We start from the raw sequence: 115,343 nt of genomic DNA, 5'->3' as shown, positions 1-115,343 counted from the left end.
TTGCGGACGATGCGCGGGCGTTTCGGTGAGTCGCTCATTTCGCGCCCACGATATCCCGGCAGCGGCGGAGGACATTGACCGGCTTCCCAGTTCAACATCTGTTTACGCAGGTGAGGGGGACCGTTCGTTTTCAATTCAGCTTCGCGGCCTTTGAGTCCGCGAGGATCTCAGTCGAAAGCGACGCAGAGATGAACGGACGAGATGACTCCAGCTAGCGAGGACGCGCGCTACCCGGCCCGCCTGATCGACGACCAGCTCAGGCAGTCGAGGGCCCGCAGGCGCGGCTCGCTGGTGTCGACCGCGCTGCGGACCCGCTCGCCGGGCGGCAGGTACCTGCTCGCGGCGGCCGCGACCAGGTCGCTGACGCTGCATGAACTGCTCGCCGCGGCCCGCGAGGGACGCCGTGTGGACGCCGACCCCGAGGCCCTCGCGGACCTCGCCCGCGTCGTCGGCCTCCAGTTCGGGACCGCGGAAGACCGCGCGGACGCGCTCGCCCTGTTCGACCTGGCGCTGGAGCTGGGCGGCCCGAAGCGGATCGGCCCGCGCAGCGCCGCGGTCCACGCGCAGCTCGCGTACGCGGCGGGCGACGCCGAGGCGGTCCGGCGGCTGCTGCGCCGGTACCGGCACCTGCCCGCGCTGGAGCGCGACGCGCTCGTAGCGGACCTGGAGCACCCGGACGCGGGCGGCGACGAGCGCGCCTGGATCAAGCGCCTCGGGGCGCTGTGCGGGCACCCTGAACTCCGACTCGACCCCGACCGCTCGCTGCCGTGGTTCGACCGGCTCCGCGCCGAGGCCGCGCCCGGGAGCGTCGACGGTCCGAAGGTCTCGGTCGTCATGACCGCGTACCGGCCCGACCGGGCGCTGCTCACCGCCGTCGGATCACTGCTCGACGGCACGTGGGCGAACCTCGAAGTGCTCGTCGTCGACGACGCCTCCGGAGCCGAGTACGACCCGGTCCTGGACGCCGCCGCGGCCCTGGATGCGCGGGTCCGGGTGATCCGCAAGGACGTCAACGGCGGCACGTTCGCGGCCCGCAACACCGCCTTCGATGCAGCGTCAGGCGATTTCATCACCGGACTGGACTCCGACGACTGGGCCGCGCCCGGCCGCATCGCGCGCTCGATCGCCCCGCTCCTCGCCGACCCCGGGCTGCAACTCACGTACGGCGACGCGTTCCTGTGCAACGAGGACCTCACCGCGACCCGCCCCGGCCGGGTCCTCACCACCGCTTCGACGGCGTCGATGATGTTCCGCCGCAGCGCACTCGACCGCCTCGGCTACTACGACGAGATCCGCAAGGGCGCCGACACCGAACTCCTGCACCGCTTCTCGGCCGCCTACGGCGAGCACGCCGTCAAGCGCCTCAGGGCAACCGACACGATCATGCGCCAGGCGCCCGGGTCGCTGTCGCGCGAGGAGTTCGGGCCCGGCTGGAAGCACCCGTCCCGCCGCGCCTACCAGTCCTCCTATCCCTTGTGGCACAAGCAGATCGCCACTGGTGAGGCCGACCCGCGCCTGCCGCGCCGCCCCGAGCCGCGCCCGTTCTGGGCCCCGTACCACGCGGCCGTCGCCCGCGCCGAGCAGCGGCGGCGGCGCTTCGACGTCGTGTTCTGCCTCGACTGGCGGCCCTTCGGCGGCCCCCAGAAGTCCACCATCGAGGAGATCAAAGCGCTTCGGGCCGAAGGCATGTCGGTCGCGGTCATGCACCTCGAATCGTGGCGGCACATGACCACCGAGGACCGGCCCATGTGCGAGCCGATCCAGCGGATGGTCAACGACGGCACGGTCGACCAGGTCCTGGTCACCGACGACGTCGCCTGCGACCTCCTCGTGCTGCGCTACCCGCCGATCCTCCAGTTCCGCTCCGGCGAGCGCTCCAGCGTGCGCCCCGACCGGATGATCGTGCTCGCCAACCAGGCCCCGGCCGAGCGCGACGGCACCGACGTCCGCTACGACCCGGACGGCTGCCACGCCAACGCGACCGACATGTTCGGCACCGAGCCCCTGTGGGTCCCGCAGGGGCCGCAGGTCAGGGAGGCGCTGAGCGGGCTGACCGCGGGCCGCCTCGCCGAGTTCGACATGCCCGGCATCCTCGACACCGCCGACATCGCCCCCGCCCGCACCGGGTTCCGCTCCGTCCTGCCCGTGGTCGGGCGCCACTCCCGCGACGACCGCACCAAATGGCCGGCCGCGGAGGACCTGCCGCTCGTCTACCCGGGCGACGGCCGCTGGGACGTGCGCATCATGGGCGGCGTCAAGTCCATCCCGCAGATCACCGGCGAGCCCGTCCCGCCCGAGTGGACCTGCTACGGCTTCAACGAGACCGACGTGGACTCGTTCCTGTACCAGCTGGACTTCTGGATCTACTTCCCGCACCCGATGCAGTACGAGGCGTTCGGCCGCGCCGTCCTCGAAGCGCTCGCCGCCGGGTGCGTCGCCGTCCTCCCGCCGCGGTTCGAACCGGTCTTCGGCGACGCGGCCCTGTACTGCGAGCCCTCCGAAGTGGTCCCATTGGTGGACGGCCTGTACGCCGACCCCGAGCGGTACCTCGACCGCAGCGCCCTCGCCCAGCAGCGGGTGCGCGAGCGGTTCAGCCACGACTCCTACCGAAAGCTCGTGTCGGACCTGCTGGCCGACAGCCCCGTCCGAACCGCGTCAGCCTGACCGAGAGTGCGTCGATGAAGAAACTGCTCAAGGCCGTCCACCGCCGCCTCGGCCGGCCCTCGCCCGCCCGCGTCCTCGCCGTGCTCGCCGTCCTGGCCGCGGCGGGGCTCATGGCCGTCGCGCTGCTCGGGCCGCAGCGGCTCGTGTGGGCCGCGTCATTCGCGATGAGCCTCATCACCCTCGGCGGGCTGGCGCTGGTGTGGCGCGAGGCGAGGCAGGCCCGGCTCGAAGCCCGCGCGTCCGCCGAGCGCGCCGAAGTCACCTACCGCCGCATCCTCGCCGCGTTCGAGGTCGAGCGCCTCGCGGCCGAGCGCCGCCGGGCGGGGACCGACCGCGCTGCGTGACCTTCCGACCTGCGGGAGTACTCCTCCAGGGGCATGAGATTCCTCTCGGATCGGGCGAGGACCGGCCCCCGCGACCGGACGGTAGTATTGGCGCGCCGTGTAATTCACCTGTTCCGGGAGGGCCGCCCCCATGGAGGAGCCGATCATTCAGGCTCGTGACCTCGGGATCTGCTTTGCGAAAGGCAAGCAGAAGAAAGGCCGGGTCAAGGACCTGTTCGTGCGGCGCGCCGCCAACAAGCAGGGTGCCCAGCAGCAGGACTTCTGGCCGCTGCGCCACGTCAACTTCGACATCTTCCCCGGCGACGCCGTCGGCATCATCGGACGCAACGGCACCGGCAAGTCGACGCTGCTGCGCCTCATCACCGGGGTCCTCATCCCCGACGAGGGCTACGTGCGCCGCGAAGGCCGCGTCGCGCCCCTCATCGCCCTGTCCGCCGGGTTCTCCGGCGAGCTCACCGGCCGCGAGAACGTCAACCTGGTGGCCGCCCTCCACGGCATGACCACCAAGGAGATCAAGGCCAAGTTCGACGAGATCGTCGACTTCTCCGAGCTCGAAGACTTCATCGACACGCCCGTCAAGTACTACTCCTCGGGCATGAAGGTCCGCCTCGGCTTCGGCGTCATCACGCAGCTCCCGCACCCGATCCTCCTGGTCGACGAGGCCCTCGCCGTCGGCGACGCCGCGTTCAAGCGCAAGTGCCAGCAGGTCATCGCCGGGCTCCTCAAGGAGGGCCGGACCCTCGTGTTCGTGTCCCACTCCGAAGGCGACCTGAAGAAGTACTGCGAGCGCGGCATCTTCCTCGACGCAGGGACCCTGGAGACCGACGGCACGGTCGAAGAGGCCCTCGCCGCCTACAAGGAGGCCGAGGCCCGCGACGCCAAGGCCAAGGAGGAGCGCAAGGCCCGCCGCGCCGCCGCGGCGGCGAAGGCCGCCGAGCAGGCCGCCCCCGTCCCGGCCCTCGTACCGGGAGCGGGCGAGGCGTGAGCCGGGCCGTCATCCTGCCGGCCCCGGGCGGCTTCGCCGACATCGATGAGGACCGCACGGTCCTCGACCGGCTCATCGCGCAGATCCGCGAGGCCGGCTGCGACGACGTCACCGTCCTCACCAGGCCCGGCACGGACCGGCCCGTCAAAGCGACCCAGCTCCCGTCGGCGGACGCCGACGCCGACCTGGCCCACCTCGGGGAGATCGCGTTCTCCGGCGACGGGCCCCTGTTCGTCGCCTGCGCCGACCTCGTGGCCTCCCAGACGACCGTCGCCGCCGTCCTCTCCGACTCCTCGCGCCGCTCCGGGGTCCTCGTCGGCGCCGACGACCCGACCGCGGCCACCGTCCTCGTCGAGCGCGGCCTGGTCACCGGCCCCGGGCCCGGGCAGACCCGCCTCGGCGGCCTCGCGAAGGTCTCCGCGGCGCACCTCGCCCGCCTGGAGCGGCACTGGCCGCGCCAGGCCCGGGGGGACGCCTTCGAAGGCGTCCTCGCCGCGCTCCACGCCCGTGCCGTCCCCGTCAACGCCTACCGCACCTCGGGCCTGGAGCACCGCCAGGTCGCGACCGGCGAGGAGGCCCGCGAGGTCATCGCCGCGTTCGAGGCCGTCGACATGGACGCGTGGCGGCTCAAGAACGCCGTCAAGCACGACGACGACTTCTTCGCGACCTACGCCGTCTCGTCCTGGTCCCCGAAGCTCGTGAAGCTCTCGGCGCGCCTCGGCTGGACCCCGACGCCGATCACGTGGGTGTCGATCACGCTCGCGGTCGCCGCCGCCGGGATCTTCGCCACCGGCTGGTCCTGGTGGTATCTCGCGGCCGCGGCGCTCATGTACTTCAGCTTCGTCTTCGACTGCGTCGACGGCCAGCTGGCCCGGTACACCCAGAACTTCTCCTCGTTCGGCGGCTGGCTCGACATGATGGCCGACCGCTCGAAGGAGTTCCTCATCTACGCGGGCCTCGCCGCGGGCGCCGTCGCGGGCGGCGCCTCCGCCCCGGCCGCGTGGGGCCTCGCCATCGCCGCCATGGCGACCCAGACCGTCAGGCACACCGCCGACACCTGGTACGCCGTGCTCCTCGACACCGCCGTGGTCCGCCAGGCCCGCAAGCGCGAGTCGGCGCCGCCCTCGGGCCGCGCCGCGCACCTCGGCGAACGCCTCGGCTCCGCCTCCGAGCAGGTCATGGGCGCGCACCGCTCGGTCCTGTACTGGGCGAAGCGGACCATTGTGGCGCCCGTCGGCGAGCGGTGGCTGCTGCTCGCCGTCGCCGCCGTCGCGTTCGGGCCGCAGACCGCCATCGCGGCGCTCCTGTGCTGGCAGCTCCTCGCCCTCGGGTACACGACCGCGGGCCGCACGCTCCGGTCCCTCGCGGCCCGGACCGCGGCCCTGCGACGCCCCGACCGGTCCGCGCACCGCGACGACGGGCCGATCGCCCGCCTCGCCCCGCGCGCCCGCTTCGGCGGCGACATGACGCCGTTCGCCGCGACCGCCGCCGCCGTCCTCGCCGCCGGTGCCGCCGTGCTCGCCGCGGCCCTCGGGACGCCCCCGTGGGTCCCGTTCGGGCTCGCCGCGCTCGCGCTGGTCCTGGCCGGGTCGGTGGCCCGCACCGACCACGAGGGCATCCTCGACTGGTACATCCCGGCCGGGCTGCGCGCCGTCGAGCTCGGCGCGATCTGCTCCGCCGGGATCGCCGCCGAGGTCGCCTGGCCGGTCCTGTACCTGCTGCTCACCGTGATCGCCCTGTACTTCTACGACCTCGCCGCGGGCCTCGACAAGGCCGCCTCGCCGGTGGCCCGCCGGGACCTCGGCCTCGGCTGGCCCGTGCGCAGCCTCATCGCGCTCGTCGCCGCGGCCGTCGCCGTCGCGACCGGGCCTGTAGTGGCCACAGTGGTCTACGGAGTGCTCGCGGTGTACGTCGCGTCGGTGTTCGTCGGCGCGGTCGTGGCCGGGACGGTCCGCGCCTCGCGCGCCGCGGCCGCCTGAGGCGAACCCGCTTCCGCCCGCACCTCATTGACTTCCAAGCGAACTCGTTCGGCGTACATGTCCGTACGGGCGGGCGGCGCTCGCTTTGCGCGACTAAGGTGTACGTGTGCGCAAGTGTGGGCTCCGGCGTCTGGTGCTCGTCGCGTCCGTGATCGGGGCGGTGGGCGTGCTCTCCCTGCCCTGGTACGGCGCCGGAACCGGACCCGAAGGCGAATCCATATCCCATGTGGACTGGGTGAACGCCGACGAGACCAACCCGTGGCCGCCCGGCACCGACCTCACCGAGAGCCCCAGCTACGACGGCGACGGCACCGCAGACGGCGATGACGACGGCACCGACGGTGACGGGGAGCCCGGCGGCGACGGCCCCACAGGCGAGGCGGGCGAGCCCGGCTCGGGCCCCGTGGACGGCGGCTCCGGCGACGCGAAGGACGGCGGCCTCCTCGGCCTCTCGTTCCCCGTGCAGGCCGGCATGAGCGTCGGCCTCCTCGCGCTCGCGTTCCTGGCGCTGCTGCCGGGCCGCAGGATGCCCGCGGACCTCCGCTGAGCTACAGCGCCGAGTACGTGTAGCCGCGCCGCTCGAACTCGGCGAGGATCGATTCGAGGGCCCCGCACATGTCCTTCTGGTTCGACGCGCCGTCGTGCAGCAGGATGATCGCGCCGGGCTTCGAGGCGTCGAGCACGCGGGTCTTGATCTGCGACTCGGTCGTCGCGTTGTCCCAGTCCGAGGGGTCCACGGCCCAGTGCAGCGACTCCATGCCCATGTCGGCGGCCACGCCGATGGCCCGCTCGGTCCACTGGCCGCCCGGGTGGCGGAAGTACTCGATGGTCGCGCCGGGCGCGGCCTTCGTGATGGCGTCGTTGGTGCGCTGGAGGTTCGCGCGGATCTCCTCATCGCTCCACGTGCCGAGGTCGAACTCGTGGTACCAGGAGTGGTTGCACAGCGTGTGGCCCTCGCGCACGATGTCGGCGACGAGCTCGGGGTAGGCCTCCGCGTAGGCGCCGATGAGGCAGAACGTGGCCTTGATGCCGCGCTCGCGGAGCATGTCGAGGACCTTCGGCGTCCACTCGGGGGACGGCCCGTCGTCGAAGGTGAGGGCGACCGAGTCGTCGCCGGTGTGGTTGCGGGTCCCCAGGGGCCCGTCGTACGTGTTCGACGCGGGCTCGGCGGCCGGAGCCGAGGAGGGCGCGCCGGGGGCCTCGGAGGACGGCGACGGCGAGGCGCTCGTCTCGGCCGGGTCCTCGGCGGCGGTCGTCTCGGAGGCCGGATCGGAGTCGTCCGCGGTGTCGGGGGACTCCCCGTCGTCCTCGGCGGGGGACGAGGGGGCCTCGCTGCCGGTAGGCTCGGTCGCGGTCAGGGTCCCCGCGGGCGGCGCGTCGCCCTCGGGCCACATCCAGGCGAGCAGGAGCAGCGCGAGCAGCGCTGCCGCGATGCCGAACTTGTGGCGTCCCATGCGGAGATTGTAGGCGTCCCGGGCCATCTGTCCGATGATTCGAGGAGTGGCGATGCGACTGGTCGTGGGAATGACGGGCGCGACGGGCGCGGTGTTCGGGGTGCGCCTGCTCGAAGCGCTCCGCGCGACCGGCACGGTCGAGACGCACTTGGTGATGAGCCGCTGGGCGCGCACCACGCTGCGGCTGGAGACCGGCTACGAGCCCGCCGACGTCGCGGCGCTCGCGGACTTCACATGGGGCCCCGCGGAGCAGGCCGCGCCGATCTCCTCGGGGTCATTCCGCACCGACGGCATGGTCATCGCGCCGTGCTCGATGAAGACCGTCGCGGCGGTGCGCACCGGCTACACGGAGGGGCTCATCGGGCGGGCCGCCGACGTGACGCTGAAGGAGCGGCGCCGCCTCGTGCTCCTCGCGCGCGAGTCGCCGCTCTCGGAGATCCACCTGGAGAACCTGCTCGCGCTCTCGCGGATGGGCGCGGTCGTGCTCCCGCCGGTCCCCGCGTTCTACAACCGGCCCGAGACGATCGACGACATCGTGGACCACGTGGTGGCCCGCACCCTCGACCAGTTCGGGCTCGACTACGCCAAGGCGCGGCGCTGGGACGGCTTGGGCGACAATGGTTCCAATGCACCCTTGGACGACGATGCCCCCTTGGGGGACGAGGAGTAGCCGGTGGACACCCTGATGTGGGAGGCCAAGGCCGCCGAGGGCCGCGGCGCGGAACTGCTGCGCTGGGTCCTCGACGAGGGCGTGCGCGCGATCGCCGACCCCGCGGTCCGCACCGAGGTGTTCGTCGCGGGCGACCGCGTCGTCGTGATCGCGGTCGCCGACGACCCCCCGCGCCGCCTCCCGGACCCGCCGGAGGAGCTCATCGCGCGGGCCCCGCACGCGTGGCCGTTCACGCGGGTGAACATCGCGACCTAGCGGCCGATGCCCTGGTATGTCCAGCCGTGCTTGCGCCACTGCTCCGGGTCGTAGGCGTTCATGCCGTCGAGGAGGCGGCGCTCGGCGACCTGGCGGCCCAGGGCCTCGGGGTCGAGGGTGCGGAACTCCTCCCACGGGACCATCGCGCACACCACGTCGGCGCCCGCCACGGCCTCGGCGAGGGTCTTCACGAACGACAGCTCCGGCGCGAACGCCTTCGCGTTCTCCAGGCCCTCCGGGTCGTAGACCACGACGTCGGCGCGCGCCGCGCGCAGGCGGCGGGCGATATCGAGGGCGGGGGAGTCGCGGATGTCGTCGGTGTCGGGCTTGAACGTCGCGCCCAGGTAGGCGATGCGCACGCCCGACAGGTCCGGCCCGTTCGGGCCCGGCGTGCGCCCCACGAGGTTCGCCACGGACCGCACGGTGTGCGCGCGGCGGCGGGTGTTCACGGCGTCGACCTCGTCGAGGAACCGGAACGACTCGCCCACGCCGAGCTCGCCCGCGCGCGCCGAGAGCGCCCGGATGTCCTTCGGCAGGCAGCCGCCGCCGAAGCCGATGCCGGCGCGCAGGAACTTGTTGCCGATGCGCTGGTCGTAGCCGATGGCCTTCGCCAGGTCGGCGACGTCGCCGCCGGTGACCTCGCACAGGTCGGCCATCGCGTTGATGAAGGAGATCTTGGTCGACAGGAACGCGTTCGCCGCGACCTTCACCAGCTCCGCGGTCGCGAGGTCGGTCTCGACGACCGGCACTTCGCGGTCCTCGACCGCGGCGAGCTCCAGGAGGCCGCGGTGGACGTCCTTGAGCAGGTCGGAGGCCCACTCGGACTGGGCGGCGTAGACGATCCGGTTGGGGCGCAGCACGTCGTGCATCGCGTTCGACTCCTGGAGGAACTCCGGGCTCCACCCGACCTCGACGCCCAGGCCCTCGGGGGCGTGGCGGTCGACGAGCTCCTGGACCCACTGCGCGGTGCCCACGGGCACGGTCGACTTGCCGACGATGAGGACCTTGCGCGTCAGGTGCTGCGCGAGGTCGACCACCGAGGACTCGATGTAGGACAGGTCCGCGCGGTGCTCGCCCTTGAGCTGGGGGGTGCCGACGCAGATGAAGTGGACGTCGGCGAAGTCGGCGACGGCCTTGATGTCCGTGGTGAACCGCAGCCGCCCCGTGTCGAGGTTCTTCTTCAGCAGCTCGGGCAGGCCCGGCTCGTGGATCGGGAGGACTCCGGAGGCCAGGGCCTCGATCTTCGGGGAGTCGACGTCGTACCCGATCACCTCGTAGCCCAGTTCCGCGAAGCAGATCGCGTAGGTCGCCCCGAGGTAGCCGCAGCCCAGGAAGGAGATGCGGGGACGGGTCGTCGGGTTCTGCGAGGGGGTCTGGTTCGCGTTGGCCATCAGATGCGTGCCCTGTCTGTAGATCGGTGCAGTGCTGGTCGGTGCGGGTCCGGGGTGCTGCGGCGCCCGTACACATGATCCCGCATCGCGCGGCGACCTCGAATTGTACGTGAACGTCCCTATGGCCTGCGCCATCGTATATTCAGCTCCACGCTTGAACTTCCGATGACGTTGCGGGGAAGCCGCGGATAATTCACGGTGTCGGCCGTCACCGGTCGGACGGTCCATGGGCTACACTCGGCGGGTATTACCGACGAGTAACAATTACGCAGGGACACTGCGCAGAGACACTGCCGGGAGCCATCGATGTCCACCGGGTTCAGCCCCTATCAGCTGCCAGAAGAGTACGACGACATCCGCGCCGCGACCCGCTCGGTCTGCGACGCCGGGGTCGCCCCGCACGCCGCCGAGGCCGACGAGACCGCGACGTTCCCCGAGCAGTCCTACGAGGCCCTCAAGTCCGCCGACCTCCACGCCCCGCACATCCCCGCCGAGTACGGCGGCGCGGGCATCGACGCGCTCGGCACCGCCATCGTCATCGAAGAGGTCGCCCGCGCGTGCGCGTCCTCCTCGCTCATCCCGGCGGTCAACAAGCTCGGGTCCCTCCCGGTCCTCCTCGACGGCTCCGAAGACCTCAAGCGCCGCTACCTGCCGCCCGTCGCGGCCGGGGACGCGATGTTCTCCTACTGCCTCTCCGAGCCCGAGGCGGGCTCCGACGCCGCCTCGATGACGACCCGGGCCGTCAAGGACGGCGACGGGTGGGTCCTCGACGGCGTCAAGCGCTGGATCACCAACGCGGGCGTCAGCGAGTACTACACGGTCTTCGCCGTCACCGAGCCCGGCAAGGGCCCCAAGGGGATCTCCGCGTTCGTGGTCGAGAAGAACGACGCGGGCGTCTCCTTCGGCAAGCCCGAGAAGAAGCTCGGCATCAAGGGCTCCCCGACCGCGGAGGTCTACTTCGACGGCGTGCGCCTGCCCGCCGACCGGCTCATCGGCCAAGAGGGCCAGGGGTTCTCGCTCGCCATGCGCACCCTCGACCACACCCGCGTCACCATCGCCGCGCAGGCCCTCGGCATCGCCCAGGGCGCCCTCGACGCCGCCACCGCCTACGCCGCCGAGCGCGAGCAGTTCGGCAAGCCGATCGCCGCGTTCCAGGGCGTCCAGTTCCTCCTCGCCGACGCCGCCATGAAGATCAGCGCCGCAAGGGAGCTCACCTACGCCGCCGCCGCCCGCTCCGAGCGCAGCGACGCCGACCTCACCTACTTCGGCGCCGCCGCCAAGTGCTTCGCCTCCGACGCCGCCATGCAGATCACCACCGACATGGTCCAGGTCCTCGGCGGCTACGGCTACACCCGCGACTTCCCCCTGGAGCGCATGATGCGCGACGCCAAGATCACCCAGATCTACGAGGGCACCAACCAGGTCCAGCGCATCGTCATCGCCCGGGAGCTCCAGCGCGGCAACGCGTTCTAGCGGTACGACAGCAAGGAGGCGGGCCCCGTGCGGGGCCCGCCTCCTTTTTATCGTTCGGCGGGTCAGCCGTGGAACAGGGCGTCGAACTGCTGCTTGCCTTCCGCGCGCAGCCAGGTGTCGAGGTCCATGAGCGACGGGTGCAGCTCGCGCAGTGCGGGGATGTCGGCCTGCCAGCCGCCCCGGTTGTTGGCGAACTCGTAGCCGGCCCGGGCGTCCGGGTCCGGCCCGGTGAGGGCCTCCAGCGGGATGGCGCGGTAGGCGACGGCGACTCCGGTGGCGCGGCTGATCGCGTCGACGACCTGCGGGAGCGTCATCTCGTCCCCGGCGATTTCGAGCGCCTGGCCGAGGTACCGGTCCGGGTCGGCGAACGCCAGGGCCGCGAACGCGCCGATGTCGGTGGCGGCGATGAGCTGGACGGGCACCTCCGGTTTGACGACGTCGGTCAGGACGCCGTCGCGCACCCCCATGGCCGCATTGGACTGGTTCTCCATGAACCGGACGGGGCGCAGGATCGTGTGGGGCAGGCCCAGCGCGCGGATGCGGTGCTCGATCTGCCACTTGCTCTCCCAGCGGCGGATGCCGGGGGAGCGGTCGACTCCGGCGACCGAGGTGTAGACGAGGTGGCGGACCCCGGCGTCGTGCGCCGCCTCGACCACGTTCAGGCCCATCCGGACCTCGTCCTCGACGGTGAAGCCGGGCGGGGTGCCGGGGTAGCCCATGGTGGGCTGCACGCTGAAGACCCCGTGCGCGCCTTGGATCGCCGCATCGAGGGAGGCCCGGTCGTCCATGTCGCCCGGGACGACCTCGGCGCCTGCTGCTTCCAGCGCCTGAGCGCCGGTGCCGGCCGGGTCGCGGACGAGCGCCCGCACCCGCCATCCGGCCGCCAGGAGCTGCCGGGCGGCGGCGCTGCCTTGCGTGCCGGTGGCTCCGGTGACCAGCACGGTGGGATTCCTTGTCGTCATGGCGGCCTCCTGTGGGCGCATCAAATGGGGGATTTCCCCGGTTTCCGCTTGCTAATATATGGGGAGAGTCCCCAGTTTGTCAAGAGAGGACGCCATGACCACACCGCCGCCGCGGCCCGCGCTCCGGGCCGACGCACGCCGCAACGCCGAACGACTGGTCAGTGCCGCTCGCGAGGTCTTCGCCGAGCGGGGCGTCGACGTCCCGATGGACGACATCGCCCGTGCCGCAGGGGTCGGCAACGCGACCCTCTACCGCCGCTTCCCGACCCGGCGGGCGCTGCTCCAGGCCGTCCACCGCGACGAGATCGATGCGCTGCACGCGCGGTCGCAAGAGCTGCTCGCCGCACCGTCCCCGGACGAGGGGCTGGCGACCTGGCTGCGGGAGCTCGCCATGCAGGGGAGCACGTCGCGCAGCCTGGCCACGGCGCTGATGAACGCGCTGAAGGACGAGGGCGCCGACGTCTCCTGGTGCCGCGAGACGATGCACGCAGCCGCGGCGGCCCTGCTCGACCGGGCCCAGCGGGCCGGGTCGGTCCGCGGCGACATCACCGCGGGCCAGGTCCTCAAACTCGTCAACGCCGTCGCCTTCGCCACCGAAGGCGGGCCCGACGCGCAGCGGCAGGCGGATCGACTCCTGACCGTGGTGATGGACGGCCTGCGCTCCAGGGATTGAGCGCGATCCGGGCCGGAGTGTTCTAGGCTCCGGCTTCGATGCGTTCGGCGCGCTGCTCGGGGAGTTCGGGGGCGGGGCGCTTGCGGGGACCGGTGAGGGCGACGGCCCAGACGGCGGCGAGGGCGAGGTAGGCGGCGGCGACGAGCGGCCAGGGGAGGGCGAGGCCCGCGACGAGGGCGCGGAGGTGGAGGGCGACGGCGAGCATGCCGATCGTGGCCGTGAGCTTCGCGGGCGGGATGCGGCCGGTGAGCCACGCGGCGAAGGGGGCCGCGACGGCGCCGCCGAGCGCGAGGCCCTCGGCGAGGGGCATGCCGACGGCGAGGGACTGCGGGGCGAAGATCCAGAAGCCGAGGAGCGCGGCCGCGGCGGCGGAGGTCTGGCCGACCGCGGCCGAGCCGACCGCGCGGCGCGGTTCGAGACGCGAGACGGCGAGGAGGACGGGCACCGTGACCGGGCCCCAGCCGCCGGAGACCGCTCCGGCGAAGCCGCCGACGAGGCCCGCGGGGAGCGTGAAGCCGGTCCGGGCCGGACCGAGGGGGACCCGGCCGTGGTAGCCGCGCCAGGCGAGGACCGCGCCGACCGCGATCAGGGCGGCGCTGGCGACGGGGGTGGCGCCGTCGAGTCCGGCGAGGGACGCCAGCGCCCAGGCCCCGGCGAAGCCGCCGACAGCGCCGGCGGCGGCGAGGCGGATCGCGGTGGGCCAGTGGACGTTCCCGAAGCGGGTGTGCGCGGCCGCGGCCATGACGCCGGAGACCAGGGAGGCGGAGGCGAGCGCGGCGGCGGCCACGACGGGCGCGAGGCCGATCCCGGTGAGCATCGCGGCCGCGACGGTGCCGAAGCCCATGCCCAGGGCGCCGTCGACAAGCTGGGCGACGAGGCCCGCCGCCGCGGCGGAGGCGACGGCGATCGAGACGGGCACGTGCGGCTCCCTCCGGTTCGGACGGCACCAGGATAGAACGGCGCCGCGAGTGCTCCCGCGGGCGTCCGGCGGGGCCGGCGCGGGCGTCCCCGCACGCCTCCGACATGCCGGATCAGAGGCGCCCGCCACCCGGTGAGGGGCCGGATGCGCTGGGCGAGACCAGGGTCATAGCGTGGGGGAACGGTCCTGGTTACGCTCGCGTAGCCCCTACCGGCAACCAGCCTGCGCGACACACAGGCTTTCGAGCAATGCAGAGGAGCATTCGATGGGTAAGAAGGTCACGGTCGTCGGCGCCGGTTTCTACGGCTCCACCACCGCCCAGCGCCTGGCCGAGTACGACGTCTTCGACGAGGTCGTCCTGACCGACATCGTCGAGGGCAAGCCCGAGGGCATCGCCCTGGACATGAACCAGTCCCGCACCATCGAGGGCTTCGAGACCAAGGTCGTCGGGGCCACGACCGACAACGACGGCAACGGCTACGAGAAGACCGCCGGGTCCGACGTCATCGTCATCACCGCGGGCCTCCCGCGCAAGCCCGGCATGAGCCGCATGGACCTCCTCGAAGTGAACGCCCGCATCGTCCGCGGCGTCACCGAGAACCTCGTCAAGCACTCCCCGAACGCCGTCATCATCGTCGTCTCGAACCCGCTCGACGAGATGACCGCCCTCGCGCAGCTCGCCTCCGGCTTCCCCAAGCACCGGGTCCTGGGCCAGGCGGGCATGCTCGACACCGCCCGCTTCACGAACTTCGTGGCCGAGGAGCTCCAGGTCCCCGTCAAGTCGGTGACGACCCTGACGCTCGGCTCGCACGGCGACACCATGGTGCCCGTCCCCTCGCAGTCGTCGGTCGACGGCAAGCCGCTCGCCGAGCTCCTCCCGGCCGACAAGGTCGAGGAGCTGGTGACCAAGACCCGCAACGGCGGCGCCGAGATCGTGGCGCTGCTCAAGACCGGCTCGGCGTACTACGCGCCGTCGGCCGCGGCCGCCCGCATGGCGAAGGCCGTCGCCGAGGACTCCGGCGCGGTCATGCCCGTGTGCGCGTGGGTCGACGGCGAGTACGGGATCTCCGGCGTCTACCTGGGCGTCAACGCGAAGATCGGCGCCGAGGGCGTCAAGGAGGTCGTCGAGACCCCCCTCCACGACGATGAGCTGGCGAACCTCAAGGAGGCCGCCGAGGCCGTCCGCGCCAAGCAGGCCGACGTCGCCGAGCTCTAGAGCAGGGTTCACGAGGGGCGCCCGCGGTTCGCGGGCGCCCCTCGTGTCGTTCCGCGTCCGCGAACGGGGCGTTCGGATACCGGGCCGGGCCCTGATCGGGCGTCGCTAGGCTTACGCCCGTGACGGGCATCAGGCAGCGCATCGGTCGTATCGCCCCAGGCGACTGGGAGCCGTTCGTCGTGCGGCGACCGGCCTCGTGGTGGCCCGAGGTCCTCCTGGCGATCGCGTTCACGGCGTGCACGGTGCTGGCGTCGTTCCACAGCCCGCTGATCGACCTCGACATCTGGATCCGCGACTTCTCCGACGCGCACCGGCCCCCGTGGTTCGACTGGTTCCTGGTGCAGACGAACAAGCTCGGCCAGGGCGGGTTCCTCTCCGGGCTCGCACTCGGCATCGCCGCGATCATCGGTTACTTCAAGCAGACCGTGCGACCCGTGGTCGCGTTCTTCGGCGCATACGTGCTCACCGCGCTGGTGCTGGTCCTCAAGCTCGCGTTCCCGCGGATCTACCCGCACTGGCCGCGCCCCGAGCCGGGCCCGTTCGCGAACGCGGCGCAGTCGCTCCTGTACTGGCCCGACCGGTCCGAGCTCGGCGAGATCGGCGACACCGCGGTCGGCGCGTACCCGTCGGGGCACGTGGTGAACACGCTCATCTGGTACGGGCTGCTCGTCATGCTCACCGGCGCGGTCCTCAAGACCTGGCAGCGGCGGCTCCTGCTCTCCGCGCCCGTCGCCATCGTGTTCTTCTCCACGACCTACCTCGGGTTCCACTGGCTCACCGACTCGATCGCGGGGCTGTTCATGGGGATGGTGCTCATCAGGGTCATGCAGCGCGTCCACTGGACGACGATCCCGCTGCCGCTCTGGCTCGAACCCGAACGGCGATATCGCCGCCCCTGACCGGTAACCGGTGCGCGGTATCGTCTCGGCATGCCCACTCCGCCGCGAGCGCAGCCGCCCCTCCAGCGCCGTCTCGGCCTTCCTTCAGCGATCGCGATCGGCCTCGCCTCGATGCTCGGCGCCGGCGTCTTCACCGTCTGGGCGCCCGCCGCCCGGGCCGCCGGGTCCGGCCCCGGACTCCTTGCGGCCCTGGCCATCGCCGCGTTCATCGCCTACTGCAACGCCCGCTCCTCGGCCCGCCTCGCGGCGCTGCACCCGCAGTCCGGCGGGGCGTACGTGTACGGGACGGTGCGCCTCCACCCGGCCGCCGGGTTCGCCGCGGGCTGGGGGTTCCTGGTCGGCAAGACCGCCTCCGGCGCCGCGATGGCGCTGACGCTCGGCGCGTACCTGCTCCCGGGCCATCCGCGGGCGCTCGCGGCGGCCGCGGTCGTCGCGTTCTGCGCCGTGAACCTGCTGGGCGTCAAGCGGACCGCGCTCGCGTCGGCCGTGTTCGCGGGGATCACCGTCGCGGTCCTCGCGATCGTCGTGGCCGCCGGGCTCACCGGGCCCGTCGCGGCCCGGCCGCTGGGGGACACGCACCCGTGGGGCGTGCTCACCGCCGCGGGGTTCGTGTTCTTCGCGTTCGCCGGGTACGCGCGCATCGCGACCCTCGGCGAGGAGGTGTCGAGGCCCGAGAAGACCATCCCGCGGGCCGTCGCGATCACCTTGGGCGCCACCGTGCTCGTGTACGCGGCCGTCGCGGTGACCGCGCTGAGCGTGCTCGGCGCCGGGACGCTCGCCGAGTCGACCGCGCCCCTCGCCGACCTCGCGGCCGCCGCCGCGCCCGCCGTGAAGCCCCTCGTGGCCGTCGGCGCGGGGATCGCGACCGCGGGCGTGCTCCTGAGCCTCCTGGCGGGGATCGGGCGGACGGCGCTGGCGATGGCCCGCGACGGGCGCCTGCCGGGGCCGCTGACGGCGGTCTCGGAGCGGTTCGGGGTCCCGTGGGCGGCCGAGGTCGCCGCGAGCGCGGTCGTCCTCGTCATGGTGTCCACGATGGATCTCGCGGGGGCGATCGGGTTCTCGGGGTTCTGCGTGCTGATCTACTACGCGGTCGCGAACGCTTCGGCGGTCACGCTGGACGCCCGGGCCCCGCTGCCGTGGATGGGGCTCGCCGGGTGCCTGCTCGTGGCCGCGAGCCTGCCCATGGCCGCGGTGCTCGGAGGCCTCGCGGTGTTCGCTGCGGGGGCCGTCTGGTTCTGGATTACCGAAAGGCGCAGCGCTGCTTAACGTGCGGCGCGCCTCGCGTCCCGGGCCGCCCGCAGCCGCCGCACGACCGCGGGCTGCTCGGCGGCGGCCTCCGGGTGGTCGATGAGGCGCGCGAGCTGCTGGTAGTACCGCTCGGGGGTGAGCTCCAGCTCGTCGGCGATGGCCTGCGTCTTCGCGCCCGAGGCGCGCCACCAGCGCGCCTCGAACTCCAGGATGCGGGTCTCGGTGCCGGAGAGCTTCGACTCGGCCTCGAAGCGCTGCGGGGCCGCCTGCCGCGGCGGCTCCTGGGCCCTCGCCTCCCGGGCCGGGGCGTCGCGCAGGGGCCGCTGGGGCGCGGGCCCCCCGTCGTCCTCCTGGCGGGCGCGGGTGCTTCTGGCGGTGGGGCGTTGACCGGGAGGCATGGGGCGGCTCCTTGCTCGGTTTACTCGATCCAGTCGATGAGGTCGGCGACCGAATCCTTGACGTGGTTGGGCCGGAACGGGTAGCGCTCGACCTCTTCCATAGTGTCAGTGACCCCCGACAGAACGAGGACCGTTTCGAGGCCCGCTTCGAGGCCCGACAGCACGTCGGTGTCCATGCGGTCGCCGATCATCACGGTCGACTCCGAGTGGGCCCCGATGCGGCGCAAGGCGTTGCGCATCATCAACGGGTTCGGCTTCCCCACGAAGTACGGCTCCGAACCCGTCGCCGCAGTGATCATCGCCGCAACCGCGCCGCACGCCGGGAGGATGCCCTCCAGCGACGGGCCCGTCGTGTCCGGGTTGGTGCAGATGAACCGCGACCCGCCCTTGATGAGCCGCGCGGCCGTCGTGATCGCCCCGAAGTCGTACCGGCGGGTCTCGCCCAGGACCACGTAGTCCGGGCGGTAGTCGGTGAGCACGAACCCGATCTCGTGCAGCGCCGTCGTCAGGCCCGCCTCGCCGATGACGTACGCCGAGCCCTTCGGGCGCTGCGAGTGCAGGAAGTCCGCCGTCGCCATCGCCGAGGTGTAGATGTTCTCCGCCGGGACCGAGAGTCCCGAGTTCTTCAGGCGCGCATGGAGGTCGCGCGGCGTGTAGATCGAGTTGTTGGTGAGGACGAGGAACGCCTTCCCCGCCTCCTGAAGCTTCTCGATGAGCTTGTTCGCTCCGGGAACGGGCACCCCCTCGTGGACGAGCACGCCGTCCATGTCCGAGAGCCAGCTGTCGAAGGGTCCAGGTGTAGTCATGGTCAACATCTTGCCATCGCATCGGCCGAACGGCGAGGTGCGGACGTAAAGTGGTGGCCGTGGAGACGGCATTGACAGCCGCGCTCGTCATCGCCGCAGGCGCCATGGCGGGTGCACTCGGCTACTGGACCATCCGAACCGCGAGGAACAAATGAGCGAGCGCGAAGTACCGGCGGAGTTCGCCTCGACCTTCGAGAAGGTCGAGCCCTACCCGTTCGAGGAGACCGACGACCTCCGGCAGGGACCGAGCCTGCACGACGACCTGCTGCCGCTCCTCCCGCTCGTGGGCCGCTGGCGCGGCCGCGGCCAGGGCGGCTACCCCGGGACCGAGGACTTCCTGTACGCCCAGGAGGTCGCGTTCCTCCACGACGGCCGCCCGTTCCTGCGCTACCACTCCCGCTCCTGGATCGTCGACCCCGACGGCAAGCCCGTCCGGCCCGCCGCCCAGGAGACCGGCTGGTGGCGCGTCGTCAAGGGCGAGGACCCGAGGAAGCCCGAGGTCGAAGTGCTCCTCGCGCACCCGACCGGCGTCCTCGACCTCTACTACGGGCACGTCGACGGCACGCGCATCGAGATCGCCACCGACGCCGTCGTCCGCAGCCCGCAGGCCAAGGAGGTCACCGCGGGCAAGCGCCTCTACGGCATCGTCGAAGGCGCCCTCATGTACGCCCAGGAGATGGCCGCCGAAGGCCACCCCATGAGCCCCCACCTGAGCGCCAGCCTCAACCGCGTCGCCGGGTAGGACCGCTAGAAGTCGCCGGGCCAGAGGTCGTCTTCCGGCTTCACCGGCTTGTCGGAGAAGGACTTCGCGGTGACCGGGCCGTCGGCGGCCTTGAGGACCCTGCCGAGGAGCGTGAGGGCCCCGGGCTTGCTCAGGGGCTCGTTGCCGTTGCCGCACTTGGGGGACTGGATGCAGGAGGGGCAGCCGGAGGTGCACTCGCACCCGGCGATGGCCTCGCGGGTGGCGCCGAGCCAGTCGGTCCACTTGCGGAACGCCTGCTCGGCGAAGCCCGCACCGCCCGGGTGGCCGTCGTAGACGAACACCGTGGGCAGCTCGGTGTCCATGTGCGCGGGCGTCGACAGGCCCCCGATGTCCCACCGGTCGCACGTCGCGATCAACGGCAGCAGCCCGATCGACGCGTGCTCGGCGGCGTGGAGCGACCCCGCGAGGTCCTTCAGCCCGTCGAGGGACTCCGGGTCCACCGTCCACCACACCGCCACCGTGCGCAGCGTCTGCGGCGGCAGGTCGAGCTGCTGCGTGTCGATCACCTCCCCGGAAGGGAGGCGGCGGCGCTGGTAGGAGATGACGCACGACGTCACCTCCACCTCGCCGAGGCTCAGCGTCACGTCGCCCATCTCCAGGCGCTCGCGCTCCGCGAGGATCTCCAGGTGCGTGATCTCCTGCGCGCTCGTCGTCCACGGCGGCTTCGCCGCGTGCACCAGCGCCAGGCCCTCCTCCAGGTCGAGGTCGTCCACGAGGTACGACTCGCCCTGGTGGAGATAGAGGGCCCCGCGGTGGACGAGCCGATGCGAGGCGGCCGCGTCGATCGTGCCGATGAGCCGGCCCGTGCTCGTCTCCGCGATGTCGACGCCCATCGGCCCCGACCCGCGCAGCGTCACCTCCGGGCGCTCCGAGCCGATCCAGTAGTACCGGCCCCCGGCGCGCCTGCGCAGCAGCTTCTGCTCGCACAGCTCCTCGGCCACGGCCTTGCTTCCGGGGATCGACGCGAGGTCGGACTCCTTGAGCGGCAGCTCCTCCGCGGCCAGGCACAGGTGCCCGGCGAGCACGTACGGGTTCGACGGGTCGCACACCGACGCCTCCACCGGCCGGTCGAAGATCGCCTCCGGATGGTGCACCAGGAACGTGTCGAGCGGGTCGTCCTTCGCGAGCATCACCGCGAGCGCCTCGGTGTCGCCGCGGCCCGCGCGTCCGATCTGCTGCCAGAACGACGCGAGCCGCCCGGGGTACCCGCACAGGAGCACCGCGTCGAGGCCCGTCACGTCGATGCCCAGCTCCAGGGCGTTCGTCGTCGCCACCCCGAGCAGGCGCCCCTCGCGCAGGTCCGCCTCCAGGTCCCGGCGGTGCTCGCGCAGGTACCCGGCCCGGTACGCCGCGATGCGGCCCGCCGCGGGGTCGGCGCCGAGCCGCGACTTCGCTTCGGCCGCAACGATCTCCGCACCCCGCCGGGACGGCACGAACGCGAGCGTGCGCACCCCGCGCCGCACCAGCTGCGCGAGCATCCGCGCGGTCTCCGACAGCGTCGACGCCTGCTGCGGCTCGCCTTCGACCTCGTACGTCACCGGCTCCCACAGGGCCACGGTCGCCCCCGGCGACGGCGAGGAGTCGACGGTGACGGCCGTGGCGGGCCGTCCGGTGAGGACCGACAGCGACGCCGCCGGGTCGGCCGCGGTCGCGCTGGCGGCGATGACGACCGGGCTCGCGCCGTAGTGCTCGGCGAGGCGCAGCAGCCGCCGCAGCGTCAGCGCCACGTGCGCGCCGAAGACGCCGCGGTAGACATGGCACTCGTCGACGACGACGTACTTGAGGTCCTTGAGGAGCGAGCGCCACATGCGGTGGCGGGGGAGCAGCGAGTGGTGGAGCAGGTCGGGGTTGGACAGGACCAGGTTCGCGAACCGCTGCGCCCACTGGCGGTGCTCGAACGGCGTGTCGCCGTCGACGATCGCGGGGATGAGCCCGGGGACCTCGAACTCGGCGACGGCCCGCGCCTGGTCCGCCGCGAGGGCCTTCGTCGGGGCGAGGTAGAGGGTGCGGCCGGGCCCGTCGGCGGCGGCCTCGGTGAGCAGCGGCAGCAGGTACGCGAGGGACTTCCCGGAGGCCGTGCCCGTGGCGATGACGGTGTCGCGGCCCTCGAACGCGTGCGTGGCGGCCTCGGCCTGGTGCGGCCACGGCAGCGTGATCCCGGTGTCCTCCAACGCTTTGCGGACGGTGTCGGGCACCCACTCGGGCCACTGGGCGCGCACGGACGCCCGAGCGGGGAGCTTCCGGAGGTGCACGACGCCGCCGTCCTCGGAGTCGAGGGCGGCGATGAGCTGGTCGGCGGACATCCTGCAATGATGCCGCAACCGGCCGACACCGCACCCCGGGCGACAGTGCCCGCCCGCATATCGGTCATACGCTCCCGGCTCATGTCCACTCGGAACGCAGTACGCTTATGGGCCAAGACACACTCCAGCCAGCTAGGAGAGACGGCGTGAGGGGAACTTCAGGCGACGGGGCGCCCGAGCCCGAACTGGGGCTGAGCCTTTCGACCGTCGGCGACTACGCGGTCATCAGCGTCACCGGCGAGATCGACATGTACACCGCGCCGCAGCTGCGCGAGGCCGTCCGCCAGCTCTCCTCCGAGGGGCGCATGCGGGTCGCCATCGACCTGACCCCCACCGAGTTCTGCGACTCCACCGGCCTGGGCGTCCTCATCGGCGCCCGCCGCCGCCTCTCCGACGCCGGGGGCAGCCTCGTCGTCGTGTGCGCCAACCCCCGCATCCGCAAGCTCCTCGACCTCACCGGCCTGGACAAGGTCCTCGACGTGAGGGAAGCGGTGCCCGGCGAGTGAACGGCTCCAGGCACGACCGCACCGGTGGAAGGCGGCCGGAGCCCGCGACGGTCAGGTTCGCCTTCACCCCCGCCGCCGCCTACGTGCGCGCCGCGAGGCTCGTCGCCGCCGACGTCGCCGCCCGCTCCGGTGTCGCCACCGGGCTCCTCGACGAGGTCCGCCAGGCCGTCGGCGAGGCGTGCACGCGCGCGGTCCTGCGGCACCGCGACCGCGGACTGCGCGACCTCGTGCGCGTAGAGTTTTCGATCGGTGATCGTTTTGTAGCGAAAATCACCGACAACGCGCAGGATTTGCGCGCGCGCTCCGGCGACCGGGTCGGTGCGGGCACCGTCGGCGGCGATGCGCGAGCGAACGATCACGACGCGCTCGAAGAGGACACCCTGTCCGAGGAGATCACCCTCATCGTCCTCGGCGGACTGGTCGAAGACCTGGTGGTGACCGGTCCCGACGCCGACGGGGGCACCACCGTCAGCATGTCCTGGCCCCTCCCCGGGTCCGCTTCGGCGACCGACCACTGAGGCCTCGCACACCCTCCCGGGGCGGCGTGACCGAACCCACTCCGAAAGCCCTCATCTCGTTACACTCCGCACGTTAAGTCAGCCGCGTCACGCGGCGACGGCCGCCCGCTTCCCCGGAGCGGCCCCCTACGTGTCTGCGAAGGAGCGCGCCCTGCCTGCGCTGCTTCTTTTCTATGGAGGAACTACATGCATACGTTGCTCGCCAACGGCGACGAGAGCGTAGGCGCGCTGGAAGGCGCGAACCTCAGCCTCGTCGTGCTCGCGGCCGTGCTGGCGCTCATCGCGCTCGGCGGCGCCGCGGCGCTCGTCAAGAGCATCCTGAAGGCCGGGACCGGCACCGACAAGATGCGCGAGATCTCCGGGGCCGTCCAGGAGGGCGCCTCGGCCTACCTCAACCGCCAGTTCAAGGCGCTGGGGATCTTCGTCGTCATCGCCGTGGTCCTGCTCTTCCTGCTCCCGGCCGAAGGCGGCACGGACGTCCGCATCGGACGGAGCGTGTTCTTCATCGTCGGCGCCGTGTTCAGCTCGTTCATCGGCTGGGCCGGCATGAGCATGGCGACCCGCGCGAACGTGCGCGTCGCCGCCGCCGCCCGCGACGGCAAGCCCACCACCGCGATGCACCTGGCGTTCCGCACCGGCGGCGTGGTCGGGTTCATGACCGTGGGCCTGGGCCTGCTCGGCGCCTCGGTCGTGGTCTTCATCTACAACGCCGACGCGCCCGTGGTCCTGGAGGGCTTCGGCTTCGGCGCCGCGCTCCTCGCGATGTTCATGCGCGTCGGCGGCGGCATCTTCACCAAGGCCGCCGACGTCGGCGCCGACCTCGTCGGCAAGGTCGAGCAGGGCATCCCCGAGGACGACCCGCGCAACCCGGCGACCATCGCCGACAACGTGGGCGACAACGTCGGCGACTGCGCCGGCATGGCCGCGGACCTCTTCGAGTCCTACGCCGTCGTGCTCGTCGCGAGCCTCATCCTCGGCCGCGCCGCGTTCGGCGAGACCGGCCTGGTGCTGCCGCTGCTGGTGGCCTCCGTCGGCATCGTCTGCGCGATCCTCGGCGTCATCATCACCCGCATGCGGGCCTCCGACGCCTCGGGCCTGACCGCGATCAACCGCGCGTTCTACATCTCCGCGGTCGTGGCCGCGGCGCTCACCGCGGCGGCCGTGTTCTGGTACGTGCCCTCGGACTGGTCCGAGCTCGGCACCAGCGCCGACTTCGCCGACGTCCCGGTCAGCCCGCAGATCCTCGCCGCCGGCTCGGTCGTCATCGGCATCGCCCTGGCCGCGGCCATCATGGCGCTGACCGGCTACTACACCGACACCCGCTACAAGCCCACGAAGACCGTCTCAGCCTCGACCCGCACCGGCGCGGCCACGAACATCCTCTCCGGGTTCTCGCTCGGCCTGGAGTCCGCGGTCTACACGGCGCTCACCATCGCCGCGGCCGTCCTCGGCGCGTACCTCCTCGGCGGCGGCGAGATCCTCATCAGCCTGTTCGCGGTGGCGCTCGCGGGCTGCGGCCTGCTCACCACCGTCGGCGTCATCGTCGCCATGGACACCTTCGGGCCCATCAGCGACAACGCGCAGGGCGTCGCGGAGATGTCCGGCGACGTCGAGGGCGAGGCCGCGCAGACCCTCACCGACCTGGACGCGGTGGGCAACACCACCAAGGCCATCACCAAGGGCATCGCGATCGCGACCGCGGTCCTGGCCGCGACCGCCCTGTTCGGCTCCTACACCGACGCGGTGGCCTCCGAGGGCCTCGCGGGCGGCGCACTGTTCGAGACGCTGAACATCGCCGACCCGGTCAACATCGTCGGCTTCATCATCGGCGCGAGCGTCGTGTTCCTGTTCTCCGGCCTCGCGATCAACGCCGTCGCCCGCTCCGCGGGCGCCGTCGTCAACGAGGTCCGCGACCAGTTCGCGCGCTTCCCCGGGATCATGGAGGGCACCCAGCGGCCCGAGTACGGCCGCGTGGTCGACATCTGCACCCGCGACGCCCAGCGCGAGCTGGTCACCCCGGGCCTGCTCGCGATCACCGCGCCCATCGCCGTCGGCTTCGGCCTCGGCGTCGGCCCGCTCGCCGCGTACCTCGCGGGCGCGATCGCGTGCGGCGTCCTCATGGCCGTCATGCTCGCGAACTCGGGCGGCGCCTGGGACAACGCGAAGAAGGACGTCGAGGACGGCAACCACGGCGGCAAGGGCTCCGAGGCCCACGCCGCGGCCGTCATCGGCGACACCGTCGGCGACCCGTTCAAGGACACCGCCGGCCCCGCCATCAACCCGCTCCTGAAGGTCATGAACCTCGTGAGCCTCATCATCGCCCCGGCCGTCGTGGTCTACACGGTCGACGGCGTCGGCGGCGAGGCCTCCAGCCCCGTCCGCTGGATCATCGCCGGCCTCGCGGTCGCCGCGCTCGTCACGGCGATCGTCGTCTCCAAGCGCCGCTCCTCGGTGGTGGAGGCGGGGGAAGCCCGCACCCCGGAACAGCGTGAGTCGGTCGAGGTCGGCTAGCTTTCCGGGCTGGTACATCGGCGTGTGCCCCGTTCCCTCGGAACGGGGCACACCCATACTCAGGGGACGCAATGCGGAAGCGTGAGCTACCGTAACGATTCGAGTGCATTTTCCGAGTGGAACGGTGGGAGCAGTGCCGGACATCAAACGCCTGGTCATCGTCGAGTCCCCGGCGAAGGCCAAGACGATCGCCTCGTACCTCGGGGCCGGCTACATCGTCGACTCCTCCCTCGGGCACATCCGCGACCTCCCGCGCAGCGCGAAGGAGATCCCGGCGAAGTACAAGGACAAGGCCTGGTCGCGGCTCGGCGTGGACGTCGACAACGACTTCGCGCCGCTGTACATCGTGAACCCGGACCGGTCCGCGCATGTCAAGAAGCTGAAGGGCTACCTCGCCGAGGTCGACGAGCTCTTCCTCGCCACCGATGAGGACCGCGAGGGGGAGGCCATCGCGTGGCACCTCCTGGAGACGCTGAAGCCGAAGATCCCGGTGAAGCGCATGGTGTTCCACGAGATCACGCCGCAGGCGATCGCCGAGGCGGCCGCGAACCCGCGGGAGCTGAACCAGGACCTGGTGGACGCGCAGGAGGCGCGGCGCATCCTCGACCGGCTGTACGGGTACGAGGTGAGCCCGGTCCTGTGGAAGAAGGTCATGCCGCGGCTGTCGGCCGGGCGCGTCCAGTCCGTGGCGACGCGGCTCGTCGTCGAGCGCGAGCGGGCCCGCATGGCGTTCCGCTCCGCGGACTACTGGGACGTCACCGCGAACCTGTCGACCGCGGACGACCAGCGGTTCAAGGCCACCTTGATCGCCGTGGACGGCGACCGGGTCGCCACCGGCAAGGACTTCGACGCGGCCACCGGCACCGCCCGCGGCAACGTCGTGCACCTCGACGAGGCGGGCGCCCGCGGCCTCGCCGGGCGCCTCGAAGGGCGCGACTTCACCGTCCTCAAGGTCGACAAGAAGCCGTACCGGCGCCGCCCGTACCCGCCGTTCATCACCTCGACGCTCCAGCAGGAGGCCGGGCGCAAGCTGCGGCTCTCCAGCGCGCAGGTCATGAGGGTCGCCCAGCGGCTCTACGAGAACGGCCACATCACCTATATGCGAACCGACTCGACGAACCTGTCGGCGACGGCGATCAACGCCGCCCGCGCGCAGGCCGCCGAGCTGTACGGCGCGCAGTACGTGCCCGCCGAGCCGCGCCACTACGCGCGGAAGGTGAAGAACGCGCAGGAGGCGCACGAGGCGATCCGGCCCGCCGGGGACGTCTTCAAGACCCCGAACCAGCTGAAGAACCAGCTCTCGGCCGAGGAGTACCGGGTCTACGAGCTCATCTGGCGGCGCACGCTCGCGTCGCAGATGGTCGACGCCACCGGGAACTCCACGTCGGTGCGCGCCCGCGCCGTCACCACGTCGGGGGAGGAGGCCGACTTCGGGGCCTCCGGCAAGACGATCACCAACCCGGGCTTCCTGCTCGCGTACGTCGAGTCCATCGAGGAGGGCGACGCCGACGACGCGGAGAAGCGCCTCCCCGAGCTGACCGAGCGCCAGCAGCTCGCCGAGAAGGGCCTCGAAGCGGCCGGGCACACCACCCAGCCGCCCGCCCGGTACACGGAGGCGAGCCTCGTGAAGGCCCTGGAGGAGCGCGGGATCGGGCGGCCCTCGACGTACGCGTCGATCATGCAGACCATCCAGGACCGCGAGTACGTCTTCAAGAAGGGCCAGGCGCTCGTGCCCGCGTTCCGGGCGTTCGCGGTCGTCGGCCTCCTGGAGCGCCACTTCCCGCGCCTGGTCGACTACGACTTCACCGCCGGGATGGAGGACGAGCTCGACGGCGTCGCCGCCGGGCAGGAGTCCCGCGAGGAGTTCCTGCGGAAGTTCTACTTCGGCGGCAAGGACAAGGAGGGGACCGTCGCCGCCTCCGGGGGCCTGCGGCACATGGTCGAGGAGGAGCTGGCGAAGATCGATGCGCGCCAGGTCAACTCGATCCCCCTGTACACCGACGACCAGCAGCGCCAGGTCGTCGCCCGGGTCGGCCGGTACGGGCCGTACCTGGAGCGGACCACGCCCGCGCAGGCCGAGGCCGGGGAGCCCGGCGAGCGCGTCTCCGTCCCCGAGTCCGTCGCGCCCGACGAGCTGACCGAGGCGAAAGTGGAGGAGCTGTACGAGCTCGGGTCCGCCGAAGGCGAACTGGGCACGCACCCCGAGACCGGGGAGCCCGTGTTCGCCAAGAGCGGCCGGTACGGGCCCTACGTCACCTCCGGCGAGAAGTCCTCGTCGCTGCTGACGGGCCAGAAGCTCTCGGAACTGACCCTCGACGACGCCGTGCAGCTGCTGACGCTGCCGCGCCTGGTCGGCAAGGACGCGGAGGGCGAGGAGATCCGCACGGGCCTGGGCCCGCACGGGCCGTACGTGAAGAAGGGCCGCGACTACCGGTCGCTCGACCGGGAGGAGCAGCTGTTCTCCCTCACGCTCGAAGAGGCCGAGAAGCTCCTCGCGCAGCCGAAGACCCGCGGGCGCCAGCAGCGCGCGCAGACGCTCCTCAAGGAGCTGGGGCCCGACCCGGTCACCGGCAAGGAGGTCTCGCTCAAGGACGGGCGCTTCGGCCCGTACGTGACCGACGGCGAGACGAACGCGTCGATCCGCAAGACCGACTCCGTCGAGGACCTGACGATCGACCGCGCGGCCGAACTGCTCGCCGAGCGGCGCGAGAAGGTCGCCTCCGGCGCGGTCCCGGCGAAGAAGACCGCGAAGAAGGCGGCCAAGAAGACCGCCGCGAAGAAGACCGCCGCCAAGAAGGCGGTGAAGAAGGCCGCCGCCAAGAAGACGGCGGCGAAGAAGACGACGGCCGCGAAGGCGGTCAAGAAGGCCGCGAAGAAGCCCGCGCCGGGCGAGTAGCGGCCGGAGCGCACGGCCCGGTCCTCTCACCACGGGACCGGGCCGTTCGCCGTTGCCCGAATTTGTGGCATGTCTGACATCCGGATGTCACAGGCCACGCTTACCCTCGGCGTGTCCGCCTACGGTTCAACCGTTCGTAAACTATTTTCTGCTTGGATGCAACCTGGTCGCGGGTCAGTCGCGTCAAGGCTTTGCGGACACGGCTCATAGCGGAGCCGCAAGCGTCCGATGTGGCCTAAAACGGCAATTCTTCGAAAGCGGGTTTCGAGCACATGCGCATCACTTTCCTGGTCCGGAACATCTGGGGCATCGGAGGCACCATCAAGACCACCCTGAACACCGCCGAAGCGCTGGCAGGGCTCGGTCACGACGTGACGATCGCATCGTGCATCAGAAGCAAGAGGAAAGCCGACTTCCCCGTCGACAAAAGGGTGAAGGTCGTCAATCTCTGGGACACCAGGAAACCGGAGGACGGCGGCGAGAAGCTCAATTTCATCGAGCGCTGGCAGGCGAAGTCGAAGTCGGTGCTCGACGCCGACAAGGTCAACAACATGGGCGAGTCGTCGAAACTGCTCGATGTCCGAGTGAAGAAGTTCCTGGCCCGCCACGATACGGACGTCGTGGTCGGCACGCAGATCAGCGTGAACCTGTACATGGCGATGTACGGCCGCCCCGAGCGGTACGCGATGGTCGCCCAGGAGCACCTGTACCTCGACCACTACGCCGAGCGGCACCGCGAGCTGATCCTGGAGAACTACCCGAAGTTCGACGCGATCGTCACGATCACCGAGGCCGACGCGAAGGCCTACCGCGAGGCCCTGCCGCAGGCCGCCGACAAGGTCACGTGCGTCTCGAACGCCATCCCGGCGAACCCGCTGCCGCCCTCGGAGCTCACCGAGCCGGTCATCATGACCGCCGGGCGCCTCACCGGCATGAAGGGCTTCGACATCCTCGTGCACGCGTTCGCGCAGGTCGCCGACGAGTTCCCGGAGTGGAAGGTGAAGATCTTCGGCCGCGGGCGCGACCGCACCAAGATCACCAACCGCATCAAGGACCACGGCCTCGAAGACCGCATCCTGCTGCCCGGGCCGAAGACGCCGCTCGACGCCGAGTGGCAGCACGCGTCGATCGCCGCGATCCCCTCCCGCTTCGAGCCGTTCGGGCTCGTCATCGTGGAGGCCATGGCCGCGGGCCTGCCGGTGGTGTGCACCGCCGTCAAGCACGGCCCCCTGGAGATCGTCCGCGACGAGGAGAACGGCCTGCTCGTCGAGCCGAAGAACCCGACCGAGCTGGCCGGGGCGCTGCGCCGCCTCATGGGCGACCCGAGCCTGCGCCGCAAGCTCGCCGACGCCGGCCGGGAGACCGCCAAGCGCTACGAGCCCCAGAACGTCGTCGGCGGGCACGTGGACGTCTTCGAGAAGGTCCTCGCCGCCCGCGCCTGACCGCGGGGCTCCGCCGGTCCGGGCCGGAGGGACCGTAGATTGGGCGGCACCAAGCCGCCGAGGACCGGGAGACGACCGTGACCACCGCTCAGCCGACGATCGCGGCCGTGCTCGCCGGAGGGACCGGCGCCCGCATGGGCGCCGCCCTCCCCAAGCAGCTCCTGGAGGTCGCGGGCAAGCCGGTCCTCCAGCACACGCTGGAGGCGTTCCAGGCGAGCGCCGCGGTCGACCGGATCGTCCTCGTCATGGCCGAAGGCCACCACGAAGCGGCCTGGACCATAGCCAAGTCCGCAAATGTGACAAAACTCTCGGCGGTGATCGGCGGCGGGGCCTCCCGCGCCGACTCCTCCGCCGCGGCCATCCGCTGGGCGCGGTCGCAGGTCGGCGTCGGGGACCGCGCGAAACTGCTCGTCCACGACGCCGCCCGCATGCTCGTCACCGGCCGGATCATCGCCGATGTGGCCGCGGCCCTCGACGACGGCGAGGCCGTGACCGCGGTGATCCCCTCCTCGGACACGGTCGTCGAAGTCCACGGCGGACGCATCACCGCCGTCCCCGACCGCGCCGGACTCGCCCGGGTCCAGACCCCCCAGGGGTTCCGGCTCGGCCTCATCGCCGAGGCCCACGCCGCCGCCGCGGACGACCCGGCGTTCACCCCCACCGACGACTGCTCGGTCGTCCTGCGCTTCCGCCCCGACGTCCCCGTCCGCACCGTCGCGGGCGCCGAACGGAACCTCAAGGTCACCTCGCCCGCCGACCTCGTCTTGGCGGAAGCCCTGCTCAGAGCCTGAAACGGGCCGCGAGCAGCCGCGGCGCGGCGCTCCCGGCAGGGGGCCGCGGAAGGTGTGACACCCGGGTCCACCGCACGTTGGGCTATGCGTCATCGCACGTTCAACTAGGTAAACTGCACCAATCCAGCATCCCAATCGAACGAGGTGGCTCTCGACATGTCCACGAACATCGTGATCCTCGCGGCCGGCGTCGGCTCCCGGCTCGGCAAACCGCACCCCAAGCCCCTGACGCCCCTGAACACCGGCGAGACCATCCTCGGCCGCTCGCTGCGCCTGCTCACCTCCCGGTTCAGCCGCCACTCCATCCACCTCGTCGTCGGCTTCAAGAAGGAGATGATCATGGAGGAGGTGCCCGACGTCGGCTTCATCTACAACCAGGCCTACGGCGACACCAACACCTCCAAGAGCCTCCTCAAGGCGTTCACCATCCTCGGCCCCGGCGGGGTCCTGTGGCTCAACGGCGACGTCGTCTTCGACCCGCAGGTCCTCGACGTGCTCCTGCCGCACATCGCCATGGACCACTCCTTCGTCGCCGTGAACACCGCGAAGGTCTCCGACGAGGAGGTCAAGTACACGCTCGGCGCCGACGGCTACATCAACAAGCTCTCCAAGCGCGTCTCCGAAGGCGCCCTGGGCGAAGCGGTCGGCATCAACTACGTGTCCGCCGACGACCGCGCGCTCGTCGCCAAGCGGCTCGCCGAGGTCGACGACCAGGACTACTTCGAGGGCGGCATCGAGCTCGCCATCGAGAAGGACGGGCTCAGGTTCGAGGCCGTCGACATCTCGCAGCACAACGTCATCGAAGTGGACTTCGCGGAAGACCTGAACTCCGTTAACCAGCACTTCAAGTAATTGGAACCGGAAGCGTCGAACCGGCGAGCTAGAACTACTTGCGACACAGCCATGCGAGACCGAATCCGAGGCACGGCGAGTTGAAGAGACTGCTGAAATCCTGGCCCATCCGAACGAACCTGCTGGCGGTGGGGGCGGTCGTCGCCGCCGTCGCCCTCACCGACACGCCATGGCTCACCACAGCGTTCTCGCTCGCCGTGTTCGGGGTCGCCGCCTGGCAGGACCGGACCGGCGTCGCCGGCTTCCGCATCCCCCGCACCCTCGCCGCGCTCGCGCTGCTCATCCTCGCCTGGTACTCCGGCGGCCTCGACCGCTGGCCGATGCTCCTCGCCGGGCTCGGCGTCACCCTCTTCATCGCCTACGCCGACATCTTCAACCGGGCCCTGAACGTCGGCTACCTCCAGACCCACAACCTCGACATCGTGCGGACCCGCCGCTCCCAGCTCACCACGCCCGGATCGGTCGGCCGCCTCTTCGACGCCGTGTCCATCCTGTACGTCCTCGGCTCGCTCCCGCTGGGGGAGTTCCGGTTCGGCGCCGACCTGATCGTCCTCGCCGCCACCGCCGCCGCGTTCGGATGGATCGGCTCGGCCGTGCTCCAGAACTACCTGCACCGCCGCAAGGTCTCCCACCCCGTCGACATCCAGGTCATCAGCGCCGTCCGCCGCCTCCAGCCGAAGTTCGTCATCCACTTCGCCGGCGCCCGCGAATCGGAGTACCAGCTCCAGATGTGGCTCGACTACTTCGAGGCCGTCGGCGACCCGTACCTCATCATCATCCGCGACCGGTACCTCGTCGACGGCATCGCCGCCCGCACCAAGGCCCCGATCGTCCTCGTCCCGGCCCAGTCGGTCCTCGACACGCTGCTGCCCTCCAGCGTCCGCGCCTGCTACTACGTCAACCACGCGGTCAAGAACGCGCAGCTCATCAAGCTCGACAAGTACCTCCACGTGCAGCTCATGCACGGCGACTCCGACAAGGCCATCAGCCGCAGCCCCGTCTCGCTCATGTACGACCGGGTCTTCGTCGCCGGACAGGCCGGCGTCGACCGCTACCACCGCCACGGCGTCGACATCCCCAACTACAAGTTCCGCCGCATCGGCCGGCCCCAGCTGCACGCCATGCAGGTCGGCCGCCGCGACAAGGCCGACGAGGGCCGCCAGACCGTCCTCTACACGCCCACCTGGACCGGCCTGACCGCCGACGTCAACTACTCGTCCCTCAAGCAGGGCAAGAAGATCGTGCAGGCGATCCTGGCCCGCGACGTCGACGTCATCTTCCGCACCCACCCCTACACCCGCACCAACGCCGCCTACCAGGCGCTCGCCGACGACATCAAGTCCCTCATCGCCGAGGACGCCGCGAAGACCGGCCGCCCGCACCTGTGGGGCGACCAGGCCGAGTCCGCCGTCAGCCTCACCGACTGCATCAACGCCGCCGACGTCGCGATCTCCGACATCTCCGGCACCGCCTCCGACTGGCTCTACTCGGGCCGCCCCTTCGCCATGACCGACCCGAAGGGCTTCGAGGAGCACTACCTCGACGAGTTCCCGCTCGCCAAGGCCGCGTACCTGCTGAAGCCCGACGCCGGGAACATCGACGCCGTCCTCGACGAGCTGCTCCTACGCGACTCCAAGGCCGACCTGCGCGCCGAGGTCCGCGAGTACTACCTCGGCGACATCAAGCCCGGCGACCTCATCGAAGTGTTCGCCGCCGAAGTCAGGGACACCTACGCGCGCCAGGTCCGCAAGACCGCGACCGGCGAGTCCGCACTGGCCCAGGCCGCCTGACGCCGCCGCGACCGCGGGGCCCGCCGACTCCGGCGGGGCCCCCGCGTCGCGTCCATTTCGGTGATCCCTGCCACCGGAGACAAACATCGGACGTGTTTACTTCATCTTGGGTTAAGAGCCCGTTAACTCATTCATCCGATGGAGCACACATGTCCCGACTGTGGAGACAGCGGTACGAGATCGTCGCCATCACGGCGGTCGTCGCCGCGACCGCGGCGCACACGCACCTGCTGGCCTACGCACTCGCCGCCGCGGTCCTCGCGACCACGGCCTGGTACTACCGCGACAACCTCTCCGCGATGCGCACCGCGCGGCTCATCGCCGTCATCGCGGTCCTCGTCGCGGCCTGGTCCGACACCCCGCAGCGCTGGGAGCTCATCGTCGGCTGCGTCCTCGTCGCCGGCTTCCAGTCGGTCGCCGGGGCCATCCGCATCGCACTGTCACTGTCGTACCTGGAGACCGCGAACCTCGACGTGCGCCGGACGCTGCGCGGCCGCGCCGCCGCGCCGGTCCCGATCGCCCTGGTCACCGGCTTCACCGCCGTGGCCCTGCCCCTGGCCGCCGCCGCCCCCGCGGCGCTGCGGCCCGCCGCCGACTGGGCCGCGCTCGTCCTCGTCCTCGCCTCGCTCGTGTGGGCCGGCGACGCGGTCGTCGCGAACCTGCTGCTGCGCCGGCGCGTGTCGCACCCCATCGACGAGGCCGTCGTCGCCGCCGTCGAGCGCCTCCAGCCGAAGTACGTGGTGCACTTCGGCGGCGCCCGCCTCTCGGAGTACCAGATCGAGATGTGGCTGCCGTACTTCGACAAGATCGGCGACCCGTACCTCGTCCTCGTCCGCGACGAGTTCCTCATGCGCGGCACCGTCGCGTGCACGAGCGCCCCGGTCGTGCTCGCCCCCGGCCAGTCGGTCCTCGACAAGCTCCTGCCCGAGAGCGTCCGCGCCTGCTTCTACTCCAACCACGCGCAGAAGAACACCGCGCTCATCCGCCACGGCGAGCTCCTGCACATCCAGCTCATGCACGGCGACTCCGACAAGGCGATCAGCCGCAGCGCCCTCTCGCTGATGTACGACCGCGTGTTCGTCGCCGGGCAGGCCGGCGTCGACCGGTACCACCGCCACGGCGTCGACATCCCCGAGCGGAAGTTCCGCCGCATCGGCCGCCCGCAGCTCCACGGCATCAAGGTCGGCCCGCGCGAGAAGGGCCCCGACGAGCCGCCCGTGCTCCTCTACGCCCCCACCTGGACCGGCTTCACCGAGGACGTCAACTACTCGTCGCTGAAGGAAGGCGCGACGATCGTCGAGGCCGCCCTGGCCCGCGGCGTCGCCGTCCACTTCCGGACCCACCCCTACACCAGCACCAACGCCGCCTACCAGGCCCGCGCCGAGGCCATCCGCGCGATGCTCGCCGCCGACGCCTCCCGCACCGGCCTGCCGCACCGCTGGGGCGCCGCCGCCGAGTCCGAGATGTCCCTCGCCGACTGCATCAACGCCGCCGACGCGGCCGTGTGCGACATCAGCGGCGCGGCCTCCGACTGGCTCTACAGCGGCAAGCCGTTCGCGATGACCGACCCGCGGGGCCTGGGCGGCGGCTACCTGGAGGAGTTCCCCGTCGCCGCCGGCGCCTACCTGCTCAAGCCCGGCGCGAAGAACGCCGAAGCGGTCATGGCGGAGCTGTTCGACACCGACTCCAAGGCCGCGCAGCGGGCCGGCACCCGCGAGTACTACCTCGGCGACCACGCGCCCGAAGACCTGTTCGAGGTCTTCGCCGACGCCGTCCGCGAGACCTACGCGCAGCCGGTCGTCAAGACCGCCGGCGCCGTCGAGACCGCCGCGTAGCGCGCTTCCCCGCGCCCCGGCTCAGATCCGCCGGGGCGCGGGGAGCAGCTCCGGCGACCGCACGCTCGCCGGGTGCGGGGCGACCAGGCCGCGGCGCTCGCGCTCGGCGCACAGGTCGGCGAGCTTCTCGTAGGCCGCGGCGCCGAGCAGCTCGGTCAGCTCCACGGCGTACGACAGGTACACCGGCTCCGAGGCGGTGTGGGCCAGCGGCGAGCCGGTGCACCACCAGTCGAAGTCGTGGCCGCCGGGGCCCCAGGAGGCCCGGTCGAACTCGGTGATGAGCGTGACCGACACGTCGGTGCCGTCGGCGCGGTGCTCGGTCTTGAAGTCGCGCTTCACCGGGAGCTGCCAGCACACCTCGGGCTTGTACTCCATGGGGTGGACGCCGTCGCGCATCGCCTGCTGGTGCAGGGCGCACCCGGCGCCGGTCGGGAAGCCCTCGCGGTTGTGGAAGACGCAGGCGCCGTCGACGACCGCGGTCTTCTTCGCGGGCTCCTCCTCGCCCTCCTCGTTCTCCAGGGTGTCGTCGACGATGGTGTGCTTCCACTTGCGGTGGAGCTGCCACGTCTCGGGCGTGAGCTTCTTGACGATCTCCCTGGTGCGGCGGATGTCGGCCTCGTCGGTGTAGAACGCGCCGTGCAGGCAGCACCCGTCCGCGGGCCGGCTCTTCTCGATCCCGGGACAGCCGCCCTGGTCGGGGTGCCTGCCGAAGATGCACCCCCAGCGGGACAGGAGCCAGGTCAGGTCGGCGCGGACCATCGTGTCGGAGTCAGCGGGATCGAAGAACTCGACCCACTCGCGGTCGAAGTCCGCGGGCACCTCGTCGGTCATCCGTCAACGGTACCTGCACCGCACGTTCAGGACCGGTTCACGCCGCGCTGACCACGAAGCCGACGGCCGGTTTCGGACACGGCGTACCCTGGTGGGCGTGACCCAGTCCGTCCCGGTTCTGCTGTCGACCACGTCCGTGTACCCCGAGCCAACCGCGGTGGGGTTCGAGCTCGCCGCCGAGCTCGGCTACGACGGGGTCGAGCTGATGGTCTTCACCGACCGGGTCTCCCAGGACCCGTCGGCGGCGGCCAGCCTCGCGAAGCACTACGGCGTCAAGATCGGCGCCGTCCACGCCCCGTGCCTCCTCGTCACCCAGCGGGTGTGGAGCGCCGACCCGTGGACGCGGCTGCGCCGGTCCGTGCAGGCCGCCGAATACCTCGACTCCCCGACGGTGGTCATCCACCCGCCGTTCTCGTGGCAGCGGGACTACGCGGCGAAGTTCTCGACGGTCCTCGACGGGCTCAGGGCCCGGTACCCGGGGGTGACGATCGCGGTCGAGAACATGTTCCCGCTCAAGGTCGGGAAGCGGAACCTGGTGCCGTACCGGCCGCACTGGGACCCGACCCGGCACGGGTACGACTCGTACACGCTCGACCTGTCGCACTGCGCGGCCTCCGGGGCCGACGCGCTCGCGATGGCCGAGCGGATGGGCAAGGGGCTCAGGCACATCCACCTGTGCGACGGGACCGCGCCGGGCGCGGACCAGCACCTGGTGCCCGGCCGCGGGACGCAGCCGTGCGGGGAGCTGCTCGGGGCGCTGGGGAAGGCCGGCTGGGACGGGTCGATCACCGTGGAGGTGTCGACCCGCAAGAGCGGCAACCGCACCCGCAGGGCGGAGGACCTGCACGAATCCCTCAAGTTCGCGAGGGACGCTCTCGTCTCCCAGTCGCCAGCGTGACACCTCCTCGCCAGCCGGAGTTCTCCATGTATTAACTGGAGGTGTCCTCTGTATGATCGATCGCGCACCAACCCAGTGCGAAGTCCAGACCGTTCCGGAGAACGCGGAGAGACACGTGCCTGACCAACAGCGGGAGTTCATCCCCCCGGCGAAGCCGCACATCGGCGAGGCCGAGATCGAAGCGGCCGTAGCGGTACTGCGCAGCGGCCGGGTCGTCCAGGGCCCCGAGGTGGCCGCCTTCGAAGAGGAGTTCGCCAAGGTCTCCGGGACGGCCGAGTGCGTCGCCGTCAACTCCGGCACGTCGGCCCTCCAGCTCGCCCTCCTCGCCATGGGCATCGGCCCCGGCGACGAGGTCATCGTCCCCTCCTTCTCGTTCGCCGCCAGCGCGAACGCGGTCCGCCTCGTCGGCGCCGAGCCGGTCTTCGCCGACATCGAGCCCGGCACGTTCTGCGTCGACCCCGCGCACGTCGAGGCCCTCATCGGCCCCAAGACCGCCGCGATCATGCCCGTGCACCTGTACGGCCACCCCGCCGACATGACCCGCCTCACCGCACTGGCCGAGCGCCGCTCCCTGGCGATCCTGGAGGACGCCTGCCAGGCGCACGGAGCGCAGGTCGAGGGCCGCCCGGTCGGCTCCTTCGGCGCCGCGGGGACGTTCAGCTTCTACCCGACGAAGAACATGCACGCCCTCGAAGGCGGCATGGTCTCCACGGACGACCCGAAGCTCGCCCGCACGCTCCGGCTCCTGCGCAACCAGGGCATGGAGGTGCGGTACCAGAACGAGATCGTGGGCGCGAACATGCGCATGACCGACGTGTCGGCCGCGATCGGGCGGGTCCAGCTGACTCGGCTGGGCGAGTGGACCGAGCAGCGCCGCGCCAACGCCGCGCACCTCGACAAGGGGCTCGCCGGCGCCGCGGGCGTCGTCGTCCCGCCGGTCGCGCCGTGGGCGCGCCACATCTACCACCAGTACACGGTGCGGGTGCCCGAGGGCCGCGACGCGGCCCTGGAGCAGCTGAACGCCGCCGGGGTCGGCTCCGCCGTGTACTACCCCGTCCCGATCCACAGGCTCGCGCCGTACGCGCACATCGAGGCGGACCTGCCGGAGACCGACCGGGCCGCGGCCGAGGTGCTGTCCCTGCCGATCCACCCCGCGCTGAGCGAGGGCGACCTCGACCGCATCGTCGAGGCGGTCCACTCCCTGGAGCCGGCGCAGTGAGCGCCGGGCGTCTGCGCGCCGGCCTGGTCGGCATGGGGGCGATGGGCCGCAACCACGCCCGCGTCCTGAACGCCCTCGACGGCGTCGACCTTGTCGGGGTCGCCGACCCGGTGGCCGACGCGGCCGCGGTGCCCGCGGGGCGCCTGGTCGAGGACGTCGAGCAGCTGATCGGCCTCGGCGTGGACTACGTCGTGGTGGCCTGCCCGACGGCGTACCACGAGCAGGTGGGCCTGGCCCTGGCCGAGGCCGGGGTCCACGCGCTCATCGAGAAGCCGCTGGCGCACACCACGAAGGCCGCGCAGGTCCTCGCGGAGGCGTTCGAGTCGCGCGGCCTGGTCGCGGGCGTGGGCCACATCGAGCGGTTCAACCCGGCGGTCACGAGCCTGCGCGAGCGCCTGAAGGCGGGCGAGCTGGGGGAGGTCCTCCAGATCGCGACGCGCCGCCAGGGCCCGTTCCCGGGCCGGATCGCCGACGTCGGGGTCGTCAAGGACCTCGCGACGCACGACATCGACCTGACCGGGTTCGTCACCGGCCAGACGTACAGCACGGTCACCGCGCACACGGTGTCGCGGTCGGGCCGGGAGCACGAGGACATGATCTCGGCGGTCGGCCAGCTGTCGGGCGGCGCGATCGCGAACCACTCGGTGAACTGGCTGAGCCCCTTCAAGGAGCGCACGGCGGTCGTCACGGGCGACCGCGGCTGCTTCATCGCCGACACGCTGACGGCGGACCTGACGTTCTACGCGAACGGGGTCGAGGCGACCGAGTGGGAGGCGATCAGCAACTTCCGCGGGGTCTCCGAGGGCGACATGGTCCGGTACGCGATCCGCAAGCGCGAGCCGCTGCTGGTCGAGCACGAGCACTTCCGGGACGCGGTCCTGGGGAAGCCGAACGACATCGTCGACCTGCGGCAGGGGGCGAGCACCGTGGAGGTGTCCGAGTCGATGCTCCGGTCCGCCGCGACCGGGGAGACGGTCGTCCTCGACGGAAGCCGGGCATGAGCGCGGTCCCCGACGTCACGGTCGTCATCCCGGTGTACAACACGATGCCGTACCTGACGGCGTGCCTGGACTCGATGGCGGCGCAGACGATCGGCGCCGACCGGTTCGAGGTCGTGGCCGTGGACGACGGCTCGACGGACGGCTCCGACGAGGAGCTGGACCGCTTCGCGGCCGAGCACCCGGGACTGCTCCGGGTGGTGCACCAGGCGAACTCGGGCGGTCCGGCGGCGCCGTGCAACGCGGCGCTGGAGATCGCGCGGGGCCGGTACGTGTTCTTCATCGGCTCGGACGACTACTTCGGGCCCGAGGCCCTGGAGCGGATGGTCGACCGGGCGGACGAGCTGGGCTCGGACGTCCTGCTGTGCAAGATGGTCGGCGTGAACGGGCGCAAGGCGCCCGACGTGTTCGCCGAGGACGTCGCCGACGCCCCGTTCCCGACGCCGGAGCTGGCGTGGGCGCTGTCGAACACGAAGCTGTTCCGGCGCGAGCTGGTCGAGTCGGAGGGGCTGCGGTTCCCCGAGGGGATGGCGGTCTGCTCCGACGTGCCGTTCACGCTGCGCGCCATGGCGAAGGCGTCGAAGATCACGATCCAGTCGGACTACGACTCGTACTACGCGGTGAAGCGCGAGACCGGCGGGAACCTCATCTACTCGACCGGGCCGGTCGAGTGGGTGCACGCCGCCGAGCAGATCGTGGCCGCGATCGAGGACCTGTACGGCCCCGGGCCCGAGCGCGAGGCGCTCATGTACCGGGTGTTCTCCCGCGAGATCGCCAAGTGCGTGCAGCCGCAGTTCCTGACCGCGGACAAGTCGTCGCGCGAGAAGTTCTGGGAGGCCGTCGCGGGCTTCTGCGACGCGCACCTGACCGAGGCGATCCGCGAGCGGCTGCCGACCGAGAAGCGCGTGCGCATCTCGCTGGCGCAGCGGCGCGAATGGGACCGGCTGGAGGACGCGATCCGCGAGGACGCCCCGCGCTTCCTGATCGAGGACGGGCGCGTGTTCGTCCGCTACAGCGGGTTCCGCGAGGGCTGCCCCGACTCGTGGTACGAGGCGACGGCAGAGCGCGTGATCGGCCGCCTCGCCAAGGGGATCGACCCCGTCGACCTGGCGTGGGCGGGGGACCGGGCGACCGGGTTCTTCCTGGAGTACTGGTTCCGCGTCCCGGTCGCGGGACTGGAGCCGGACGCGGTCGGCGTCAGCGCCGAGCGCCTCGTCAAGGCCAAGGGTCCGGCCGCCCGCCGGTCGGTCCCGGCCGGAGAGTTCCACGTCCACGACGTGGCCGCCGAGGTCGAGCTGCGGCCCGACGGCGACACGACGGTGCTCGCGGCCCGGCTGCCACTCGGCGACCTCGCGGGCACCGCGGGCCGCTGGTCGCTGCGCGGCCACCTCGCGATGGGGCCGTTCGTGTACGACCTGCCCCTCACCGCGGTCAAAGGCCCCGTCGAGCGGCAGGGCCGCCCGGGTAACGTGTCCGTGGACTGGGGGCGGAAGTCCCTCATCGTCGTGCATTCGTCGGGCAAGCCGTCGCTGAAGCGCCGCGTGGCGAACCTCGTCGGCCTCAAACCGAGCAGGAAGTGAACATGAGAGTCTCTGTCGTCGCATTGGGCAAGATCGGGCTGCCGCTGGCCGTCCAGTTCGCCGCGAAGGGCCACGAGGTCATCGGCGCCGACGTGAACGCGAAGGTCGTCCAGGCCGTCAACGACGGCGTGGAGCCCTTCCCCGGCGAGCACCTGCTCGGCGAGAAGCTGAAGGAGGCCGTGGCCGCCGGGAACCTGCGGGCCACCACGGACACCGCGGCCGCCGTCGCCGAGTCCGAGGCCGTCGTCATCGTCGTGCCGCTGTTCGTCGACGCCGAGGGCGTCCCGGACTTCGGGTGGATGGACGCCGCCACGCAGGCGGTCGCCAAGGGCCTCAAGCCGGGCACGCTCGTCTCCTACGAGACGACGCTGCCGGTGGGCACCACGCGCGAGCGCTGGGCGCCGATGCTGGAGGCCGGCTCGGGCCTCACCGCCGGGAAGGACTTCCACCTGGTGTTCAGCCCCGAGCGGGTCCTGACCGGGCGGGTCTTCGCGGACCTGCGCCGCTACCCGAAGCTCGTCGGCGGCATCGACGAGGCGTCCGCCGAGGCGGGCGTGCGGTTCTACGAGGCCGTGCTCGACTTCGACGAGCGCGACGACCTGCCGCGGCCCAACGGCGTGTGGGACCTCGGGTCCGCCGAGGCGTCGGAGATGGCGAAGCTCGCCGAGACCACGTACCGGGACGTCAACATCGGCCTCGCGAACCAGTTCGCGCGCTTCGCCGACAAGCAGGGCCTGGACGTCATGAAGGTCATCGAGGCGTGCAACTCGCAGCCGTACAGCCACATCCACCGGCCCGGCATCGCCGTGGGCGGGCACTGCATCCCGATCTACCCGCAGATGTACCTGTGGAACGACCCCGACGCGACGGTGGTGCGCGCCGCCCGCGCCGCGAACGCCGCGATGCCGTCGTACTCCGCGGACGTCCTCGAAGCGGCCCACGGGGGCCTGGAGGGCGCCTCGGTGCTCGTCCTCGGCGCGGCCTACCGCGGCGGGGTCAAGGAGACCGCGTTCTCCGGGGTGTTCCCGCTCGTGGAGTCGCTGAAGGCGAAGGGCGCCGCGGTGTACGTGAGCGACCCGATGTACACCGACGCGGAGCTGGAGGCCGAGGGGCTCGTCCCGCACCGCGGCGAGACCGTCACCGCCGCCGTCGTGCAGGCCGACCACGCCGAGTACCGGTCGCTGTCCGCCGCGGACCTGCCGGAGGTCGCCGTCCTCCTCGACGGGCGCCGCATCACGGACCCGGCCGCCTGGGAGGGCCGCCGCCACATCGTCATCGGCCAGTAGGCCCCTGGACGCGAGCGCCCGCCCGGTCGGATGACCGGGCGGGCGCTTTCACGTCGCCGCTCAGGCGAGTTCGAGGCCCGCGGCCGATTCGCGGTAGCGCTCGCCGGTGGCGGGGCATTCCCACAGGCCGTCGCCGGCCTCCTTCAGGCGCTCGCCGGAGCGCCCGACCCAGCCGGCGCGGCGGGCGGGCACGCCCATGACGAGCGCGTGGTCGGGGACGTCCTTGGTGACGACGGCGCCCGCGGCGACCATCGCCCACCTGCCGATGCGGACGGGGGCGACGCACACGGCGCGCGCGCCGATCGAGGCGCCCTCGGCGATGTCGACGCCGACGGCCTCCCAGTCGGCGGCGCCCTTGCGGCCGCCGTCGACGCCCACGGCGCGCGGGTTGTGGTCGTTGGTGAGGACCGCGGCGGGGCCGATGAACACGCCGTCGGCGAGCCGCGCGGGCTCGTACACGAGGGCGTAGTTCTGGATCTTCACGTTGTCGCCGATCTGCACGCCGGTGCCGATGTACGCGCCGCGCCCGATGACGCAGCCGGCGCCGAGGGACGCGCCCTCGCGGACCTGCGCGAGCTCCCACACGCTGGTGCCGTCCCCGATCGCGGCGCTCTCGTGGACCTGGGCCGTCGGTTGAATCCGGTGTGCCATCGCTCGCCTTCGCGTCGTCCGTTGTACCTGCGCCCCGATCATACGGACGGCCCTCCGCGACCCCGACGCGGCGGGAGCCGACGCCTGGGCGAGCGACCAGGTTGCACGATGTGCCCAAGGATCGCGAAACCGGGCCGACATGCGAACATAAGGCCGTGTTCATGTAATCTCCTATGTGCCGCCGCGGCCCCGAGCCCGGCGCCGCCGCGGCCGGACAGGAGACGCAGGACAGCAGTGGTGACCCAGGACCAGGAGCGGCACGTCGCCGTACTCACGCCGTGGTACCCCGACGCCCAGATCCCGTTCTCCGGCGCGTTCGTGGAGTCCATGGCGGCGGCCGTCGCGCCCGGCCTCGACCGGCTCGACGTGTTCCACACCGACGAGTGGATCGTCAACGCCTCCGCCGAACGGCGCGAGCGCATCTGGGACGCCCACGCCGGGATGCTGCCCCGGTCCGTCCCGCCCGTCAGGACCGTCGCGGGCGCCCGCCTGCGGCGGGTCCCGGTGATCCTCCCGAAGTCCAAGTGGCGCGACTTCGGCGAGCGCGCCGAGCACCACGCCCACTGGCTGAAGGCGGCCCTCGGCGGCGAGCCGATCGAGGCGCCCGTCATCCACGCGCACGTCCCGATCTACAGCGCCTGGGCGGCGCTCCAGAACTGCCGGCCCGACGCGCGCGTCTACGCCACCGAGCACGCCTCGTTCCTGGTGAAGATCCTCCGCCAGCCGCGCGCCCGCGCGATGTACGACGAGATCCTCCACCGGCTCGCCGGGTACTTCGTCGTCGGCGACGTCCTCCACGACGTCGTCGCCGGGACCTTCCCGCACCACGCCGACAAGATCCGGTACATCGCGAACCCGATCGACTTCGGGACCCGCCGCGCCGCCCCGCCGACGGCGCTGCGCCGCTGGCTGTCGGTCGCGTCGTTCAAGGCCGGGAAGCGCCACGACCACCTGCTGCGCGCGTTCGCGGCCTGCCGCGCGGACGACCCGTCCCTGACGCTGACCCTCGCCGGCGACGGCGTCCTGCGGCCCGAGATCGAAGCGCTCGTCGACGAGCTGGGCGTCCGGGAGGCCGTGACGTTCCTCGGGATGGTCCAGCCCTCCGAGGTCCCCGGGATCATGGCCGCGCACGACGTGCTCGTCCACCCCAGCGCCTTCGAGACGTTCGGCGTGGTCGCCGTCGAGGCCGTCGCCGCGGGCCTCCCGGTGCTCATCACCCGCTGCGGCGGGCCCGAGCTGGTGCTCGACGGCATCGAGGACGCCGCGGGCGTCATGATCGACGTCGTCGACGACCCGCAGGCGCTCGTCGACGGCTACCGGCTCCTGCGCGAGCGCTACCCGTCGAAGACCGACCTCGAACACGCCCGCGGGCACCTCGAATCGAAGTACGGTTATGAGGCCATTGGCGCGCAGTACCACCGGATCTGGTTCGGAGAGAACGGAGCCGAGCGATGAACGTCCTGTTCGTGGCGCCCTCCGGCGCCCGGGCCAAGGCCCTCGCCACCGAGACCCGCCGCGCCGCCGACGCCGGGCACCGGGTCCTCCTGGTCGCCGAGAGCGAGGCGAAACTCGCCGGGCACGACCTCGACGGCCGCGTCGAGACGCACTGGATCGGCTCCTCCGCGGTGAGCTACACCGAGCCGGCCGCCACCCGGTTCTTCCGCCGGAAGGTCCCGCTCGGGTTGCTGCGCCGCGTCGGCCGCGGGCCGCTGCGCAGGCGCGCCCGCAAGGCCGCGAAGCACTACCGCGCCACCGTCATCGCCGGGCTCGACGCCGACAAGAAGACCCGCACGCAGCGCCTGCGCCGCGACCGCCGCGACGCGGTCGTCCGCGAGCAGGTCCAGCGCTGGGCCCCCGACTGGGTGGTGCTCCACGAGCCGCTCGCCGTCGAGGCCGTCGCCGGGTTCCTGCCCGCGCTCATCGCCGAGCGTCCCGCGCTGCGCACCACGTACGCCTTCGAAGAACTGTGGGACGAGACCGATGGCTGAGCGACCGCGCCTGCTGTACCTGGCGTTCTTCTTCCCGCCCTCGCGCGCCAGCGGCGTCTTCCGCGCCCGCGCCACCGCGAACTACTTCGCCGAGCAGGGCTGGGACGTGACCGTCCTGCGCGGCCCCGACCGGTTCTTCGACGAGATCACCGGCGCCCGCGACGACGCCATGACCGCCACGGTCGACCCGCGCATCGAGGTCGCCGAGGTCGAGATGGACTACTTCCGGTGGGAGACCGACGTCCGCCGGTACGGGCGCTTCCGCGGGAACTTCCCCGCCGCGGCCCGCAACTGGTTCAACTGGAAGCAGGACCACGTCTTCCCCGACAAGTACCAGGGCTGGGGCGTGAACGCCCTCCGCGAGGGGCTGCGGCGCCACCGCAGGCGCCCGTTCGACCTCATCGTCGCGACCGGGAACCCGTTCGCGTCCTTCGGATCCGCGTGGGCCCTCTCCAAGCTCACGCGCCGCCCGTTCGTCGTGGACTACCGCGACGCGTGGACGCTCAACCAGTTCGAGAACGCCGACATGTTCCCGCCGGAGCACCCCGCGTGGAAGTGGGAGCGGCGCATCCTCGGCTCGGCCGCCGCGTCGCTGCACGTCAACGACGCCCTGCGCGGCTGGCACGCCCGCAAGTACCCCGAGGCCGCCGACCGGATGCAGGTCGTCCTCAACGGCTGGGACCCCGACGTCGTCTCCGACGAGCCGCCCGCGGCCGACGAGGACCGGCCCCTGTCGTTCTCGTTCGTCGGCACCCTCACCCACGTGCAGCCCATCGGCTCGCTCCTGGACGGGTACCGGATCATGACCGAGCGCGACGCCCACGCGGGCGCCCGGCTGGACTTCTACGGCCACATCGGGTTCTTCGCGAACACCGAGGACGAACTGCGGGCCCAGCTCGGGCTCGACGAGGAGATCCCCGGCGTCACGATCCGCGGCCCGGTCCCCAAGCCCGCCATCGCGACCGCGTACGCCGCCAGCGACGTCCTCGTGTTCATGACCGGCGGCTCGAAGTACGTGACCACCGGGAAGGTCTTCGAGTACATGGCGACGGGCAAGCCGATCGTCTCCGTCCACGAGAAGGGCTGCGCCGCAGAGGAGCTGCTGCGGGACTACCCGCTGTGGTTCGAGCCCGAGAGCCTCGACCCGGAGCATGTGGCGGCGGCGATGGCCGACGCCGGGGACGCCGCCCGCAAGGCCGACCCCGACACGGCCGCGCAGGCCCGCGAGTACGCCCAGTCGTTCACCAGGTACGCCGCGCTCCGGCCGTTCGAGCAGTGGTCCCGCGACCTCGTCGCGAAGCGGAAGGGGTAGCGCCGTGGACACCAAGCGAAGCGCCGCGGGCACGGCCGAGCGCGAAGCGGCCGCCCGCCGCGAAGTCGCCGTCGTCTTCAAGAAGGGCGCCCTGCCGCGGCTCAACGAGTACGTCGCCGAGGTCGCCCCGAGGGGCGTCGAGGTCACGGTCCTCGTCGCCAACGGGCCCGGCTGGCGCAAGGCCGAGAAGGTCGACGGCCGCGCGCAGGTCCTCAGCATCGGCCGGCGCGAGAACCGCCAGCCCGGCGTCTGGCTCTACCTCATGGCCGTCGAGCGCGCCCCGCGCGCCGTCCTCAAGCGGCTGGAGCAGCGCCTGCCCGGCAAGGCCGGACGGGCCGCCGGACGCGCCCGCCGGATCCACCGCAAGGCCACCGGGAAGCTCCGCACGTGGGTGTTCTGGCCCGTGTACCGGCCGCTGCGCCCGCAGGCGCTGCGCCGCATCGCGGGCCGCCGCGTCGAGGCGCTCGGCCTGGCGCGCGCCGACCGCGTCGTCATCCTCGACGAGGGCGCCGTCCCCTTCGGATGGATGCTCGCCAACCGGTTCCCCGGACTCGAAGTGACGAGGACCCTGGACAAGAAGCGCCACGAGGACCTCCCCGTCACCGGCCCGACCGAGGCCCCCGAGGCCAGGGACCCGTACATCCGGATCTGACCGCCGCCTCCGGGAAACAGCGGCTGAACACTTCGGCGCGGCACCCTCAACATTAGGGAAACGCCAGGTGACGCAGCCCGTCTCGTACGATGTGCCCGCCGGGAACTCGCGTTTGCCCGGCAGGCGTACGTTGAACTCGGAGGAACGATGGCGGAGCACCCCCGGCGGGTCGTGATGCTGGTGCAGAACGGCGTCACCGGCGATTCGCGCGTGCAGAAGGAGGCCGAGTCCGCCGCCGCGGCGGGGTACGAGGTCGTCCTGCTCGGCGCGTCGCCGTCGGGGAAGGCCGAGGAGTGGGCGCTCGGCGGGGCCACGGTGCGCCTCGTGCCCGTCAACCGGGTGTTCGACCGCCGCCGCCACGAGATGCGCCGCGGCTGGCTGCGCTCCCCGCTCGCGTACCCGCCGGGGCCGCTCGCGGCCTACCGGCAGCGGCAGGCGCGCGCGTGGCGCGCCGACCTCGACACCGAGCGGGCCCGCGGGGCGTCGGCGCTGGCGCTGGCGCCGCGCGAGGCCGCGTACCGGGCGTTCTGGGGCTGGACCGGGTTGCGCCGCAAGGCGACCCGGAAGCTCGAAGCGGACCGCGCTGCGGCGAAGGGCGGCGCCGACCGGCTCGCCGCGATTTTCTGGAAGGCGACGATGGGCGACCGGGCGTGGCGGCGCCTCGACCCGGCGCTGTGGGACCTGGAGCTGTCGTTCGGCCCCGTCGTGGACGAGCTGCGCCCGGACCTGATCCACGCCAACGACTTCCAGATGCTCGGCGTCGGCGCGCGCGCGAAGCTGCGCGCGAAGGCCGCGGGCCGGGACGTGAAGCTGGTGTGGGACGCGCACGAGTACCTGCCCGGCATGAAGTCGTGGAAGAGCCACCCGTGGTGGAAGGACGCGCAGATCGGCCACGAGCGCGAGTTCGCGCCGTACGCCGACGCCGTGGTCACCGTCTCGGAGCTGCTCGCGGAGATGCTCCGCGACCGGCACGGCCTCAAGGAGCTCCCCGAGGTCGTCATGAACGTGCCCGACACGTCGGGCGCGGTCGAGCAGCCCGTGCCGGGCCTGCGCGAGCGCTGCGGCATCGGCCCCGGCACGCCGCTCATGGTCTACTCGGGCGCGCCGCTGGAGCAGCGCGGCCTGCACATCCTCGTCGAGGCCCTCCCGGACCTGCCGGGCGTCCACGCCGCGCTCATCGTGTCGTACCCGCAGTGGCGGTACATCAAGCGCACGCAGGAGCGGGCCGCCGAGCTCGGGGTCGCCGACCGCGTCCACGTCCTCGAATACGTGCCGCACCGCCAGGTCGTGCCGTTCCTGGCGGAGGCGGACCTGGGCGTGATCCCCATCCACCACTGGGGCAACCACGAGATCTCCCTCATCACGAAGTTCTTCGAGTACTCGCACGCGCGCATCCCCGTGGTCGTCTCGGACGTGAAGACCATGTCGGGACTGGTGCACCGCACCGGCCAGGGGGAGGTCTTCACCGCCGAGGACACCGCCGACTTCACGCGCGCCGTGCGGGCCGTCCTCGACGACCCGGAGACGTACCGCAAGGCGTACGCCGAGCGCGTCCCGCTCGACGAGTGGACCTGGGACTCCCAGGCGAGGCGGCTCACCGACCTGTACGGGCGCCTGCTGGGCGCCTGAGAAGAGGAGCACCGGACACAGTGAACGCAGACCGGCACGTCGCCGTGGTGACGCCCTGGTACCCGGACCCGCAGGTGACCTACGCGGGGGCCTTCGTCAAGGCCCAGGTGGAGGCCGTCGCCGGGGGGTGCTCGGACCTGGACGTGTACCACCTGAAGAGCTGGCCGGTCGGCGAGGCGGGCGCGCCGCTGGACGCGAACCCGGAGGTCCTCGACCTGCACGCCCGGCTGCTGGCGCGCGCCGACGCGCCGCTGGCGACCGCGGGCGGGGCGGTCCTGCACCGGGTCCCGACGCTGACGCCGCGGGACACCGCGTGGATCACCCACTCCGACGCGTCGGCGCGGTGGCTGCGCACGTTCCTCGGCGGCAGGCCCCTGGACGCGCCGATCGTCCACGCGCACGTGCCGATCACCGGCGGCTGGGCGGCCCTGGAGAACGCGGCGCCGGACGCGCGCGTCTACATGACCGAGCACTCGTCGTTCCTCGCCGACCTGCTGGACCAGCCCGCGGCCCGCGCCCGCTACGAGCAGGTCCTGGAGCGCGCCGACGGGTTCTTCGTCGTCGGCGAGCCCCTGCACGACCTCATCGCCGCGACGTTCCCGCGGTTCGCGGACAAGCTGGAGTACATCGCGAACCCGATCGACTTCCGCACCGCCCGCGCCGAGGCCCCGCGGTCGCTGCGCCGGTGGCTGTCGGTCGCGGCCCTGAACGAGCGCAAGCGCATCGACTACCTCCTGGAGGCGTTCCGCCGCTGCCGCGCGGACGACCCGGAGCTGACGCTGACCCTCGCCGGCGACGGGAAGCTGCGCCCGGCGCTGGAGGCCCTCGCCGCGGACCTCGGCGTCGCCGACGCCGTGGCGTTCCTCGGCTCGGTGGACCCCTCGGAGGTCCCGGGGCTCATGGCCTCCCACGACCTGTTCGTCCACACCAGCCGCCACGAGACGTTCGGCGTCGTCGTGGTCGAGGCGCTCGCGGCCGGGACGCCGGTCCTGGTGAGCCGCTGCGGCGGCTCCGACCAGGTGCTGCGCGGCATCGAGTCGGAGGCCGGGCGGCTCTACGACGTGGACGACGACCCGGACGTGCTCGTCGCCGCCTACCTGGAGCTGCGCGAGCGGTACCCGGAGAAGACCGATGTGGACGCGGCGCGGGAGCTCCTGCGCGCCAAGTACTCCTACGAGACCGTGGCCGAGCGCCACTTCGAGGTCTGGGACCGGGAAGGCCGCCGATGAGGATCGTGTTCGTAGCGCCCAAGAGCGCGTGGCGCCAGGCCCTCGCGGCCGAGTCGCGCGCCGCGGCCGACGCCGGGCACGCCGTGCGCGTCGTCGCCGAGGAGAACCCCGACTGGGACCTGACGCCGCTCGACGAGCGCGTCGAAGTCCGCTGGACCGGCGCGACGAAGGTCAGCGCCCCCGAACCCGCCTTCATCGCGGTGTTCCTGCGGAAGATCCCCCTCGGGGTCCTGCGCGCCGTCGGCCGCGGGCCGCTGCACGGGCCCGCCGACAGGCTCTCGCGCTGGTGGCGGCGCACGGTCCTGGGCCCGCTCAAGCGCCGCCGCTGGCCCGAGACGAAGCGGCTGCGCGAGGCGCACCGCCGCGACGCCGTCGCCGCCGCGGTCGCCGCGGGGGACTTCGACTGGCTCGTCCTCCACGAGCCGCAGGCCGTCGAACTGGGCGTCCACTGGCTGCCGCGGCTCCTGGACGAGCGCCCCGAGCTCGTCACCACCTTCTCCTTCGAGCCCCGAGCGGAGGCCGCCCGTGAGCGCTGAGCGCCCGCGCCTGCTGTACCTGGCGTACTACTTCCCGCCCTCGCGCGCCAGCGGCGTCTTCCGCGCCCGCGCCACCGCGAACCACTTCGCCGAGCAGGGCTGGGACGTCACCGTCCTGCGCGCCCCCGACAGGTTCTTCTACGACATCATCCGCTCCGTCGACGAGGCGCTCGTGGAGACGATCGACCCGCGCGTGACCGTCCTCCAGCCGGAGATGGACTTCTTCGCGTGGGAGAACGACCTGCGCGACTACTCGTTCTGGCGCGGGAACTTCCCGGTCCTCGCGCAGAAGCGCTACCAGCGCCGCCTGGACCGGACCTTCCCCGAGCACTACGTCACGTGGGCCGAGAACGCCGTCAAGACCGGCCGCCGCCTCCACCGCGAGCAGCCGTTCGATCTGGTGGTCGCGACCGGGAACCCGTTCGCGTCGTTCTGGGCCGCATGGGAGCTGGAGCGCCGCACGAAGGTCCCGTTCGTCATCGACTACCGCGACTCGTGGACCCTCGACCAGTTCGGCAACACCGACAAGTTCCCGCCCGGGCACGCCGCCTGGCGCTGGGAGGCCGAGATCCACCGCACCGCCTCGGCCGCGGTCCACGTCAACGACGCGCTGCGCGCCTGGCACGCCGCGAAGTACCCGTTCGCCGCCGACCGGATGCAGGTCGTCCTCAACGGCTGGGACCCCGACATCATGGACGCCGAGGCCATCGCCTCGGCCCCCGATGAGGCCCGGCCGCTGTCGTTCGCGTTCATCGGGACCCTCACCCACGTGCAGCCCATCGAGTCGCTGCTGGAGGGGCACCGGCTCTTGGCCGAGTCCGGGGCCCACCCCGGCGCGGGCCTGGACCTGTACGGCCACATCGGGTTCTTCTCCTCGCAGGAGATGAAGCTCCGCGCCGAGCTGGGCCTCGACCGCGAACGGCCCGGCGTGGCCTACCGGGGCCCGGTCCCCAAGTCCGAGATCGGCACCGCGTACGCCGCCAGCGACGTCCTCGTGTTCCTCAACGGCGGGTCCAAGTACGTCACGACCGGGAAGGTCTTCGAGTACATGGCGACGGGCAAGCCGATCGTCTCGGTCCACGAGAAGGGCTGCGCCGCAGAGGAGCTGCTGCGGGACTACCCGCTGTGGTTCGAGCCCGCGAGCCTCGACCCCGCCGACGTCGCCGCCGCGATGGCCGACGCCGGGGACGCCGCCCGCAAGGCCGACCCCGACACCGCGGCCCGCGCCCGCGCGTACGCCCGCTCCTTCACCAGGGAGGCGGCGCTCGCCCCGTTCGAGCAGTGGGCGCGCGAGCTCGTCGCCCGGAAGGCACGGTGACCGCGATGACGACCCCCGACCGCGTCCTGGTGGTGGCCTTCAGGAAGGCCGCCGTGCAGCGCGTCAACTCCTACCTCGACTACCTGCTCTCCCGGGGCGTGCCCGTCACGGTGCTCGTCGCCGACGGGCAGGGCTGGAAGCAGGCGCCGCGCTTCGACCCGCGCGCCGAGGTCCTGTCGCTCGCCGACCGCGAGAACCGGCAGCCGTTCGTGTGGACGTACACGATGCTCGTCGAGCGCGGCCCCGGCGGCCTCTTCCGCCGCCTCGGCAGGGCCCCGGGCCCGATCGGCGGCGCCGGCCGCAGGCTCGGCCGCCTCCACGTCAAGGCCGTCCGCAAGATCCGCAAGTGGTTCTTCTGGCGCGGCTACCAGGCCGTGCGCGGCCACAGCCTGCGCCGGATCGCCCTGCGCCGCCTGGAGCCGCTGCGCCTCGACGGGGTCCGGCGCGTGGTCGTCGCCGACACCGCGGCCGTTCCCTTCGGGTGGACGCTCGCCCGCCGCCGCCCCGGCCTGGAGGTCACCCGCGCGATGGACGTGAGCGCCTTCGAGCCCCTCCCGGTCACCGACCCCGCCCCTGAGCTGGGCTTCGACCCGGCCGCAGCGGAGCGGCCGTACGCGCAGGTGTGACCGGACTCCGCCAACGACCACACCGAACCGAGGCGGCAGTATCGCCGGACCTTGGAAGAGGAGCGTTCCTTCCCTTCCAGGGCTTGGTTTCCAATGTTGCGGCACACGTGTTATGGCACCGTGACCTGATCCCGCATACCGGGAGGCTACGCTGCACTCATGCTGCGTTCTGTCATCCTCGCCGCCGCCAGGTCATCGAAGATCGAGCGCCTCGTCGGCACCGCGCCCGTGTCCCGGTCGCTCGTGCGCCGCTACGTCGCGGGCGAGACGACGGCCGAGGCGGTCGCCACCACCCGCGCGCTCGCCGCCGACGGGCTCCTCGCCACCCTCGACTACCTCGGCGAGGACACCGTCGTCGTCGAGCAGGCCGACGCCACCCGCGACGAGTACCTCAGCCTCCTCGCCGCCCTCAAGGGCGAGGGCCTCTCCAAGGCCGCCGAGGTCAGCGTCAAGCTCTCCGCGCTCGGCCAGCGCCTCGACCCCGAGCTCGCCTACGACCGCGCCCGCGAGATCTGCGAGGCCGCCGCCGACGCCGGGACCACCGTCACCGTCGACATGGAGGACCACACGGTCACCGACTCCACCCTGGAGATCGTGCAGCGCCTCCGCGAGGAGTTCACGCTCACCGGCGCCGTCCTCCAGGCGTACCTGCGCCGCACCGAGGACGACTGCAAGGCCCACGCCGTCGCCGACTCCCGCATCCGCCTGTGCAAGGGCGCCTACAAGGAGCCCGAGTCCGTCGCCTACCAGCGCAGCCTCGACGTCGACCGCTCCTACGTGCGGTGCATCAACGCCCTCATGGCCGGGGACGGCTACCCGATGCTCGCCACCCACGACCCGCGGCTCATCGAGATCGGCGTCGACCGCGCCCGCTGGTACGACCGCGACAAGGACTCCTTCGAGTTCCAGATGCTCTACGGCATCCGCACCTCCGAGCAGCTGCGCCTCGCCTCCGAGGGCTACCGGATGCGCGTCTACGTCCCCTACGGCGACCAGTGGTACGGCTACCTCATGCGCCGCATGGCCGAGCGCCCCGCGAACCTCGCCGTGTTCCTCCGCTCACTGTGGACCAAGTCTTAGCGAATTCACATCCGGGCCGGGACGGCGGAGGCCGCCCCGGCCCGGGTGAGCTGCGCCGCGACCGGTGGACGCCCGGTGCACGGCGCGCATTCGCGGCTCGCGCGACTAGCGAACGGCGACTACAGTTGCGAACGTGACTCAAGCCCCCGAGGACTTCCCCCCGGCATCCCCCGAGCAGCCCGCCGCCGAGCCGCAGGCGGCGAACCCGCCCGGCCCCGCCGCGCCGCTCGTGCCCGGCCAGCGCGGCGCCTCCGACGCGCCCCGCGCCGCCGCGCCCGGGCCCGTCCTCCCGCAGGCCGAGAACGCCGAGACCGCGCTCCCGCAGCCCGCCCCCATGCCGCCGATGATCGAGCCCACGCAGCCGCCGTCGGCGCTCCCGGTCGACATGGCGCCCCCCGGCATGATGCCGCCCGGCGCCCCCCAGGGCGCCCCTGGCATGGCTCCGCCGGGAGCCGTCCCGCCCGGCTACGGCCATCCTGGGCAGATGCCTCCCGGACAACTCCCCCCCGGCGTCGGGCCCGGCCCGATCCCCGTCTCCGCCATGCCCCCCTGGCCCGGCGGCCCCGCGGGCTACTACGCGCCCCGCCCCGAGCCCAAGCGCAACCGCCTCGCCACCGTCCTCATCGTCGTCGCCCTCGTGGCCTCCTCAGTCTTCGCCGGCGCCCTCGTCAACGGCTGGCGCCCCGGCTTCGCCGACAACCCCACCGGCACCATCGACGGCCTCGCCGTCGAGCCCGGCGAGGGCACCGTCCCCAGCCCCGACGCCGACGCCCCCGCCTCCGAGATCCTCGCCTACCTGCGCGAGCAGGCCCAGCTCGTCCTCGACGCCCAGTCCGAGTCGCTCCTCAACGGCAGCCTCGACGGCTGGCTCGCCGCCTACGACCCGACCCTGCACACGCAGATGACCGGCCGGTACGACTCGCTCACCTCCATGCAGGTGTCCCGCTTCGACTACCAGATCGCCTCGGGCCCCATCGAGGACGCCTCCGGCGCCGTCCCCCTCTACGACATCTCGATCGCGCTCTCCTACTGCTTCGTCGAGCCCGCCGAGACCTGCAAGGCCGCCGACATCGTCTTCGACACGCGCTGGCGGGCCGACGACGACGGCATGCGCATGATCGAGGTCCAGAACTCCGAGTTCGGCGAGGGCCCCCACCCGTGGGAGGTCACCGACCTGGTCGCCGCGGTCGGCGAGCGCACCGTCACCGCCGTCCCGGTGTCCATGGAGGCCCGCCTCGACGAGGCGCTCGCGGTCTCCGAGGCCGCCGCCGAGAACGCCGACCAGTGGGCGTACTGGGAGAAGCCCGACCGGTACGTCATCTACATCGCCTCCGACGAGGAGTTCGACACCTGGTTCGGCGGCATGTGGGACTCCGAGGACGTCCTCGGCTTCGCCCTGCCGCTCAACGGGACCGTCGACGGCGAGCGCCAGCCGTCCACGTACGCCACCGTCATGGGGGTCGACCGCACCGGCTGGGGCGAGGGCCTCACCTCCGTCATCCGCCACGAGCTCGGCCACGCCGTGACCCTGTGGGCCGCGCCGTCCGAGCGGTACGCCGACGACACCTGGTGGATGGTCGAGGGCGTCGCCGAGTACATCGACCACGGCGACCGGGCCCTGGAGGACTACGACCGCATGTGGGACGTGCGCGACTACGTCGCCCAGGGCGGCTGCGCGGCCGACATCCTCCCGCCCGACGAGGACGACGACACCCTCGCGGGGTCCGGGAAGTACGGCTGCGGGTTCCTCGGCGTCCACTACATGATCGAGACCTACGGGGTCGACGCGTTCGCCGAGTTCTTCGGGCTGACCGCACGCGAGGGCACCCCCGCGGTCGACGCCGCGCAGACCGTCTACGGAAAGGACTACGCGGCGATCATGGAGGAGATTACGGCGTTCATTGCCCAGACCGTGTGAGATCGGGTGTTGCCGGGTGGCGCGGACTGCCGTAACATGAGCAACATCCCAATCGAAAGACATCAACGTCACGCTTCGTGACGACCGACTTGTTTCGGTTCATAGGGCATTCGCGTCCACCGCACCTCTAACACATCACACAACCCCACGTCCTTGCACAGGCAATAGTGCTCGCAACAGCCCTCGACAGAACGGTGAGACACATGAGCGAACCCGGGGACCTCCTCGACGAGGTCAAGTTCTTGACGGTGACGGAAGTGGCCGAGTTGATGCGCGTCTCGAAGATGACGGTGTACCGGCTCGTCCACAACGGTGAGATCGCGGCGGTGCGGGTGGGGCGCTCCTTCCGCGTCCCCGAGAGCGCCGTGAAGACCTACCTCTCCGAGGCCCTCCAGACGGACGAGTGACCCCGCTCGGCCAGTCCCGGCCCCGCCACGCGCGAGCTGTGACGGGGCCTTCGCACGGACTCGCCCGGCGAGGGGGCCGCCGGGGGGACGGGCTAGGCTGGTCGGGCTCTAACTATCGTCTAGTCAACACCTGTGAGGAAGCTCTATGGGCTCGGTCATCAAGAAGCGGCGCAAGCGCATGGCGAAGAAGAAGCACCGCAAGCTGCTCCGCAAGACCCGCGTTCAGCGTCGCAAGCTCGGCAAGTAACCGAGGCGACCGGCTTCCGAGCACCTGCGGGTAGGCTGGGCTGCATGCCAGAGTTCGATGCCGTGTTCGCCTTCGATGTCCGGGGCGTGATCTCGCAGATCATCGGGTACGGAGCAGCGCTCCTGTCCTTGATCGCCGTCATCCACTGCGCAGTGCAGAAGCCCGAGGCGTTCAACGCCGTCGGCACCCTCTCGAAGGGCACCTGGCTCGGGCTCCTCGTCGTGAGCCTCGTGCTGGCGCTCCTCTTCGGCGGCTACGGCCGGCTCAACCTGTTCGCACTCGTCGCCATCGCGGCGGCACTGGTGTACCTCCTGGACGTCCGCACGGGCATCAAAGACATCGGCGGCAGCACCTACTGAGGTGCGCTCTCGCGCCGGAGCGATCCGACTTGCGGAAAGCCGCGCCAGCGGATGCTGGCGCGGCTTTCGGTGTGCTCGCCGTCGGTTCGAGTGCCTGACGGCGCCTGGTTCTAGTACCTGACGACGCCGCGGGCCATCTCCCGCAGGCGCGCGACCCGCTGCGCCGTCGGCGGGTGCGTCGAGAACAGGCTCGCGAGCCCGCCCCCGCGCAGCGGCGACTCGATCATCAGGTGCGACTGCTCCGCGATCCGGCTGTCCGCCCGCGCGGGCATCCGGTCGACCCCCGCGGAGATCTTCTCCAGCGCACTCGCGAGCGAGAGCGGGTCACCCGTCAGGCGCGCGCCGTCGGCGTCCGCCTCGTACTCGCGCGAGCGCGAGACGGCCATCTGGATCAGCCCGGCCGCGACCGGCCCGAGGATCATCGTCAGCAGCAGCACGAGCGGGTTCGGCCGGTCCTCGTCGTCGGAGGCGAAGAACGGCAGGAACATCGCGAGGTTCGCGAGCATCGTGATGATCCCCGCGAGCGCGCCCGCGACCGACGAGATGAGGATGTCGCGGTTGTACACGTGCGACAGCTCGTGCCCGATGACGGCCCGCAGCTCGGCGGGCGTCAGCAGGTGCACGATCCCCTCGGTGACCGCGACCGCCGCGTGCTGCGGGTTGCGGCCCGTCGCGAACGCGTTCGGCTGCATCGTCGGGGAGACGTACAGCCGCGGCATCGGCTGCCCCGCGCGCTGCGCGAGCTCGCGCACCGTCGCGTACAGCTGCGGCGCCTCCGCTTCGGACACGGGCCGGGCCCGCATCGCGCGCAGGGCGATCTTGTCGGAGTTGAAGTAGGCGTAGGCGTTCATGCCGACCGCGATCACCGCGGCGATGAGGACGCCGGTGGAGCCGCCGAAGGCGTAGCCGATGGCGATCACGATCGCCGACATCGCGCCGAGCAGCACCGCCGTCTTGAGGCCGTTGTGGTGCTTCATGGTGGTTGGGTTTCCCTCCTTGTGGGAAAAGCAACGTCCTGGTTACGGCCAGTATTTCTGGACGAACTGGGAATTCACCGAGAAACGGACGTGAAGTCCAACACGAGCTGCGGCGCCAGCGACACGGCAACGAGGGCCAGGGCGGCGATGGTCAGCGCGACCGCGTACCGCCGCGGAACGGCCCCTGACCTGCCCGTGAGCACCGCCCGCGCCAGCGGCAGGTAGTACGCGAGGCCGACGACCGCGCCCGCCGCGACCACCACCGCCAGCCACACCGCCGACGACGCGAGCACTTCGAGCACCGCGACCTTCGCCACCGTCCCGGCGAGCGCGGGCGGCAGCCCCGCCAGCCCGACCACCGCGAACAGGAACACCGACGCCGGCAGCGGCGCGGCCTTCCACAGCCCGGCCAGGTCGGCGACCGCGCCGCCGTCCTCCGCGCGCACGGCCGTGAGGGCCGCGAAGACCCCGGCCTCCAGGAGCACGAAGAACACCGCGTACGCGAACGCCGCCGAAGCGGCCGCGCCCGCGTGCTCGCGGCCCGCGGCGGTCGCGATGACGGCGAGCGGCGCGAGCGCGTACCCGGCGTGCGCGATCCCCGACCAGGCCAGGAGCGGCACGGTGCGGCGCTGCACGAGCGCCCCGAGGTTCCCGACCGCGATCGAGGCGACCGCGAGGACGGCGACGACGATCCCGGCGCTCGCGGTGCCCCGCAGCCCGAAGGCGACGACCCAGACGATCGCGACGGCGCCGCCGAGTTTGGAGGCGCTCGCCAGGTAGGTGGCGATGGGAAGCGGGGCGCGTTCGAGGACGAGCGGCGCCCAGGCGTGCAGGGGCGCGGCGGCGAGTTTGAAGGCGAGCCCGGCGAGGAGGAGCGCGGTCCCGGCGGCGGCGAGGCCCGCGTGGGCGTCGCCGAGTGCGGCGGCGAGCCCTTCGAGGTGGACGGTTCCGGTGGCGGCGTAGAGGAGCGCGGCGCCCATGAGGGCGGTCGCGGAGGAGGTGACGGAGGCGATGAGGAAGGTGGTCCCGGCTTCGGCGCCGTCGCGGCCGGGGCGGGTGACGAGGACGTACAGCGGGAGCGTGAGGGTCTCGACGGCGACCACGAGGGTGATGAGGTCGCGGGCCCCGGCGAGCGCGATCCCGCCTGCGGCGGAGGCGGTCAGGAGGAACCAGTTCTCGCCGGGCCGCCTGCCGCTGACGGCGGCGACGAGGACGGCGAGGGCGGCGAAGAGCGCGGCGGCGCCCATGGCGGCGTCGTCGGCGACGTAGGAGTGCCACTCGCCGACGGCGAAGGCGGCGCGGTCGGGCCCGAGTCCGATCCAGACGGCCGCCGCGGAGGCGGTTCCGAGCCCGATCATGGCGGCGGCCTTGGCGAACCGGCCGGTGAACAGGGCGGCGGCGGCGGTGGCCGCGGCGAGGTAGAGCGGCAGCATCGCGGCGTGGTCGATCGCTTGGGCGCGCATCAGAGGTGGCCTTCCGCGAACAGGGCCAGGAGCGGGCCGGGGACGAGGCCGAGGAGGAGGGTCCCGGCGACGAGCGGGGACCAGACGGCGGCTTCGGCGGCGGAGACGTCCCCGATGCCGAAGGCCGCGGGCGCTACGGACCCATGGCTCACGTGCTTGAGCATCCGCAGCAGGTAGGCGGCGGCGAGGAACGCGCCGAACGCGGCGGCCGCGGCGAGGAGGAGCCAGGCGCCGCCGCGTTCGGCCGCGGCGTACACGGTGAACGCCTCGCCCCAGAACCCGGCGAGGCCGGGCAGGCCGAGGGAGGCGAGGGCGGCGAACCCGAGGAGCCCGGCGAGCGCGGGCGCGGCGAGGCGCAGGCCGCCGAGGGCGGTGAGGCTGCCGGTGCGGGTGCGGGCCTTGAGGGCTCCGGCGAGGAAGAACAGGAGCGGGGTGACGAGGCCGTGCGCGAGGTTCCCGAAGAGCGCGGCACGCAGGCCCGCTTCGGTGCCGGCGGCGAACGCGAGGACCACGAATCCCATGTGGCCCACCGAGGAGTACGCGATGAGGCGCTTGAGCTCGGGCAGGCGCAGGCACACGAGCCCGGCGACGACGATCCCGACCGCGGCGAGCACGGCGAGGACGGGCGCGGCGTCGGCCGCGCCTTCGGGCGCGAGGCCGCCCGCGACGCGGATCAGGCCGTACGTGCCGAGCTTGAGGAGGACTCCCGCGAGGAGCACCGAGCCGACGGTGGGCGCGGCGGTATGCGCATCGGGGAGCCAGGAGTGCAGCGGCCACAGCGGGGCCTTGACGGCGAAGCCGATCGCCAAGAGGGAGAACACGAGCAGCGACACGCCACTGCTGACACCCCCTGCGGCGATGATGGCGCCGAGGTCGGCGGTCCCGGTGTCCGCGATCGCGACGAACAGGCCGGTCGCCATGAGCAGCGACCCGGCGATGGTGAACAGCGCGAACTTCGCGGCGGCCCGCCGCCGCGTCCGCGGGTCCCCGAACCGGTGCACGATCGCCCACATCGGCAGCAGGACCGCTTCGAACGCGATGAAGAACAGCACGAGGTTGTCGGCGAGGAACACGAGCGTCGACGCCGCCTGCACTGCCAGCAGCAGCGCGGTCAGCACGGGCGACTGCCACCCGTCCCGCTCCTCCCCGCCCGCTCCGGAGGGCACCCCGTGCACCGGCGCCGCCGCAAGGGGAGGCCCCCCGATTTCAACGCTACCCGCACCATCCTGAAGGGAACCTGAAGCGCCCGTTGCAACCTGAAGGTGGCCTGAAGTCGCCGGACCGGCGGCGTGCACACCAGTCACCGGGTCCCCGCCGCCGGGGGTCCCCCCGTTTTCAACGCTACCTGCGGGTTCCTGAAGGGGAGCTGAAGCGGGCTGAAGGGAGGCTGAAGCGCTCGCCTGGTCGGCGCCGTAGAGGTCGGCGGCCCGCTGCTCGGCGCCGACGGCGTTGTGGAGGCAGCAGAGGACCCCGAGGAGCGCGGTGAGGAGGGCGAGCGTCCAGGAGACGCCGTCGACCGCGAGGGCGAAGTCGAGGTGGAGCGAAGGCGCCCAGGGGATCGCGACGCGGTGCCACCAGGTCGCGCCGTCCCCGGCGATGAGCGCACCGGTGTCGCGCCCGACCGGCAGCAGCGCCACCGCGGCGAACGCCAGCCCCGCAGCCCCGGCCCCGATCCAGTGCGCGTAGGGCTTGCGCCGCAGCCCCCATACCGCGAGCGCCCCGCTCGCAGGCAGCGCCGCCGCCAGCACCAGCATCAGTTCCACAGGCCCACCCCGATCGCGACCGCCGCGACCACGAGGGTTCCGGCGGCGCTGAGCCGGAGGTAGCGGACCAGGCCGCCGCGATGGCCCTCCGCCGTGTGCTCGGCCGCGGCGAGGGTCGCCCGTGCGGACCCTTCGACGGCGCCGCCGTCGACCAGGCGCACGTCGAGGGTCGTCGCAGCAGCGCTCAGAGCGGCCGCGGCGCTGCGGGTCGCCTTGGCCGCGAGGCGTTCCGCGTACAGGCCCTCGGCGAGCGCGCCTCGGGCGCGGCCCAGGATGCGGGCCGGGTCGCGGTCGGGGACCGGTTCGCGGGCGCGGCCGTCGCGCCACCAGGAGTCCGCGACGATGGCGATGCCGCCGACCGTGGCGAGCAGCAGCAGCGCCATCAGGTCCCCGTGGAGCTCGGGCACCTCGAAGGGCCCAGCGTAGTAGAGGGCGCCGACAAGCACCGTCGCCGCGGTCAGCGCCCACAGGCTGAACGACTCCGCGCGCGGCACCGCGGGCAGCGCCGCGGGCCCCGGGCCGCGCCAGAACAGCAGCAGCCACAGCCGCGTCGCGTACGCCGCGGTCAGGATGCTCGCGCCGACCCCCGCCCAGAACACGACCACCCCGGCCGGGGTCCCGGCCTCGTAGGCCGCGCCGAGCACGGTCTCCTTCGAGTAGAACCCGCCGAGCGGCGGCAGGCCCGCCATCGCCGCGAGGCCGATCGTCATGGCCCAGAACGCGAGCCGCGAATCGCCCGGCCGCAGCCGCGTCGCCCGCAGCGACCCGTCCGTGCCCGCCAGGGCGATCACCACGCCCGCGGTGAGGAACAGCAGCCCCTTGAACGCCGCGTGCGCCACGAGGTGGAACAGCGCCGCGTCCCCGGCCGCGACCGCCACGGCCGCGAACATGAAGCCGACCTGCGACACCGTCGACCACGCGAGCACGCCCTTGACGTCCCGCGCCGCCAGCGCGCACAGCCCCGCGCCGACCATCGTCACCGCCGCCACGACCGCGACCACGAGCAGCAGGTCCGCGGGCCACGCGGGGAGGAGCCGTGTGAGCACGTACGCGCCCGCCGCGACCATCGTCGCCGCGTGGATCAGGGCGCTCACCGGGGTCGGGCCGGCCATCGCCGGGGGCAGCCAGATCTGGAGGGGGAACTGCGCGGACTTCCCGATGCAGCCGAACAGGATCAGGAGCATCGCGAGCGTGGGCGCGTCGTGGATCTCGCCGATGCGGAAGGTGCCCGCGGCGACGCCGGTGATCATGACGCCGAGGACGAACGCGACGTCCCCGAACCGGGTCACCAGGAACGCCTTCGCGGCCGCGCCCGGCGCCTGCGGGAGCTTCGCGTAGTGGGCGATGAGGAGGTACGAGCAGGCGCCCATGACCTCCCAGCCGATGAGGAGGAGCACGAGGTCGTCGGCGGCGACGACGAGGAGCATCGCGGCGCAGAACAGGTTCACCTGGGCGGCGAACGGCGCGTAGCGCGGGTCGTCGCGCAGGTACGCGGCCGAGTAGAGCTGCACGAGGAGCGACACGAACCCGGTGGCGAGCGCGACGGCGCACGCGCCGGGGGAGAGGTCGAGGGCCGCGGTCGCGGTGACGGAGCCGAAGTCGGCGAGCACATAGGACGCCTGCGGGTTCGCGAACGAGACGGCGGCGGCGCACGCGAGCGCCGCGCCCGGCCCGGTGTAGGCCAGTACGACGGCGAAGTCCCTGCGGTGCACCAGGAGTCCGGCGAGGCCCGCGGCGGCGGGGGCGGCGATGAGGAGCCAGGCGAGGGCGGTCACCGGGGCACCCGCCGCTCCGCGGCCCCGCCCGCGGTCCCCTCGGCGGCGTCGTCTTCGGGGAGGCCGTCGGTGTCGATGGAGGCGCGCTCGCGCCACAGGTTGAGGACGAGCGCGAGGCCGACGCCGACTTCGGCGGCGGCGATGACCACGATGAACAGCGCGAAGCTCTGCCCGGTGTGGGAGCGGACCACGAGGTCGGTGGTGACGAGGACGAGGTGGACGCCGCCGAGCATGAGCTCGGCGGCGGCGAGCTGGAGGACGGCGTTGCGGCGCGTGAGGACGCCGTAGAGGCCGATCGCGAAGAGGCCCACGGCGATCAGGTATCCGATCAGCGGATGCACTGGGTCCTCCCCGGCGGGAGGGGATCGGTCGATCGGGGCCACATGGCCCCATCTTGGACCACGGGGCCTGCGAAAGTCCAGACCCGGGGCCGTGTCGATCCGCCTGAAACGCCGGGTCGCGGGCCCGGCCCGCCCCCCGGTCACCACCGGCCCCACGGTCCACGCGCGGGCGGGTCACCAGTCGGCGCGGCGGCGCTCCATGCCGTCGAGGATGAGGTCGAGGCCGATCGCGAACTCGTCGCCGTAGGCGTACCCGGGCTTCAGGGCGTGCTCGACGGCGATCTCGACGAGGTGCGGGAACATGCCCTGCGCCTGCGCCATGATCCCTTCGGTGAGCGCGGCCATGTCGTCGCCGCCCGCGGCGTCGAACGGCAGCGCGGCCTCCTGGATCGCGAAGCCGTACACGTAGCTGTCGAGCAGCGAGATGGCATGGGCCGCACCGGCGACGGAGAAGCCGTCGGCGCGCAGGCACCCGAGCACGGCGTCGTGGTGGCGCAAGGTGGCGAGCCCGGCGTTCACGCGCGAGTCCATGAGGCTGACGGCCCACGGGTGGCGGCCGAGCGCCGCCCGCATCGACCCGGCCCGCCGCCGCATCCCCTCCCGCCACGGCTCGCCCTGCTCGGGCAGCTCGACTTCGGCGAAGACGAGGTCGACCATGCCGTCGAGGAGCTCGTCCTTGTTCTTGAAGTGGTGGTAGAGGGCCATGGCGCGCACGCCGAGGCGCTCGGCGAGCCTGCGGGTGCTGGGCACGTCGCCGCCCGCGGCGTCGGCCATGTCGACGGCGGCGCGCAGGACCTTCTCCCTGCTCAGCGAGCCGCGGGCCGAGCCCGCGGCGGGTTCGTCGGTCACGTTCCGCTCCTGTCCATCCGCCGTACTTTACACCGTACAGTTTTCCTGTACAGTGTAAAGGAGCAAGTACCCTTCAACCCAGGAGCACGTCATGGAACCCATCCCGCAGACCGGCGTCGGCAAGAAGGTCTGCATCGTCGGCGCCTCAGGCAAACTCGGCCGCTACATGGTGCGGCACGCGCTCGACCGCGGCTACGAGGTCGTCGGCGTCTGCCGCGAGAAGAGCGTCCGCAAGCTCGACGACTTCGCCGGGCGCATCACCGTCCACGGCGCGTTCACGAACGACCGCGACGTCATCGAGCGCGCCGTCGACGGCTGCGACGCCGTCCTCACCGTCCTCGTCCCCTGGGGCGTCCACGACTACGCCTCCGGCACCGCCAAAGCCGTCATCGACTTCGCGAAACCCGGTGCGCGCCTGGTCTTCTCGTGCGGCTGGCACATCACCCGCGACGGCCAGGACCGGTACAAGCGCGGCATCAGGGCCGCCGTCGCCTTCGCGAAGCTCATGAAGATCACGCGCCTGGTCGACATCGCCGACCAGTACCGGGCCACCGACCTGATCTTCGACTCCGACACCCGCTGGACCGTCGTGCGCGGCAGCGACCTCGAAGAGGGCGAGAGCCAGGGCCTCCCCGTCTGGAGCCGCCACGTCGGCGACCCCATTCTGGAGAGCAACCTGACCCGCCGCACCGACTTCGCCCTGTTCATGGTCGCCGCCGTCGAAGACGACGCGCTCGTCCACGAGGCCCCCGCCATCAACGGCCGCCTCACGCCCTCAGCGCTCGCCCACGCCTCGGAGGCGGCCTAGCGCAGCAGCAGGTCCGCCAGGGCGAAGGCGAACAGCGCCACGGCGACGAAGCCGTTGGCGGTGAAGAAGGCCCGGTTGACCTTCGAGAGGTCGTCGGGCCGCACGATCGAGTGCTCGTAGACCAGGGCGGCCGAGACCAGTGCGAGGCCGATCCAGTAGAGGAGGCCGAAGCCGGTGAGGAGGCCGAACCACGCGAACAGGGCCACGGTCACGACGTGCGCGACGGAGGAGGCGTGGAGCGCGGCCTTCACGCCCCACCGCGCCGGGGTCGAGTGGACCCCGATCACGCGGTCGATCTCCACGTCCTGGCACGCGTAGATCAGGTCGAACGCGCCGATCCAGAGCCCCACGGCCGCACCGAGGACGATCGCCGGGCCCGAGCCCGCGAACGTCCCGGTGACGGCCAGCCACGCGCCCACGGGGGCGACCATCTGGGCGAGGCCGAGGACCGCGTGCGGGTAGTTCGTGAACCGCTTCGCGTACGGGTAGACGACGAGCGGCGCCACGGCGAGCGGGCTCAGGTAGAAGCACAGCGGGTTCAGGAAGAACGCCGCGGCGAGGAGCGCCGCGAGGCTCACCGCGCAGCCCCAGTACGCCGTCCGCAGCGAGACCTTCCCCGTGACGAGCTCGCGCTGCGCCGTGCGCGGGTTCTGGGCGTCGATCCGGCGGTCGATGATCCGGTTGGCGGCCATGGCGAGCGTGCGGGCCGCGACCATCGCCACGGTGACCAGGACCAGGTCGAGCCAGGAGAACGCGTCCTCCAGGCGCATCACGGTGAGCGTCGAGAGGTACGCGAAGGGCAGCGCGAACACCGAGTGCTCGAAGGCGACGAGCTTCAGGAAGTCCCTGACCGGGTTCGGGCGGGCGGCGGTGTCAGTCAATTCCGTATTCTTTCCAGCGTCGGTCCACAGTGGCCTTCACGGACGCGCTCATGCGCATCGCCTCCGGCCAGCCGCGCGTGTAGCCCTCCTCGGGCCACTTCGCGGTCGCGTCGATCCCCGCCTTGCCGCCCCAGAACTGGTGGTACGACGCGTGGTCGAGGTGGTCCACCGGGCCCTCGGTCAGCAGCAGGTCCCGCGAGTAGTCCACGTTCCCCAATGCGCGCCAGGCCACCTCGCGGTAGTCGTGCACGTCGCAGTCCGCGTCCACGACCACGATGAGCTTCGTCAGGCTCATCATCTGGAGCCCCCAGATCGCGCTCATCACCTTCTGCGCCTGCTTCGGGAACTTCTTGTCGATCGAGACGATCACGCAGTTGTGGAACACCCCCGCGGCCGGCATGTCGTAGTCCACGATCTCCGGGATCATGATCTTGACCAGCGGCAGGAACGTCCGCTCCGTCGCCTTCCCCAGCCCGTGGTCCTCCTGCGGCGGCGCCGAGGTGATGATCGTGTGGTAGATCGGCTTCCGCCGCATCGTCATCGCCTCGACGTGCATCACCGGGAACGGCTCCACCGGCGTGTAGAACCCCGTGTGGTCCCCGAACGGCCCCTCCGGGAGCCGCTCGCCCGGCTCGGCCCAGCCCTCCAGGACGATCTGCGCGTTCGCCGGGACCTGGAGCGGCACCGTCAGGCAGTCGGTCATCTCGACCCGCTCGCCCCGCAGGAACCCCGCGAACAGGTACTCGTCGATGTCCGGCGGCAGCGGCGCGGTCGCCGCGTACGCCATCACCGGGTCCGCGCCGATCGCGACCGCCACCGGCAGCCGCTCCCCGCGCTTCTCGGCCTCCGCGTAGTGCGACGTCGAGTTCTTGTGGATCTGCCAGTGCAGGCCGATCGTCCGCTCGTCGTGCTGCTGGAGCCGGTAGAGCCCCACGTTCCGCTTCCCGGTCTCCGGGTGCTTGGTGTGGGTGAGCCCGAAGTTGTGGAAGACCCCGCCGTCGCCGGGCCACACCTGGAGGCCCGGGAGCATGTTCAGGTCCACGTCGTCCCCGGTGAAGACGACCTCCTGGCACGGCGCCTTCTTGACCCGCTTGGGCGGCACCGACTTCAGCTGCATGAGCTTCCCGAGGCCGTCGCGGATGCCCGCCCAGCCCACGGGCAGCTCGGGCTTGGCGAGCTCGCCGATGCGCTGGCCGATCTCGTCGAGGTCGCCGACGCCGAGGGCCTTCGCGGTGCGGGAGGTGGTCCCGAACAGGTTGATCGCGAGGGGGATGTCGCTGCCCGCGGGCCGCTCGAACAGGAGCGCGGGCCCGCCGTCGCGGACCACCCGCTGCACGATCTCGGAGATCTCCAGGTGCGGGTCGACCTCCGCTGAGATCCGCTTCAGGTCGCCGTCGGCTTCGAGGGCGGCCAGGAACGACTGGAGGTCGTCGTAAGGGAACTTGGGTGCCACGGACCCCATTCAACCACCCGGGGCCGGGAGGGCCCGGCGAGGCCGATGCGGAGTGAACACGGTCCTTCGCGCGGAGTTCACAGGACTGTCGCACCCCGGCGGTAGGATTCCGTGTGATCTACTTAACGATACGGTACCGTATCGTTTCGGAATGACGTAGAGTCGTCACCAACACCAGGCCGCGCCTCGCGAAGCCCCAGGCTCGCGAGCACGCGCCACCCGCGCCCGGGACGTCACATGTCCCGCCCGCGGATCGTCATGAAGAGACGACAAGACACCACCCGCGGTATCGGCGCCGCGGCGACATCTCCGCACCGCCAGGTGCGATCGCAGAAATGGAAACCCTGTGAGCGAAACCCGTTCCGTTCCGGCCCCAGCGGCGGGAACCGACGACGACCACGGCCACCCCCGCAGGTGGGCGATCCTGAGCGTCCTCGTGCTCAGCCTCATCGTGGTCGTCCTCGACAACACCGTCCTGAACGTCGCGATGAAGACCCTCGCCGACCCCGAGCAGGGCGTCGGCGCGACCCAGAGCGACCTCGCGTGGATGATCAACTCGTACACGCTCGTCTTCGCGGGCCTCCTGTTCGCCTCCGGCGTCATCGGCGACCGCCTCGGACGCAAGCGGATGCTCCTGGCCGGCCTCGTCGTCTTCGGCGTCGCCTCCCTGCTCTCCGCCTACGCGTCCACGCCCGACCAGCTCATCTGGTACCGCGCCCTCATGGGCGCCGGCGCGGCCATCATGATGCCCTCGACGCTGTCGCTCCTGCGCAACGTCTTCTCCGCCAAGGAGTTCCCGAAGGCCCTCGGCATCTGGACCGGCGCGGTCGGCATCGGCGGCGCCATCGGCCCGATCGTCGGCGGCGCGCTCCTCGACCACTTCTGGTGGGGCTCGGTCTTCCTCATCAACGTCCCGATCGTCGTGTTCGGCCTCATCGCCATCACGATCCTCGCGCCCGAGTCCAAGGGCAGCCAGGCCAAGGCCGACTTCGTCGGCATGGCCCTGTCCATGATCGGCCTCGTCAGCCTCACCTACGGCATCATCGAGGCCGGCGACGCCGGCTCCTGGACCGGCATCGAGGTCTGGGGCACCATCGCCCTCGGCGTGCTCATCCTCGTCGGGTTCGTCCTCTGGGAGCGTCGCATCCCGCACGCCTCCCTCGACATGAAGCTGTTCAAGAGCACCCGCTTCTCCGCGTCCTCGGCGATCATCACCCTCACGTTCTTCGGGATGATGGGCCTGATGTTCTTCATGACCTTCTACCTCCAGATCATGAAGGGCTACTCGCCGCTGGAGACCGGCCTGCTGTTCCTGCCGTTCGGCGCCTCCATGCTCGTCTTCGCGCCGCTGTCGAACACGCTCGTGAACAAGTTCGGCGCCAAGGCCGTCGGCATCGTCGCGATGCTCCTGGTCATCACCAACTTCACGGTGACCGCGCTCGTGTTCGAGGCCGACACCTCCGTGTGGGTCGTCATCGGCCTGTTCTTCATCACCGGCGCCGGCATGGCCAACCTCATGCCGCCCGCGATGAACACGCTCATGTCCTCGGTCCCGCGCGAGAAGGCCGGCGTCGGCTCCGCCCTCGCCAACACGCTCCGCCAGGTCGGCGGCGCGCTCGGCGTGGCCGTCCTCGGCACGATCATGGCCCAGGTCTACCGGACCCAGATCACCGACGCCGCGCCGCAGCTGCCCGACGCCGCCCGCGAGTCCTACGCGTCCACCTACGGCGCCTTGGAGACCGGGGCGATCCCGGCCGACGCCGCCGCCCAGGTCGCGCAGGCCGCGAACGACTCGTTCATCCACGCGCTCCACACCACCGCGCTCGCCGCGGTCGCCGTGGGCGTGGTCGGACTGGTCATCATCGCGCTGTTCTTCCCGGGGAAGCGCCGCGCCGAAGGGACCGAGGCCCCCGCCGAAGCGGCCGAGCCCGCGCTCGTCGAGGTCTGAGGGACAATCGAGTCATGCGACCCGAGCTCCGCGATGCGACCGCCCACCACCGGGCCCCTGCGCCGACGACCCCCGCCAAGGGCCGCCCACGCAGCCAGGCGGTGAGCGAGTCCATCCTGGAAGCGGTGCTGGACCTCATCGCGGAGCACGGGAACGTCACCGACGTCAGCGTCGAGGGCGTCGCGGAGCTGTCGGGCGTCTCGAAGGCCACCATCTACCGGCGCTGGTCCTCCAAGGAGGAGCTCGTCGCCGCGGCCTTCGAGAGCATCAAGGCCCCTGCGCCGGAGGGGATCCCGCACACCTCGCTGCGCGACGACCTCATCTTCCTCGGCAACAATATGCGCCGCACCTACGGCCCGCGCGACATGAAGGTCGTGCGGTGCATGATGACCGTCTTCCACGAGGACCCGGAGTACAAGCGCCACCACGACCGGCTCGTGGAGCTGCGGCGCAAGTACGTCAGGGACACCTTCGAGTACTGGGCCGAGCGCGGCGAGGTCGCGCCGGACCTCGACCTCGACCTGGCGGTCGCGATGTTCACCAGCCCGCTCCTGACGATCTTCGTCTACGGGCAGTACTCGCACCTCCAGGCCGACGACACCGTCGAGCGCTTCGTCGACAACCTCCTGCGCGGCCTCGGCGGCCCGCTCTGCGAGACCCGCAACCCGTAAGGGACGCAAGCAGACGCACCGCGGCCCCGGCCGGTCGAACGACCGGCCGGGGCCGCAGTGCGTCGCACTTGGTTTTGCGACCGGGCCCCGCCGTCCCGCGGGGCCCGGTCTCCGGAAGGAACCGAGGATGTGGTCTGGGGGCCCGGCGATCCGCCTCCCGGAACGCCGGGCCCGGTACTGCGCCCCTGGTTGATGGGCGGGTAGGCGTTCTCCAGCAGCTCCTGACCGTGCTTCCTGGTTCCAGGAGCTGCTGGCGGCCCGATTAGTTCACCGGCGGGTAGGCGTTCTCCAGCAGCTCCTGGAACTGCTCGGAGGACCAGTGGCCCGAGAGCGGCATGTCGTCGCGGGCGCCGCTGGGGTTGTTGTTGTTGCGGATGTTGCCCCCGTAGTCCGGGTCGCACATCTCGTCGAAGCCCTTGCCCTCGTCGTTCGGGATCTCCTCCGACGCGCCGTCGGACTCGCCCGGAGGCTTGATCCACACGTAGGCGTCGATGCCGGGCTCAGGGCTCGCCTGCGGCCGCTCGCCGAGGCCGGCGCCGGCCTGGTTGCACCAGTTGCCCTTGTTGTAGCGCTGGTCGATCCGCGACTCGTCCACGAAGGTCACCGGGTTCGTCGAGGTCGAGGCCCCGGTCGGCCGGTAGTCGCCGCCCCAGCCGTTGCGGCTGGTGTCGATCAGCATGCCGATGTTCGAGTTGAACCCGTTGGAGACCAGCTCCTGGCGGAACGCCGTGGCGAAGTCGATCTCGCCGTTGTAGGCGTTCCAGTCCACCCACTTGACGTCGGGGTTCTGGTTGATCGCCTTGCCGCCGACGACCTGGTCGACGTTCCAGTACGGCTCTTCGAGCACCGAGTAGTTCGCGGTGTTCGTGATGAAGCCCTGGACGTCGTCCGCGGTCATGCCGTTCATGCCGATGAGCGTGCCGAACATGTCGGCCGAGGAGTGGAAGTTGTCGTACTGCGGGTCGTTGTTCGTCCAGCCGATCCAGCCGTGGTGGCCCGCGTCCAGGTAGTTGTACGTGTTCGGCAGCGAGCCGAGCTCGGCCGTCGCGTACGAGATGCCGTCCTGGTAGTTCCCGTTCGCCTTCATCGTGTTGCAGTTGGCGGTCGCCGTCGCGCGCGGGGCGACGTTGGTGACGAGGTTCGGCAGCGAGTCGATCTCGATCACGTTGACGATCTTCAGGTCGGCGTACTTCGCCTGGCCCATGATGTCGACGATCGGGTCGATGTAGTCGTTCTTGTACTCGTCGATCTCGTCCGCCGCCAGCTCGCCGTTGGAGGCCAGCGCGGCGCAGTCGCGACCGGGCAGGTTGTAGATGACGACCTGGATGACGTCGGCGCCCTGCGCGAGGGCCTCGTCGAGGTGGTCCTCCAGGCCCATCGACCCGGTGGTCGGGGAGCCGTTGCCGTAGATCGCGGAGGTCCGGTCGAGCCACACGGCGGTGGGCTCGTCGGCGATCGCGTCGCCGCCCGGCTCGGCCGCGGCGTTGGCCGACCAGATCGGGTTCACGTACACCTGAGCGCCCGTGTACGGGTTGTCGACCTTGTCGCCGCCGCCCGGGTTGCCGGTGGGGTCGTCGGAGGTGGGCGGCTCGCTCGTGGGCGGCTGGGTCGTGCCGTTGCAGACGTCGCCGTTGATGGTGAACTGCGCCGGGGTCGCCGAGGAGCCGGAGCCGATGAAGCCGAACACCTCCTTGCTCTGGCCGGAGGCGATGGAGCCGTTCCAGCCGACGTCCTTACCGGTGAACGAGGTGCCGCTCTGGGTGTAGCTCACGTTCCAGGCGCTGGAGACCGTGGTGCCCGAGGGGAAGTTCCACTTCAGCTCCCAGCCGTTGATCGGCTCCTGGGCGGTGATCGTGACGTTGGCCTGGAAACCGGAGCCCCAGCTGCTGACGACCTTGTAGTCGACCTTGCAGCCCTCTTCGGCGAGTGCCTGGTTCGCCGAAGCGAAGGTCAGCCCGGTGGCGGCGAGCGCGGCGACCGCGACGCCGGTGATGGCCAATCTCCTTCGTTTCTTAGGTACTTGCATGTTTCGATGTCCTTCGGGGTTGAAGGGCCGCAACCGCGCAGCCCGGAACGGGTGTCCATCGAGGGAAGCGCTCCCAAGATGTGCATTGATAATCTCCGATATATAGATGGGCTGTCAAGAGGTCCGGCTGGATATTTCGCGCATGGGAGGGCACGGGCCACCGCTTTCACGGCCGACCGGCCGCCCGGCAAGCGCTTGAATCAGTGAAAACGCTCCCGCGGAAACGCGAAGGGGAGCTTAGAAAAAGTTCGCGGCGGAGGGTGCACGGCGGCGGGGCCGCGCTGATGCGCGGCCCCGCCGTTTCCTGCGGGCGGAGTGCCGGTCCGCCCTGTCCCCACCCGGCTAGCTCACCGGCGGGTACGCGTTCGCCAGCAGCTCGGCGAACTGCTCGGACGACCAGTGGCCCGACAGCGGCATCTCGCCGCGCGCGCCGCTGGGGTTGTTGCCGTTGCGGATGTTCCCCTCGTACGCGGGGTCGCACATCTGGTCGAAGCCCTTGCCCTCGTCGTTCGGGATCTCCTCGGAGGCGCCGTCCGACTCCCCGGGCGGCTTGATCCACACGTAGGCGTCGATGCCCGCCTCGGGGCTGGCCTGCGGCCGTTCGCCGAGGCCGGCGCCGGCCTGGTTGCACCAGTTGCCCTTGTTGTAGCGGGGGTCGATGCGCGACTCGTCGACGAAGGTCACCGGGTCGGTCGAGGTCGACGGGCCGGTGGGCCGGTCGGGGCCGCCCCAGCCGTTGCGGCTGGTGTCGATGAGCATCCCGATGCTCTCGTTGAAGCCGTTGGACACCAGCTCGTCCCGGAACGCGGTCGAGAAGTCGATCTCGCCGTTGTAGGCGTTCCAGTCGACCCACTTCACGTCGCCGTTCTGGTTGAGCGGCTTGCCGCCGACGACCTGGTCGACCTCCCAGTAGGGCTCTTCGAGCACCGAGTAGTTCGCGGTGTTGGTGATGAACCCGTGCACGTCGTCCGCGGTCATGCCGTTCTCGCCGATGAGCGAGCCGAACAGCGCCGCGGAGGCGTGGAAGTTGTCGTACTGCGGGTCGTCGTTGGTCCACCCGATCCAGCCGTGGTGGCCCGCGTCGAGGTAGTTGTAGGTGTTCGGCAGCGCGCCGAGCGTCGCGGCGGCATAGGAGACGCCGTCGACGTAGTTCCCGTTCGCCTTCATCGTGTCGCAGTTGGCGGTCGCGGTGGCCCGCGGCGAGACGTTCGTGACCAGGTTCGGCAGCGAGTCGATCTCGATGACGTTGACGATCCGCAGATCCGCGTACGCCGGGTCGCCCTGGATCTCGGCGATCGGGTCGATGTACTCGGTCTTGTACCGGTCGATCGCGTCCGCGGGGAGCTCGCCGTTGGAGGCGAGCGCGGCGCAGTCGCGGCCCGGCAGGTTGTAGATGACGATCTGGACGACGTCCGCGCCCTGGGCGACGGCCTCGTCGAGGTGGTCGCGCAGGCCCATGGACCCGGTGGTGGGGGAGTCGTTCCCCTCGATGGCGCTGATGCGGTCGAGCCACACGCCGGTCGGCTGGTCGGCGATCGCGTCGCCGCCCGGCTCGGCCGCGGCGAGGGCCGACCAGACGGGGTTGACGTAGACCTGCGCGCCCTCGTAGGGGTTGTCGACCTTGGTCTGCTGGGCCTCGACGGGCTCCTCTGCGCCGGCCGTGGTCACCGCCAGGGCGCTGACGGTCGCGGCGGCGGCCGCCGCCGCGCCGAGCGCCACCAGTCTCCTGGGGCCGCTGTGGTGTCTGCTTCGGTTGAGCGTCATGTGCCTTCCCTTTGCTGGTCGGGGCTGGGGAACGGCTCCGCGTGTACCGGGTGTCCACGGAAGCGCTCCCAACATCACATCGAAGTTTGCCTATGTATCACAGTGATGTCAAGGGCTTCACGACCGGAGAATCCAGAAAAGTCAGATTGGCGGCATAGATGGCGACTCGGGGTATTGATCCGACTGCAAAGAGTGATCAATTGCCCTAAAAGGAACAAATCTGGTCCGATGTGGATATAGTCCGGCGATTCAGGGCAAGCGAAAAGCCGGTCCGTTCGCGCGTCCCCCTCCGGCCCGAAGGCCGCGGTGCGCTGCGCTGGACCGGCTTGTGCCAGGCAGATGTGCTGATTGGCGGCCGCTCTCGGCGGCCCGGCGGCGTGCTGCCGCGCTACGACTGGGCGTTCCCCGATTCGAACGTGGCCTGTGCTCCGGCGTCCCCTTCGAGCAGGGCCCGGACCTCTGACTCGCGGAACCGACGGTGGCCGCCCGGCGTGCGAATGCTCCCGATCCTGCCCGCCGCGGCCCATCGCGTGACCGTCTTCGGATCCACGCGGAACAGCGAGGCGACTTCGCCGGGTGTCAGTAGGCGGTCCTCGGTCTCCATGATTTCTTCCTCCCCGTGATGAAGACTCACTTCGTGCGTTAAACCCATTACACCACTATTCAGTCAAACCTGCCATGAGTTCTTGGACATACTTTCGGTCGGTAGGTATTGCCTGAAAGTACCACGCGTATGTCAACGGCGCTCTGAGCTGATTCCTTCGCTCTAGGAGTTCCCGGGTATGAGGTAGGCACAGGACCCAAGATGCAACTCCCGTTATCCTCATGGAGTGGACGAGATCGACCGGACCATCGTGAACCTGCTGCGCACCGACGGGCGGACCTCTTACGCCGAACTGGCGCGCAGGGTCGGTCTCACCGCGCCCTCGGTGCAGGACCGCGTGGTGAAACTGGAGCGCAACGGCGTCATCGCAGGCTACAAGGCCGTGATCGACTCCGAGGCGATCGGACTCGGGATCACCGCCCTCATAGGCATCATTCCCGACAATTCGGCGGACCACCTCGACATCTGCGAACGCCTCCGCGCCATTCCGCAGATCGAGTCGTGCTATTTCCTCGCCGGGGTCGAGTGCTACCAGCTGAAGGTGCGCGTGCCGAAGATGGCGGACCTCGAACAGCTGATCCATCGGGTCGGCGCGATTCCCGGTGTGGCGCAGACGCGCACGACGATCACGCTCTCCACGAAATGGGAGGACCGGCCCCAGCCGATCCCCGAGGACGGCGGCCTCGATGGAGTCGGTTGACCGCACCCGCGATCGCCTCTGGACGAACTGGGCCATCACCGCCGTCGAGGCCGACGCGAACCGCTCCGCCGACACGCACCTCCTCCCGTTCCCGCTGCCGCCCGAGTGGGGCGTGGACCTGTACCTCAAGGACGAGTCGGCCCACCCGACGGGATCGCTCAAGCACCGCCTCGCGCGGTCGCTGTTCCTGTACGCGATCTGCAACGGCTGGATCGATGAGGGCACGCCCGTCATCGAGGCGTCGAGCGGCTCGACGGCCGTGAGCGAGGCGTACTTCGCGCGGATGCTCGGCCTGCCGTTCACCGCGGTCATGCCCGAGTCCACCAGCCGCGCCAAGATCGCCCAGATCGAGTTCTACGGCGGCAAGGCGCACCTCGTGCGCGAGGCGTCGGAGGTCTGCGCCGAGGCCGAGCGGCTCGCGGCCGAGACCGGCGGGCACTTCATGGACCAGTTCACCTACGCCGAGCGGGCCACCGACTGGCGCGGGAACAACAACATCGCCGAGTCGGTCTTCGAGCAGATGCGCCTGGAGCGCCACCCGGTCCCGGCCTGGGTCGTGGTCGGCGCGGGCACCGGCGGGACCTCGGCCACCATCGGCCGGTACGTGCGCTACCGGCGCCACGCCACGAACCTGTGCGTCGTCGACCCCGAGCACTCGGCGTTCTTCTCCGGCTGGCGCGACCGCGACCCGGAGGCGTCCGCCGCCCGCGGCTCGCGCATCGAGGGCATCGGGCGCCCGCGCGTGGAGCCCTCGTTCATCCCCTCCCTCGTCGACCGCATGGTCAAAGTGGACGACGCCGAGTCGATCGCGTGCCTCCGCTGGGCCTCGAAGCGCCTCGGCCGCCCCCTCGGCGGCTCCACGGGCACCAACCTCGTCGCGGCGCTCTCGCTCATCGCCGAGATGCGCGAGGCCGGGCGCGGCGGCAGCGTCGTCACGCTCCTGTGCGACTCCGGGCAGCGCTACGCCACCAGCTACTTCAGCGACGAGTGGGTCGCCGAGCAGGGCATCGACCTCGACGCGGCGGCCGAGCGGCTTGCCCCGATCCTGCCCTGACACTTGTGTTAGCGCTTTCCGCGCGTTACGATACCCCGCAAAACAAATCGAAAAGCATCATTACATCGATGTTTTAATGAATCGTTTCACGCCCGCTGCGCGGTTCCCGACGCGCCGCCGCGGCGGCATCCTCCTCCGTCCCCTCCACCGGCCGATCCCCGCCTCTCACAGGGGCCGCGGCGCCGCCGCGGCGCCGCGGCCCTCGACTTCGACGCACTGGAGCGCACATGTCCGACTTCCCGAATCCGCTCGGCGCCAAGCTGAGCCGCCGCTCGCTCGGCCTCCTCGCGGGCCTCGGCGCCGGCGCGGCCGCCGGAGGACTCCTCGGCGCGGGCGCCGCGAGCGCGGCGTTCACCCCCGGCACCTGGTACCACCTCCAGTCCCGCTACTCCGGGCTCGTCCTGGAGATCGCCGGGGCCTCGACCGCAGGCGGCGCCAAGCTCGTCCAGGGCAACCGCACCTACGCGGCGAACCAGCAGTTCCGCTTCGTCGACGCCGGCGGCGGCTACTTCCGGATCGAGGTCCGCCACTCCGGGCAGGTCCTCGACGTCTACGGCAAGTCCACCGCCAACGGCGCCGACGTCATCCAGTACCCGGGCAACGGGCAGGCGAACCAGCAGTGGCAGGTCCTCGACGACGGCACCTGGCTGCGGTTCGTGAACCGCAATTCGGGCAAGGCCCTCGACGTGTGGGAGTGGAGCATCGCGCTGGGCTCGCGGCTGTCGCAGTACGACTCGGTCGCCGGGCTCAACCAGCAGTGGAAGCCCGTCCCCGCCGACGCCGCGCCCGCCTCCGGCACGCCGACGATCTACATCGCCTCGGACTCCACCGCGCAGACCTACAACTCCTCGGTCTACCCGATGACCGGCTGGGGCCAGAAGCTCGGCGGCTGGATGGACGCGAACACGCGGATCGCCAACCACGCCATCGGCGGCCGCTCCTCGCGATCGTTCATCGAGCAGGGGCGCCTGACGACGATCCTCGACGCGATCCAGCCGGGGGACTACCTGTTCGTCCAGTTCGGGCACAACGACGCCGACTCGTCGAAGCCCGAGCGGTACACCTCGCCCGCGGACTACAAGATGTACCTCCGCGACCACTACATGGCCGGGGCGACCGCCAAGGGCGCCATCCCGGTCCTGCTCACGCCCGTGAACCGGCTCGACTACAACTCCTCGGGCCAGTTCAACGAGTCGTTCGCGACGTACGCGGCGAAGGTCCGCGAGCTCGTGAGCGAGACCGGGGTGTCCTTCATCGACCTCGGCGCCCGCTCGCGCGCCTACCTCAACGCGATCACCCCCGACCGGGCCCGGACCCAGGTGTTCATGCACCTCGCCGCCGGCGCCTACCCGGCCTACCCCGACGGCCTCGCCGACTCGACGCACTTCCAGGAGTACGGCGCGAACCAGATGGCGCGCCTGGTGTCCGAGGGCGCGAAGGCCCTGAGCCGCCCGATCGCCGCGCACGTCCGCTAGCCCGGGATCGTGCATCCTATTTCCTATAGGATGCACGATCCGGCGGCCCCGCAAACCGCCGCGAATCCGACACCGTTTCCAACATGTATCGACATGTATTGACTTTCGAGGCTCCACTCGGTACCGTCCCGAAGGTAGCAACCGCTTGCCCCGTACTCTCCGACACGATTGAATCGTTTCACTCGTGTGTGCGCGGCAGGCACCCTCCTCTCACCACGGAAGTGACCATGAGGTCCATGACTCCTCGACCCCCTCGGCGCCGCTTCATCGCGGCCGCCTTGGCCGGGGCGACCGCCCTCGCGGGCGTCCTCTCCGCGGGCGCACCCGCCCAGGCCCAGGACGACGGCATCACCGTCTACCTCGCCTCCGACTCCACCGTCCAGACCTACGACCCCTACTACGAGCCCCAGGCCGGATGGGGCCAGGTGATCGACCGGTACTTCGACGAGAACGTGACCATCGCGAACCACGCGATCGGCGGCCGCTCCTCGCGGTCCTTCGTCGAGCAGGGCCGCCTCGACGCGATCCTGAACGAGATCCAGCCGGGCGACTACCTGTTCGTCCAGTTCGGCCACAACGACGCCACCGTCTCCGTCCCCGAGCGGTACACCTCGCCCGACGACTACAAGACCTACCTCCGCGACTACTACATCGCGGGCGCGGTCGAGAAGGGCGCCATCCCGGTCCTCGTGACACCGGTGTCCCGCCGCAGCTTCAACGCCGACACCGGCGAGTTCAACACCTCCTTCCCCGAGTACGTGGAGAAGGTCTACGAGCTCCACGAGGAGACCGGCGTCGCGATGGTCGACCTCTCGGCCTCCTCCCGCGCCTACCTCAACGAGATCGGGCCCGAGGAGTCCAAGTCGGTGTTCCTGCACGTCCCGGCCGGGGTCTACCCGAACCGGCCGAACGGCACCGCCGACGACACCCACTTCCAGGAGTACGGCGCCATCCAGATGGCCCGCCTGGTCGCCGAGGAGACCGCCACGCTCGGACTCCCCTTGAGCGACCACGTGGTGGACGTCGCGCCGCCGGACGCCGTCCCCGCGGCCCCCACGGGAGTCGTGGCGGCGACCGTGGCGAACGCCAGCGTCACCCTCAACTGGGCCGACCAGGACGACGCCGACATCTACCGCGTCTACGTGCGCGAACCCGGCGGTGAATGGCGCCTCGGCACCACGGCCACCGTCGGGGTCGGGCGCGTCTCGGGCCTGGCGGAGGAGACCGCGTACGAGTTCGCGGTGGCCGCCGTCAACGGCAAGGGCGAGTCGTCCTATTCGGACACGCTCACCGTGACGACCGCGACCGCCGGGTTCAAGTACGACTTCGGGCCCGCGAGCCAGACCGTGGCCCCCGGCTACACCGAGGTCAACCGCGGCACCGTGTACGACGCCGCCAAGGGCTACGGCTTCACCACCGACATGACCAGTGCGATCGACCGCGACCGCGGTGTCACCGCCGACCCGCTCGGCTCCGACTTCGTGGCCTGGTTCGGCGGCTCGTACGACTTCGCCGTGGACGTCGCCGACGGCCTGTACAGCGCGCGCGTCATCGTCGGCGACTACGTCGGCTCGGCCCGCACGAACCTGAAGTTCGAGGGCGTCGACTACGGCGCGGCGAACGCCGGGTCGAAGTCGATCCTCACCAAGGACTTCGAGGGCATCGTCGTGGAGGACGGCCAGCTCAACGTCAACGTCACCGGCCAGACCGGGCACCTGAACGGCCTGGAGCTCACCAGGATCGGCGACGTGCCCGGCTCCGGCAACGAGGGTCCCGACGAGCCGTGCGCCGACTGCGCCGAGCAGATCGAGAGCCTCGGCCGCGCGCCGGTCGCCGTGGCCGTGGAGGACGGGAACTACCTGTCCTGGCGCAGCCTCGCCAACGACCCCGAGGGCACGGCGTTCAACGTCTACCGCGACGGCCGCCTGCTCACGCCGGAGCCGACGGCGCTGACGAACCTCACCGACGCGGGCGGCACCGCGAACTCGACCTACTGGGTCGCGACGGTGAACGAGGGCGTCGAGACCGGCTACACCGCGGCCTTCCAGGTCTGGGGCGACCAGTACGTCGACGTCGACATGCAGCGCCCCGAGGGCGGCACGACTCCCGACGGGGTCGCGTACACGTACGCGCCGACCGACGCCACGGTGGCCGACCTCGACGGGGACGGGACGCACGAGATCGTCCAGAAGTGGGACCCGTCGAACGCGAAGGACAACTCGCACAACGGCTACACCGGGAACGTGTACGTCGACGCGTACACGCTCCAGGGCGAGCTGCTGTGGCGCATCGACCTGGGCCGCAACATCCGCGCCGGGGCGCACTACACGCAGCTGGTGGCGTACGACCTCGACTCTGACGGCCGCGCCGAAGTGGCGCTGAAGACCGCCGACGGCACCGTCGACGGGACGGGCGCCGTCATCGGCGACGGCGACGCGGACTACCGCAACAGCACCGGCCGCATCCTGGAGGGCCCGGAGTTCCTGACGGTCTTCAACGGACAGACCGGCGCCGCGATGGAGACCGTCGACTTCTCTCCTGAGCGCGGCGACATCTGCCAGTGGGGCGACTGCTACGGCAACCGCGGCGACCGGCTCATGGCCGCCGTGGCCTATCTCGACGGCGTGCACCCCTCGCTCGTCACCAACCGCGGCATCTACGCGAAGACCGAGATCACCGCATGGGACTGGGACGGCGACAACCTGCCCAAGCGCTGGAGCTTCAGCTCCGACCGCTGGGGCGGCGCGTACGCGGGCCAGGGCAACCACAACCTGTCGATCGCCGACGTGGACGGCGACGGGCGCGACGAGATCGTGTTCGGCGCCATGACGATCAACGACGACGGCACGCCGCTGTACTCGACGGGCCTGGGGCACGGCGACGCGCTCCACGTCTCCGACTTCGACCCGTCGAATGAGGGCCTGGAGGTCTTCAGCCCCTTCGAGTGCATGAGCTGCTCGGGGAACCGGGCCGCGGCCTTCCGCGACGCCGACACCGCCGAGGTGCTCTGGTCGATCCCGGGCACCCGCGACACCGGCCGCGGCGCGTGCGGCGACATCGACCCGGCCTACCCGGGCGCGGAATGCTGGGCCGTGTCGGCCACCGGCGCGTGGAACGCCCGCGAAGGCGAGCTGCGCGCGGCCGACGGCACGCTCATCGGGACCTCGATCCCCTCGGCGAACTTCATGGTCTGGTGGGACGGCGACCTCGGCCGCGAGATCCTCGACCACGTCTTCGACGAGCCGAACTACACGCCGGTCTACCCGTTCATCGCCGAGTGGGATCCCGAGACGGGCGCCCAGGAGGAGATCTTCACGCCCGAAGGGGTCGACACCAACAACGGCACCAAGGGCAACCCGGTCCTCAGCGCCGACCTGCTCGGCGACTGGCGCGAGGAGGTGGTGCTGCGCAAGGAGTCGAACGACGGCGTGCGGATCTTCACCACGACCATCCCGACCGAGTACACGCTGCCGACGCTCATGAACGACCCGCAGTACCGCCTCGCGGTGTCGTGGCAGAACGTCTCCTACAACCAGCCGCCGTGGCCGAGCTACTTCATCGGCTACGGCATGGAGGAGCCGGTGTACGAGACCGTCCAGTACGGTCCGTCCCGCGACGCGGCCGCCGCGCCGTACGCGGCCGGCTCGTGCGAGGTCGACTACCGGGTCGCGGCCGACTGGGGCTCCGGATTCGTGGTCCAGATCAAGGTCACCAACACCGGCGACACGGCGATCGACGAATGGGACCTGCAATGGCGGTCCGGCGGTGTCGCCACGGTCGAGTACGACTGGGGCGGCGAGATCGCGATCGACGGGGACGCCATGGCGGCCGACCCGGCGTTCTGGAACTTCCCGCTGAAGCCGGGCCAGACGAAGCAGATCGGCTTCCAGGGCACCGGCGACCCGGACGACCCGGGGATGTTCCTCATGAACGGCCAGGTCTGCGCCACAGCGTAAGATCCGATATCCTATAGGATATATCCTATAGGGATCGACGGCCCGGGCGTCCGCGTCCGGGCCGTCAGAACGCCCCCGGCGGCTTGTACAGGCGGCCGTGCCCGCTCGGGATGGACTCCCGGTCGTACAGGTCGATCGCCTTGCCGCGCAGCGAGGTCGCCGTCCACGACGCCGCGGCCAGGAGCATCACGTTGAACAGGTACAGGAACACCAGGAGGCCGACCGCGGTCGTCACGGCCTGGTAGGCCGGGCGGTCGGAGACGTGCAGCACGTAGACGCGCCCGGCGGTCTTGAGCAGCTCCATGCCGATCGACACCGCGAGCGAGGCCCACACGACCCGCCGCGGGAGCATGACGACGCGGGGGAGCGCCTGGAGCAGCACCGCCGCCAGCAGCGCGTTCGCGATGAGGCCCACCAGGACCGAGACCGCGCGGACCAGCAGCGCGAGGTTCCCGGTGACCTGGTCCCAGTCGAGCCACCCGATGACGAACTCCGCGCCCGCGGTCGCGCCGATCGTGATGAGCAGCAGCACCGCGATCCCCAGCAGGATCCCCAGGTCGATCGCCCAGCGCAGGAACGGGTTCCCCGGCTGCGCGTCGAGGCCCCACACGATCCGGATCGCCGCCCGCACCGACTGCACCCACGCCACCCCGGCCACGACCAGCGCCACCGCGGCGAAGATCGTCACCGACTTGCGCGAGGACTCCAGCACCCCGATGTCGATCACAGGGAGGTTCGTCGACAGCCACTGCTCCACCGAGTCGTAGATGTCGGGGAAGTTCAGCAGGTACCCGAAGATCGCGAGCGCCAGCAGCGACATCGAGAACGCCGCGAAGAACGCGTAGTACGAGATCGCGGCCGCGAGCTGGCCGCAGTGGACCTCGCCGTAGCGCTCGCCCGCGCGCCAGGCGTGGTCCACCAGGTTGGACCGCCTGCGCGAGGAGTCGACCACCCGGTCCCACCAGGCGCCCAGGTCAGGGAACTTCACGTGCCGATTCTGGCAGAGCCCGGCCGTCGGCGCGGCGCTTGGTCAGTCGCGGATGACCCAGGCGTCGGGGTCTTCGAGGAGTTTGGTGACCGAAGTGGGCAGGTCGTCGGCGGCGACGGAGGCGAGGGACACCGATTCGAGGATGTTCCGCTCGGAGACGCGCAGGGCGATCCACACGTTGGTGAGGGCCGCGGCGGTCCCGGCGTAGGGGACCTGCTCGGGGCGCTCGCCGCGGACGCCCACGAGGGGGCCGTCGACGGCGCGGATGACGTCGGCGAGGCTGATCTGGTCGCCGGGCCGGGCGAGCTGGTGGCCGCCCTCGGAGCCGCGCTTGGAGGTGGCGATGCCGCCGCGGCGCAGCTGGAGCAGGATCGACTCCAGGAACTTGCGGGGGATGGCCTGGTCCTCGGCGATCTGCTCGGCCGACACCCAGCGGTCCCCGTACCCGGCCAGGGCCACGGCGGCGCGCAGGGCGTAGTCGACGCGGGCTGACAGACGCATGAGGACTCCTCTCGGGTGCCGCTCGGGCGAGCGGTGCTTCCGACTCTATCTCTAGGGGCGCCGCGCTCCCGAGGATCGCGGCATCGCTTGTGAGACGGGCCGGGCTAGTCGTCGACGAGCAGGCGCAGGTACGCGGCGGTCTCGGCGGCGGCCAGGTCCGCGTCCCCGGCGATGATCGCCTCGATCGCCACGGAGTGGTCGATGTGGGGCTCCTCGGCGAGGACCGGGCCGAGCCCGGCGCGCACGGTGTCGCGGAGCGACTCGGCGAGCTCCGAGTACAGCTCGGCGAGGAGCTTGTTGTGGCTGGCCTCGGCGACGGCCTGGTGGAGGGCGATGTCGGCCGCTACGAACGCCTCGGTGTCGCCGACCTCGTGGGTGGCCTCGCGCTCGGCGAGGAGGATCCGCAGGCGGGTGATGTCGGCTTCGTCGCGGCGGTGGGCGGCGAGGCGGGCGGCCTCGACTTCGAGGCCGCGGCGGACCTCCATGGCGTCCGAGGCGGGGCTGGCGGCGATGCGGCGGCGCACGGCCGCGGTGACCTCGCTGCGGCCGACGACGAACGTCCCGGCGCCCTGCCGGATCTCCAGGAGCCCGGCGTGGGCGAGCGCGCGCACGCCCTCGCGGATGGTGTTGCGGCCGACGCCGAGGAGCTCGGCCAGCTCGCTCTCGGTGGGGATGCGCGATCCGAGGCCCCACTCGCCGTCGCTGATCTGCTGCCGCAGCTGCTCGATCACCTGATCGACGAGGGCGGACTTGCGCGTCGACTGCAATGCCACTGGCGGACCTGACCTTCCCGGATCGCGGCCATGGCTTGCGGGGGGCCCGCCATGGGGGGTGTGCGTGTTTCCTGACACTAGAAGGATTAAAGCAGACAGCCGTCGCGATACCGTTGACAGGCCGTCAATTCATCCTATGAATTGACTCGATTCTATCCCGGCTGCTGACGCCCCAGCCCCGCCGCCGCGAATCGAGTCGAAACCGTGTTCCGGCACTCCTCCCGGGACGATGGACAGCGATTGCCGACGCCCTGCCTACCTACCGCGATCACCCCGGCCTCGGAAGGAGACGTCCTCGTGACGACCGATGCCACTGCCAGCGCGCCCGCAGACGCGCCCGACAGCGACACCGCCCCGGACAGCGCCCTCGACAGCACCCTCGAACACCCCGTCCCGCCCCCGGCCGCCGAGATCACCACGCCGCCCGCGCGCCGGGCCGCAGCGGCGGGCTGGATGCTCGTCGCCGGGGTCGTCCTCGCCGCCTTCAACTTCCGCACCGCCGTCACCAGCGTCGGCGCGATCCTCGCGGAGCTGCGCACCGGCCTCGGCATGTCCGAGACCGTCGCCGGGCTGCTCACCACGCTCCCCGTGCTCGCGTTCGCCGGGCTCGGCGCGTTCGCGCCCCGCCTGGCCCGCCGCTTCGGCCCCCGGCTGCTGCTCACCGGCGCGCTCGTGGCGATGAGCGCCGGGCTCGTCGCCCGCGCCTACGCGCCCAACACGGCCCTGTTCCTCCTGTTCAGCCTGTTCGCGCTCGCGGCGGGCGCGATCGGGAACGTCGCCGTCCCGGTGATCGTCAAGCGGTACTTCCCCGCTTCGATCGGGGTCATGACCACGCTGTACTCGACGACCCTCGCGGTCGGCACCGCCGTCGCGGCCGCCGCGACCGCGCCGCTTGAGCACCTGTCGGGGGACTGGCGCTTCGCGCTGGCGGCGTGGGCGCTCCCGGCGGCGATCGCGATCGTCCCGTGGCTGCTGTGGCGTCCGGTCCCGGCCGCGCCGGGCGCGACCGCGGCGCGGCACCTGCACGGGGCGCACCGCTCGCGCCTGGCGTGGATGATGCTGCTGCTGTTCGGCGCGCAGTCGGCGATCGCGTACATCCTCATGGGCTGGACGACGACGATCCTCGCCGCGGACGGGATGTCGGCGGCCGCGGCCGGGTCGATGCTCGGCGTGCTCACGATGGTGCAGATCCCCGTCTCGGTGGTCGTCCCGATCCTCACCGTCCGGTGGGGTCCGCGCCCGACGTTCCTGGCGCTCTCGGCCTGCTACCCGCCCGCCATCGCGGGGCTGTGGCTCGCGGGCGGCGGGGCGCTCACGTGGCTGTGGATGGCGCTGTTCGGGATCGCGACCTCGGTGTTCCCGCTGATCCTGACCCTGTTCGGGCTGCGGGCGCGCACGCCCGCGGGCACGAGCGCGCTGTCCTCGTTCGCGCAGTCCGGCGGGTACCTGCTCGCCGGGTCCGGGCCGCTCGCGGTCGGCTGGGTCTACGGGCTCACCGCCTCGTGGACGGTGCCGTTCACGCTCCTGTCGGTCCTGGCCGTGCTCCTGTTCTTCACGGGCCTGTACGTGACGCGCGAACGGTACGTCGAGGACGAACTGGCCCAGGCGAAACCGGGCCAATAGGCGAAATCGTGCAAACGATCCCCCGCAGGCGGCGCCGAACCTGAGCCGTGCCACGATAGTGCTGTGGACCACAGTGCTGTGGAGACCGGGAGGCGATCGTGACCAGCGAGGTCTTGTGGCTGCCGCGCCCTGACGCGGTGGAGACGACGAACATCGGCCGCTTCGGCCAGTGGCTGTCGCGGCGGGAGGAGCGCGACCTCACCTCGTATCCGGCGCTGTGGCAGTACTCGGTCGAGCGGCTGCGCCCGTTCTGGGGCGCGGTCTGGGAGTACTTCGGCCTCGGCTCCACGGTCCCCGAGCACCGGGTCCTCGCCGACGAGACCATGCCCGACACGGTGTGGTTCCCCGACGAGACGTTCAACTACGCGCGCGCCGTGCTCACCGCGCCCGGCGTCGCCGAGGACGACGTGCTCGTGCGCGCCTACTCCGACACGCGCGACCCCGTCGAGTGGACCCTCGCGGACCTGCGCGAGGCCGTCGCCCGCGCCCGCGCGGGGCTCGTGGCCCACGGGGTGCGCCGCGGCGACCGCGTCGCCGCGTGGATGCCGAACATCCCCGAGACGTTCGCGCTCATGCTCGCCTCCGCGAGCCTCGGCGCCGTGTTCTCCAGCTGCGCCCCCGAGTTCGGCGCGAAGGCGGTGCTCGACCGGTTCGCGCAGATCGAGCCGAAGGTCCTCGTTGCCGTCGACGGCTACCGGTACGGGCCGAAGTCCATCGATCGCACCGAGGACGTCAAGCGCGTCGTGCGCGGCCTCGAAGGGCTCGGCTCGGTCGTCATGCTCCCGTACCTCGACCCCGATGCGACGTTCGAGGGCGAGACCTGGGACCGGTTCTGCGCCTACGACGAGGGCGTCGCGTTCGAGCCGCTCACGTTCGACCACCCGCTCTACATCCTCTACTCCTCGGGGACCACGGGCCTGCCGAAGGCGATCGTCCACTCCCACGGCGGCATGGCGATCGAGCACGCCAAGATGCACTCGCTCCACCACGACCTCGGCCCCGGCGACCGGTTCTTCTGGTACTCCACCACCGGGTGGATGATGTGGAACTACCTCGTGTCGGCGCCGATCGTCGGCGCCGGCGTCGTCCTCTTCGACGGGATGCCCGACCCGGCCGGGATGTGGCGCCTCGCCGAGGAGTCCGGCACGACGTTCTTCGGCACCTCCGCGCCGTTCCTCATGGCCTGCCGCTCCCGCGGCATCAAACCGTCCGAGGAGGCCGACCTCTCGCGCCTCAAGGGCATCGGCTCCACCGGCGCCCCGCTCCCGGCGGTCGGCTTCGACTACGTGTACGAGCAGATCAGCGCCACCGCGCAGCTCCAGTCCCTCTCGGGCGGCACAGACCTGTGCACCGGGTTCATCGGCGGCGCCCCCACGGTGCCCGTGTGGCGCGGCGAGCTGTCGTGCCGGTGCCTCGGCGCGAACGTGCAGTCCTTCGACCCCGAGGGGCGCCCCGGGATCGGACGCGAAGGGGAGCTCGTCATCGCCTCCCCGATGCCGTCGATGCCCGTGGGCCTGTGGGGCGACCCGCTCAAGCACCGCTACCGGGACACCTATCTCACCGACTTCCCCGGGATCTGGCGCCACGGCGACTGGATCACCATCACCGACCGCGGCTCGGCCGTCATCTCCGGGCGCTCCGACGCGACGCTGAACCGCGGCGGGGTCCGCATGGGCACCGCCGAGTTCTACGCGGTCGTGGAGGCCGTCGACGGCGTCGCCGACTCGCTCGTGGTCCACCTCGACGACCCGGGGCACGACCGGCTCCTCCTCTACGTGGCGTTGAAGGAAGGCGTCGAACTCGACGACGACCTGCGCCGCCGGATCACCGGGGCGCTGCGCGAGCAGCTGTCGCCGCGGCATGTGCCCGACGAGGTCCGCCAGGTCCCCGAGGTCCCGCGGACCCTCAGCGGGAAGAAGGTGGAGGTCCCGGTGAAGAAGATCCTCAAGGGCGCCAAGCCCGAGGAGGCCATCGCCCGCGACGCGCTCGCCAACCCCGGCGCGCTCCGCTGGTTCCTGCCCGGCTGAGGGCCCGTCCCGGCCGGTGCGGCCGGGCACGGCTGAGGCGAGTGGAACTGGGAGTGACGTGGGGCCACTGGTAACCCGATTTCCTTCTGCGGCAAGGGAATTCAATTGGGTGTGTGCCCAGTCGCAGACGTGCGGTCGTTAGTATGTTTCGTGTCGCCCCGGTCGGTTTCCCCCGTAGCCGCCGGGGCGGCGCCATGCCCTCCTCGCCCCGGCCCCTGCTGTGCTCCAATGGTCCGCGTGACTGACGAGGACGCGATGGAGGTCGGGGTCGGGCCCTGGGAGGGGCCGCTCCCCGAAGGCGACCGGTACGACCCGGACCTGCTGCGCGGCGGCGACCGCCGCAACGTGGTCGACGCCTACCGGTACTGGACCCGCGAGGCGATCGTCGCCGACCTCGACGCGCGCCGCCACGACTTCCACGTGGCGATCGAGAACTGGCAGCACGACTTCAACATCGGCACCGTCGTGCGCAACGCGAACGCGTTCCTCGCGAAGACCGTCCACATCGTCGGCAAGCGCCGCTGGAACCGGCGCGGCGCGATGGTCACCGACCGGTACCAGCACGTCGAGCACCACGCCACCGTCGAGGAGTTCACGGCCTGGGCCGCCGCCGAGGGACTCGCCGTCGTCGGGATCGACAACCTCCCCGGCTCCGTCCCCATCGAGACGGCCTCCTTGCCGCGCAACGCGGTCCTCGTGTTCGGCCAGGAGGGCCCCGGACTGTCCGAACCGGTCCGCGAGGCCTGCGCGATGGTCTGCTCGATCACCCAGTTCGGATCGACGCGCTCGATCAACGCGGGCGTCGCGAGCGGGATCGCCATGCACGCGTGGGTGAGGGAACACGTGTTCGACCAGCGGCCCTGAACGCGCCGCGGCAGGTGCACCTGCAAGGCGCAGTGTCGGATACCTGACGCTTCCCTGGGGTTCGCGGGGGCGATGCGCCTACATTGAGCCAATGGAACGTGACTTGGGGTAAGCTCGCCCGTGGCACAACCGAATAGGTTATTCCGCTGGTAGATAGGCGGAGTCGGGCAAAAGTGGAACGATGTTGTTACGCTGTAGCCCGTCGATCGGCCCCTCGGCTCACACCGTCCGGGCCCATCAGAAAACTGAAAGCCGAGTCATGCTCGTACGGTAGACTCGTGCCAGCCTGCGCCAGACGAACGATCGGCCAGGACCCTTTGACGGGAGGGGTGAGGATGTTGAAGAAGATTCTGACCTGGGGCGGACTTGCGTTCCTGGTGTTCTTTGTAGCCTTCAGGCCGGACGAAGCCAGCGGTGTCGTCGGATCACTCGCCGGGGGCATCCTCGATGCCGCCAACGGCTTCGCAGCGTTCTTCACGAACCTCGTGACCTGATCACGGCGACGCCATGACCGATTCCGGTGCAGGCGGCTCGGGGGACAAGAAGGACACCGAGCCGCTGGAACCCCCAAGCCCGCGCGCCCCCTCCGACGGCCCTGCCCCGGGCGCGGAGTCTCCCACGCGCGAATTCACCTTCCCTCCGGGCACCGCCGCCCCGGGAGCCCCAGCAGCAGCCGCCTCCGACATCGACGGCGTGCGCTTCGACGACAGCCCCGCCGGGGGCCTGCTCTCCGGCGTGCGCGCCCCCGCCGTCCCCGACGTCCCGTCGCCGATCTCGGCGCGCTACCTGTTCCCCACCGAGAAGTACCGCGGCGAGTGGCGCCGCCACTGGGTCCACCTCATGCCCTGGTACATCATCGGCACCCTCTCCACCTTCATCATGGGCCTCGCCTCCGGCATGCTCACGAAGTGGGACAACGCGAACCGCGACACCGCCCTGTCCGTCACCGTCATCGTGTGGCTGCTGATCCTCGGCTTCGTCGGCTGGAAGATCCTCGACTGGTACATGGACCGGTTCATCCTCACCAACAAGCGGATCATGCTCATCCAGGGGGTCATCACCCGCTCGGTCGCCATGATGCCGCTCGGCCGCGTCACCGACATGAAGTACTCGCAGACCCCGATGGGCCGCATGCTCAACTACGGCGAGTTCATCATCGAGTCCGCGGGCCAGGACCAGGCGCTGCGGAACGTCCCGCACCTGCCGAACCCCAACGAGCTCTACCTCCAGATGTGCGAGGAGATGTACGAGCCCGAAGCGGTCGACGAGCGCATGGCCGAACCCGAGGAGGACCTCATCCCCGACGAGGAGCCCGCCGTCCCCGGCAAGGCCGACGGCACCTGACCGCTCCCCGCCCCGTTGACGAGCACGCCCGCCGGCACCCGCCGGCGGGCGTTCCGCATCCCGGGGCCGCGCCGGGCGAGACGGGCGACTCGTGGCATGAATCCGGGAGACGGCCCTTGGCACCTACTTCGTATACTCGCTTTCGTACCAACCCTCGGTTGCCGATGACACCCATCTTTTGGCAGAATTCCGCCCTGCGGGGCAACTTTCCACCGGGGGTACGTCGTCTGTTGTTCGACCCCCCCAGGGAGACGCGTGAGCGAGGTCAAATCGTCTCAGGACGAGGAGTTCCGCGAGTACGTGGCGGCGCGCTCGGCCGCGCTGCACCGTGCGGCGTATCTCCTCACGGGGAACTGGGCGACAGCGGAGGACCTGGTGCAGACGACGTTGACGAAGACCTACCTGGCGTGGAGCCGGATCAGGACGACCGACTCGGTCGACGCCTACGCCCGCCGCATCCTCTACAACACCAACGCCTCCTGGTGGCGCAAGCGCTCCAACCGCGAGAAGCCCACCGAGGTGTTCGAGGACCGGGCCGACCTCTCCCGCGACTTCACCGAGCACGGCGCCGTCCGCGACGCCATGTGGCGCCACATCGCCGCCCTCCCCAAGCGCCAGCGCGCGGTCCTCGTCCTCCGCTACTACGAGAACCGCTCCGACGCCCAGATCGCCGAGATCCTCGGCATCTCGATCGGCACCGTCAAGAGCCAGGCCTCCCGGGCCCTCGCCGGCATGCGCAAGCGCCTCGGCACGCCCGCCGCCGCGCTCGGCGTCGCCATGGAACCGAGGGAGGCGGCGTGAACGGGGACATCGAGGCCCTCCTGCGCAGCGGGTTGGCCGAGCAGGCCGAGCGCGCGCCCGAAACGGCCGACGACGCAGGGCTCGCCGACCTCGCCATCGCCGGGGCCCACCGCATCCGGCGGCGCCGCCGCATCGGCGCGGCCGCGGGCGGCGCGGGCCTCCTCGTCATCGGCGCCGGCGTGTTCGCGCTCCAGCCGCTCCTCGACATGGAGGACCAGGGCACCATCGCCGCCGACTCCACCAGCACCGCCGAGGCCCGCGGCGAGTTCGACATGGAGTTCGTCATCGACACCGGCGGCGAGTACGCGATCCTCAACCAGGACGGCGACACCGTCCCGATCGGCGACACCGAACCCGACAGCGTCTACCGGCTCCAGGACGGGTACGTGCTGACGTCCTCCTCGCAGCAGACCACGGGGGTCGTCAGCCTCGACGGCTCGATGAGCTCGTCCGCCGACTGGCCCTCGCCGGACACGTACACCACCGTCAACGTGGACGCCACCGGATACGCGATGGTCACCCCCGACGCCGACCTGACCTTCGAGCTGTACACGCTCAACGACGTCGCCGCCGACGCGGTCGCCGAGCCGACCTCGTTCTCGGTCAGCTACGACCTCACCCTCGCGAACTGGAACACGAGCACGGCGGTCTTCACCGCCGACCTGTGGTCCACGACCGGCGGCGGCGAGAGCACCTACTACTTCAACAGCGAGTACGACTGGAACCTCGCGGCGCTCGCCGACGCCGGGTTCGAGTCGGTCGCCGTCGTCGACGCGACGAACACCGACTACGTGTGCGTCGCCGACCTCGACGCGAACGGCGGCGTCGCCCGCGAAGGCGAGGAGTGCGGCCAGGTCGGTACCGAGCGGATCAAGGCCGACATCGAGGCCACGTCCCAGGACGACAGCGCGGTCGCGCTTGTCGACGACACCGTCGACCACTTCCAGAACACCGTGTACTACCCGATGTCGGAACTCGACCTGGGCGACTACGAGGACGAGTACTTCAACGCCGGCATAATGTTCGTCGACCCGTTCAACCGCTGGGAGATGTCCTACAACCGGGGCGACACGACCTGGCTGATGATCGACTACTCCGAGGATCCCGCGTACATGACGATCCTCAGCCCGCCGTCGGGCGCGGTCATGCCGGTCATGGACTACATCCCGCCGGAGTGACCCGGCGCTGAGCCCCACGTAACACAAGGGTCCGAATCCGCGGCTGTGACCCGGCGGACTTGCCATACTCGCTGCGTGGGTGGACTCGAATACTTGCTGACCGTCATGGTGACCCTCTTCGTCATCATGGACCCGCCCGGGATCGTGCCGATCTACCTGGCCCTCACCGGGACCATGGACAAGCGGCAGCGCAACCGGGCGGCGCTCCAGGCGACCCTGCTGTCGCTCGGGGTGATCTCGCTGTTCGCGCTGCTCGGGCAGCAGATCATCAGCTACCTCCACATCGACCTCGCCGCCCTCCAGGGCGCGGGCGGGCTCCTGCTCCTCCTCGTCGCCCTCCAGCTCCTCACCGGCAAGGCCGACGACCCGAACGAGGCCGCCACCTCCAACATCGCCCTCGTCCCCCTCGGCACGCCCCTCCTCGCGGGCCCCGGCGCGATCGTCGCGGTGATCCTCTTCGTGCAGCAGGCGCCCTCGCACGCCGACTACCTGTGGATCGCCCTCGCCATCATCGTGATCCACTTCCTGATCTACCTGGTGATGCGCTTCTCCGGCGTCCTGGTGAAGATCCTGCGCCGCGGCGGCATCGAGGTCCTCACCCGCATCGCGGGCGTCCTCCTCGCGGCCATCGCCGTCCAGCTCATCGCCGACGCCGTCATGAGCTACGCCGCCCACTTCGAAAGTTCTGCCGGCGCTACCGGTTGGTAGTGGCGGTCGCCGGACTCGGATCGGGGAACCCGTAACCGAATCCTCTGATCGTCGTTAGTCCTGGCGTCTGATTATCGATCGATTGTCGTGGAGTGGGTTCGGATCGTGCTGCTCCGGTACACCTATCGGGTCTACCCGACTGCGCCGCAGCGCTCTGCGCTGGCGCGTGTGTTCGGATGCGTCCGGACGGTGTACAACGACGCGGTCGCCGCACGGCGGGCTGCGCATGCTGCGGGATTGCCGTTCCCTTCAACCGCTGCGCTCGACAAGCAGCTGATCACGGCGGCGAAACGGACTCCGGAACGGGCTTGGCTCGCCGAGGTGTCGACGGTGCCGCTTCAGCAGGCGCTGCGGGACTGCCATGCGGCCTACCGGAACTTCTTCGACTCGATGAAGAGCGGACGAGCCGGCGCCCGAATCGGCCCGCCGAGGTTCAGACGTCGCACGAACCGGCAGACGGCCCGGTACACGCGGAACGGATTCCGCCTCAGGGCCGACGGGCGCTTGTACATCGCGAAGGTCGGCGATCTCAAGATCGCCTGGTCTCGTGAGCTTGCTTCTGAACCCAGTTCAGTGACGATCGTGAAGACGCCGGCAGGGAGGTACTTCGCATCGTTCGTGGTCGCCGTCGGTGATGATCTTGAGCGGCTTGAACCGATAACGGACCCTGATGCCGAGACCGGAGTCGACCTGGGGTTGAAGTCGTTCGCTGTGTTGCGCGGGGGCAAGACCATCGACAATCCGCGGTTCTTCAAGCGGATGGAGCGCAGGTTGAAGAAGGCGCAGCGCGCGCTGGCGCGGAAACAGCCCGGGTCGAGCAGCAGGGCACAAGCCCGTATCCGGCTTGCGCGAGTTCATGAGCAGATCAAGAACCGCAGGGACGACTGGCTGCACAAGCAGGTCAAGGATCTGGTGAGCGAGAACCAAGCTCTCTATGTCGAAGACCTGTGCATCGAGGGCCTGTCCCGAGGCAGGGGCGCGAAATCGGTGCGGGACGCCGCGCTCGGCAAATTCCTATTGCTTCTGGAATCGAAGGCGGCCCGAACGCATCGCGTATTTGTCAAGGTGGATCGGTTCTTCCCCTCGACCCGGCTGTGCTCGGCATGCGGGATCTTGTCGGGGCCCAGGGGCTTGGAGGGCCTGGCGGTCCGCGAATGGGCGTGCCCTTGCGGGGCACGACATGACCGAGATGCCAACGCCGAAACCAATATCAGACGCGAGGGCAAGCGTCTCTTGGCCGCCGGGCTGGCGGACAAGTAAAACGCCTGCGGAGGGCTGGTAAGACCGGGGAGCCCCGGCGCGGCTCGATGAAACAGGAACCCGTCCGTGAGCGGAACGCTGCCGCGAACCGCGAGCCGGAGAATTCCCTCCCCTTGGGGAAGGAAGGAAGTCAATTTAGGGTTCAATTACCTTATGACGACGATTCTCGACCTGCCCCTGCACCCGCTGGCGGTGCACGCGCCGATCATCCTCGTGGCGCTGCTCGTGCTCCTCGGCGCCGCGTACGTGCTCATTCCGCCGCTGCGCCAGCGCGTCGGATGGGCGGCGGCGATCCTCGTGCTCGTGTCTCCCGCGAGCGTGTACGGGTCGATCCTCTCCGGACAGCAGTTCGCCGACTACACCTACCCCGACGGCTGGCCCGAGGCCGTCCAGCAGCACCATGACAACGCCTACTGGCTCCTGTGGACGCTCGTCGCGCTCATCCCCGTGTGGTTCCTGTTCGCGGGCCTCGACCGCGGCCGCCGCGCTGCCCTGCTGCGGAATGGCGACGCCCCGAAGCCCGCGGTGTCGGAGGACGGCGAGACCGCCTCGACCGGCTCCGACGACCCGGCCGCGGGCGGCCGCAAGGTCATCATGTTCGTCTTCGGCCTGATCGCGCTGGCGCTTCTGGGGCTCGCGGCCTGGTGGCTGTTCCAGACCGGGCACACCGGTGCCGACATGGTGTGGGGCGGCGTCGTCCAGAACTGACGCCCGTACGAGGAAGCCCCCGTCCCGGCCCGGGGACGGGGGCTTCGCCGTCGGCTCAGAACTCGACGAGCCCGATGATGAGGACGGTGAACATGAGCGCCACCGAGACGAGCGTCAGCCACTGGGTGACGAGCCGCGCCCGCTGCTCGGCTGCGTCGATCGCCGCATGGTCCTGCTCCGGCAGCCGCCGCGGCTCCCCGGGCAGCGCCACCGACTCGACGCGCCACCCGGGAGGCGGCGGCACGTTCACCGGCGGTCCTTCGTAAGCGGGGCTCTCATCGCTCATGGGGAAAGCCTATCGCCGGGCAGCGCGGAGCGCTGCGGGCGGCGCTGCGCTGGGCCCCCGATCGCAAGGGTGCCCGGCGGGTACGACGAAACGCGGGCAGCGTGGAGCGTCGCGAGGAGCGGTTCTGAGGCGCCCCCGAATCAACGGTGCCCGGCGGGTATGACGAAACGCCGCGGGCGGTGTCCCCTAATGAGGGACACCGCCCGCGGCGTTCGCTGTCGGCGAATGTTCGCCTGTGCGTCAGTCCTGGCTCGGGGCCTGGCGGTCGTTGCCTCCGGTGGGGCGGCGGCGACGGCGCCTGCGACGGGCCGGGGCGTCGCCTTCGGTGTCCGAGGCGGCGGCGGGCGCGGCGTCCGCCTGCGGCTTGGACTCGCGCGGGGCGGCGTCCTCGTCGGTGCGGATGCGGCGGCGCTGGCGGCTGCGCGGGGCGTCGCCTTCGGCGTCGGAGCGGCGCTCGGGGCGCTCGCCGCCGTCGCGGGCGCCGCTGCGGGAGCCGCCGTCACGCGAACCGCCGTCACGCGAGCCGCCGCGGCGGTCGCTCTGGCCCCGGCCGCCTTCACCGCGGCCCCGTCCGCGCGGGCCGCGGCCGCGGCCCTTCTTGCGGGGCTCGCCCTCGACGTTCTCCTCGCGCTCGGCGGAGAGGCCGTCGCGCTTGCGGAGCTCGCTCGGGAGCGCCGGCGGGGCGCCCTCGGGGATGTCGAGGTCGGTGTACAGGTGGTCGGAGGTGTGGTAGGTCTCCAGGGGCTCGCCGAGGTCGAGGCCGTTGGCCTTGACGATGATCTTCCAGCGGGGGAGGTCCTCCCACGTCAGGAACGTGACGGCGATGCCCGTCGCGCCCGCGCGGCCGGTGCGGCCGATGCGGTGCACGTAGGTCTCGGCCTCCTCGGGCGCGTCGAAGTTGATGACGTGCGTGATGTCGGGGACGTCGATGCCGCGGGCGGCCACGTCGGTCGCCACGAGCACGTCGATCTTCCCCGAGCGGAAGGCCCGCAGGGCCCGCTCGCGCGCGTTCTGGCCGAGGTCGCCGTGGACCGAGCCGACCGCGAAGCCGCGGAAGTCCAGCTCGTCGGCGACCTTCTGCGCGGCGCGCTTGGTGCGGCAGAACATGATCGTCAGGCCGCGGCCGTTCGCCTGGAGGATCCGGGCGGCGACCTCGATCTTGTTCATCGCGTGGGTCATGTAGACCAGCTGCCGGGTGTTGTTGGCGGCCTCCAGGTCGGGGGCGCTCACGTCGGCGGCGACGGTGATGGGCCGGTTCATGTGGCGGCGCGACAGCGACATGATCGTGTCGGGCATCGTCGCCGAGAACAGCATGGTCTGGCGCTGCTCCGGCAGGAGCTTGAGGATCTTCTCGACGTCCTCGGAGAACCCGAGGTCGAGCATCCGGTCGGCCTCGTCGAGGACGCAGTGCGCGATCTTGTTGAGCTTGATGTGCTTCGACTTGTAGAGGTCGAGCAGGCGGCCCGGGGTGCCGACGATGATGTCGACGCCCGCCTTCAGGGCCTCGACCTGCGGCTCGTAGGCGCGGCCGCCGTAGATCGGCAGGACCCGGATGTTGCGGGTCTTGCCCGCGTCCTCCAGGTCGCGGGCCACCTGGAGGCCCAGCTCGCGCGTGGGGACCAGGATCAGCGCCTGGGGGAGCCCGTCGGACCCCTCCTCGGCGGAGGTGATCCGGTCGATGATCGGGAGGCCGAACCCGAAGGTCTTGCCGGTGCCCGTGGGGGCGCGCCCGATGATGTCGGAGCCCCGCAGGGCGATCGGGATCGCGTACTCCTGGATCGCGAAGGCCCGTTCGATGCCAAGCGCCGCAAGCGCTTCGACGGTCTCTTCCCGAACGCCCAGGGCTGCGAAAGTCGGCCCGTCGTTCTGGGGCCGGTCGGTGTTCAATTCGTTCACTCTGTTCACCTCGTGGCGGAGGACGTCACCAGATCCGGGGAACTCGGCGCCACATATAGTCTCGTTACACAGCGGCGACGACCGCCGGATTCGGTGAGTCGCCGCTTCGCAGGAGCGGCCCGGTGAAGAAACCGGTACCGCTTCAGGACCGCCTGGTACAGGGATGCCCCGTCGGGGCCGCGGTCCCTTCCGTCCATCCTACGCTCTCCCGGCACCATCGTCTCGGTGCGCCGTTCCCGGGCGGGGCGCGCGTCTCCTCCCGAACCCCCGATCCGGCCCTTCTGGCCTGCGAAGACGCACGTGAAGGTCCGATCGGCGACACCTACGTGAAGGCGAGGGCCGCATCCGCCCAGTGGTAACCTGCCCCGGTGTCCGAGACTTCTGATCCCGCCCCGGCCGCGGCCCCGGCGACCGCGCCCCCCGGCCGCGAGGCCGTCGTCGAACTCCTTGGGCTGCTTGCCCTCGGCGAGCTGCTCGCGTTCGAGCGCATGGTCTTCGACGCCCGCCTCGCCCCCGACCTCGGCCGGCGCGCCGCCCTCTCGGAGGCGGCCGTCGGTGAGATTCGCAACTACCGGCTGATCGCCGACCGCCTGCACGCCCTCGGGGCCGACCCCGCCGAGGCCATGGCCCCGTTCCGCGAGGCGTTCCGCTCCTTCGACGCCTCCACCTCGCCGCGCGACTGGCTCGAAGCGCTCGTGAAGGTCTACCTCGGCGACGCCGTCGCCGACGACTTCTTCCGCGCCGTCTCCTCAAGCCTGGAGGACGCCGACCGCCAGGTGATCGAGACCGTGCTCGCCGAGTCCGGCGCGGCCGACCTCGCCGCCGCCGAGATCCGCGCCGCCGTCGAGGCCGACGAGTCCGTCACCGGCCGCCTGTCCCTGTGGGCCCGCCGCCTCGTCGGCGAGGGCATCAACCGCGCCCAGGGCGTGGCCGCGGCCAACGAGCGCCTCACCGCGATCATCGTCGGCGACGGCGGCACCCTCGACGCGCTCCTGCGCCGCCTCACCCGCGCCCACCAGGACCGCATGAAGTCCGTGGGCCTCAACAACTAGGGCCCTTCCCCGCGCCGCACACGTTCGGGCACGTCACCGCCAGTGCCGTTACCGAATCGAGACGAAACGGCCGCAACCGGCGCCTTCGCTCCACGCGTCTTCGGGGCGGAGGAGGACTCAACATGCGGCTCACGAAAAGCCATGTCGTCAGCGGGGTGCTCGCCGTCGCGCTGCTCGGCGCGACGGCCACCGCCTGGTACTTCGCTGCGCAGGCGCGGACCCCGGCCCAGAGGGCCGAGGAGACCGCCGAACCCGACGACAGCGTCATCACCGTCAGCGTCGACCAGGAGCAGCTGATCGACACCCTCGAATTCGAGGCGGTCCTGGACCGGACCGGCGACTTCGAGGTCCCCGCGCCGACCGCCCCGGAGGGCATCGAGACCGCGCTGGCCTCGAAGATCCCCGTTGAGGTCGGCGACGAGGTCAAGGCCGGGACCGTGCTCCTGGAGGTGTCCGGCCGCCCCATGATCGCCCTCGAAGGCGACGTGCCCGCCTACCGCGATCTCCAGGAGGGCGACACCGGCCCCGACGTGGAGCAGCTGCAACTGGCGCTCCAGCAGATCTACGGCACGCCCAAGACCGGGACGTTCGACTCGCGCACGGCCTCGGACCTGAAGAAGCTCTACGACCACGCCGGGTACGACCACGCCACGACCTCCGAGGAGGTCGCCACCGAGGAGGACGACACCGCCGAAGGCGACACCGGCGACGAGAACACCGAAGGCGGCGAGGAGAACACCGGCGGCGCCCAGACCGAGACCGTCGAGCGCGTGGCGCTGCCCGCCTCCGAGGTCGTGTTCCTGCCCGAGCTGCCCATGCAGGTCTCGAAGGTCAACGCGAAGCAGTCCGCGCCCGTGGAGGGCACCGTCCTGGTGCTCGCCTCCGGCGACTGGAAGCTGGAGGCCGAACTCGACGAGGAGGTCGGCTCCGAGCTGTCGAAGCTCGGCGACGAGGCCGAGCTCGAATACGGCGACGGCCCCTTGGAGGGCCAGGAGGTCGGCGGCTTCGAGCTGGAGACCCGCGAGGTCGAGGGCGAGACCGACCAGTGGAGCGAGGAGGAGGCCCAGACCGTCGAGAAGACGTTCGCGGTCTTCGCGTTCGACGCCGAGGCCGTCGAGGGCATCGACGACCTTGCGCCCGGCGAGGAGCAGGAGGTCACGCTCGTGCGGGCCCGCTCCGCGGAGGACGCGCTCATCGTGCCGCTCTCGGCACTGTGGACCGACTCCGAGGGCCGGACCATGATCACCGTGCTCGAAGAGGACGGCACGACCGAGCGGCACATCGAAGTGGACGTGAGCCTGCGCCACGAAGGCCGCGGCGTGGTCGTCCCCGTCGAGGGCGAGCTCGCGGCCGGGGACGAGGTCGTGATCGCCTGGCGCGACCGGGGCAACGGCTGATGGCCCGCCGCCGGCGCGAACCCGAGACCGACACCGAGCTCCTGGAGTACGTCGTCCCCGACGGGGAAGGCGCCGAAGGAGAGCCGCAGGGACGCAAAGCCCGCCGCGCCGCCAAGAAGGCCGCGAAGCAGGCCGCCGAGGACGAGCGGGACGCGATCCCGAAGGCCAAGGGCCGCTTCGGGGTCCGCTCGATGGGCATCGCGTACGAGGCGTTCCAGTCGCTGCGCGGGCGCTCGATGCGCACGTGGATGACCGCGATCGGCATCGCCCTGGGCATCGCCGCCACGGTCGCGACCGTGGGCCTGTCGTCCACATCGGCCGCCGCCATCGCCGAGCGGTTCGACGCGACCGAGGCCACCCAGGTCACCGTGTCGTTCTCCGACACGATGAGGGACGCCGGGTACGGGCCCACCCTCGAAGCCGCGCAGCGGGTCCGCGAGATCAACGGCGTCGCCGACGCCGGGATCGTCTGCGGCTCCACCGACGACCTCGCCGCCTCCCGCACCGAAGCGGGCGACTACGTGCGCGAGGTCCCCGTGTTCGGCATGGAGCCGGGCGCGATGGCCGCGTACGGGTTCGAGTTCACGCAGGGAGCGGCCTTCGACGAGGGCCACGTCGCCCGCGGCGACCAGGTCGCCGTCATCGACGAGTCCGCCGCCCGCGACCTCGGCTACACGTCCCTCGAAGGCGGGCCGATGATCTACATCGACGGCCGCGAGTACGCCCTCATCGGCGTCTACCAGGCCCCCGAAGGCGAAGCGAAGCTCACCGGCGCCGTCGTCGTCCCGCCGACCCCGTGCATCGAGGCCGACCCCGAGTACGCGGCCGGGCAGGTGTTCATCCGCACCGACCTGGGCGCGGCCGACAAGGTCGCCGACACCGCCCCGACCGCGGTGTTCCCCGAAGGCCCCGACAACCTGTCGGTGTCCAAGCCCTCCGACCTCCGCTCGTTCCGCAAAGGCGTGGAGAACGAGATGCAGGCGCTCCTGCTCGGCCTCGCGGCCGTCTCGCTCGTGATCGGCGCCGTCTCGGTCTCCAACACCGCGCTCGTGTCGGTCATGGAGCGCCGAAGCGAGATCGGCCTGCGGCGCGCCGTCGGGGCCGCCCGCAGGGCCGTGGCGATGCAGTTCGTGTGGGAGTCGACGCTCATCGGGCTCATCGGCGGCCTCGTCGGCACGGTCCTGGGCGTGAACGTCACCGCGTTCGTGTCCCTCTACCGCGACTGGCAGATCGTCTTCGACCCCGCCCTGTTCGCGGCCGGGCCCGTCATCGGCGCCGTCGTCGGCATCGTCGCCGGCGTCTACCCCGCCTGGCGCGCCTCCAGAATCCCACCCGCGGTCACCCTGAGGACCTGACGCTCGTTAGACCCCGCGTGAACCTCATCGAGGACGCCCGGGACCTGTTCCTGCCCGCCGCCTGCGCCTCCTGCCGGAGCGCCCGGGCGGCGGGCGGCGGCGTCTGGAGGGGCCTGTGCCCCGACTGCGCCCAGGAGCTGCGGGACCTGCGCCCGCGCCTCGCGACACCCCACCACGCCGCCCCGCCCGCCGTGGCCGCCGGGCCCTACGCGGGCGCGCTCGCCGAAGCCCTCAACGAGTACAAGGAGCGGTCCCGCCGCGAGCTCGCCCCCGCCCTCGGCCGCCTCCTCGCCGGAGCCCTCGCCGTCGTCGCCCCCGAGGTCCCCGGCGCCGTGCTCGTCCCCGTCCCGCCCACCGCCGCGGCCCGCCGCGCCCGCGGCTTCGACCACGTCGCCGGCATGGCCGCCGGGCTCGGCGACCTGCGCCCGTGCCTGCGGGCCCGCCCGCGCCCCGACTCGGTCGGCCTGACCCCCGCCCAGCGCGAGGAGGCCGCCCGCCGGAGCCTGCGCCCCGCCCGCGCGATCCGGGCGCTGGCCGCCTCGGGCCGCCCCGCGATCCTCGTCGACGACGTCGTCACCACCGGCGCCACGCTCCGCGCCGCGGCGCTGGTGCTGCGGGACGCGGGCATAGAGGTCCCCGCGGCGGTCGTCGTCGCGGCGGCCTGAACCGCACTCCAGGGGTTTGCGGGACGGGAGTGCGGCAATCCTCCTTATGTCATGATCCCGACAACCCCGTCTGGAGGGTTCGAACGCGAATGCGAAGAGTTGTCTCGGTTCCGCCGGAATCCGTGCGCGCACCCTCGGAGCATTGGAGAATTCCGGTAGCCGAAGGGTCGACTTTCGGTGAGCGAGGGGTTAGTCTCGAAATCTCAGATCGGTAACGAGACGGCAGAGGCCAGTTGGCCCAAAGGTGAACGCCCCCTTCTACAGAGGTGTTCGCATCCGTCCTGACCGTGAAGGGAGGTCGCTCCATCCGCCGTACCGGAACCACGGCTCCGGACCCAGCACACGCAACTACGTCAGCGCCGCGGAAGCGCGCGGCGCACCTGGGAGGTTCAGAGGTGGACATCGTCGTCAAGGGCCGGAACGTAGAGGTCCCCGACCACTACCGCGGTCTCGTCGAAGAGAAGATCGAGGGCAAGATCGCGAAGTACCTCGCCCGCTACGACGGGGAGGCGATCAAGATCGACGTCGAGCTCTATCACGAGCCCAATCCCCGCCAGGCCGACCATGCGCAGCGCGTCGAGATCACGTGCCGCCCGAAGGGCGCGGTCATCCGCGCCGAGGCGTGCGCCGGGGACTTCAGGTCCGCGTTCGAGCTCGCGGTGACCAAGCTCGGCCACCAGCTCCGCAAGACCTCCGACCGCAAGCGCGTCTCGCGCGGCGGCACCAAGGCCCCGATCTCGGTGGCCGAGGCGACCGCGAACGGCGGCGGCCGCATCCCCGAGGGCGCGACCCTCGTGGCGGAGCCCGACGCGAAGGAGCGCGCCGCGCGCGCCCGCTTCATCTCCGAGGACGTCGACCACTTCGACGGCCTCGTCGAGGACCACCTGCCGGGCCGGATCGTCCGCGAGAAGATCCACCCCGGCGAGCCGATGACCGTCGACGACGCCCTCCAGAACATGGAGCTCGTCGGCCACGACTTCTACCTCTTCCACGACAAGGAGACCGGCCGCCCGTCCGTCGTGTACCGCCGCAGGGCCTTCGACTACGGCCTGCTCAAGCTCGACCTCTAGGACCGCGTAGCGAGAGGGGCCCCGGCGGATGCCGGGGCCCCTTTTTCTCAACGATCTTCACGCGTTCGGGTCAGCCCTCCAGGGCCGAGCCGGACTTCCAGTCGTCCCAGGACTTGATCCAGAAGCCCCAGCCGTTGTTCCACGGCATCTCGCGCGGGGAGCCGGTGACGTCGACCGGGTCGCCGCGCTGGGCGATCCCGTAGAACCACTCGGCGTTCGAGTCGCTCGCGTTCAGGCAGCCGTGCGAGAGGTTCGCCGAGCCGAGGCTCCCGTTCCAGGGGGCGCCGTGGACGAACTCGCCGGAGGCGTTGATGCGGGTGGCCCACTTGACGGGCGTCGAGTAGTAGCCCTCGTCGCCCTCCTCGCGGCCGGGCGAGACCATGACCTTGTCGGCGAACTTCTCCATGACCAGGTGGACGCCGGTGGCCGTGTAGTACTCCCACTCCTCGCCGTTGCCGCCCGAGATCGGGATCTCCTTCTCCACCTCGCCGTCGAACTTGACGGTCATGGTGTGGGTCTCCAGGTCCGCGTGGGAGGTCTGCGACCGCCCGATCTCCATGACGGCCTCGTAGTTCTCGTCGCCCCACGTGTCGCCGCCGAGGAAGACGCCGTCGAAGTTCGCCGTGAAGGTGACCTTCTGGTACGGCTGCCAGTACTCCTTCGTGCGGTAGATCGCCTGGGAGTCGCTGATCCAGTGCCAGGCCCCCTCGTGGCCCAGCTCGGACTCGACCTTGAGGTTCTTCTCGACCTCGGCCCGGTCGGGGGCGTCCTCGGTGAAGAACACGATGATCGGCGCGCCGACGCCGACGGTCTCGCCCTCCACGATCGGCGTCACGTCGGCCACCCCGAAGCCGGTGCCGTCGCGGCGCTCGGTGGTGAAGGTCTGCTCGAACTCGGTGACGGTGCCGTCTGAGCTGACGGCCTTCGCGGCGACGGTGTGGACCGAGCCCGCGTCCATCACGCCTTTCGAGGTCCAGGAGGTGAGGTCCTCGGCGAAGTCGCCTTCGATGGTCTTGGACCGGTCGGAGGTCACGTTGACCTCTTCGAGGATGCCGTCCACCACGGTGAGGTTGAACGGCTGGGACGGATCATGGTCGTCGACGGCGTCGAGCGACACTACGGGCACGATCGGGGCCGGCGTGAACGTCCCCTGCTGGGGTTCGGCGCACGCGGCAAGCGAGAGCAGCGACGTCGCCGAGGCAGCGGCGACGAAGGACCGGCGTTTCAAAGGGGGTTCCTCCACAAAGCGAAGCGACGCGATAACTATATCTCCGACGCCCGGCCCCACCCCTTGGGTTGCACGCTAGTCGCTGCTCAACACAGCCCACACCAACGTGTCGCGCCTGCGGCCCGCCAGCGTCGGCAGTCCGCCGCGCTCCACGCCCTCCAGGCGGAAGCCCGCGCGGCGCAGCACCGCCTGCGAAGCGGTGTTGTGGAGGTCCGTCCCGGCCCACACCCGGTCGAGCCCGACCTCGCGGAACGCCCATGTCCGCACCAGGTTCACCGCTCGCGTCGCGTACCCGCGGCCGCGCACCGACGCGCGCAGGTCGTAGCCGATCATGCCGGTGCCGACGATCCGCGCCACGTCGTACAGCCCGATCGTGCCCTGGTAGCCCTCGCCGTCGTCGATGACCATGAGGGCGCTGCGCCCGCGCAGCCAGTCGACCGCGGCCCGCCACTCGCACACCTCGCGGGCCTCCTCGGCGCTCGGCGGGAGCGGCAGCGCCGCCCCGGCGTACACGTCGGGGCTGGAGCGGTGCCGCAGGTGGGCCTCGAAGTCGCCGGCGCCGAGCGGCCGGAGCGTGATGACGCCGTCGGAGAGCGTCCCGCCGGGCAGGTCCGGCAGGACCCGCGGGGACGGGCCGGTGCCGTCGCCCGGGAGCAGGCCGAGGGTGAGCGCGTGGGTGCCGTCCCAGGCCGCACCGCGGGCGACGCCGCCGTCGGGCCGGAAGCCCGCGCCGAGCGCCGAGCGGATCGCGGCGTGGTCGCGCACGGGCGGGCGCGCTTCGAGCCGGTGCGCCCCCGCCTCGAACACGACCGGCGCGACCGCGCGGAGCATCGCCGAGGCGAGCCGCTTCCCGCGCCGCTCGGGGGCGACCCAGTACCGCACCGAGACGACCCCGGAGCCCTCGAACCCGAGGGCGCCCCACACCGCCTCGCCTTCGGGGGACACCGCCACGGCGTCGGGCTCGAAACCGCAGTCCACGGTGGTCGCGGCGTCGGACGGCCGCAGCACGAACGCCGTCGTCGCGACGGGTTCGAAGAAATTCACGTCCCCAGACAAGCAGCCCAGGGGCGGTGCGTCAACCGTTTGAGGAGTCTGATTCGCACCGGATGGCCCGGATCAGCGCGCCAGTTCCTCGGGGAACAGGCTCGCGATCACGGAGTCCCGGCGGCCCAGCGGGCCGCTGCGCATCCGCCGCCGCACGCCCTCCACCGTGAACCCCGCCTTCTGCGCGACGCGCAGCGACGCCTCGTTCTCCGGGTCGGCCCGCCACTCGATGCGCTCCAGAGCGAGCGAGTCGAACCCGAGGCGGCACAGGCGCTTGACGGCGGCGGTCATCCACCCGCGCCCGCGCGCCCACGGCGCCGTCAGGTACCCGACCTCCGACTCGCCCGGCTCGCGGAGCATGAGCTCGACGGAGCCGCAGTAGCGGTCGTGCTCGTCGGCGAGGACGTACAGGACGCGCTCGCCGAGGTCCCAGGCGCGGCGCTTGTCGCGCAGGAACTGCTCGGCGTCGGACCGCGCGTAGTCGCGCGGCATGGGCGTGAACCGCTGCACCTCCGGGTCGGCGCAGGCCGCCGCCACGTCGTCGAGGTCCGCCTCTTTCAAGGGCCGCAACCGCAGTCCCGCGGCGCCGGTCTCCAGATCGGGCTGCGGTGCGGTGAAGAACGCGGCCTGGCGCTTGAGGATCCCGTAGTGCGGGGGCGGGTCGTCGGGGCCGCGCAGGTCTCCGGGGAGCATCCCGCCGATCCAGCAGTCGCGGGTGACGCCGCGCTGGTTGACGCCGCCGCGCGAGACCCCTTCGACGGTGAACCCGGTGCGCAGGGCCGCGAGGCGCGAGGCGTGGTTGCCGACGATCGCGTCCCACGCGATGCGGCGGGCGCCGAGCCGGTCGAACCCGAACGCGACGGCCGCGCGGATGCCGCGCTGGGCGACGCCGCGGCCCCGCGCCCACGGCGCGGTCACGTAGGTGATCGTCATCTCGCCGGGAAAGGACTTCGTCAGGGCCATGGAGCCGACGAGCACGCCGTCCTCCTCGACGGCCCACCGCGGGTTCTCCCCGCCCCAGTGGCGCCGCTGCACCTCCACGAACCGCTGCCGCGCCGAGCCGCCCCACGGCAGGGGCATGACGAGGAACCGCTTGATGAGCGGATCGGCGTAGATCCGGGCCAGATCGGGCAGGTGCCGCTGCTCCCAGGCGACGAGCCGCAGGCCGTCGGCATCGAGGGTGACGGGTTCCATAGCCTCCGATTGTGCCCCACCAACGGCCGTCAGGACCAGCCGCCGCCTACGCGTAGTATTGACCGGGATATCCACCCGATCTGGTCAAGACGTTGCTGGGGGCTGATCTTCCGTGTCGTTGTTCGAGAAGGTACTGCGGGCCGGCGAGGGCCGCGCGCTCAAGCGACTCAACGCGATCGCCGACGCGGTCGACTCCTTGGAAGACGAGTACAAGGCGCTCACCGACGCCGAGCTGCGCGCGCTCACCGACGAGTACAAGGAGCGCCTGAAAGACGGCGAGACCACCGACGACCTCATGCCCGAGGCGTTCGCCACAGTCCGCGAGGCGGCCTGGCGCGTCCGCGGGATGCGCCACTACCACGTGCAGCTCATGGGCGGCGCCGCATTGCACCAGGGCAACATCGCCGAGATGAAGACCGGCGAGGGCAAGACCCTCGTCTCGACCCTCCCCGTCTACCTCAACGGGCTCACCGGCAAGGGCGTCCACCAGGTCACCGTCAACGACTACCTGGTCCGCCGCGACGCCGAGTGGATGGGCGAGATCCACCGCTTCCTGGGCCTGTCCGTCGGCGTCGTGCTCCCCGGCGAGGGCTCGGAGAAGCACCGCGAGGCCTACCTCGCCGACGTCACGTACTCCACGAACAACGAACTGGCCTTCGACTACCTGCGCGACAACATGACCGCCTCCGCGGACAGCCTCGTGCAGCGCGGCCACCACTTCGCGCTCGTCGACGAGGTCGACTCGATCCTCATCGACGAGGCCCGCACCCCGATCATCATCTCGGGCCCCGCCGAGCACTCCAAGCGCTGGTACACGGAGTTCGCGAACATCGTCCGCTCGATGAAGCGCGACGAGCACTACGAGGTCGACGAGGGCAAGCGCACCATCGCGATCTCCGAGGCCGGCGTGGCCCGCGTGGAGGACCGCCTCGGCATCGAGAACCTCTACGACTCGGTGAACACTCCGCTCGTCGGCTACCTGAACAACGCCATCAAGGCGCAGGAGCTGTTCGAGCGCAACCGCGAGTACATCGTCTCCGAGGACGACGAGGTGCTCATCGTCGACGAGTTCACCGGCCGCGTCCTGCCGGGCCGCCGCTTCAACGAGGGCATCCACCAGGCCATCGAGGCCAAGGAGAAGGTGGAGATCAAGCAGGAGAACCAGACGTTCGCCACCACCACCCTCCAGAACTACTTCCGCCTCTACGAGAAGCTCGCGGGCATCACCGGCACCGCGCAGACCGAGGCGTCGGAGTTCAACAACGTCTACGGCATGGGCGTCATCCCGATCCCCACGAACAAGCCGATGATCCGCCGCGACCAGCCCGACGTCATCTACAAGACCGAAGAGGCGAAGTTCCAGGCCGTCGTCGACGACATCGCCGAGCGCCACGAGACCGGCCAGCCGGTCCTCGTCGGCACCGTCTCGGTCGAGAAGTCGGAGATGCTCGCGCGCCTGCTGAAGAAGCGCGGCATCCCGCACAACGTGCTCAACGCGAAGAACCACGCGAAGGAAGCCGAGTACATCGCGCAGGCGGGCCAGCGCGGCGCCGTCACCGTCGCCACCAACATGGCCGGGCGCGGCACCGACATCATGCTCGGCGGCAACCCCGAGTACCTCGCGGCCTCCGACCTGCGCGCGCGCGGCGTCGACGACGCCGACGAGGAGACCTACTCGGCCGCGTGGGCCGAGGCCATCGAGAAGTTCGAGGAGACGACCAAGGCCGAGGCCGAGGACGTCAAGGACGCGGGCGGCCTGTACGTGCTCGGCACCGAGCGCCACGAGTCGCGCCGCATCGACAACCAGCTGCGCGGCCGCGCGGGCCGCCAGGGCGACCCGGGCGAGTCCCGGTTCTACCTGTCGCTCTCGGACGACCTGATGAAGCGGTTCAACGCGGACGCCGTGCGCGCCATGATGAACCGGATGCGCGTCCCCGACGACGTGCCGATCGTCTCGAAGCTCGTGACCCGCCAGATCGAGTCGGCGCAGTCGCAGATCGAGGGCCACAACGCGGAGATCCGCAAGAACGTCCTCAAGTACGACGAGGTCATGAACAACCAGCGCACCGTCATCTACGACGAGCGGCGCAAGGTCCTCGACGGCGAGGACGTGTCCGAGCAGATCGGGCACTTCATCGACGACGTCCTGGAGGCGTACGTCGCGGGCGCCACGAGCGAGGGCTACGGCGAGGACTGGGACCTCGACGAGCTGTGGTCGGCGTTCAAGCAGCTGTACCCGATCGCCTTGTCGCACAAGGAGGTCGTGAAGCAGGCGGGCGGGCTCGACGAGCTCGACGCCGAGACGCTCCTCAAGGCCGTCAAGGAGGACGCGCACGAGGTCTACGCCGCGCGCGAAGAGGAGTTCGGCGAAGAGGTGCTGCGGAAGCTGGAGCGGCGGGTGCTGCTCCAGACGATCGACCGGAAGTGGCGCGAGCACCTGTACGAGGTGGACTACCTCAAGCAGGGCATCAGCCTGCGGGCGTACGCGCAGCGCGATCCGGTCATCGAGTACCAGCGCGAGGCGTTCGACATGTTCCAGACGATGCTCGACGGCATCAAGGAGGACACGGTCCGCTTCCTGATGAACGCCGAGCTGAAGGCCAAGCCCGCCGAGGGCGGGGCGGCGGCCGAGCCGGAGGCGACGATCCGCGGCTTGGAGCCGCTGCGCAAGCCGGAGATGCTGCTCCAGTCGGCGCCGTCGATGGACAACGCGAGCGGCGTGGAGAGCCAGGCGACGACCGAGGACGGCGCGGTGTTCAAGCGCCCGCCGAAGCCGGTCGCGGGCCAGAAGCGCGACGTGAAGCGCACCCCGGGCGCGGGCCAGAAGGGCGCCGCGAAGGTCGCCCCGAAGTCGGCGCGATCGGCCGGTCCGCGCAAGGCCGCGACCGCGCCGCCCGCGCAGCAGGCGAACCCGGGCCAGCGGCACGTCGAGAAGGTCGGCCCGAACGCCCCGTGCCCGTGCGGTTCGGGCAAGAAGTACAAGCGCTGCCACGGCGCGCCCGGCGGCACCGCCGACTAGGGCGCAGACTAAGGGCATGGCGCGAATCTACGTACCCGCGAACGCGGCGATGCTGCGGACGCTGGCCGACACCGGCGAGCTCAAGCCGGTGTCGGCCGTCCACACCGTGACCTCCTGGCTGCGGCGCGAGGCGCCGGGGGCCGACGAGGAGGACCTGGAGTACACGGCGTTCGACGACGCGGCGTTCGCGTCGCTGGCGCTGCTGCCGGGGTCGGAGCCGCGCCGGGTCGTGGTCTCCGCCGACGTCCCTGACGAGCGCGTCACCGCGCACGCCGAGGGCACGGGCGCGGACTTCGACGGGGACGTGAAGCTCAAGCGCGTCGCGGCGGTTCACATGGACGACGCCGATGCCGCCGCGGTCATCGCCGCGGCGGGCACCGCGGACGAGCTCGCCGCGGTCGAGGAGCACGTCCTCGACTGGTACGCCCCGTCGGAGCTTCAGGAGCTCTTGGCGGCCTTGGGCGTCTTAGGGAGCAGGAACCCGTAGGCGAAGACCGCGCACAGCGCCCCGGCGAACAGCGCGGTCATCGACCCGTTGTACTGCCACTGGAAGCTGAGGGCGAGGAAGGCCTGGTCGAGCGGGGCGACCTCGTTCAGGCCGACGTTCAGGAGCACCTCGACGCCGATCTGGGCGAGGATCGTGGCGGCGAGCCAGACCGCGCCGGGCACGGCCCCCGCGAGCAGGTGCCCGAGGAGCTTGACGCCCGCCTTCTTCTGACGCAGGTACAGGAACGCGCACACGCCGCAGGCGATCCCGGCGATGAAGGGGATGGCGGTGCCGAGCGCGCCGTACTCGTCGAGCGGGTCGGAGAACAGGCTCACCGAGGACGCGGCCTCGTAGAAGCCGCGGCCGAACATGAACGCCAGCAGCAGGAGCACCGCGCTCAGCCCGGCGACCGCGGGGACGCTGCGCTTGGGCAGCGCGAACAGGCCGCCGACGAGCGCGGAGGCGAGCAGGACGAGGCCGAGGACCAGCGCGATGTCGGCGTCCACCCCGAACCCGAGGTAGGCGACAGTGCCGGTGACGAGGCCGGTGACGAGCGCGCCGAGGACCGCGAGGGCCTTCTGCGGGCCCGGGAGCAGCCGCGGCGCGACCGTGCCGGCGACGGCTCCGGCGAAGACGGTGACGATGATGGGGCTGAACAGGCTGTTCGCCAGGAGCATGACGCCGGTGTCGTCGAGGCCGTCGGCCATGCCGGTGAGGCGGTACAGGGAGTAGACGACGCCCGCCAGGGAGGCGACGGCGGCGCCGCCGAGGACCCACAGCGCGACTCGGCCCGGCCGGGGCTCGGCTGCGGCGGTGGCGGACTCGGCGGTTGCGGCTGGCTGCTCCTGCGTGTTGGTCACGACCCCCAGAGTACGGATGCGCCGCCGCGGCGCACTGCTCGGTCGGGCGGGTGTGGCCCGGGGCCCCCGCGCGGGGTCTTTGTTCCCATCGCACCAGTTCGCAAGGCCCGGACTGTGCGAGGATGGCGGTAGCGACACCGGTCTAGTAACCTCGTGTTCAAAGCCAAGTGATCCTAATATCCGTCGAATCAACGGGAGTGCGCGATGGACGCCTTGTTTACGGTACCCACACCGGAGAACGAACCGGTCAATTCGTACGCGCCCGGGACGCCCGAGCGCGAGAGCCTCCAGAAGAAGCTCGCCGAGCTCGCCGCGACCCGCCTGGACCTCGACCACAACATCGCGGGACAGTGGCGCCGCGGCACCGGCGCCGAGATCGAGGTCGTCCAGCCCCACAACCGCCACCACGTGCTCGGCACCGCCCGCGAGGCCACCGCCGGGGAGTGGGCCGACGCCGTCGCCGCCGCCAAGGCCGCCCGCCACGACTGGATCCGCACCGACTTCGCCGACCGCGCCGCCGTCTTCCTGCGCGCCGCCGAACTCCTCGCGGGCCCCTACCGCGACACCGTCAACGCCGCGACCATGCTCGGCCAGTCCAAGACCGCCGCGCAGGCCGAGATCGACGCCGCGTGCGAGCTCATCGACTTCCTGCGCTTCAACGTCTCCTTCGCCGAAGGCATCTACCGGCACCAGCCGAACTCCTCCAAGGGCCTGTGGAACCGCATGGACCACCGCCCCCTCGACGGGTTCGTCCTCGCGATCACCCCGTTCAACTTCACCGCCATCTCCGGGAACCTCCCCACCGCCCCGGCCCTCATGGGCAACACCGTGGTGTGGAAGCCCTCGCCGACCCAGCAGTTCGCCGCGCACGTCGTCATGCAGGTGCTCCTGGAGGCGGGCCTGCCGCACGGCGTCATCAACATGGTGACCGGCGTCGGCGAGCACTCCGAGGTCGCGCTCCTGGACGCCGACCTCGGCGGCATCCACTTCACCGGCTCCACCAGGACCTTCCAGCACCTGTGGTCCACCGTGGGCGCCAACATCGGCGGCTACCGCACCTACCCGCGCCTGGTCGGCGAGACCGGCGGCAAGGACTTCATCATCGCCCACCCCAGCGCCGACCCGCACGCGCTCGCGGTCGCGATGGTCCGCGGCGCCTACGAGTACCAGGGCCAGAAGTGCTCCGCGCTCTCGCGGACCTACGTGCCCGCCTCGCTGTGGAAGCACGGCCTGCGCGACGCCGTCGTCGGCATGACCGAGGACATCACCTACGGCGACGTCACCGACTTCGCCAACTTCGGCGGCGCCGTCATCGACGCCCGCGCCTACGCCAAGCACACCGCGCTCTTCGAACGCCTGCAAGGGGACGCGAAGGCCACCGTCGTCACCGGCGGCACCGCCGACGACTCGCAGGGCTTCTTCGTGCAGCCCACGCTCATCGAGTCCACGGACCCGACCCACGAGCTGTTCACCGAGGAGTACTTCGGGCCGATCAACGCCGTCCACGTCTACGACGACGCCGACTTCGACACCGTCGTGGGCCAGGCCGCCGACATCGCCCCGTACGCGCTCACCGGCGCGGTCTTCGCCACCGACCGGGCCGCCATCGCCCGCGCGAGCGAGGCCCTCCGCTTCGCCGCCGGGAACTACTACATCAACGACAAGCCCACCGGCGCGGTCGTCGGCCAGCAGCCCTTCGGCGGCTCCCGCGGCTCGGGCACCAACGACAAGGCCGGCTCCTGGCAGAACCTCGTCCGCTGGGTCAGCCCCCGCTCCATCAAGGAGAACTTCCTCCCGCCGACGGAGTACCGCTACCCGCACCAGGGCTAGTGCCGCACACCTAGGGTCCGGGACCGCGAGGTCCCGGACCCTGTGCTTTGCCGTCATACTCTGGGTATACTCAAGGTATGACCGACATGACTACGATCAAGGTGCCGGTGGAGCTGCGGGACCGCATCTCCCGCCTCGCTCGCAGTCGGCATGTGTCGATGGCGGTCGCGGTCGAGCACGCCCTCGACGCCGCCGAGACCGAGGAATTCTGGGCGCAGGTCCGGGCCACCATGACCACGCCGGAAGCCCGCGCCGACATCCTCCGAGAGACCGAGGAGCTGTCAGGGACGATCCGCGACGGACTCGAACCCGAGGACTGGAGCGAGTACGAGTGAACCGCGGCGACATCTACTTCTGCGACTTCGGCGACCCGATCGGTCGCGAACAGGGTTTCCGGCGCCCCGCGCTGATCGTCTCCCACGACGAGATGTCCCGTGTCGGCATCCCGGTCGTGGTTCCGATCTCCCGCACCCGCAAGGGCTACCCCACCCATGTCGAACTCGAAGGCGCCCTTTCGGTGACGAGTTACGTGCAGTGCGAGCAGATCCGTGCCCTGTCCGCTGAGCGGATGATTCGGCGCATCGGCGTGGCCGACGGTATGGCGATGCTCCAGGTCGAGCTGATCCTCAAGCGCCTGCTCGGTCTGCACTGACCGGGGGTGCGGCCGGAACGATTCCGCCGCTTCCTATGCTTGCCCCATGACGAAGCGTGAGCATCCGCTGAAGGGCGAGTTCGACACCGCCGAAGCCCGCTGGGAGCGCACGACCCACGAGGACGGCACCCCCGCCGCACTGGAGATCGGCTACGCCGACAACGGACTCGTGGCCCTGCGCATGGCCGAGGACCCCGAGGGCGACATCCTCATCTACACCCCGTCGGAGTGGGAGGCCTTCGTCGAGGGCGTCCGCGACGGCGAGTTCGACCTCCCCACTTGGGACGACGAGCCGATCGTCGAGGTCATCGAGGATGACGACGACGAGCCCGCCAAGCCCTAGCCCGCACTTTTCGAAGCGCCCCGGAGTCCGACTCCGGGGCGCTTTGCGCATCCCTCGAACGTGCCAACTTCAGATAGCGCCTTCCGGCGTGTATCCCACCGGTCTCACGGGCCTCTTCCCTGGTGAAAGCCGCGATACCCGTCCAGCCCGTGGCGTTCGCGGCATTCCGGGCTTGAGTGCCTTTCGACCTATCGGAACCGGCGTGGACCCCACGCCTCGCAGAAGGTGAGGAGAATCGATCTCGAAGAGATCCCCCTCCTCGCCCGACAACCGCATAGACCCCCGAAGACGACAAGAGGAGCTCCCATGCGATTGGTGTTCGCGGAGAACGAACCCCATCTGAAGCCCAACCCGCGCCGCGACCACATGTCCGGCGTGCCCGAACTCGCCTACCCGACCCTGGACCGGCACGGCGGCCGCGTCCTCATGCCGGGCCAGGTCGTCCGCACCGCGGGCCGCTCGGCCCCCGTGGGGACCATCTACCGCTACGACCGCCTGCTCGTCGATGAGTCGGTCATCAACGACGACGCGGCCCGCCGCAAGCTCGAAGGCGCGATCCGCCCGACCGGCCTGTCCCTGGAGAGCCAGGCCGCCAACCCGGTCGTCGCGGGCTCCGGCCCGTACCGCGTCCCGGTCGTGAGCACTCACGGCGACCAGGCCGCGGTCGACGCGTGGTCGCTCCTCCAGCGGCTGAAGACCGACACGAGCGACGCGAGCCTTCCTAAAGAGCTCCTGGCGAAGGTCCGCCTGGAGCACTTGATGATCTGCTCGAAGGGCGGCGGCATCGGGGTCGGCACCGGCGAGCCGCCCCTTCCCGGAGGGCCGCACAAGCACTCCATCGGCCGCATCCCCGTCGACATGGTCGCGCCGATGCCCGAGCGCAAGAAGCTGGACCGCAGGCTCCGCGTCGCGGTCCTCGACACCGGTGTTCCCAGCGGGCACCCGGCGTTCGACATCTCCGACCGCAGCGAAGGCAAGGACACCTTCGTGGTGGTCGACCACGCCTTCCAGACGAAGCTCGGGCAGCACAACGACTCACCCGCGCCGCCGCTCGACGACCCCTGGGACGGCCCGGTCCACGAGCCGACCCTCCTCGGCGAGGTCGCCAGCCACTTCGGCCACGGCACCTTCATCACGGGGCTGCTGCGCCAGATGTCCCCGGACGTCCAGGTGTACTCGCTGCGGGTGGTCCACAACGACGGCCTCTCTTACGAGCACGAGATCATCGGCGCGCTCCACCATGTGGCCGAGCAGATCGAGGCCGCCCGCGGCGGCGACGCCGAGGCGTTCGCCGTCGACGTGGTCGTGCTCGCGACGGGCTATGTGGACGAGGCCGCCGACGACCTCCCCGGCGGCTGGATGGGCGACGCGGTGAAGCGGCTGACCAAGCTCGGCGTCCCTGTGGTCGCCGCCGCGGGGAACCAGTCCTCCGACCGGCCGTTCTACCCCGCGGCGTTCGCCGCGCACGAGCAGCCGGAGAACGCCGCGCCGATCCTGAGCGTCGGGGCCCTCAACCCCAACCTCGAAATCGCCATGTTCTCGAACGAGGGCCCGTGGGTCTCGTGCTACGCCACCGGGGCCGGGTTGGTGAGCACGTACCCGTGCGAGGCCGCGGGTTCGCTCGAACCCGAGCGCCGCGCCAAGTCCACGATGCGCAACCGCTTCCGCGAGAGCTACGACTTCGACGACTTCTCCTCCGGCTACGCGGTCTGGAGCGGCACTTCTTTCGCGGCCCCGGTCGCGGCGGCCTACCTCCTGAACGCCATCTCGGAATCGGGAGTGGAAGAGATCCAGGACCCGGTCAAGGCCGCGGAGCGCGCTCACGCGGCCCTCGCCCGGCTGAAGAGTCGCTAGCCTGAAGACATGAACACGATTCCGGCTCAATCGGTGGCGGCGGTCGACTACGACCGGTACGCGCGGCTCTACGTTGCCGCGCGTACCGGCGACCGCATCGCGCAGCGGACCCTGATCGAGGAGCTCACCGAGCCGCTCTGGCGAGTGGCGCGGCGGGCCGGCGTCGATCCGGAGAGCGCCGCCGATGTGGTGCAGACCGCCTGGCTTCGCCTGTGGCGCACCAAGGACGGGTTGGAGAAGCCTCGCGCGCTGACCAAGTGGCTGTACACCACGGTCAGCCGCGAGGCATGGAACGTCGCCCGGCGCGAGAGGCGGGAAGTCGCCTCCGACCCGCTCGACATCAAGGAGCCGATCGTCGAAGGCATCGAGGACGGTTTCGTCCGCGATGACGAACGAGAAGCGGTACGCCGTGCCTTCCTTGCGCAAGACGAGAAGTGCCGGGCGCTGCTCGCCTACGTGGCGGCGTTCCCGCGTCCGGACTACGACGTCATCTCCGAAGAGCTCGGGATGAAAAGGGGGAGCATCGGGCCCACACGGGGCCGGTGCTTGGACAAGATGAGGAAGACCCTGCTGGACGACCCGTCCTGGGGCGCAGGTGAGGAGCGGTATGCAGATGGAACCTGACAAGCGGGACCAGGGCGAGTTCGAACCGTTGGACTCCTGCGACGAGCGGATTCTCGCGGTCATCAACGAGCTCCACCAACGGGACGACCCGATGCCGAGCGATCTCAACGAACGGGTCGAATTCGTACTCGAACTCGAAGCCGCACTCGACGCCAGAGTCGCGTCCGTATATCGGCCCAAGGAATTGACGCTCGTCCGCGGAGAAGCGGAACTGGCGGTGAATCAGGGCGATCCGGCATCGATCACCTTCGACTGCGAAACGGTCACGGTGATGGTCACTCCGCGCCCTTCCGCATTGCAGGAGATGCGCCTCGACGGTTGGATCGGGCCGGAGGGCACCTACGCCGTCGAACTCAGAAGCCCGCAGGGAACCAGGCGGGCCACGACCGACGACACCGGCCGATTCGTACTCGAAGGCCTGCCCAACAACGAGATGTTCCAGTTGATCATCAGGCCCGACGAGGCGTTGCAGCGAGAGGGGCTCCCCGCGGTGGTCGTGACACCCGCTGTGCGCCTGTAGCATGTGAAGAATGCTTCAAAGCGCTTGGCGGTTGTTCACCAGGGGACAGCGCCTCAACCGGCGCGGCCGCATTGCGGAATCCGCAGAGGTACTCGAAAAGGCGCTGTCGTTTCTTGATTGGGACCCTGAACTCCCTCCGGCGACCGGAACTGCGCGAGCGCGACTGACCGCGAAGACGCTCATGGTGATGTCCGTGAACATGGCCCACTTGGGCGAATCCGCGGAGGGCCTGCGACTGCTCGACCTGGCAGAGCCGTTCACCGACCCGGCGGACCGCGGAATCCTGCTTCACCAGCGTGCGTTCAACCTCTGGCAGAGCAGCCGGCTCAACGATGCGGTGCACTGGTTCGAGGAGGCCGAGCCCCACTTGGCCGCGAACGGCCCCGACTACATGTACGCCGCGCTGTTCCACAACCGGGCCATGGTCTGGCGCGACCTCGGCGAGCTGCACAAGGCGATGGAGAGCATCCAGCAGGCGCTCCAGGTCTACGAACGGGTCGATATCCCGGTCAATCGCGCCAAGGCGATCCATCTGGAGGCGCTGATCTGGCTCGACCTCGGTGACGTCACCAAGGCGCTCTTGACCTTCGACGATGTACGGGATCAGTTCCGTCAGTATGCCCCCGACCTCGAATCCTTCGTCGACTTCTCCTACGCCCAAGCCCTCTTCTACGCCGGTATGTACCGGCAGGCGGCGGACCGCTGGGCCGAGGTGGTCGCGGCGCAGCGGTTGGCGGGTAACCGCCGCAGCGCCGCCATCTCCGAGTTCTGGCGCGCGGTGGCCGCACTCCAGGTCAACCGCTTCGAACTCGTCGAGCCTTGGGCTCGGCAGGCCATGGACTCGCTCTACGAGCAGGGCAATGAACCGATGGCGTTCCTCGCCCGCCTCCTGATCCTCCAGGGCCGCTTCGATTCGGGCCAGACAGGCCCTGACTTCGCGGAGAAGGTGGCCGCGCTCTGCGACGCGTTGGAACAGCGCGGCTGGACCCTGCGTCTCGAAGAGGCCAAGATCCTCGCCGCCCGCGCCAAGATCAAGGCGAAGACCTTCGACGGCGTGGAGGAACTGCTCAACGGCGAGTCCGGCGGTTCAGGCTACGACGCGCTCGCCGAGGACCTCGCGCGATACCTTGCGAAGGCCGAACTTGCGATCGCACGCGGCAGAGACCCCATGCCGGAACTGCGAGCCGGACTCGATCTCCTCGACGACTACCGGACCACCTTCGGCTCCGTCGAGTTCCAAGCCGGAGTCTCCGCGCTCGGCGTGCAGTTGGCCGCTAAAGGACTAGGTCGTGTTTACGAACTGAGGAAGCCTCCTGTTGAATCTGTTGTGCTGCAACGGATTTCAATAGGAGGCTTCTGTGTCGAGCCTATCAGGGC

Annotated in this window: 103 protein-coding genes (1 of these 103 running past the window's edge); 73 read left to right on the top strand and 30 right to left on the bottom strand. The window is 71.1% G+C overall.

All coding sequences use genetic code 11. From position 1 onward, the window contains the following. A protein-coding gene (locus B0I28_RS11935) for a glycosyltransferase family 2 protein (RefSeq protein ID WP_181245761.1) crosses the window boundary here: on the bottom strand, nt 1-38 show its 5' portion. 1,462 nt of this gene lie to the left of the window's left edge; only the first 38 of its 1,500 coding nucleotides appear in the window; its start codon is at nt 36-38; the stop codon falls past the left edge of the window. 163 nt (nt 39-201) lie between these two features. On the opposite strand from B0I28_RS11935, the gene B0I28_RS11930 reads away from it, so the two are divergent. From B0I28_RS11930 to B0I28_RS11910, 5 genes are all read left to right on the top strand, one after another. Further along, complete coding sequence (locus tag B0I28_RS11930; protein ID WP_106364057.1) at nt 202-2,664, top strand: glycosyltransferase; 2,463 nt, start codon at nt 202-204, stop codon at nt 2,662-2,664. 14 nt (nt 2,665-2,678) lie between these two features. Beyond that, the gene (locus tag B0I28_RS11925; protein ID WP_106364056.1) at nt 2,679-3,008 is read left to right on the top strand and encodes a hypothetical protein; all 330 of its coding nucleotides are present in this window, start codon (nt 2,679-2,681) and stop codon (nt 3,006-3,008) included. 130 nt (nt 3,009-3,138) lie between these two features. Further along, nucleotides 3,139-3,993, top strand: coding sequence for an ABC transporter ATP-binding protein (locus tag B0I28_RS11920; RefSeq protein WP_106364055.1), 855 nt, complete (start codon nt 3,139-3,141; stop codon nt 3,991-3,993). Further along, the gene (locus B0I28_RS11915; RefSeq protein WP_106364054.1) at nt 3,990-5,972 is read left to right on the top strand and encodes a CDP-alcohol phosphatidyltransferase family protein; all 1,983 of its coding nucleotides are present in this window, start codon (nt 3,990-3,992) and stop codon (nt 5,970-5,972) included. The genes B0I28_RS11920 and B0I28_RS11915 overlap by 4 nt, the downstream gene beginning before the upstream one ends. 106 nt (nt 5,973-6,078) lie before the next feature. Next, nucleotides 6,079-6,519 carry a hypothetical protein gene (locus B0I28_RS11910; RefSeq protein WP_146148060.1) on the top strand — a complete coding sequence of 147 codons (441 nt, stop codon included), beginning with the start codon at nt 6,079-6,081 and terminating at the stop codon, nt 6,517-6,519. A 1-nt stretch (nt 6,520) separates the two neighbouring features. Here B0I28_RS11910 and B0I28_RS11905 read toward each other — a convergent pair whose 3' ends face one another. Continuing rightward, the gene (locus B0I28_RS11905) at nt 6,521-7,426 is read right to left on the bottom strand and encodes a polysaccharide deacetylase family protein (protein WP_181245760.1); all 906 of its coding nucleotides are present in this window, start codon (nt 7,424-7,426) and stop codon (nt 6,521-6,523) included. A gap of 52 nt (nt 7,427-7,478) precedes the next feature. Between B0I28_RS11905 and B0I28_RS11900 the strand changes: the two genes are divergently transcribed. Continuing rightward, entirely contained in the window at nt 7,479-8,096 is a 618-nt protein-coding gene (locus B0I28_RS11900; protein ID WP_106364051.1) for a UbiX family flavin prenyltransferase, read from the top strand. Between the two features lie 3 nt (nt 8,097-8,099). Continuing rightward, entirely contained in the window at nt 8,100-8,351 is a 252-nt protein-coding gene (locus tag B0I28_RS11895) for a hypothetical protein (protein WP_219926723.1), read from the top strand. Here B0I28_RS11895 and B0I28_RS11890 read toward each other — a convergent pair. Next, on the bottom strand, nt 8,348-9,742 hold the full coding sequence (locus B0I28_RS11890; protein ID WP_219926722.1) for a UDP-glucose dehydrogenase family protein: 1,395 nt from the start codon (nt 9,740-9,742) through the stop codon (nt 8,348-8,350). The genes B0I28_RS11895 and B0I28_RS11890 overlap by 4 nt on opposite strands. Nucleotides 9,743-10,048: 306 nt before the next feature. Between B0I28_RS11890 and B0I28_RS11885 the strand changes: the two genes are divergently transcribed. Continuing rightward, complete coding sequence (locus tag B0I28_RS11885) at nt 10,049-11,215, top strand: acyl-CoA dehydrogenase family protein (protein WP_106364049.1); 1,167 nt, start codon at nt 10,049-10,051, stop codon at nt 11,213-11,215. A gap of 62 nt (nt 11,216-11,277) precedes the next feature. Here B0I28_RS11885 and B0I28_RS11880 read toward each other — a convergent pair whose 3' ends face one another. Then, nucleotides 11,278-12,177: an NmrA/HSCARG family protein gene (locus tag B0I28_RS11880; RefSeq protein ID WP_106364048.1), complete on the bottom strand. Its 900-nt coding sequence runs from the start codon at nt 12,175-12,177 to the stop codon at nt 11,278-11,280. A gap of 94 nt (nt 12,178-12,271) precedes the next feature. Here B0I28_RS11880 and B0I28_RS11875 point away from each other — a divergent pair, with 94 nt between their 5' ends. Further along, complete coding sequence (locus tag B0I28_RS11875) at nt 12,272-12,850, top strand: TetR/AcrR family transcriptional regulator (protein ID WP_106364047.1); 579 nt, start codon at nt 12,272-12,274, stop codon at nt 12,848-12,850. A 22-nt stretch (nt 12,851-12,872) separates the two neighbouring features. On the opposite strand, the gene B0I28_RS11870 is transcribed toward B0I28_RS11875, so the two are convergent. Beyond that, nucleotides 12,873-13,769 (bottom strand): sulfite exporter TauE/SafE family protein, encoded by an 897-nt coding sequence (locus tag B0I28_RS11870; protein WP_106364046.1) that lies wholly within the window; start codon nt 13,767-13,769, stop codon nt 12,873-12,875. A 265-nt stretch (nt 13,770-14,034) separates the two neighbouring features. Here B0I28_RS11870 and mdh point away from each other — a divergent pair, with 265 nt between their 5' ends. The 3 genes from mdh to B0I28_RS11855 all read left to right on the top strand — a co-directional run bounded on the left by mdh (nt 14,035) and on the right by B0I28_RS11855 (nt 17,150). Further along, nucleotides 14,035-14,985 (top strand): malate dehydrogenase, encoded by a 951-nt coding sequence (gene mdh / locus B0I28_RS11865; RefSeq protein ID WP_106364045.1) that lies wholly within the window; start codon nt 14,035-14,037, stop codon nt 14,983-14,985. A 119-nt stretch (nt 14,986-15,104) separates the two neighbouring features. Then, nucleotides 15,105-15,884 (top strand): phosphatase PAP2 family protein, encoded by a 780-nt coding sequence (locus B0I28_RS11860; RefSeq protein WP_106364044.1) that lies wholly within the window; start codon nt 15,105-15,107, stop codon nt 15,882-15,884. Between the two features lie 30 nt (nt 15,885-15,914). Further along, nucleotides 15,915-17,150: an APC family permease gene (locus B0I28_RS11855; RefSeq protein WP_106364043.1), complete on the top strand. Its 1,236-nt coding sequence runs from the start codon at nt 15,915-15,917 to the stop codon at nt 17,148-17,150. Here B0I28_RS11855 and B0I28_RS11850 read toward each other — a convergent pair. Together B0I28_RS11850 and B0I28_RS11845 are read right to left on the bottom strand one after the other, a co-directional pair. Further along, entirely contained in the window at nt 17,147-17,530 is a 384-nt protein-coding gene (locus B0I28_RS11850; protein ID WP_106364042.1) for a DUF3263 domain-containing protein, read from the bottom strand. The two genes, B0I28_RS11855 and B0I28_RS11850, sit on opposite strands and share 4 nt — an antisense overlap. Nucleotides 17,531-17,550: 20 nt before the next feature. Beyond that, nucleotides 17,551-18,336: an HAD-IIA family hydrolase gene (locus B0I28_RS11845; RefSeq protein ID WP_106364364.1), complete on the bottom strand. Its 786-nt coding sequence runs from the start codon at nt 18,334-18,336 to the stop codon at nt 17,551-17,553. Nucleotides 18,337-18,487: 151 nt separating this feature from the next. On the opposite strand from B0I28_RS11845, the gene B0I28_RS11840 reads away from it, so the two are divergent. Next, complete coding sequence (locus B0I28_RS11840; RefSeq protein ID WP_106364041.1) at nt 18,488-19,078, top strand: heme-binding beta-barrel domain-containing protein; 591 nt, start codon at nt 18,488-18,490, stop codon at nt 19,076-19,078. A 5-nt stretch (nt 19,079-19,083) separates the two neighbouring features. On the opposite strand, the gene B0I28_RS11835 is transcribed toward B0I28_RS11840, so the two are convergent. Then, nucleotides 19,084-21,402, bottom strand: a complete 2,319-nt coding sequence (locus tag B0I28_RS11835) for a DEAD/DEAH box helicase (protein ID WP_106364040.1) — start codon at nt 21,400-21,402, stop codon at nt 19,084-19,086. A gap of 146 nt (nt 21,403-21,548) precedes the next feature. Between B0I28_RS11835 and B0I28_RS11830 the strand changes: the two genes are divergently transcribed. The 9 genes from B0I28_RS11830 to B0I28_RS11790 all read left to right on the top strand — a co-directional run bounded on the left by B0I28_RS11830 (nt 21,549) and on the right by B0I28_RS11790 (nt 34,543). Further along, nucleotides 21,549-21,908, top strand: a complete 360-nt coding sequence (locus B0I28_RS11830; RefSeq protein WP_245888952.1) for an STAS domain-containing protein — start codon at nt 21,549-21,551, stop codon at nt 21,906-21,908. Continuing rightward, entirely contained in the window at nt 21,905-22,426 is a 522-nt protein-coding gene (locus B0I28_RS11825; protein WP_106364038.1) for an ATP-binding protein, read from the top strand. The genes B0I28_RS11830 and B0I28_RS11825 overlap by 4 nt, the downstream gene beginning before the upstream one ends. Nucleotides 22,427-22,612: 186 nt before the next feature. Further along, entirely contained in the window at nt 22,613-24,937 is a 2,325-nt protein-coding gene (locus B0I28_RS11820; RefSeq protein WP_106364037.1) for a sodium-translocating pyrophosphatase, read from the top strand. Between the two features lie 133 nt (nt 24,938-25,070). Then, the gene (topA, locus tag B0I28_RS11815; protein WP_245888951.1) at nt 25,071-27,833 is read left to right on the top strand and encodes a type I DNA topoisomerase; all 2,763 of its coding nucleotides are present in this window, start codon (nt 25,071-25,073) and stop codon (nt 27,831-27,833) included. A 272-nt stretch (nt 27,834-28,105) separates the two neighbouring features. Further along, nucleotides 28,106-29,275 carry a glycosyltransferase family 4 protein gene (locus B0I28_RS11810; RefSeq protein WP_106364036.1) on the top strand — a complete coding sequence of 390 codons (1,170 nt, stop codon included), beginning with the start codon at nt 28,106-28,108 and terminating at the stop codon, nt 29,273-29,275. A 77-nt stretch (nt 29,276-29,352) separates the two neighbouring features. After that, entirely contained in the window at nt 29,353-30,066 is a 714-nt protein-coding gene (locus tag B0I28_RS11805; protein WP_219926719.1) for an IspD/TarI family cytidylyltransferase, read from the top strand. 156 nt (nt 30,067-30,222) lie between these two features. Continuing rightward, nucleotides 30,223-30,918, top strand: coding sequence for a phosphocholine cytidylyltransferase family protein (locus tag B0I28_RS11800; RefSeq protein WP_106364035.1), 696 nt, complete (start codon nt 30,223-30,225; stop codon nt 30,916-30,918). Nucleotides 30,919-30,998: 80 nt separating this feature from the next. After that, nucleotides 30,999-32,708: a CDP-glycerol glycerophosphotransferase family protein gene (locus B0I28_RS11795; RefSeq protein WP_146148058.1), complete on the top strand. Its 1,710-nt coding sequence runs from the start codon at nt 30,999-31,001 to the stop codon at nt 32,706-32,708. Between the two features lie 149 nt (nt 32,709-32,857). Further along, the gene (locus tag B0I28_RS11790) at nt 32,858-34,543 is read left to right on the top strand and encodes a CDP-glycerol glycerophosphotransferase (RefSeq protein WP_106364033.1); all 1,686 of its coding nucleotides are present in this window, start codon (nt 32,858-32,860) and stop codon (nt 34,541-34,543) included. Between the two features lie 21 nt (nt 34,544-34,564). Here B0I28_RS11790 and B0I28_RS11785 read toward each other — a convergent pair whose 3' ends face one another. Next, entirely contained in the window at nt 34,565-35,374 is an 810-nt protein-coding gene (locus tag B0I28_RS11785; RefSeq protein WP_106364032.1) for a DUF3109 family protein, read from the bottom strand. A gap of 97 nt (nt 35,375-35,471) precedes the next feature. Here B0I28_RS11785 and B0I28_RS11780 point away from each other — a divergent pair, with 97 nt between their 5' ends. The 5 genes from B0I28_RS11780 to B0I28_RS11760 all read left to right on the top strand — a co-directional run bounded on the left by B0I28_RS11780 (nt 35,472) and on the right by B0I28_RS11760 (nt 41,355). Then, on the top strand, nt 35,472-36,272 hold the full coding sequence (locus B0I28_RS11780; RefSeq protein WP_106364361.1) for a sugar phosphate isomerase/epimerase family protein: 801 nt from the start codon (nt 35,472-35,474) through the stop codon (nt 36,270-36,272). 115 nt (nt 36,273-36,387) lie between these two features. Next, complete coding sequence (locus B0I28_RS11775; RefSeq protein ID WP_219926718.1) at nt 36,388-37,491, top strand: DegT/DnrJ/EryC1/StrS family aminotransferase; 1,104 nt, start codon at nt 36,388-36,390, stop codon at nt 37,489-37,491. A 32-nt stretch (nt 37,492-37,523) separates the two neighbouring features. Continuing rightward, on the top strand, nt 37,524-38,492 hold the full coding sequence (locus tag B0I28_RS11770; protein ID WP_425433441.1) for a Gfo/Idh/MocA family oxidoreductase: 969 nt from the start codon (nt 37,524-37,526) through the stop codon (nt 38,490-38,492). Further along, the gene (locus tag B0I28_RS11765; RefSeq protein ID WP_106364029.1) at nt 38,489-40,069 is read left to right on the top strand and encodes a glycosyltransferase family 2 protein; all 1,581 of its coding nucleotides are present in this window, start codon (nt 38,489-38,491) and stop codon (nt 40,067-40,069) included. The genes B0I28_RS11770 and B0I28_RS11765 overlap by 4 nt, the downstream gene beginning before the upstream one ends. Nucleotides 40,070-40,071: 2 nt before the next feature. Then, complete coding sequence (locus tag B0I28_RS11760) at nt 40,072-41,355, top strand: nucleotide sugar dehydrogenase (RefSeq protein ID WP_106364028.1); 1,284 nt, start codon at nt 40,072-40,074, stop codon at nt 41,353-41,355. A gap of 60 nt (nt 41,356-41,415) precedes the next feature. Here B0I28_RS11760 and B0I28_RS11755 read toward each other — a convergent pair whose 3' ends face one another. Continuing rightward, nucleotides 41,416-42,006, bottom strand: a complete 591-nt coding sequence (locus tag B0I28_RS11755) for an acyltransferase (RefSeq protein ID WP_106364027.1) — start codon at nt 42,004-42,006, stop codon at nt 41,416-41,418. A gap of 237 nt (nt 42,007-42,243) precedes the next feature. On the opposite strand from B0I28_RS11755, the gene B0I28_RS11750 reads away from it, so the two are divergent. The 14 genes from B0I28_RS11750 to B0I28_RS11685 all read left to right on the top strand — a co-directional run bounded on the left by B0I28_RS11750 (nt 42,244) and on the right by B0I28_RS11685 (nt 55,307). Then, the gene (locus tag B0I28_RS11750) at nt 42,244-43,461 is read left to right on the top strand and encodes a glycosyltransferase (protein ID WP_219926717.1); all 1,218 of its coding nucleotides are present in this window, start codon (nt 42,244-42,246) and stop codon (nt 43,459-43,461) included. Beyond that, a complete protein-coding gene (locus tag B0I28_RS11745) occupies nt 43,458-43,994 on the top strand; it encodes a hypothetical protein (protein WP_106364026.1) in 537 nt (178 codons plus the stop codon). The genes B0I28_RS11750 and B0I28_RS11745 overlap by 4 nt, the downstream gene beginning before the upstream one ends. Next, nucleotides 43,987-45,306 (top strand): glycosyltransferase, encoded by a 1,320-nt coding sequence (locus B0I28_RS11740; protein WP_106364025.1) that lies wholly within the window; start codon nt 43,987-43,989, stop codon nt 45,304-45,306. The genes B0I28_RS11745 and B0I28_RS11740 overlap by 8 nt, the downstream gene beginning before the upstream one ends. Before the next feature lie 4 nt (nt 45,307-45,310). Next, complete coding sequence (locus B0I28_RS11735; protein ID WP_106364024.1) at nt 45,311-45,958, top strand: hypothetical protein; 648 nt, start codon at nt 45,311-45,313, stop codon at nt 45,956-45,958. Between the two features lie 147 nt (nt 45,959-46,105). Further along, nucleotides 46,106-47,587 carry a glycosyltransferase family 4 protein gene (locus B0I28_RS11730; protein WP_219926716.1) on the top strand — a complete coding sequence of 494 codons (1,482 nt, stop codon included), beginning with the start codon at nt 46,106-46,108 and terminating at the stop codon, nt 47,585-47,587. 20 nt (nt 47,588-47,607) lie between these two features. Next, the gene (locus B0I28_RS11725; protein ID WP_219926715.1) at nt 47,608-48,816 is read left to right on the top strand and encodes a glycosyltransferase; all 1,209 of its coding nucleotides are present in this window, start codon (nt 47,608-47,610) and stop codon (nt 48,814-48,816) included. After that, complete coding sequence (locus B0I28_RS11720) at nt 48,813-49,352, top strand: hypothetical protein (protein ID WP_106364023.1); 540 nt, start codon at nt 48,813-48,815, stop codon at nt 49,350-49,352. The genes B0I28_RS11725 and B0I28_RS11720 overlap by 4 nt, the downstream gene beginning before the upstream one ends. After that, entirely contained in the window at nt 49,342-50,670 is a 1,329-nt protein-coding gene (locus B0I28_RS11715) for a glycosyltransferase (RefSeq protein WP_219926714.1), read from the top strand. The genes B0I28_RS11720 and B0I28_RS11715 overlap by 11 nt, the downstream gene beginning before the upstream one ends. A gap of 5 nt (nt 50,671-50,675) precedes the next feature. Continuing rightward, the gene (locus tag B0I28_RS11710; protein ID WP_146148057.1) at nt 50,676-51,296 is read left to right on the top strand and encodes a hypothetical protein; all 621 of its coding nucleotides are present in this window, start codon (nt 50,676-50,678) and stop codon (nt 51,294-51,296) included. A 159-nt stretch (nt 51,297-51,455) separates the two neighbouring features. Continuing rightward, on the top strand, nt 51,456-52,376 hold the full coding sequence (locus B0I28_RS11705; protein ID WP_106364021.1) for a proline dehydrogenase family protein: 921 nt from the start codon (nt 51,456-51,458) through the stop codon (nt 52,374-52,376). Nucleotides 52,377-52,509: 133 nt separating this feature from the next. Next, a complete protein-coding gene (locus tag B0I28_RS11700) occupies nt 52,510-54,294 on the top strand; it encodes a hypothetical protein (protein ID WP_106364020.1) in 1,785 nt (594 codons plus the stop codon). 203 nt (nt 54,295-54,497) lie between these two features. Continuing rightward, nucleotides 54,498-54,701, top strand: a complete 204-nt coding sequence (locus tag B0I28_RS11695; RefSeq protein ID WP_091031906.1) for a helix-turn-helix domain-containing protein — start codon at nt 54,498-54,500, stop codon at nt 54,699-54,701. A gap of 145 nt (nt 54,702-54,846) precedes the next feature. Beyond that, the gene (locus B0I28_RS11690; RefSeq protein WP_081687713.1) at nt 54,847-54,948 is read left to right on the top strand and encodes a 30S ribosomal protein bS22; all 102 of its coding nucleotides are present in this window, start codon (nt 54,847-54,849) and stop codon (nt 54,946-54,948) included. Nucleotides 54,949-54,992: 44 nt separating this feature from the next. Continuing rightward, nucleotides 54,993-55,307 carry a DUF2516 family protein gene (locus tag B0I28_RS11685; RefSeq protein ID WP_106364019.1) on the top strand — a complete coding sequence of 105 codons (315 nt, stop codon included), beginning with the start codon at nt 54,993-54,995 and terminating at the stop codon, nt 55,305-55,307. A 110-nt stretch (nt 55,308-55,417) separates the two neighbouring features. On the opposite strand, the gene htpX is transcribed toward B0I28_RS11685, so the two are convergent. The 6 genes from htpX to B0I28_RS11655 all read right to left on the bottom strand — a co-directional run bounded on the left by htpX (nt 55,418) and on the right by B0I28_RS11655 (nt 62,475). Beyond that, nucleotides 55,418-56,284: a zinc metalloprotease HtpX gene (gene htpX / locus B0I28_RS11680; RefSeq protein WP_106364018.1), complete on the bottom strand. Its 867-nt coding sequence runs from the start codon at nt 56,282-56,284 to the stop codon at nt 55,418-55,420. Nucleotides 56,285-56,358: 74 nt separating this feature from the next. After that, nucleotides 56,359-57,750 (bottom strand): proton-conducting transporter transmembrane domain-containing protein, encoded by a 1,392-nt coding sequence (locus tag B0I28_RS11675; protein ID WP_106364356.1) that lies wholly within the window; start codon nt 57,748-57,750, stop codon nt 56,359-56,361. Next, the gene (locus B0I28_RS11670) at nt 57,747-59,501 is read right to left on the bottom strand and encodes a complex I subunit 4 family protein (RefSeq protein WP_219926740.1); all 1,755 of its coding nucleotides are present in this window, start codon (nt 59,499-59,501) and stop codon (nt 57,747-57,749) included. Before B0I28_RS11670 ends, B0I28_RS11675 begins: the two co-directional genes overlap by 4 nt. Then, on the bottom strand, nt 59,501-61,285 hold the full coding sequence (locus B0I28_RS11665) for an NADH-quinone oxidoreductase subunit 5 family protein (RefSeq protein WP_219926712.1): 1,785 nt from the start codon (nt 61,283-61,285) through the stop codon (nt 59,501-59,503). The genes B0I28_RS11670 and B0I28_RS11665 overlap by 1 nt, the downstream gene beginning before the upstream one ends. Continuing rightward, nucleotides 61,282-61,626 carry an NADH-quinone oxidoreductase subunit NuoK gene (nuoK, locus tag B0I28_RS11660; RefSeq protein WP_106364017.1) on the bottom strand — a complete coding sequence of 115 codons (345 nt, stop codon included), beginning with the start codon at nt 61,624-61,626 and terminating at the stop codon, nt 61,282-61,284. Before nuoK ends, B0I28_RS11665 begins: the two co-directional genes overlap by 4 nt. A 174-nt stretch (nt 61,627-61,800) precedes the next feature. Continuing rightward, complete coding sequence (locus B0I28_RS11655; RefSeq protein WP_106364016.1) at nt 61,801-62,475, bottom strand: TetR/AcrR family transcriptional regulator; 675 nt, start codon at nt 62,473-62,475, stop codon at nt 61,801-61,803. Between the two features lie 91 nt (nt 62,476-62,566). On the opposite strand from B0I28_RS11655, the gene B0I28_RS11650 reads away from it, so the two are divergent. Further along, nucleotides 62,567-63,283 (top strand): NAD(P)-dependent oxidoreductase, encoded by a 717-nt coding sequence (locus B0I28_RS11650; protein WP_106364015.1) that lies wholly within the window; start codon nt 62,567-62,569, stop codon nt 63,281-63,283. Here the strand turns inward: B0I28_RS11650 and mqnP are convergent. Both mqnP and B0I28_RS11640 read right to left on the bottom strand, forming a co-directional pair. Then, nucleotides 63,280-64,164 carry a menaquinone biosynthesis prenyltransferase MqnP gene (gene mqnP / locus B0I28_RS11645; protein WP_106364014.1) on the bottom strand — a complete coding sequence of 295 codons (885 nt, stop codon included), beginning with the start codon at nt 64,162-64,164 and terminating at the stop codon, nt 63,280-63,282. The genes B0I28_RS11650 and mqnP overlap by 4 nt on opposite strands. Further along, nucleotides 64,157-65,626 carry a menaquinone biosynthesis decarboxylase gene (locus tag B0I28_RS11640; protein ID WP_106364013.1) on the bottom strand — a complete coding sequence of 490 codons (1,470 nt, stop codon included), beginning with the start codon at nt 65,624-65,626 and terminating at the stop codon, nt 64,157-64,159. Before B0I28_RS11640 ends, mqnP begins: the two co-directional genes overlap by 8 nt. Nucleotides 65,627-65,963: 337 nt before the next feature. Here B0I28_RS11640 and B0I28_RS11635 point away from each other — a divergent pair, with 337 nt between their 5' ends. Next, nucleotides 65,964-67,565: an MFS transporter gene (locus tag B0I28_RS11635; protein WP_106364012.1), complete on the top strand. Its 1,602-nt coding sequence runs from the start codon at nt 65,964-65,966 to the stop codon at nt 67,563-67,565. 14 nt (nt 67,566-67,579) lie between these two features. Further along, on the top strand, nt 67,580-68,236 hold the full coding sequence (locus B0I28_RS11630; protein WP_106364011.1) for a TetR/AcrR family transcriptional regulator: 657 nt from the start codon (nt 67,580-67,582) through the stop codon (nt 68,234-68,236). Between the two features lie 262 nt (nt 68,237-68,498). On the opposite strand, the gene B0I28_RS11625 is transcribed toward B0I28_RS11630, so the two are convergent. The 3 genes from B0I28_RS11625 to B0I28_RS11615 all read right to left on the bottom strand — a co-directional run bounded on the left by B0I28_RS11625 (nt 68,499) and on the right by B0I28_RS11615 (nt 72,630). Beyond that, on the bottom strand, nt 68,499-70,262 hold the full coding sequence (locus B0I28_RS11625; protein WP_106364010.1) for a glycoside hydrolase family 6 protein: 1,764 nt from the start codon (nt 70,260-70,262) through the stop codon (nt 68,499-68,501). A gap of 342 nt (nt 70,263-70,604) precedes the next feature. Then, nucleotides 70,605-72,026 (bottom strand): glycoside hydrolase family 6 protein, encoded by a 1,422-nt coding sequence (locus B0I28_RS11620; RefSeq protein ID WP_281260928.1) that lies wholly within the window; start codon nt 72,024-72,026, stop codon nt 70,605-70,607. A gap of 388 nt (nt 72,027-72,414) precedes the next feature. Then, a complete protein-coding gene (locus B0I28_RS11615) occupies nt 72,415-72,630 on the bottom strand; it encodes a BldC family transcriptional regulator (protein WP_091048212.1) in 216 nt (71 codons plus the stop codon). 226 nt (nt 72,631-72,856) lie between these two features. On the opposite strand from B0I28_RS11615, the gene B0I28_RS11610 reads away from it, so the two are divergent. The 4 genes from B0I28_RS11610 (at nt 72,857) to B0I28_RS11595 (ending at nt 79,815) form a co-directional block, all read left to right on the top strand. Continuing rightward, a complete protein-coding gene (locus tag B0I28_RS11610; RefSeq protein ID WP_106364008.1) occupies nt 72,857-73,330 on the top strand; it encodes an Lrp/AsnC family transcriptional regulator in 474 nt (157 codons plus the stop codon). Next, nucleotides 73,317-74,384, top strand: coding sequence for an L-cysteine desulfhydrase Cds1 (gene cds1, locus B0I28_RS11605; RefSeq protein WP_106364007.1), 1,068 nt, complete (start codon nt 73,317-73,319; stop codon nt 74,382-74,384). The genes B0I28_RS11610 and cds1 overlap by 14 nt, the downstream gene beginning before the upstream one ends. A 227-nt stretch (nt 74,385-74,611) precedes the next feature. Then, nucleotides 74,612-75,859: an RICIN domain-containing protein gene (locus tag B0I28_RS11600; protein ID WP_106364006.1), complete on the top strand. Its 1,248-nt coding sequence runs from the start codon at nt 74,612-74,614 to the stop codon at nt 75,857-75,859. Nucleotides 75,860-76,095: 236 nt separating this feature from the next. Beyond that, the gene (locus B0I28_RS11595; protein WP_146148055.1) at nt 76,096-79,815 is read left to right on the top strand and encodes a rhamnogalacturonan lyase family protein; all 3,720 of its coding nucleotides are present in this window, start codon (nt 76,096-76,098) and stop codon (nt 79,813-79,815) included. A 64-nt stretch (nt 79,816-79,879) separates the two neighbouring features. Here the strand turns inward: B0I28_RS11595 and B0I28_RS11590 are convergent, their stop codons facing one another. The 3 genes from B0I28_RS11590 to B0I28_RS11580 all read right to left on the bottom strand — a co-directional run bounded on the left by B0I28_RS11590 (nt 79,880) and on the right by B0I28_RS11580 (nt 82,077). Beyond that, complete coding sequence (locus B0I28_RS11590; RefSeq protein WP_106364004.1) at nt 79,880-80,803, bottom strand: YihY/virulence factor BrkB family protein; 924 nt, start codon at nt 80,801-80,803, stop codon at nt 79,880-79,882. 42 nt (nt 80,804-80,845) lie between these two features. After that, complete coding sequence (locus B0I28_RS11585; RefSeq protein WP_106364003.1) at nt 80,846-81,304, bottom strand: RrF2 family transcriptional regulator; 459 nt, start codon at nt 81,302-81,304, stop codon at nt 80,846-80,848. Between the two features lie 104 nt (nt 81,305-81,408). Then, nucleotides 81,409-82,077, bottom strand: coding sequence for a FadR/GntR family transcriptional regulator (locus tag B0I28_RS11580; protein WP_106364002.1), 669 nt, complete (start codon nt 82,075-82,077; stop codon nt 81,409-81,411). A 297-nt stretch (nt 82,078-82,374) separates the two neighbouring features. Between B0I28_RS11580 and B0I28_RS11575 the strand changes: the two genes are divergently transcribed. The 10 genes from B0I28_RS11575 to B0I28_RS11535 all read left to right on the top strand — a co-directional run bounded on the left by B0I28_RS11575 (nt 82,375) and on the right by B0I28_RS11535 (nt 92,590). Then, nucleotides 82,375-83,700: an MFS transporter gene (locus B0I28_RS11575; RefSeq protein ID WP_245888950.1), complete on the top strand. Its 1,326-nt coding sequence runs from the start codon at nt 82,375-82,377 to the stop codon at nt 83,698-83,700. A 98-nt stretch (nt 83,701-83,798) separates the two neighbouring features. Further along, a complete protein-coding gene (locus tag B0I28_RS11570; RefSeq protein WP_245888949.1) occupies nt 83,799-85,727 on the top strand; it encodes an acetoacetate--CoA ligase in 1,929 nt (642 codons plus the stop codon). A 228-nt stretch (nt 85,728-85,955) separates the two neighbouring features. Then, entirely contained in the window at nt 85,956-86,591 is a 636-nt protein-coding gene (locus B0I28_RS11565; RefSeq protein WP_106364000.1) for a TrmH family RNA methyltransferase, read from the top strand. A 335-nt stretch (nt 86,592-86,926) separates the two neighbouring features. Then, nucleotides 86,927-87,085: a hypothetical protein gene (locus B0I28_RS27230; protein ID WP_176953298.1), complete on the top strand. Its 159-nt coding sequence runs from the start codon at nt 86,927-86,929 to the stop codon at nt 87,083-87,085. A gap of 13 nt (nt 87,086-87,098) precedes the next feature. Continuing rightward, entirely contained in the window at nt 87,099-87,935 is an 837-nt protein-coding gene (locus B0I28_RS11560; protein ID WP_106363999.1) for a PH domain-containing protein, read from the top strand. 255 nt (nt 87,936-88,190) lie between these two features. Next, complete coding sequence (locus B0I28_RS11555) at nt 88,191-88,736, top strand: SigE family RNA polymerase sigma factor (protein ID WP_106363998.1); 546 nt, start codon at nt 88,191-88,193, stop codon at nt 88,734-88,736. Continuing rightward, on the top strand, nt 88,733-89,914 hold the full coding sequence (locus tag B0I28_RS11550; protein WP_106363997.1) for a hypothetical protein: 1,182 nt from the start codon (nt 88,733-88,735) through the stop codon (nt 89,912-89,914). Before B0I28_RS11555 ends, B0I28_RS11550 begins: the two co-directional genes overlap by 4 nt. A gap of 75 nt (nt 89,915-89,989) precedes the next feature. Continuing rightward, on the top strand, nt 89,990-90,622 hold the full coding sequence (locus B0I28_RS11545) for a MarC family protein (RefSeq protein WP_245888947.1): 633 nt from the start codon (nt 89,990-89,992) through the stop codon (nt 90,620-90,622). Nucleotides 90,623-90,727: 105 nt separating this feature from the next. Next, a complete protein-coding gene (locus tag B0I28_RS11540) occupies nt 90,728-91,882 on the top strand; it encodes an RNA-guided endonuclease InsQ/TnpB family protein (RefSeq protein WP_106364351.1) in 1,155 nt (384 codons plus the stop codon). Between the two features lie 153 nt (nt 91,883-92,035). Beyond that, nucleotides 92,036-92,590, top strand: a complete 555-nt coding sequence (locus B0I28_RS11535; protein ID WP_106363996.1) for a hypothetical protein — start codon at nt 92,036-92,038, stop codon at nt 92,588-92,590. A 55-nt stretch (nt 92,591-92,645) separates the two neighbouring features. Here B0I28_RS11535 and B0I28_RS11530 read toward each other — a convergent pair whose 3' ends face one another. Beyond that, nucleotides 92,646-92,876, bottom strand: coding sequence for a hypothetical protein (locus B0I28_RS11530; RefSeq protein ID WP_146148054.1), 231 nt, complete (start codon nt 92,874-92,876; stop codon nt 92,646-92,648). A 240-nt stretch (nt 92,877-93,116) separates the two neighbouring features. Further along, entirely contained in the window at nt 93,117-94,772 is a 1,656-nt protein-coding gene (locus B0I28_RS11525; protein ID WP_245888946.1) for a DEAD/DEAH box helicase, read from the bottom strand. Nucleotides 94,773-95,140: 368 nt separating this feature from the next. Here B0I28_RS11525 and B0I28_RS11520 point away from each other — a divergent pair, with 368 nt between their 5' ends. The 5 genes from B0I28_RS11520 to hpf all read left to right on the top strand — a co-directional run bounded on the left by B0I28_RS11520 (nt 95,141) and on the right by hpf (nt 100,311). Next, entirely contained in the window at nt 95,141-95,824 is a 684-nt protein-coding gene (locus B0I28_RS11520; protein WP_106363993.1) for a ferritin-like fold-containing protein, read from the top strand. A gap of 122 nt (nt 95,825-95,946) precedes the next feature. Further along, complete coding sequence (locus B0I28_RS11515; RefSeq protein ID WP_106363992.1) at nt 95,947-97,221, top strand: permuted SH3 domain-containing protein; 1,275 nt, start codon at nt 95,947-95,949, stop codon at nt 97,219-97,221. Then, the gene (locus tag B0I28_RS11510; RefSeq protein WP_106363991.1) at nt 97,221-98,576 is read left to right on the top strand and encodes an ABC transporter permease; all 1,356 of its coding nucleotides are present in this window, start codon (nt 97,221-97,223) and stop codon (nt 98,574-98,576) included. The genes B0I28_RS11515 and B0I28_RS11510 overlap by 1 nt, the downstream gene beginning before the upstream one ends. A 17-nt stretch (nt 98,577-98,593) precedes the next feature. Beyond that, nucleotides 98,594-99,241 carry a ComF family protein gene (locus tag B0I28_RS11505; protein WP_106363990.1) on the top strand — a complete coding sequence of 216 codons (648 nt, stop codon included), beginning with the start codon at nt 98,594-98,596 and terminating at the stop codon, nt 99,239-99,241. 395 nt (nt 99,242-99,636) lie between these two features. Continuing rightward, the gene (gene hpf, locus B0I28_RS11500) at nt 99,637-100,311 is read left to right on the top strand and encodes a ribosome hibernation-promoting factor, HPF/YfiA family (RefSeq protein WP_106363989.1); all 675 of its coding nucleotides are present in this window, start codon (nt 99,637-99,639) and stop codon (nt 100,309-100,311) included. Nucleotides 100,312-100,381: 70 nt separating this feature from the next. Here the strand turns inward: hpf and B0I28_RS11495 are convergent, their stop codons facing one another. The 3 genes from B0I28_RS11495 to B0I28_RS11485 form a co-directional block, all read right to left on the bottom strand. Further along, nucleotides 100,382-101,539: an Ig-like domain-containing protein gene (locus B0I28_RS11495; protein ID WP_106363988.1), complete on the bottom strand. Its 1,158-nt coding sequence runs from the start codon at nt 101,537-101,539 to the stop codon at nt 100,382-100,384. Between the two features lie 75 nt (nt 101,540-101,614). Continuing rightward, complete coding sequence (locus tag B0I28_RS11490) at nt 101,615-102,583, bottom strand: GNAT family N-acetyltransferase (protein ID WP_106363987.1); 969 nt, start codon at nt 102,581-102,583, stop codon at nt 101,615-101,617. 72 nt (nt 102,584-102,655) lie between these two features. Beyond that, nucleotides 102,656-103,777 (bottom strand): GNAT family N-acetyltransferase, encoded by a 1,122-nt coding sequence (locus B0I28_RS11485; protein WP_106363986.1) that lies wholly within the window; start codon nt 103,775-103,777, stop codon nt 102,656-102,658. Between the two features lie 112 nt (nt 103,778-103,889). On the opposite strand from B0I28_RS11485, the gene secA reads away from it, so the two are divergent. Beyond that, nucleotides 103,890-106,796: a preprotein translocase subunit SecA gene (gene secA, locus B0I28_RS11480; protein WP_106363985.1), complete on the top strand. Its 2,907-nt coding sequence runs from the start codon at nt 103,890-103,892 to the stop codon at nt 106,794-106,796. A 16-nt stretch (nt 106,797-106,812) separates the two neighbouring features. Next, the gene (locus B0I28_RS11475; protein WP_146148053.1) at nt 106,813-107,283 is read left to right on the top strand and encodes a DUF6912 family protein; all 471 of its coding nucleotides are present in this window, start codon (nt 106,813-106,815) and stop codon (nt 107,281-107,283) included. On the opposite strand, the gene B0I28_RS11470 is transcribed toward B0I28_RS11475, so the two are convergent. Then, on the bottom strand, nt 107,235-108,143 hold the full coding sequence (locus B0I28_RS11470; protein WP_106363983.1) for a hypothetical protein: 909 nt from the start codon (nt 108,141-108,143) through the stop codon (nt 107,235-107,237). The genes B0I28_RS11475 and B0I28_RS11470 overlap by 49 nt on opposite strands. 204 nt (nt 108,144-108,347) lie before the next feature. Here B0I28_RS11470 and pruA point away from each other — a divergent pair, with 204 nt between their 5' ends. The 8 genes from pruA to B0I28_RS11435 all read left to right on the top strand — a co-directional run. Beyond that, entirely contained in the window at nt 108,348-109,973 is a 1,626-nt protein-coding gene (pruA, locus tag B0I28_RS11465; protein WP_106363982.1) for an L-glutamate gamma-semialdehyde dehydrogenase, read from the top strand. Nucleotides 109,974-110,050: 77 nt separating this feature from the next. Then, on the top strand, nt 110,051-110,308 hold the full coding sequence (locus tag B0I28_RS27225) for a hypothetical protein (protein WP_181245759.1): 258 nt from the start codon (nt 110,051-110,053) through the stop codon (nt 110,306-110,308). After that, nucleotides 110,305-110,625, top strand: coding sequence for a type II toxin-antitoxin system PemK/MazF family toxin (locus B0I28_RS11460; protein ID WP_181245758.1), 321 nt, complete (start codon nt 110,305-110,307; stop codon nt 110,623-110,625). Before B0I28_RS27225 ends, B0I28_RS11460 begins: the two co-directional genes overlap by 4 nt. A 46-nt stretch (nt 110,626-110,671) precedes the next feature. Next, nucleotides 110,672-110,968: a DUF397 domain-containing protein gene (locus B0I28_RS11455; protein ID WP_106363980.1), complete on the top strand. Its 297-nt coding sequence runs from the start codon at nt 110,672-110,674 to the stop codon at nt 110,966-110,968. Nucleotides 110,969-111,274: 306 nt separating this feature from the next. Next, entirely contained in the window at nt 111,275-112,822 is a 1,548-nt protein-coding gene (locus B0I28_RS11450) for a S8 family peptidase (protein WP_146148052.1), read from the top strand. A gap of 9 nt (nt 112,823-112,831) precedes the next feature. Continuing rightward, the gene (locus tag B0I28_RS11445; protein ID WP_106363978.1) at nt 112,832-113,446 is read left to right on the top strand and encodes an RNA polymerase sigma factor; all 615 of its coding nucleotides are present in this window, start codon (nt 112,832-112,834) and stop codon (nt 113,444-113,446) included. Continuing rightward, a complete protein-coding gene (locus B0I28_RS11440) occupies nt 113,436-113,966 on the top strand; it encodes a hypothetical protein (RefSeq protein WP_146148051.1) in 531 nt (176 codons plus the stop codon). The genes B0I28_RS11445 and B0I28_RS11440 overlap by 11 nt, the downstream gene beginning before the upstream one ends. Before the next feature lie 10 nt (nt 113,967-113,976). Next, the coding region (locus B0I28_RS11435; RefSeq protein ID WP_146148050.1) for a hypothetical protein at nt 113,977-115,343 on the top strand (1,367 nt) is incomplete at its 3' end.

This window comes from Glycomyces artemisiae, from assembly GCF_003002955.1.
Taxonomy (GTDB): domain Bacteria; phylum Actinomycetota; class Actinomycetes; order Mycobacteriales; family Micromonosporaceae; genus Glycomyces; species Glycomyces artemisiae.
Note: the sequence above shows the minus strand (reverse complement) of the source record. Positions and strands in the feature narration are given on the sequence as shown.

Bases quoted from the DNA above. Each gene is read 5' to 3' on its own strand.
- B0I28_RS11710 (WP_146148057.1), top strand. From the start codon at position 50,676: ATGACGACCCCCGACCGCGTCCTGGTGGTGGCCTTCAGGAAGGCCGCC.
- B0I28_RS11885 (WP_106364049.1), top strand. From the start codon at position 10,049: ATGTCCACCGGGTTCAGCCCCTATCAGCTGCCAGAAGAGTACGACGAC.
- B0I28_RS11510 (WP_106363991.1), top strand. From the start codon at position 97,221: ATGGCCCGCCGCCGGCGCGAACCCGAGACCGACACCGAGCTCCTGGAG.
- B0I28_RS11585 (WP_106364003.1), bottom strand. From the start codon at position 81,304: ATGCGTCTGTCAGCCCGCGTCGACTACGCCCTGCGCGCCGCCGTGGCC.
- B0I28_RS11760 (WP_106364028.1), top strand. From the start codon at position 40,072: ATGAGAGTCTCTGTCGTCGCATTGGGCAAGATCGGGCTGCCGCTGGCC.
- B0I28_RS11840 (WP_106364041.1), top strand. From the start codon at position 18,488: ATGAGCGAGCGCGAAGTACCGGCGGAGTTCGCCTCGACCTTCGAGAAG.
- B0I28_RS11565 (WP_106364000.1), top strand. From the start codon at position 85,956: ATGGTCCGCGTGACTGACGAGGACGCGATGGAGGTCGGGGTCGGGCCC.
- B0I28_RS11875 (WP_106364047.1), top strand. From the start codon at position 12,272: ATGACCACACCGCCGCCGCGGCCCGCGCTCCGGGCCGACGCACGCCGC.
- B0I28_RS11880 (WP_106364048.1), bottom strand. From the start codon at position 12,177: ATGACGACAAGGAATCCCACCGTGCTGGTCACCGGAGCCACCGGCACG.
- B0I28_RS11890 (WP_219926722.1), bottom strand. From the start codon at position 9,742: ATGGCCAACGCGAACCAGACCCCCTCGCAGAACCCGACGACCCGTCCC.
- B0I28_RS11535 (WP_106363996.1), top strand. From the start codon at position 92,036: ATGACGACGATTCTCGACCTGCCCCTGCACCCGCTGGCGGTGCACGCG.
- B0I28_RS11640 (WP_106364013.1), bottom strand. From the start codon at position 65,626: ATGGGGTCCGTGGCACCCAAGTTCCCTTACGACGACCTCCAGTCGTTC.
- B0I28_RS27230 (WP_176953298.1), top strand. From the start codon at position 86,927: ATGTTGAAGAAGATTCTGACCTGGGGCGGACTTGCGTTCCTGGTGTTC.
- B0I28_RS11600 (WP_106364006.1), top strand. From the start codon at position 74,612: ATGTCCGACTTCCCGAATCCGCTCGGCGCCAAGCTGAGCCGCCGCTCG.
- B0I28_RS11800 (WP_106364035.1), top strand. From the start codon at position 30,223: ATGTCCACGAACATCGTGATCCTCGCGGCCGGCGTCGGCTCCCGGCTC.
- B0I28_RS11475 (WP_146148053.1), top strand. From the start codon at position 106,813: ATGGCGCGAATCTACGTACCCGCGAACGCGGCGATGCTGCGGACGCTG.
- B0I28_RS11855 (WP_106364043.1), top strand. From the start codon at position 15,915: ATGCCCACTCCGCCGCGAGCGCAGCCGCCCCTCCAGCGCCGTCTCGGC.
- B0I28_RS27225 (WP_181245759.1), top strand. From the start codon at position 110,051: ATGACCGACATGACTACGATCAAGGTGCCGGTGGAGCTGCGGGACCGC.
- B0I28_RS11560 (WP_106363999.1), top strand. From the start codon at position 87,099: ATGACCGATTCCGGTGCAGGCGGCTCGGGGGACAAGAAGGACACCGAG.
- B0I28_RS11810 (WP_106364036.1), top strand. From the start codon at position 28,106: ATGCGCATCACTTTCCTGGTCCGGAACATCTGGGGCATCGGAGGCACC.
- B0I28_RS11515 (WP_106363992.1), top strand. From the start codon at position 95,947: ATGCGGCTCACGAAAAGCCATGTCGTCAGCGGGGTGCTCGCCGTCGCG.
- B0I28_RS11720 (WP_106364023.1), top strand. From the start codon at position 48,813: ATGAGGATCGTGTTCGTAGCGCCCAAGAGCGCGTGGCGCCAGGCCCTC.
- mdh (WP_106364045.1), top strand. From the start codon at position 14,035: ATGGGTAAGAAGGTCACGGTCGTCGGCGCCGGTTTCTACGGCTCCACC.
- B0I28_RS11695 (WP_091031906.1), top strand. From the start codon at position 54,498: ATGAGCGAACCCGGGGACCTCCTCGACGAGGTCAAGTTCTTGACGGTG.
- B0I28_RS11920 (WP_106364055.1), top strand. From the start codon at position 3,139: ATGGAGGAGCCGATCATTCAGGCTCGTGACCTCGGGATCTGCTTTGCG.
- B0I28_RS11925 (WP_106364056.1), top strand. From the start codon at position 2,679: ATGAAGAAACTGCTCAAGGCCGTCCACCGCCGCCTCGGCCGGCCCTCG.
- B0I28_RS11905 (WP_181245760.1), bottom strand. From the start codon at position 7,426: ATGGGACGCCACAAGTTCGGCATCGCGGCAGCGCTGCTCGCGCTGCTC.
- B0I28_RS11445 (WP_106363978.1), top strand. From the start codon at position 112,832: ATGAACACGATTCCGGCTCAATCGGTGGCGGCGGTCGACTACGACCGG.
- pruA (WP_106363982.1), top strand. From the start codon at position 108,348: ATGGACGCCTTGTTTACGGTACCCACACCGGAGAACGAACCGGTCAAT.
- B0I28_RS11595 (WP_146148055.1), top strand. From the start codon at position 76,096: ATGACTCCTCGACCCCCTCGGCGCCGCTTCATCGCGGCCGCCTTGGCC.
- B0I28_RS11630 (WP_106364011.1), top strand. From the start codon at position 67,580: ATGCGACCCGAGCTCCGCGATGCGACCGCCCACCACCGGGCCCCTGCG.
- B0I28_RS11685 (WP_106364019.1), top strand. From the start codon at position 54,993: ATGCCAGAGTTCGATGCCGTGTTCGCCTTCGATGTCCGGGGCGTGATC.
- B0I28_RS11835 (WP_106364040.1), bottom strand. From the start codon at position 21,402: ATGTCCGCCGACCAGCTCATCGCCGCCCTCGACTCCGAGGACGGCGGC.
- B0I28_RS11820 (WP_106364037.1), top strand. From the start codon at position 22,613: ATGCATACGTTGCTCGCCAACGGCGACGAGAGCGTAGGCGCGCTGGAA.
- B0I28_RS11785 (WP_106364032.1), bottom strand. From the start codon at position 35,374: ATGACCGACGAGGTGCCCGCGGACTTCGACCGCGAGTGGGTCGAGTTC.
- B0I28_RS11650 (WP_106364015.1), top strand. From the start codon at position 62,567: ATGGAACCCATCCCGCAGACCGGCGTCGGCAAGAAGGTCTGCATCGTC.
- B0I28_RS11730 (WP_219926716.1), top strand. From the start codon at position 46,106: ATGGCGGAGCACCCCCGGCGGGTCGTGATGCTGGTGCAGAACGGCGTC.
- cds1 (WP_106364007.1), top strand. From the start codon at position 73,317: ATGGAGTCGGTTGACCGCACCCGCGATCGCCTCTGGACGAACTGGGCC.
- B0I28_RS11755 (WP_106364027.1), bottom strand. From the start codon at position 42,006: ATGGCACACCGGATTCAACCGACGGCCCAGGTCCACGAGAGCGCCGCG.
- B0I28_RS11850 (WP_106364042.1), bottom strand. From the start codon at position 17,530: ATGCCTCCCGGTCAACGCCCCACCGCCAGAAGCACCCGCGCCCGCCAG.
- B0I28_RS11740 (WP_106364025.1), top strand. From the start codon at position 43,987: ATGGCTGAGCGACCGCGCCTGCTGTACCTGGCGTTCTTCTTCCCGCCC.
- B0I28_RS11670 (WP_219926740.1), bottom strand. From the start codon at position 59,501: ATGCTGGTGCTGGCGGCGGCGCTGCCTGCGAGCGGGGCGCTCGCGGTA.
- B0I28_RS11690 (WP_081687713.1), top strand. From the start codon at position 54,847: ATGGGCTCGGTCATCAAGAAGCGGCGCAAGCGCATGGCGAAGAAGAAG.
- htpX (WP_106364018.1), bottom strand. From the start codon at position 56,284: ATGAAGCACCACAACGGCCTCAAGACGGCGGTGCTGCTCGGCGCGATG.
- B0I28_RS11440 (WP_146148051.1), top strand. From the start codon at position 113,436: ATGGAACCTGACAAGCGGGACCAGGGCGAGTTCGAACCGTTGGACTCC.
- B0I28_RS11450 (WP_146148052.1), top strand. From the start codon at position 111,275: ATGCGATTGGTGTTCGCGGAGAACGAACCCCATCTGAAGCCCAACCCG.
- B0I28_RS11455 (WP_106363980.1), top strand. From the start codon at position 110,672: ATGACGAAGCGTGAGCATCCGCTGAAGGGCGAGTTCGACACCGCCGAA.
- B0I28_RS11765 (WP_106364029.1), top strand. From the start codon at position 38,489: ATGAGCGCGGTCCCCGACGTCACGGTCGTCATCCCGGTGTACAACACG.
- B0I28_RS11615 (WP_091048212.1), bottom strand. From the start codon at position 72,630: ATGGAGACCGAGGACCGCCTACTGACACCCGGCGAAGTCGCCTCGCTG.
- B0I28_RS11770 (WP_425433441.1), top strand. From the start codon at position 37,524: ATGGGGGCGATGGGCCGCAACCACGCCCGCGTCCTGAACGCCCTCGAC.
- B0I28_RS11845 (WP_106364364.1), bottom strand. From the start codon at position 18,336: ATGACTACACCTGGACCCTTCGACAGCTGGCTCTCGGACATGGACGGC.
- B0I28_RS11930 (WP_106364057.1), top strand. From the start codon at position 202: ATGACTCCAGCTAGCGAGGACGCGCGCTACCCGGCCCGCCTGATCGAC.
- B0I28_RS11530 (WP_146148054.1), bottom strand. From the start codon at position 92,876: ATGAGCGATGAGAGCCCCGCTTACGAAGGACCGCCGGTGAACGTGCCG.
- B0I28_RS11745 (WP_106364026.1), top strand. From the start codon at position 43,458: ATGAACGTCCTGTTCGTGGCGCCCTCCGGCGCCCGGGCCAAGGCCCTC.
- B0I28_RS11790 (WP_106364033.1), top strand. From the start codon at position 32,858: ATGTCCCGACTGTGGAGACAGCGGTACGAGATCGTCGCCATCACGGCG.
- B0I28_RS11485 (WP_106363986.1), bottom strand. From the start codon at position 103,777: ATGGAACCCGTCACCCTCGATGCCGACGGCCTGCGGCTCGTCGCCTGG.
- B0I28_RS11620 (WP_281260928.1), bottom strand. From the start codon at position 72,026: ATGACGCTCAACCGAAGCAGACACCACAGCGGCCCCAGGAGACTGGTG.
- B0I28_RS11625 (WP_106364010.1), bottom strand. From the start codon at position 70,262: ATGCAAGTACCTAAGAAACGAAGGAGATTGGCCATCACCGGCGTCGCG.
- B0I28_RS11705 (WP_106364021.1), top strand. From the start codon at position 51,456: ATGCTGCGTTCTGTCATCCTCGCCGCCGCCAGGTCATCGAAGATCGAG.
- B0I28_RS11900 (WP_106364051.1), top strand. From the start codon at position 7,479: ATGCGACTGGTCGTGGGAATGACGGGCGCGACGGGCGCGGTGTTCGGG.